This is a genomic window from Klebsiella sp. BIGb0399 (assembly GCF_003752615.1).
Lineage (GTDB): Bacteria > Pseudomonadota > Gammaproteobacteria > Enterobacterales > Enterobacteriaceae > Klebsiella > Klebsiella lignicola.
In genome coordinates this window covers 57,672-171,544 of record NZ_RKHT01000008.1, presented here as the reverse complement: position 1 = coordinate 171,544, position 113,873 = coordinate 57,672, and the positions used below count along the sequence as shown (strand labels likewise).

Sequence of the window (113,873 nt, the reverse complement as noted above, 5' to 3'; positions counted from 1 at the left end):
CCACTTTTTGACAAGCGCGACGGTTCCCGTTTTAATCGTCAGCAGATAAAAAAAGGAAAGACTGACATGAAGATGTGGACGACATTGTGTTTTATAGGGCTGACAGCGTTATCTGTCGGCCAGAAGGCATTGTCCGCACAGCCAGAATCTTCCGCCACAGCCCCCTATCTGCTGGCGGGCGCCCCCACGTTTGATATGTCCATCAGCGAGTTTCGGGAAAAATTCAACACCGACAATCCAAAGCTCCCGCTGAATGAGTTTCGCGCCATCGCCTCTAACCGCGACCGGGAAAACCTGACGCGAGCGGCGACTAAAATTAATGAGAATCTCTATGCCTCGGCGGCACTGGAGCGCGGGACGCTGAAAATAAAATCGATGCAGATCACCTGGCTGCCTATTCAGGGGCCGGAGCAGAAAGCAGCCAAAGCCAAAGCGCAGCTCTATATGAGCGCCGTATTATGCGCCTTTGTCCCCACCATAAGCCTGGCGCAGAGCCAGCAAAAATTGCAGAAAATTCTCGCCGCTGGCAAAGGCAAACGCTACTTCTCCGAAACGGAAGGCGCGATACGCTATGTGGTGGCAGACCACGGCGAAAAGGGGCTGACCTTCGCTGTTGAACCGATTAAGCTGGCGCTATCTGAATCGCTTGAGAGCAATAATAAATGACAAAAAGCAAAGCCTTTCCAGCGATGAATCTCTATACTGTTTGACAGACCATGCTGCCCTTCCGGGCGGCTATATTCCTTAATTCGCTTAAGTAGCGTGGAGAATTAAAATGCGACATCCTTTAGTGATGGGTAACTGGAAACTGAACGGCAGCCGCCACATGGTAAACGAACTGATCGCGAACCTGCGTACCGAACTGGCTGGCGTTTCTGGCTGTGCCGTTGCGATTGCTCCGCCAGAAATGTACATCGACCTGGCTAAGCACGCGGCAGAAGGTAGCCACATTCACCTGGGCGCGCAGAACGTAGACCTGAACCAGTCCGGCGCATTCACCGGTGAAACCTCCGCTCAAATGCTGAAAGATGTCGGTGCTGAATACATCATCATTGGTCACTCTGAGCGTCGTACTTACCACAAAGAATCTGACGAGTTCATCGCCAGGAAATTCGCCGTGCTGAAAGAGCAGGGTCTGATCCCGGTACTGTGCATTGGTGAAACCGAAGCGGAAAACGAAGCGGGCAAAACTGAAGAAGTGTGCGCACGCCAGATCGACGCCGTTCTGACCACTCAGGGCGCAGCTGCCTTCGAAGGCGTGGTTATCGCTTACGAACCAGTATGGGCTATCGGTACCGGCAAATCCGCGACCCCGGCTCAGGCTCAGGCCGTGCACAAATTCATCCGTGATCACATTGCTAAAGCTGACGCAAAAGTGGCTGAGCAGGTCATCATCCAGTACGGCGGCTCTGTTAACGCATCCAACGCCGCAGAGCTGTTCACTCAGCCGGATATCGACGGCGCGCTGGTTGGCGGTGCATCCCTGAAAGCAGACGCTTTCGCGGTGATCGTTAAAGCAGCAGAAGCAGCGAAAAACGCGTAATTCGTTTTAGCCGATCTTTCCCCGGTCGCGCTTCGCAACCGGGGTTATCTCCTGCTAGCCCGGACAGGTGCGCTGCACCGCCTCCGGGGAAATCCCCAAGCGGAACAGGCTACAGTTTCCCCAACGCCTGATACCACAGATAATCCAACGGCAGCAGAATCAAATAGCTCACCGCCGCCAGCGCAATACACAGCAGCATGCCGGAACGCGCCGGAACTTTCCCCAACGCCATCGCCACCACAATCGGCGAAGCCTGATACGGCAGCAACGGCGTCGAATAGCCCAGCACCTGAATCATAATCACGCTTAACAGCGGGAAGCCGGTGGCATCGGAAAAACTCTGCGCAAAGGTGGTGTACAGCGCGGGAACGCCGTTGGCGGTCATAATGAAGTTCAGGGCGCTGGTGATGCCGGTTAAGGCCAGGAAGCTGGTAAACGGACTCTCTTTATCGAGCGGCATCACGTGCAGCAGCGCATTGCCCACCACCTCGCCGATGCCGGTTTGGGTGACGGTAATCGCCAGCCCGAGGATCCCGGCAACGTAAATGCAGGTGCGAATATTCACGCCGCTGGAGAATTCTTCCCCGCTGATAAACCCGACGCGCGGCAGCAGCGTCACCACCGCAGCCGCCAGCCCGGTCCAGGCCGGACCGATGCCGTGCCAGCTCTCACTGACCCACAGCACCAGCACCGCCGCCAGCAGCCACGCCAGGCGTTTCTCATCGCGGCTCATCGGCGGCAAAGGCGCCAGATCGCGCGGTGGATGCGGTTTTCCGGGAAACAGCCAGCAAATCAGGGCAATCAATGCGCCGCCTTTCAGCCAGCCCAGCACCGGGGTGTGCAGCAGCAAATAGGGCAGATAGTTAAGGTGGATCCCGTAGGAGCCTTCCGCCGCCCCGCTCATCACCAGGTTCGGAACGTTGGCGGGCAGAATAGTGGCCGACAGCTGGAACGTCCCAAAGCCCACCGCCAGCGCCAGCCCGAACCAGGGACGAGTCCCCTCTCCGATGCCCGCCCGCTTCGCCATCGCCGCGACAATCGGCATCAACAACGCAATACGCCCCATGTTAGAAGGCATCACGAAGGCCAGCGCATAGCTCAACAGCACCACGCTGGCGACCATCAGCGGCCAGGAGTCGGTTAAGCGCGCCGACAGCGCCCGAGCCGCTCTGTCTGCCAGACCGGTTTTACGAATCGCAATTCCAAGAACAAAACCGCTGAACACCAGCCAGAACGCCGACGAGGCAAAGCCGCCAAAAATCACTTCCGGCGGGGCAATTTTGGCCATCATAGCGGCGGCGAAAAACAGCAGCGCGGTCATAAATTCCGGCAGCAGCGAGGTCGCCCACAGCAGGATGGTGATGCCAACAATGATAGAAGGAAGGAACAGAGGGTGGGACAACCAGAGCGACATACCTGTCTCCTGTCGTTTTTTTCAGCAAGAATACGACGGACAGTAAGACAGGTAAATGCCAGATATAGTGGGGTTATCGCAGGATTGCGCAGCTATGATCCTGAATCTCTTCCGCCGAGGCTCGATTGAGCGTCAGCAAATTACGCTCGGTCGCCAGCAGCACCAGCGAGCCGTCGCTCTGCTTCGCCATCGCCAGCGCAAAGCGCCCCATATGCTCACGCGCTTGCGGCACTTCTTCCGCCAGCATCAGAAAAGGGCTGCGCTGCGCCAGTTCCGTCTCGGTGACCCGGCGGGCCAGATATTCATGGCCCATTAAGCCACCGGGCAGCGGCAGCCAGCGGCTACTAATCACGGAGACTTCTTTATCGAGCTGGGTTCGAACGTCGGGGCGTAAGCAGGAGATATGAATATGGAAATGATTTTGCGTGCGTCCGCTACGCGAATTAATCGTCAATGAGACCGCCTCATCCGCTACGGCAGAGCCACGACGTTCGCTCATAATTTCGCGCCCCTGCCACGCCTGCCAGAAGAAGTTCGGCGTCAGTGGGTCAAGCAGAAGTGGGCTTTCGGTGCCGTTAATGCGGTAAGTCGGCATCAACAGATACTGCAGCGGGCCATTACGGTCTTTAAACAGGACATAGCCGCCCTTCAGGTTTACTTCCGCACAGGGCGCGGGATTCTGCTGCTGCTGTTGATTGGGAACACACTGTTGCAGAACAATTTTGCGCAACGCATCCGGATTGCCAGAATGAAGCCAGTAATAGCCGCCCGCAATCGCCGCCAGCACCACCACCAGCAGCGCTAATAAAAGGTATCGCACTCTTCGCATTATGTTTTCCTGTCTCAGCCAGAAACGGAAGAGTAGCGCAATTTGATGACTAAAAGATAACGCCCGGTGAGGGAACCGGGCGCTGAGGGAGATTAACGCTGACTGATTTGGTCGAAAGTACCGCCGTTAGAGAAGTGTGTTTTCTGGGCTTTGGTCCAGCCGCCGAACTCTTCATCGATGGTAAACAGCTTCAGTTTCGGGAACTCGCTCGCATATTTCTTCGCCACTTCCGGGTCACGTGGACGATAGAAGTTCTTCGCTGCGATCTCCTGGCCCTGCGGTGAGTACAGATACTTCAGGTAGGCGTCAGCCACCTGACGGGTGCCTTTTTTGTCCACGACTTTGTCCACGACGGAGACGGTCGGCTCGGCGAGAATCGATTCGCTCGGGGTGACGATTTCAAACTTATCTTTGCCCAGTTCGTTCGCCGCCAGCAGCGCTTCGTTTTCCCACGCAATCAGCACGTCGCCAATACCGCGTTCAACGAAGGTGTTTGTCGAGCCACGAGCGCCTGAATCCAGTACTTCAACATTCTTATACAGGGCTTTCACAAAGTCCTGAGCCTTAGCCTGGTCGCCGTTATTCTGGTGCAGAGCATAGCCCCATGCCGCCAGGTAGTTCCAGCGCGCGCCACCGGAGCTTTTCGGGTTTGGCGTAATGACCGACACGCCCGGTTTGATCAGATCGTTCCAGTCATGAATCTGTTTCGGGTTGCCTTTACGAACCAGGAACACGATGGTTGAGGTATACGGTGCGGAGTTATCCGGCAGGCGTTTCAGCCAGTTTTTATCGATACGACCACGTTCGGCGATCGCGTCAACGTCATAGGCCAGTGCCAGGGTGACCACATCGGCTTCAATACCGTTGATGACCGACGTCGCCTGCTTGCCTGAACCGCCGTGCGACTGACGAATAATCACGTTGTCGCCCGTTTCCTGTTTCCAGTGTGCGCTGAACGCTTTGTTGTACTGTTCGTACAGTTCGCGCGTTGGATCATAAGATACGTTTAATAACTGAATGTCTTTTGCCAGAACGCTGGCGGATGCCAGCAACAGAGTTAACCCAACGCCCCACTTATTCATCGCACCGCTCTCTTTATGTCGTGTTGTGATGGGATAAGCGTGCCAGAAAGCGAACCAATGATTAAAGAATAAAAAAAGATTGGCTATAACTTGAGAGTATATATACAGCGGGGAAATGCTTACCCTCTCCCGGACAGGAGAGGGCGAGGACGAGAGGGTTACACTTCTTCCATGCGACCCAGCAGTGCCTGCAGACGATCCTGCCAGCCCTGCTGCTGTTCTCTCAGCTGACCGTTTTCACGTTCCAGCTCTTCACGGCTGTGCTGTGCGCCCTGAACTTCCTGCGCCAGCGTGTTGTTTTTTTCTTTCAGCTCTTCGATTTCCATCTGTAACAGAGTGATGGTATCAATCGCCTGCTGTACTTTTGATTCTAATTTCTCAAACACTTCTAATGACATCGTCATACCTCTCCTGAACTTGCAAGGCGTTGATAGAGTACTATCCCGTACACGCCGTCCTTCAAGCTGCTTCTGCGTTAGCGGGTTCGCCCCGGTCGCTTACTACAGTAAGCGGCTGAGGATTCATTCGCTGGCCGTTTTGACGCATCCCGAATGATGTTGTGTACCTACGCGGTGACGCCTTAACGAAAATAAGCGCGCTACAGTGATCATGCTGTCGATTGTATGAATCCCCGCCGTCCCTGTCCAGCGACAACCCGCGTAGATCGCGGTTTGCAACACTTTTCAGTCTTTACCTGGCGCATTCGGCGCTTTTCCCCGGAACTTCACCCGCAATTGTTAATCAATGGGTTAACAAAAACCGCCATCAACGCGTCTTTGATGTGTCACAACACGCGTTTATAGCGCGAAATCGCTCATTTTCTTGACGCAGTACACACATTTATATTTCGATATTTCTCGTTTTTGTTCGTTAACGATAAATTAACACTATGCCTACATGGCAGCGTGGTCGCTTGCGACCTTCATACATACCATAATCACCACTTCGCTTCAGGATTCGATATGAGCCAAACATCAACATTAAAAGGCCAATGCATCGCAGAGTTCCTAGGTACCGGGTTGTTGATCTTTTTCGGGGTTGGATGCGTCGCCGCATTAAAAGTGGCGGGCGCCAGCTTCGGTCAGTGGGAAATCAGCATCATCTGGGGTCTGGGGGTGGCCATGGCTATCTATCTGACCGCGGGTGTCTCCGGCGCGCACCTCAACCCTGCAGTCACGATCGCACTGTGGCTTTTTGCCTGCTTCGACGGGCGTAAAGTTGTACCCTTTATCTTTTCTCAATTTGCCGGCGCCTTTTGCGCTGCAGCGTTAGTTTACGGGCTTTACTACAATCTTTTCTTCGATTTCGAACACAGCCACAATATGGTGCGTGGCAGCGTCGAAAGTCTTGAGCTGGCCGGTATCTTCTCCACTTACCCGAACCCACATATCAATTTTGTGCAGGCATTCGCGGTAGAAATGGTGATTACCGCTATCCTGATGGGCGTGATTCTGGCGCTGACCGACGATGGCAACGGCATACCGCGTGGCCCGCTGGCACCGCTGCTGATCGGTCTGTTAATCGCCGTCATCGGCGCATCGATGGGGCCGCTGACCGGTTTTGCCATGAACCCGGCACGTGACCTGGGACCGAAAACGTTCGCCTGGCTCGCCGGCTGGGGTGACGTCGCCTTTACCGGCGGCAAAGATATCCCTTATTTCCTGGTGCCGCTGTGTGCGCCGGTGGTAGGCGCCGCGCTGGGCGCGTTCAGCTACCGCAAGCTGATTGGCCGCCATCTGCCATGCGACACCTGCGTTGAGGAAGAGAAAGAGACCTCCTCGACAACGCAACACAACGCTTCGCTGTAATCTGACTACGGGACTCATACTATGACCGACAAAAAATATATCGTTGCGCTCGACCAGGGCACCACCAGCTCCCGGGCCGTTGTGATGGATCACGATGCCAATATCGTCAGCGTTTCACAGCGCGAATTTGAACAAATTTATCCGCGTCCAGGCTGGGTTGAGCACGACCCGATGGAGATCTGGGCTTCCCAAAGCTCAACCCTGGTTGAAGTGCTGGCGAAAGCCGATATTAGCTCCGATGAGATTGCCGCTATCGGCATCACCAACCAGCGTGAAACCGCCATTGTGTGGGAACGCGAAACGGGCAAACCGATTTATAACGCGATCGTCTGGCAGTGCCGTCGTACCGCCGAAATCTGTGAGCAACTGAAGCGTGACGGGATGGAAGAGTACATCCGTAAGGCCACCGGTCTGGTGGTTGACCCGTACTTCTCCGGGACCAAAGTAAAATGGATTCTGGACCACGTTGAAGGTTCTCGTGAGCGCGCAAAACGCGGCGAGCTGCTGTTTGGCACCGTAGATACCTGGCTGGTATGGAAAATGACCCAGGGCCGCGTCCACGTAACCGACTACACCAACGCCTCGCGTACCATGCTGTTCAACATTAACGAGCTGGACTGGGACGATAAGATGCTCGACGCGCTGGATATTCCGCGCGCCATGCTGCCGGAAGTGCGCAAGTCTTCCGAAGTGTACGGCCAGACCAACATCGGTGGTAAAGGCGGCACCCGTATTCCTATCGCCGGTATCGCGGGCGACCAGCAGGCGGCGCTGTTCGGCCAACTGTGTGTTAAAGAGGGTATGGCGAAGAACACCTACGGTACCGGCTGCTTTATGCTAATGAATACCGGTGAAAAAGCGGTGGCGTCGACTCACGGCCTGCTGACCACCATCGCCTGCGGTCCGCGTGGTGAAGTGAACTATGCGCTGGAAGGTGCGGTGTTTATGGCCGGTGCTTCTATTCAGTGGCTGCGCGACGAAATGAAGCTGATTAACGACGCGTTCGATTCCGAATATTTCGCCACCAAGGTGAAGGATACCAACGGGGTGTATGTCGTCCCGGCGTTTACCGGCCTCGGCGCACCGTACTGGGACCCGTATGCTCGCGGCGCGATCTTCGGCCTGACCCGCGGGGTAAATGCCAACCACATTATCCGTGCCACCCTGGAATCAATTGCCTATCAGACACGTGACGTGCTGGAAGCGATGCAGGCTGACTCAGGTATTCGTCTGCACGCGCTGCGCGTCGACGGCGGTGCGGTAGCCAACAATTTCCTGATGCAGTTCCAGTCCGACATCCTGGGCACCCGCGTAGAGCGCCCGGAAGTCCGTGAAGTTACCGCGCTGGGTGCCGCTTACCTGGCCGGCCTGGCCGTCGGCTTCTGGCAAAATCTGGATGAGCTGCAGGAGAAAGCGGTAATCGAGCGCGAGTTCCGCCCGGGGATCGAAACCACCGAACGTAACTTCCGCTACAGCGGCTGGAAAAAAGCGGTGAAACGCGCCCTGGCGTGGGAAGAGCACGAAGAGTAAGTACCCTCCGGTCCCCGGTGGCGCTGCGCTGACCGGGCTACAAGCCAGCACAGACCGTTGGAGTAGCCCGGACAGGTGCGTAGCACCGCCTCCGGAAATCCTGCCAGTCAATGCAGTCCCGGTGGCGCTGCGCTGACCGGGCTACTGGCCAGCACAAACCGTTGGAGTAGCCCGGACAGGTGCGTAGCACCGCCTCCGGGAAATCCTGCCGTTCAATGCAGTCCCGGTGGCGCTGCGCTGACCGGGCTACAAACCAGTACAAACCGTTGGAGTAGCCCGGACAGGTGCGCAGCACCGCCTCCGGGAAATCCTGCCAGTGAATGCAGTCCCGGTGGCGCTGCGCTGACCGGGCTACAAACCAGTACAAACCGTTGGAGTAGCCCGGACAGGTGCGTAGCACCGCCTCCGGGGAGGCCTAAAAGATGACAGGGATTTAGCCAAAGATCGGCAACAGCAGATACAGCTTAATCACCAGCGCGTTCACAATATCGATAAAGAACGCCCCCACCATCGGCACCACCAGAAACGCCATATGCGACGGGCCAAAGCGGTCGGTAATCGCCTGCATATTGGCAATCGCCGTCGGTGTTGCGCCGAGACCAAAGCCACAGTGACCGGCAGCCAGCACCGCGGCATCATAGTTTTTGCCCATCATGCGGTAGGTGACGAAAATCGAATACAGCGCCATCGCCACCGCCTGCACCGCCAGGATGGCAAGCATCGGCAGCGCCAGCGAAGCCAGCTCCCACAGCTTCAGGCTCATCAGCGCCATGGCGAGGAACAGCGACAGGCTGACGTTACCCAGGATCGATACCGCCCGGTCAAACACGCGATAGAAGCCCGCCAGCGCCAGACCGTTGCTGAGGATCACGCCGATAAACAGCACGCAGACAAAGGTCGGCAATTCCAGCACGGTTCCCATCAACAGTTGCGCAACCACCTTCCCGAGCGTCAGACAGATTGCGATTAAGGCAATACTCTCGATCAGCACCAGCGAGGTGATCATTCGGCCCATCTCAGGCTTTTCAAACGCGGTAGGCGCCAGTTGATCGTCTGGAGTTCCGTCCGGAGAAGAGGAGTGTTTAACCAGATAACGCGCCACCGGGCCGCCAATCAGGCCGCCCAGCACCAGACCGAAGGTGGCGCAGGCCATTGCCACTTCGGTGGCGTTGGCAAAACCGTAACGTTCAACAAACAGTTTACTCCACGCCGCGCCGGTACCGTGGCCGCCGGAGAGGGTGATCGAACCGGCCAGCAGGCCCATCAGCGGGTCCAGACCCAGCAGCTTCGCCATGCCAATGCCGAGGGCGTTTTGCAGCAGCAGCAGACCCACCACCACTATCAGAAACGTCCCCAGAACTTTACCGCCTGCCCGCAGGCTGGCCAGGTTAGCGTTAAGCCCGATCGTCGCAAAGAACGCCAGCATCAGCGGGTCTTTCAGGCTCATATCAAAGTCGATTTCCCAACCCATGCTTTTTTTCAGCACCAGCAGCGCCAGCGCCACCAGCAGGCCGCCAGCAACAGGTTCAGGGATAGTGTATTTCTTCAGGAAGGGGACTTTCTGGACAAGTTGTCTGCCCAGAAGCAGCACCAAGGTTGCGGCAACGAGCGTCGATAAGGTATCGAGGTGAAACATAAAAAAGAGCTCCTTATTTGCGCATGATTCATTCACACGCGACGGTATTCCCGGTGTCGATAGATTCTCGTCTTGAGAAATCGGAGCCAGATTTTAAGCAGAAGCACGTAGCAAATAACAGGAAAAGATAGTTTGTTTTGATATTGATGCGATCAAGCATACAAAATGTTAATAAAATTTCCGGGCTGGTTTTTTGTATAAAAATTTCCCGCCAAAGAGTGGCAAACGTTTGCTTTTGTACTACAGTCCGATAAAATTCCCGCTTTGATACTTTGGGAATGCTTGTGATGTCCGTTAATACCGCCGAGTCAGAAGTTGCGCAACCGGTTGCGTCAAAAACAACCAGCGAATTAATCTACCGTCTCGAAGACCGCCCGCCTTTACCACAAACCCTGTTTGCCGCCTTTCAGCACCTGCTGGCAATGTTTGTCGCGGTCATCACACCGGCGTTACTCATCTGCCAGGCGCTGGGCCTTCCGGCTCAGGATACCCAGCACATCATCAGCATGTCGCTGTTCGCTTCCGGCGTGGCATCTATCATCCAGATTAAAGCCTGGGGCCCGGTCGGCTCCGGACTGCTCTCTATCCAGGGCACCAGTTTTAACTTCGTCGCCCCGCTGATTATGGGCGGCACCGCGCTAAAAACCGGCGGCGCCGACGTGCCAACGATGATGGCGGCGCTGTTCGGCACCCTGATGCTAGCAAGCTGCACAGAAATGGTCATTTCCCGCGTGCTGCACCTGGCCCGTCGGGTGATCACCCCGCTGGTCTCCGGCGTGGTGGTGATGATTATCGGCCTGTCGCTGATTCAGGTCGGCCTGACCTCGATTGGCGGCGGCTACGCGGCCATGGCGGACCATACTTTTGGCGCGCCGAAAAACCTGCTGCTGGCGGGCATCGTGCTGGCGCTGATTATTATTCTTAACCGTCAACGCAACCCGTACCTACGCATTGCGTCGCTGGTGATCGCCATGGCGGCGGGCTATCTGGCGGCCTGGCTGCTCGATATGCTGCCGGCCAATGCCGCTCCGGCCAACGACAGCCTGATCATGGTTCCAACGCCGCTCTACTACGGCCTCGGCATTGACTGGAGCCTGCTGCTGCCGCTGATGCTGGTGTTTATGATTACCTCGCTGGAAACCATCGGCGATATCACCGCGACCTCCGACGTTTCCGAGCAGCCGGTATCCGGCCCTCTGTATATGAAACGCCTGAAAGGCGGCGTGCTGGCGAACGGCCTGAACTCCTTTGTTTCTGCCGTATTCAACACCTTTCCGAACTCCTGTTTTGGCCAGAACAACGGCGTGATCCAGCTGACTGGCGTAGCCAGCCGCTACGTCGGTTTTGTGGTGGCGCTGATGCTGATCGTGCTCGGCCTGTTCCCGGCAGTCAGCGGCTTTGTGCAGCACATTCCTGAGCCGGTACTGGGCGGCGCCACGCTGGTGATGTTCGGTACTATCGCCGCGTCCGGCGTGCGTATCGTCTCCCGCGAGCCGCTGAACCGTCGCGCGATCCTGATTATCGCCCTGTCGCTGGCCGTCGGTCTCGGCGTGTCCCAGCAGCCGCTGATTTTGCAGTTCGCCCCTGACTGGCTGAAGAACCTGCTCTCCTCCGGGATTGCTGCCGGTGGTATTACGGCGATTGTGCTGAACCTGGTCTTCCCGCCAGAGAAAAACTGATCCTGCCTTAACTTCCCCGGTCGCGTTCGGCGGCCGGGGCCACCTGCGAATGACCTCTGCGGTAACCTCACATCATCTGATTACACAATTCCTGTCTTGAGGATTGCGCATAATTCGGGCATAACAGCCTTATGTGCCTCGCTCAGGATGTAAGACCATGAAATTGCCTGGAAAGTTACTGCTCTGGCTGCTGACCGCCCTGCTGGTCGCGATCGTCGCCGCCTGGTTCCTGCTGCAAACCCATTGGGGCGCGCGTCAGGCCAGCGCCTGGCTGAGTGACGGCACCGGCTGGCAGGTCTCCTTCGACGAGATGGACCATGATTTCTCTTCGCCGCTGCATCTGCAGCTGCAAAATGTGACGTTCGGGCGCGACGGCAAGCCGCCGACGCTGGTCGCCAAAACGGTCGATATTGGCTTCAGTACCCGCCAGTTCAGCGACCCGCTGCACGCCGACGAGATCGTGCTGAGCGACGGGACACTAAACCTTTCCCCCTCTTCCGCCTCCTTACCGTTTGCCGCCGACCGCCTGCAGTTGCGCAATATGGCGTTTAACAGCCCGGAAACCGGCTGGGAGCTGAGCGCCCAGCGCGTCACCGGCGGCGTCAGCCCCTGGGCACCGGAAGCGGGTAACGTACTGGGCAAAAAGGCGCAGATTCAGATGAGCGCCGGTTCATTGACCCTCAACGGCGTTGATGCCAGCAACGTGCTGATTCAGGGCAGCCTCGATAACGGCGAGGTGACGCTCTCCACCCTCGGCGCCGATGTCGCGCGCGGGACGCTGACCGGCAACGCCAGACGCAACGCCGACGGCAGCTGGTTGGTGGATAACCTGCAGCTCAACGAAATTCGCCTGCAGAGCGATAAATCGCTGGCGGACTTCTTCACCCCGCTGACCAGCATTCCTTCGCTGCAAATTGGCCGCCTCGATATGACCGATGCGCGCCTGCAGGGGCCGGACTGGGCGGTGACGGACCTCGACCTTAACTTGCGGAACCTGACCCTGAGCCACGGCGACTGGCAGAGCGAAGAGGGAACCTTGTCGATGAATGCCAGCGAGTTCATTAACGGCTCGCTGCATCTGCTCGACCCGATCGCCAATGCCGAATTTTCACCGCAGGGGATTGCCCTGCGCCAGTTTACGTCACGCTGGGAAGGGGGAATGGTGCGCACCTCCGGTAACTGGTTGCGCGCCGGTAACGCACTGGTGCTGGATGACGCCGCCTTTGCCGGGCTGGAGTACACCCTTCCAGAAAACTGGAAACAGCTGTGGATGGAGCCGCTGCCAGCATGGCTGCAAAGCCTGACGCTGAAGAAATTCAGCGCCAGCCGTAACCTGGTGATCGACATCGATCCTACCTTCCCGTGGCAGATCACCGCCCTGGACGGTTACGGTGGCGAATTGCAGCTGGTGAAAGATCGTCGCTGGGGGGTCTGGAACGGCAACGCCACGCTGAATGCCGCTGCCGCCACCTTTAACCGCGTGGATGTCCGTCGTCCTTCGTTAAAACTGAGCGCCAACGCCTCCACGGTCAATATCAGTGAGCTGAGCGCCTTTACCGAGCGCGGTATTCTGCAGGCCACCGCGGCGGTGTCGCAGCTTCCTCAGCGCCAGGTCACTCTGAGCCTGAACGGCCGCGGTGTGCCGCTGAATATTCTGCAGCAGTGGGGCTGGCCGGCCTTGCCGATTACCGGCGATGGTAACTTCCAGCTGACCGCCGGCGGCAGCGTGCTGGCAGAGGCGCCGCTGAAACCTACGGTGAGCGGCCAGCTCAGCGCGGTGAATATGGACAAACAGCCGGTTGCGCAGACCATGCACAACGGCGAGGTCACCACCGCCCAGGCCGCGCCAGCCCCTGTCGCCCCTTAAGCCCGTCTTCCTTCAGCCTTCTCCCCAGCGGGAGAAGGCCTCTCACCCGCCCCGTCACCGAAACCTGTTGCCATATTGCGGCTGTTTGTACCTATTTCCCGCAACCTGTTCCTTTCAAATAGCGGAATTGCTATAACAAAAATACTGGAAGTAAAAAAAATAATTAAAGTCCCTGTACCTACAAAAATAAAAGGAACAACTATGTCTGTAATACGTCAACATGCTCTGGAGAATATGCAAAAATTCTCCAGAGCAATGATCGGTGCAGTATTGTTCTTGCCGGTTATCGGTTTAATTCTGGCACTCAGCTCTGTCTTAACCAACCCCACATTAATTTCTGAAACCAGTTTCTTACATCAGCTGGGGCAGTTACTCGGCGATACCTTCTGGCCATTATTCGGCAATCTCGGCTTACTGTTTTGCGTCGGTATTAGCTATGGCCTGGCAAAAGATAAAAAAACCGAAGTGGCGCTGGTTTCCGTGATGTGTTTTATCATGTTTCTGGGCGCCAACCATTCATGGCTGGAGCATACTCACGGTATTGCCGAAAAAATTAACGGTGAATATTACGGTACCGGCCAGACGCAGCTTCTGGGGTTTGTGGTAGTCGATATGGGGGTTTTCCTCGGCATTATTCTCGGCTGCACTATCGCCTGGGTTCATAATAAAGTCTCAACCATTGAACTGCCCGGCGCGCTGTCGATGTACGGCGGTGCCAAGCTGACGCTGGTAGCCATGACGCCGGTGATCATCTTCTATGCTATCGCCTTCACCTGGATCTGGCCGTTTATGACTCACGGCATTGCGGCACTCACCGGGTTTATGAAAAATGCCGGCGTCGCGGGCGTCTTCGTCTACGGCTTCTTTGAGAAATTCCTCATCCCGACCGGCCTGCACCATTTCGTGTGGTCCCCGTTCCAGTTAACGCAAATCGGCGGCACCCTGAACGTTGACGGCCAGGTGGTATCCGGCACCCAGGCCATTTTCCTCGCCTACATGCGCCACCCTGATCTGACCCCGGTGATGAACGACGCCCTGCGCTTCTCCCAGCAGGGGATGACCACGATCTTCGGCCTTGCCGGGGCCTCCCTGGCGTTCTACCACACCGCAAAACCCGAGAAGAAAATGCTGGCCAAAGCAATTCTGCTGCCCGCCATTATCACCTCAATGCTGACCGGTATTACCGAGCCCATCGAGTTCACCTTCCTGTTTGTTTCACCGCTGCTGTGGGTTATTCACGCCACGTTAACCGCTGCATCCCAGGCAATTTGCGACATCTTTACCGTTCGTCCGTGGGGCGCGTCGGGGTTGATCGAGTTCCTGATTTATAACCTGCCACTCCCCGTTTCATTAACACGCTGGCCTGGCTATGTGCTGATCGGTATCGGCCAGTTTGCCGTCTACTATGTTATTTTCCGCACCCTGGTGGTTAAGCTGAACCTGAAAACGCCGGGCCGCGAAGATGATGAAAACGTGAAGCTATATAGCAAAGCTGATTATCGCCAGAAGATGAATGATAAGTCGGCGGTGACAGATGAGATTATTAATGGCTTAGGTGGTAAAGATAATATTATTTCCGTGGACAATTGTTTTACCCGCCTGCGGGTTGCAATACGCAATATGGATCTGGTTGACGATGTCATATTAAAAAGCACCGGGGCTAACGGCGTCGTGCGCAACAGAAATGAAGTACAGGTTATTTATGGCGTCAAAGTGGGACAGGTTCGTTCCCGGGTTGATAGCTGGCTAGCAGAAAATTAATCAGGAGTTATTTATGAAATTAACCGTATTAGGCGGGGGCGGCGTTCGCTCTGCGTTCCTGGCAAAGTCACTGGCTTATAACGCGTACCGCATTGGTTTAACGGAAGTGGTATTTCTCGACAGCTCCGCTGATAACCTGGCCATCTTTGGTGAGATCGCCCGCTATGTGTTTCAGGCTATCCGCCCGGATATTCATTTTAGTATTACCCGCGATCCGGTCGCGGCGCTGACCGAGACTAACTACGTCATTACCACCCTGCGGGTGGGCGGCGATGAGAGCCGTATTCGCGATGAGCGTATTGCGCTGGAGCATAATACGCTGGGCCAGGAGACCACCGGAGCCGGCGGTTTTGCCATGGCGATGCGTTCGATACCGGCGATTCTGGACTACTGCCGCCTGATCGAAGAGCACGCCGCCGACGATGCGATTCTGTTTAACTTCACCAATCCGTCAGGGCTGGTGACCGAAGCGATTATCAAGTCGGGCTTTAAGCGCCGCGTGTACGGTATCTGCGATGCGCCCTCGGAGCTGATCCGCGAGCTGCCGGAGATTCTGGGCTGCGACGAGCGTGACCTTGGCGTCGAGTGCTATGGCCTGAACCATTTCTCCTGGTTTACCCACTTCACGGTGCGCGGGGAAGACGTGACCGAACGGCTGATTACCAGCCCGGACCTGTACCGTAAAACGGCGATGCAGTATTTCTCGCCGGAGCTGGTTAAGCTGTGTGATAACCAGCTGCTGAACGAATACCTCTATTACTACTACTACCGCGAAGTGGCGTTAAAGGCGATTCAGGACGCGCCGGAAACCCGCGGCGAGCAGATCGCCCGCATCAACCGCGATATGCGCGATGAGCTGCACACCGTGGATGTCCATACCAACCCGGAAGCGGCGTTTAATATCTGGATGAAGCACTACCTGCGCCGGGAAAATAGCTATATGCAAAATGAGTCCCAGCAGGAGAAATTCCATACCCGCGAACCGCTCACCCTGCAGCAGTTTATCGAAGAGCCGGATACCGGCGGCTACGCGGGGGTGGCGCTGGATATACTGGAGGCGGTCAACAGCACCACCACCAAGCGTATTGTCGTATCGATATCCAACAACAACACCCTCGATTTTTTACGCCCTGATGACGTCATTGAGATTAGCTGCGATCTGAGCAGAGAGGGTCTGAAGCCGGTCACCCCGGCACAGGTGCCAACGGCGCAGAAGAACATGATCGCCAGCGTCAAAGAGTATGAACGTCTGGCGGTGGCGGCAATTCTGCAGCGGAATAAATCGCTGGCGATCCGGGCGCTGATGGCCCATCCGCTGGTCGGTTCCTGGTCGCTGGCGCAGAAGCTGGCTAACGCCTACCTCGACGATAAGCTGTTTGCCGACTGGCAATAACGCCCCCTCCCGGTGGCGCTGCGCTGACCGGGCTACCGGCTCAGCGCGAGCCTTGTAGCCCGGACAGGCGCGTTAAGCGCCGCCTCCGGGTATGCCCATCTGCATAAACCACATCTTCAGAAAGCGCTCAAAACCTAATATGCAGTAGCCGAAAAACGGGTTGCTCCAGTAAATATCATCATCAAACTTCTGCGGGTCGTGAATAATGAACGCGGTATCCGCCGCCTGGGCCAGCGGGCTTTGATAATCGCCGGTAAAGCAGACCAGGTTAATCTCCTTGCCCTCCAGCGCCTTCACCCAATTTAGCGCCGAACTGCTGCGTCCTGATTTAGAAATTATCCAGATCGAGTCAAATTTGGCGGCGTTCTTTTGCTCGAGAATTTCATAATCCGGCCACAGCGCGAGGCTGGCATTTACGCCGGTCACCAGAAACTTATTATAAATATATTGGGCAATCAGCTGCGAAAAGCCGCTGCCATGGATCAGGATACGATGCTGCTGCAGGCTTTCCAGCAGCGGAGCGACCCGCTCAGCCGGGAGAATACTCATATAGTCGATATCATTGGTGACATCGAGCTTAGGCATCGTGATATTGAATTTGATGAAATAGACCAGCTCCAGCCAGCCGCTGAACTTGAGCTTCTTTGCCAGGCGCACCAGCGACGAAGGATTGCTGTAGCAGCGCTCGGCAACGGCGCGGATCCCCTCCCGCACGCACCGTTCAGGATCGTTCTGAATAAAGCGCAGGACGGTCATTTCGGTTTTGTTCAGCTTCACGTCACGAAAGATATTTTCTAAATCCATTCCTGGCTCCTCTCAGCGGCAGCGTACGCTATCACCGAACAGCGGCACTGTCTGTGGGATCAATCACCGGAATGAAACAAACGTTACTTTCTTAGAAAAAATGGAATAAAAAAACCCTCTCCGGCAACGAAGAGGGTCTCAGGCGGTTACGAATTAACTCACAACATAATGGTCAACGCGTTGCCCTGCGCGGTCACCACCACGCCCAGCTCACTGCCCGTCTGCGTACCGCCCTGCACTCCGGCAACCTGCACAATGTTACGCAGGCACAGCGTCCAGTCGCTGGCCGTACCGTCACTGCTGACAGCAATCGTATTACCCTGACGTTTCGCCCGTAGGGTGAAGACCACCGTGCCGTCCGCCGCCTGGAGCTGGCAAACCGCCTCATGGCCGTCCGCCAGATGGAACAGCTGGAAGGCGGTGCCTTCGTTCCAGGCGTAATCCGGTTTCTGGTCGTTATCGCCCAGCGCCAGCAGGGTATTCTCGCGCACGTACACCGGCAGGCTCAGCACATCATGAGTCTGTTTAAGCCAGCGCCTGCCCTGCGCTTCATCGTTGTGCCACAGGTGCGTCCAGCGGCCTTCCGGCAGGTAGAACTGCACCTCGCCCGCTTCGCTAAACACCGGTGCCACCAGCACCGAATCCCCCAGCATGTACTGACGATCCAGATAGTCGCAGGCTGGGTCGTCCGGGAACTCAAGCATCATCGAACGCAGCATCGGCGTCCCGCACTCGCTGGCCAGTGCCGCCTGGCGATAGAGATACGGCATCATGCGGCATTTCAGCTGCGTGAAGTGGCGCACCACATCGCAGGATTCATCATCATAAGCCCATGGCACCCGATAGGATTTGCTGCCATGCAGCCGGCTGTGGCTGGAGAGCAGACCGAACGCGCACCAGCGCTTGTAGACATGGGCCGGCGCGGTGTTTTCGAAGCCCCCAATATCGTGGCTCCAGAAGCCAAAGCCGGACATGCCGATCGACAATCCACCGCGCAGGCTCTCTGCCATCGATTCGTAGTTGGCGTAGCAGTCGCCGCCCCAGTGCACCGGGAACTGTTGCGCGCCCACCGAGGCGGAGCGAGCGAACAGTACCGCCTCTTGCTCGCCAAGGTTGTCTTTCAGCACGTTCCACACCAGTTCGTTGTAGATAAAGGCGTAGTGGTTATGCATTTTCTGCGGATCGGAACCGTCGAACCACTGCACGTCGGTCGGGATACGCTCGCCAAAGTCGGTTTTGAAGCAGTCAACGCCGATATCTATCAGGCCTTTCAGCTTATCGGCATACCACTGGCAGGCTTCCGGGTTAGTGAAATCATAGATCGCCAGACCCGGCTGCCACTTATCCCACTGCCAGAGCGAGCCGTCCGGGCGCTTGAGCAGATAGCCCTTCTCTTTCAGCTCTTTAAACACCGGCGAGCGCTGGCCAATGTAGGGGTTAATCCACACGCAGACCTTCAGCCCTTTCTCTTTCAGCCGTTTGATCATCCCTTCCGGGTCCGGGAAAGTCAGCGGATCCCATTCGAAATCGCACCACTGGAAGGCTTTCATCCAGAAGCAGTCGAAGTGGAACACGTGCAGCGGCAGGTTACGCTCCGCCATTCCGTCGATAAAGCTGTTCACCGTCGCTTCGTCATAGTTGGTGGTGAACGAGGTGGTCAGCCACAGGCCAAAGGACCAGGCCGGCGGCAGCGCCGGGCGCCCGGTAAAGCGGGTGTAGCGGTCAAGCACCGCTTTCGGCGTCGGGCCATCGATAACGAAATACTCGAGATACTCGCCTTCCACGCTGAACTGCACCTTAGAGACCTTCTCCGACCCGACCTCAAAGGAGACGCGCTGCGGATGGTTGACCAGCACGCCGTAGCCACGGTTGGTCAGATAAAACGGGATATTTTTGTAGGACTGCTCGGTACTGGTGCCGCCATCTTCGTTCCAGGTTTCTACGGTTTGTCCGTTGCGGACCAGGGCGGTAAAACGCTCTCCGAGTCCGTAAACGGTTTCACCAACGCCAAGATCGAGGCGTTCAAACAGGTAATTACGGTTGGTGTTCGTATCCTGCACGTAGCCGTTGTTTTTCAGCTGGCTGCCGGTAATGCGTACGCCGTTGCGCAAGAAATCCAGCGCCCAGAACTCCCCTTTGGTCACCCGCACGCTCAGGTTACCGCTTTTCAACTCGGCGAACGCTTCAGTGTTTTGTATCTCAACGTCGACATCGGGAAGGATATTCAGCGGATAGTGCGGGCCGTTATCCAGCGCCCCCTGGAAATGCTCCATCCGCACGCCGATGATGCCCTCCTGCGGAGAGAAAAAGCGCAGGGTAAACAGCGGAGTATCCAGCTGCCAGGTGCGCTCGCGGACGTCACGCGGAGCGGCATAGACCACCATCTCATTGCCCTGCTGTTCCACCTCGTAGACCTGTACGGGTTGGATCAGATTGAGTCCCGGTTGAATAAGCCAGTTTCCATCACTGATTTTCATTAAAACGTCCTCTTAGGGCCTATCTCAGTAGGCGTACATTGTTGCAGCCAGTTTGGCCACGGACAGCGCGGAACCACCGGAACGTACACGCAGTACGTGAGGATGGTGAGCACTGCCCTGGGCCAAAATGGCAAATAAAATAGCCTAATGGGCCAGGCTCTTAGTTTTGCAATTCTTTGCCGATCGGGGCTGAAGCGAAATCTTGTTCGTTACGACGTGCGCCCTGGGCCAGTTCGGCCATGATTTTTACCAGGAACGGCGTTTTCAGCGTGTAGTAACGTTTGGCGATAACCGCGCTCAGCGCATAGCAGACTGCCGGTACGAGGGTAAAGAGCGCGATAATAATGGTGATGGTCGCGCCATTTTGGGTTTTGGCCGCCGCATCATAGCCACCACCGGCCAGCATCCAGCCAATCATCGCGCCGCCCAATGCCAGACCAAGCTTGAGTACAAACAGGGTGCCCGCGAAGCTGATGCCCGTCAGCCGTTTGCCATTGCACCATTCGCCGTAGTCAACGGTGTCGGACATCATCACCCACTGAATAGGCGTGACCAGCTGGTGCAGAACGCCAATCGCGAAGATAAAGACGAACATGGTGATTTCCGCATCGATCGGCACGAAGAACATCGCCACGCTCAGCACCGCCAGAATCGCGTTGGTCCACCAGAACACGCTGACTTTGCATTTCCAGTCCGTGAGCGGTTTTGCCAGCGCCGAGCCAATCAGGTTGCCGACGCAGTAGGTGGTCAGGAAGACGGTAAACAACGCCGCTGAGCCCATGATCCAGGTGGTGTAGTACATCATGGCGCCACCGCGGACGCAGACCGCGAGGATATTCAGGATGGTCAGCACGCCGACCACACGCCACTGGTCGTTGCGCCAGATGTCGCGCAGGTCTTCACGCATGGAGGTGGTGCTCGGCGGTGCCTGCACGCGCTCTTTGGTGGTGAAGAAACAGAAGGTCAGCATCAGGAAGGCGATGACGGAGAGCACCGCAATGCCGCCCTGGAAGCCAAACGCTTTGTCGTCGCCGCCGATAAAGTTGACCAGCGGCATCATCAGCACGGTGGAGAGCATGCCGCCCGCCGTCGCCAGCACAAAGCGCCAGGACTGCAGTGAGATACGCTGGGTCGGGTTATCGGTGATGACGCCGCCCAGCGCGCAGTAGGGAATATTCACCACGGTATAGAGCAGGGTCAGCAGGGTATAGGTGACGGCGGCATAAATCAGTTTGCCGTTGTGGCTGAGGTCCGGTGAGCTGTAGGCCAGTACGCAGACCAGGCCAAACGGGATCGCGCCGAAGAGGATCCACGGGCGGAATTTCCCCCAGCGGCTGCGGGTACGGTCGGCGAGCAGCCCCATGCAGGGGTCAGAAATCGCGTCCAACGCACGCGCCAGCAGGAACATGGTGCCAACAAAACCAGCGGGAATACCAAAAATATCGGTGTAGAAAAACATCATGTACAACATGACGTTATCAAAAATGATATGGCTGGCGGCGTCACCCATGCCGTAGCCAATCTTCTCTTTGACGGACAATATATGTTCTTTCATGTGCGCACTCTTCCCCAAACGGTATCACGGGTTGGTACCGGTTACAGAATTTGTAAACGATCCGCTGAGTAAGATGAATTGCGATATCTCGTTATCAAATTATGTTTCTTGTTTTCTGTGATCGCGGTAGGACGAATGCAGACGAAAAAGTGTAACCCTCGGATTTCGAAAGGGTTTATGTAAGACTGTTCTGTAATGTCCAGTTTTAACAGTAAAAAAGTGCGTTTAGGTATGTGGTAAATGGCGGAAAGTAGCTATAATGCGCCCCGCCTCCATGTAGCAATCGAGGCGCGGAAGATCGTCATCTCCGGTGAGGTGGCTGGACTTCAAATCCAGTTGGGGCCGCCAGCGGTCCCGGGCAGGTTCAACTCCTGTGATCTTCCGCCAAAATCCTTCCATAGCAGTCCATACCCGTCCATTGATAACGACAAAAACAATAAAAAATCGACTGTTAGAGAAGGGTGGAAAAATCCTCGGATCAAGCAACCATCAAGCAAATTGCAAAACAGAAAAAATTCTATCCATTTGTTTTTCAAGATTAAAATTTAAATTCCTGTTGCCATCTGAACTCAGAATCAAGCAACCATCAAGCAAACCTTCTCACTAAGCCCAGAATGGGATGTAGCGCATTGCCTTGGTTCCTACCGATGAATCGTATTGTTTAATACGACCCTCTTTCATTGCTTCCTTGATGATACGGCTAATCATTGCGCTGTTTTTTTCATCAACCCCAAATCTTTCCCGCAGCGTGGTGTTGTTCATCGGAACCTTTTCAAGGTATTTCAAAACACAATGAAGGTAAGTCGCTCTGACTTTTTCCTCGTTATCCATATCCTTAAAATCGCGATGAGCAAACAAAGTGACTTTCGTATGCTCCTGATAGACTTCAAACTGTGGGGCTGGTAGCTGATAAATCTCAGTTTCAATAACAACTTTATCGATACCGCTTCCCCGCTCTTCACAGATCCCCATCCTGCGCATGAGAGAGGCGATTCTTTCATTACGGCTACGTGGGGGAGAATCAAGAAGGCGATCAATCGCCACTAATGGTATACCCGGATTTGAGATTTCCATGCGGTCGGCAAACAACTCAAGCATTGGCCCCGTCCCGCTAATATTGAAATCCTGGTGAATAAGAGAGTTGGCAACAACTTCTCTTATAGACAGCTCAGGATACATTCTTACTTCGCTGCGAAAAGCCTTTCCAATCACTTCATTTGATGGAAGAAGGTTATTAATATAATCAATCAAACCTTCAAAACCGACAGCATAACCTTTGTGGCCTTGTAATTCCTTTACTGTTTTAAAACGATTATTTGCATCGTACTGGATTAAACGAATGGCCTTGCGGGATAATCCATTATAGCATCTTTGTTTTCAGGTAACGGCTGAGATAAAAGCGAGAAGAATGATGGGTAGTCGATTAACTGCAATACCTCATCAATAGAACACCTGTCCCGTGCTATGCAGTATTCCCAGGGTTTCCTGTCAAAGACACGCCAGAGAGCACGTTCTTTTTCTGGATGTTTACCCAGTGGTTTTTTATAAGAGCCAATACGAATAAATTCTGTTCCAGAAAAACGCACAGGGGTATGGCAATTTGCATTTATCTCCAGAATAACAACAGCATCGTTCTCGAATGACGAGAACTCATGGAATGTAAAATCAATCTTTGGTTCCAGGCCCTGCAATAACCAGCTTTCCAGCTCTTGCTGTTTATGTTTAGCCAGAGAGGGTTTAAAATCAGTACCGATTACAGAATGAGTCTCATCATCAACACCCCATACCATATAGGCTGTTGGCTTTCCAAGCAAAGCAGCCGAATTTGCCAGAGCGGAGATATATTCACCGAGTTCTTCTGGTTTTATTGCATTGCGCTTAAACTCTGCCCACTCAGTCTCTTTCGGCAATGAAACCAGCTCTTTCAGTAAAGAACGCAAACCGACTTCCTTTTTAGAAACAGATATTTAAACACCAAACAATAGTTATACCAGGCTACAAGAATATGGCTTTAGGCTGCCCATGGCAATGTTCCATATCACATCGCCTGATTCTGAGAGCAGTCGGTGAAAAGTAATCTCGATGAACGCCCTGGATACCACTGTAGGTATAGCCTGACATTCAAGGATGCTGTTGATATTGCAGCTAAAGGTGACATGTATAGGAAGATGTATATAAATTCAAAACCATTAAAATATCCTAAATCCTGCGCCTGATCGGCCAGCGACTGCCTCGCTTCCAGCAGCTTCACCATATACGGGAGACATTCAGTATATTTGCCGCCTCCTGCGTGGTCAGGTCAGCATACACGGGAACAACCGGTGGCGAGTTCACCCTCACCCCCTGATTTTCACTTTTTGCATATAACAGTTATCGCCGCCGGGGCGTTTTTCCCCTTCTCCTACCGGTCTATCCTCGACGCATGCCATTGATAAACCCAATTCCTTCTGCGGAGAAAATATGAAAGCGATCGCCATTACCCGTGCCGCCACAGACGGCAGCAACCTCTTTTTTTTACGTGATATTGAGCTACCGGAGCCGGTTGCCGCAGGGCATGACCTGCTGATCGAAATCAAGGCCATTTCCGTCAACCCGGTGGATACCAAAGTCCGCGCCGGGTTTACGGGCGACACCCCGCGCGTGCTGGGTTGGGATGCGGTCGGGGTCGTCAAATCGGTCGGCGAAGCGGTCACGCTGTTCACGCCGGGGGATGAAGTCTGGTACGCCGGGGCGCTGGGCCGCGCGGGAAGCAACAGCGAATTTCAGCTCGTCGATGAACGTCTGGTCGCGCTGAAGCCGCGCTCGCTGGATAACGCCTCTGCCGCCGCCCTGCCGCTGACCGCCATTACCGCATGGGAACTGCTGTTTGACCGGCTCGGCGTGCAGGAAGGCGGCAACAGCGGAGACACGCTGCTGATTGTTGGCGCGGCGGGCGGCGTCGGTTCGATTCTCACCCAGCTGGCCAGCAAACTGACCGGAATGACGGTGATCGGCACCGCCTCGCGGCCGGAAAGCCAGAAATGGGTACGTGATGCGGGCGCACACCATGTTATCGATCACAGCAAGCCGCTCAGCGAAGAGCTGGCGCGGATTGGGATCCCCGCGGTTACCCACGTCGCCAGCCTCAACAATACCGAACAGCATTACGCCCAGCTGATCGCCGCCCTCGCGCCGCAGGGTAAACTGGCGCTGATTGACGATCCGGAAACCCTCGATGCCCGGCCGCTGAAGGCCAAAAGCATCTCGCTGCATTGGGAATTTATGTTCACCCGCTCAATGTTCACCACGCCGGACATGATCGCCCAACACCAGCTGCTGACCCGGGTTGCCAGCCTGATTGACGACCAGACCATCAAAACCACCCTGGGCGAGCATTACGGGCCGATTAACGCCAGCAACCTGCAAAAAGCCCATGCGCAGCTGGAAACCGGCCGCGCTGTCGGCAAAATCGTGCTGGAAGGATTTTAAGATGAGCCACGACGCGATCTCGATCCTGGCAGTATTGAAAGCCAAACCGGGCCAGGTTGAAGCGCTCGGCAAGGCGCTGCAGGCACTCCTGCAGCCAACCCGCCAGGAGCCGGGCAACCTCGATTACGCCCTGTTCCAGCTGCGCGACACCCCGGACACGTTCTATATGCGCGAGTCCTGGCGCGACGCCTCCGCGCTGGAAACCCATATCTCGCTGCCGCATTTTCAGGCCTTTATCGCGCAGATGAACAGCCTGCTGGCCGAACCGTTGCGCCTGGACTACCTGACGCCGATCGAATAAGCCTTGCGCCATAACGGATCCCCTGCCACGCGGGGGATTTGCCGTTGGCTCACCTTTTTCTTTTTAACACTCTGAGCTAATCGCGCCACGCCCGGCGCTGACCAGGCTACGCTTACCGTTGCCAACAACGATTCGTTCCCCCCTCCGGTTTCTTCAGCTCGAACATTCAGAAAGAGGTTTCGCTATGCAGATCAACGCTATTGGTACGTACTCCGCCACCCAACCGCTGAAAGCAATGGCCATCTCACGCCGCGACCCAGGCCCTCATGATGTGCAGATCGCTATCGATTTCTGCGGCGTCTGCCACTCGGACCTGCATCAGGCCCGTTCCGAATGGGCCGGCACGCTCTACCCTTGCGTGCCGGGGCACGAAATCGTCGGCCAGGTCACCGCCATCGGTAATCAGGTCTCGGGATTCAGCGTCGGCGACCTGGTGGGCGTCGGCTGCATGGTCGACAGCTGCAAAGCGTGTGAAGAGTGCGAAGCGGGGCTGGAAAACTACTGCGACCACATGGTGCTGACCTACAACGGCCCGACGGCCGATGAGCCCGGACACACCCTCGGCGGCTATTCACAGCAGGTGGTGGTACACCAGCGCTATGTGCTGCACGTCCGCCATCCGAAAGCCCAACTTGCCGCCGTGGCGCCGCTGCTCTGCGCCGGGATCACCACCTATTCTCCGCTGCGCCACTGGAACGTCGGGCCGGGGAAAAAAGTCGGTATCGTTGGTATTGGCGGGTTAGGACATATGGGGATCAAGTTGGCCCACGCCATGGGGGCCCACGTGGTGGCCTTTACCACCTCGGAATCCAAGCGTGAAGCGGCGAAAGAGCTGGGCGCCGATGAGGTGGTAGTCTCGCGCAACGACGACGAAATGGCCGCGCACCTGAAAAGCTTCGATTTTATTCTCAACACCGTGGCGGCACCGCACAACCTCGATGCCTTCACCACGCTGCTCAAGCGCGACGGCACGCTGACCCTGGTTGGCGCCCCGGCCACCCCGCATCCGTCACCGGAAATCTTCAATTTAATCTACCGCCGCCGCGCGATTGCCGGCTCGATGATTGGCGGGATCCCGGAAACCCAGGAGATGCTCGACTTCTGCGCCGAACACGGCATCGTCGCCGATATCGAACTGATTCGCGGCGATCAGATCAACGAAGCCTGGGAGAGAATGGTCAAAGGGGACGTGAAGTACCGCTTCGTGATCGACAGCGCTACCCTCGCCGGTTAAGGGCCGCGCCGAAAGGTACGTCGCCACTCCCTCGGGCTCACGCCGAAGCGGGATTTAAACTGCTGGCGCCAGGTAACGGCGGAACGGAAGCCCACCATTTCCGCCACCTGCTCCACCGGCATATCTCCCGCTTCAAGCAGGACCTGGCTGCGCCGCAGACGCTCGGCGGTCAGCCAGTCGGCGATGCTCATGCCGGTGGCGTGGGCAAAATGGCGGGTGAGCGTCCGGCGGCTCATCGCCACCACCTGCGCAAGCGTGTCGAGGTTGTGCGGTTCGTGAATATGCTGCTGGAGATATTCCAGCAGGCCATTAATCCGCGCATCGCGGGTGTTTTTCGGCACCGGCTGGGCAATAAACTGCGCCTGGCCTCCCTCACGATGGGGCGGGACGATCAGCCGTCGGGCAATCTGGTTCGCCGCCAGGCTGCCAAAGCGCTGGCGGATAATGTACAGGCAGCAGTCCAGCGCCGCCGCGGTGCCCGCGGAGGTAATCATCCGCTGGTCATCGACGTACAGCGCGTTGATATCCAGCTGCACCTGAGGAAACAGCTGCTGAAACGCCTGCTCAAACTCCCAGTGGGTGGCGGCTCGTTTGCCATCCAGCAGCCCGGCATAGCCCAGCACAAAGGCGCCAAGGCACAGGCCGACAATCTCCGCCCCCTGCTCTCTGGCCCGTACCAGGTTGTCCAGCAGCGACTGCGGCGGGCGCTGATGCACCGCGCCCCAGAACGGCACCACCACGATATCGGCCTGCTCAAGAGCCTTAAAATCGGCGCTGGCGTTCAGCGCAAAACCGTCGCGGGCGGTCAACAATCCCGGCTGCTCGGCGCAGATCTGCAGGTTGAAACGCCGGGTGTCCGATACGCTGTCGCCAAACACCATGCAGGGAACCGAGTAGTGGAAAGGGCTAAAGCCATCCACGGCGACAATCGCGACATCGGTGAGTTTCATGGCGCCCTCCGTTCCCTACCACCGGTTAAAAGAAAAGACTTTCCCCATCCTGCGGGATACTGACCGCATCGGCAATCTGATTGTCAGCCACATACTCGCGCAGCTCCTCGCGGCTCAGCAGGCAGTGGTTAACCGCTTCGAGATGGATAGCCACAATGTGTGCTTCCGGCAGCGTGAAATGCGCTTTCAGTACATCCTCTTTGCCCATGATAATCGGGCCAAAACCGATCACATGCGCGTATCCGGCATTCAGCACCACCACGTCAGGGTGCAGCCGCCGCATGTCGGCTTCAATCTCCGGGCGCCAGATGGTATCGCCCACCAGCCACAGCGTTTTCTCCTGCGGATGGCGGAACACCACCCCGCAGGCCTCACCCAGGCGCTCCGCCATGGCCGGTACCGCATAGGTACGGTCACTACCGTGCTGCCCGGAGGTGGTTTTCTGCAGCGTCACGCCGTCAAACTCGCTGTGCTCAGACAGCAGACGAATATCGCTGAACCCCTGCCCACGCAGCAGCCCGGCATCGGCTTCATGCTGCACGAAAACCGGCAGCGCTTTCGGGATCGCAGCGATCGCCGCCTCGTCCCAGTGATCTTCGTGGGTGTGGGTGACGATCGCAGCATCGACATCCACCAGCGTATTGACGGAAACAGGCAGCCCCACCAACGGGTTACGACGTTCGGCCCGGGCGGTGCCGGCAAATCCCGGCCAGGCGCCCTGATCCGCCAGCATCGGGTCAATCAGGAATTTTTTACCTGCATACTCAATCAGTTGCGTTGCATTACGAATGTGGGTCATTTTCATGATGTTCACTCCTCTTCACGGTCATCTGGCGAACATCGTACGTCCCACCAGCCTGGTACAATATGGGCATTTGGGCAATGATCGATGAGATTGGGCCAACTTTGCGCGGTTGCCATCTGCCCCCGGCTATGGTGTTCTGAATACTCATGTTCTGAGGAAAAGTGACGATGAAAAAGAGACTGACCGCCGCCGATATGCACGACGCGGAAGTAATGGCGCAAACCCCGTGGTTCAGCATGCGTAAGGTGGCGATAGATATCACCGACAGCGAGCGCCGCGACTTTTACTCAATCCATTACCCGCGCCCGGCGGTGGGCATTGTGGCTATCCAGCAGGACAAAGTGCTGTTGATCCGCCACTACCGTTATCTGATCGATCAGGTCGTGTGGGCCATTCCCTCCGGCGGCATTGATGAAGGGGAAGAGCCTCAAGCAGCTGCCTTGCGCGAGCTGCGGGAAGAGACCGGCTGGCAGGCGAAAAAAGCCGAAGAAATTATCCGCTATAACCCCTCTTATGGCAGCAGCGACCAGCTGTTCATCACTTGGCTTGCTCGCGATCTGGAGTATGTCGGAATGGATGCGGATCAGGATGAGGTCATGGAGACGGGGTGGTTTACCTTTGACGAGATTAGCCAGCTCATCGCCCGTGGCGAAATGCCGGACGGGCTCTCTCTGGTACCGCTGCTGCATCTGATGGCGCAGCAGCGGGGCCGTTTAGCGTAGCGGAGTCACATCACGGGCAGAGGATCACCAGCCGGGAACCGCGCCGCCGTTAAAGATAGTCTCCGCCGCTTTCGCCACTTCCGGCGACTGATAGGACTGGATGAATTCCTTCACGTTTTCGGCGTTTTTGTTCTCTTCGCGGGTCACGATGATATTCACGTACGGCGAGTTTTTATCTTCGATGAAAATCCCGTCACGCACCGGCGACAGCCCGGTTTGCTGCAGATAGGTGGTGCTGATGATCGCCACGTCGACTTTCGGGTCGTCGATCACCCGCGGCAGCTGCGCGCCTTCCAGCTCCATAATCTTCAGGTGATGCGGGTTATCCGTGATATCGACCGCCGTCGGCAGCAGCCCGGTACCGGCCTTGAGGGTAATCAGCTTCTCCTGCTGTAACAGCAGCAGCGCGCGGCCAAGGTTGGTCGGATCGTTGGGAATGGCAATGGTCGCCCCGTCTTTCAGGTCAGCCACCGATTTTATTTTGCGAGAGTAGCCGGCCATCGGGAACACGAAGGTGTTACCGACGGCAACCAGATGATAGTTATGCGCTTTATTATCCTGCTCGAGGAACGGTCGGTGCTGGAAGACGTTAGCATCCAGATCCCCGGCGTTGGTCGATTCGTTCGGCAGCAGCGATCCGCTGAAGCCCACCAGTTCGACGTCCAGCCCGAACTTCTCTTTGGCGACCTTCTTCGCCACTTCCGCCACATCCTGTTCGGCGCCGTTAATCACGCCAACTTTAATATGTTTCGCATCACCGCTTTTTTGGTCGCAACCTGCCAGCAGCAGGCCCGCCAGCATCACTGCGGCGGCTGTCCGTAAACGCAATTTCATCATTGTTATCCTGTCAGTCCATGAGAAAGTCATTATTATTTTCGAAGAAAACTATAACGGCTTTAAGACCAGTTTTTAAACACTCAAAACAGCAACAGGAAATAAAATCATCTAGCGATATTTCGCTTCATGCGCCAGCAGCCACGCCTTGCGCGCCAGCCCACCGCCGTAGCCGGTCAGCGAGCCATCTTTGCCGATAATACGATGACAGGGAATGACGATCGCCACCCGATTGGCGCCGTTGGCGTTGGCGACCGCCCGTACCGCGCCGGCGTTGCCCATCTGCTGCGCCAGCCCCTGATAATGTTCGGTGCTGCCGTACGCCACCGCCTGGAGCTGCTGCCACACCGTCTGCTGGAAATCGCTGCCCGGCGTCTCCAGGGTCAGGGAAAAATGGCGCCGCTGGCCGGCAAAATATTCGCCGATCTCCGCCACCGCCTGGCGCGTATGGTGATTCTCGCCGGCGATAATCCTCGCCGAGAGCAAGCGCTGAAGGTCGCGAAACTCCGTCTCCAGCATCCGCCGGTCGACAAACTCCAGCAGGCAAACCCCGCGCTCACTGGCGCAGACAAACATTGGGCCAATGGGCGTGGTAAAGCGGTGCAGCAGGATCACCTGCGCCGCCTCGCTGGGCGCGTGGCCGGTGAGTTTTTTACAGGTGTAGCCAAACCCGCTCAGCGAGTCGTATCCGCTGTCGAAGGCCACGTCGGTGGCGCGTCGTCCGCCCTTCAGCTCCTGCAGGGCGGTATTCACCCGCAACATCCGCTGAAAGGCCTGAAACGTCATGCCGTAGTGATGGGTAAACCAGCGCCGGATCCGCTCGGGGCTGATGTGCTGCTGACGCAGCTGGTCGTCACTGATCCGCACTTTCGGGTTGGCCCGCAGCTGCTGCATCACCTGCTCCACCATCGGCGGCGCGGAGCTGGCGTTTTCGGTGGGTCGGCAGATCTTACACGGGCGAAACCCGGCGCTGAGCGCGGCTTTAAAGTCGCGATAGAATTCGACGTTTTCCCGCTTCGGCTTGCGGGCGCGGCAGGTCGCCAGGCAAAACACGCCGGTGGTTTTCACCCCCACGAAAAAAACGCCCGCGTAGCCGGAGTCGCGGGCCAGCAGCGCGTCGTACCAGGTATCGCATAACCCGCTATCAGTCACCTGCATGGTCAAATACCTCTTTAAACGATCGTTGCTGCCGGACGGTTTTCAGCAGCCGGTACAGATGCCCTTGTTGCGCATCGTGCAGCGCATTGCCCATCGAAATACGCTTCACGCCCAGTTGCGCAAGCTGGTCATGATCGGGCAGCGCGGGCATCGCCATGACGTTCAGCGGCAGCGCCACCGCCGCAACCATTGCCGCTATATCCGCAGCCTCGGTCACGCAGGGCACAAACAGCCCGTCGGCACCGTGTCCGGCGTACAGCTGGCCCCGGGAAATGGTCTCCGCCAGCGCCTGGGGGTGGTTCAGTACAAAGGGATCGGTGCGGACATTGATAAACAGCGACACCCCCGCCTGCGCCAGCCCGGTGGCTATCTCCTGCAGACGCCGGGCAAAAGCCTGCGCTGCCGCCAGAGTCCGTACGCCCTCGTTCACCACGCTGTCTTCGAGATTGACGCCGACCACCCCGCTGTGCGCCAGGGCGAGCAGATTTTCTACCACCTCTTCTGCGCTGGCGCCATAGCCCGCTTCCATATCCACGCTGAGCGGTAACGCCACCCGGGCGCGAATGCGGGTGACCCGATACAGCAGTTCCGCGAACGGCAACGCTTCGCCATCGTCCAACCCCAGGCTGTGGGCGATCGCGGCGCTGGAGGTTCCTATCGCCGTATACCCGGCCTCGGCGGCGGCGCTGGCGCTGGTGACGTCCCAGACGTTGGCCAGCAGCAGTGGCGTGGCCTGGTGATGCTGTTGTGTGAAATCCATAGATCCTCCGGTGTTGTGGTGATATTGCGGATTCTGGCCTGTACGCCGCAGATGCAACAACCGAAAACCGGACGACTATTTTTTGCTGTTAGCGACGCCGCCACTCGCCGGGGGTCACGCCATACAGCTTCTTAAAGGTCTTCGAGAACGACGCCTGTGACTGAAATCCGCAGCGTCCGGCAATCACTTCGAGGTTGGTCTGCCGCTCAATGCGCAACAGGCGCGCGGCCATCGCCATCCGCAATTGCGAGAGCCACGCCTGCGGCGTCAGATGATAGACGCGGGCAAAGTGACGCGCGAAGGTGGCGCGCGACAGAAACGCACGGGCGGCCATGCTCTCCAGCGTCCACGGCTGCTCCGGCGCCGCCAGCACCGCCAGCACCGCGGGCATCAGCCGTTCATCACTCATCAGGCGCAGCAGGCCCTCCGGCGGGGTGTCGCTGCCCAGCAGCGTGCGCAACAGGAATACCAGCAGCGTATCGCCGAGGCTGCGCACAATCGCCGCGCCGCCGGGGTGCTCCAGCAGGCTTTCGCGCACCAGTACGTCAAGCAGCAGCGCCAGCTCCGGGCACTCCGCCCGCTCGTCGGTATGCAGGTGAATCAGATCGGTCTCTTGCGCAAACAGCCAGCTAACGTGTGGCCCGAAGTAAAATTCCCCGCACAGCATCTCCAGCGCATCATGGTCGCTGCCGGTACGCACCTCGGTCACCGTGCCGTTAAAGCGGTGGGCGACGGGCAGGATCTGGCCCCACTCCACCAGGCTCTCCATCAGATGCGGCGAACCATGCGGCAGGAGGATCACATCCCCCGCCCGCATATGCCGGCTTTGTTTGCCGACCGTCAGCCGCCCCTCGCCGTGCAGGACAAAGTGCCACGGCACCACCCCACGGCGCATTTGCTCATGCCCGGCCTGCCAGCGGCCGCCAAACCGACAGTGCAGATTCACTTCACAACGCGGCGCCAGCAGCGCCAACAGATGACTGAGACTGTCCATGCCACTCCCTGAGACGATAAGACATAAATATGAGACGCAGAGCCTCAGTCTAGCACGCGGAACTTCCCTAAGATGACCTCATTGCCACGACATACCCTAACCCAGACAGGAGCACACTATGAGCCGTTTAACTGAGATTCATGAACAAGACGTCACCGGGAAAGCCGCCGAGATTTTTACCGGGATGAAGAAAGCGATGGGCAAGGTCCCGAACGCCTATCTGACCATTGGCGGCCATTCGCCGGCGGCGTTACAGCAGGCGCTGGCGCACAACGCGATGCTGAGCAAAGGCAGTCTGAACGCAAAAGAGCTGGAGGCCATTAACGTGGCGGTGAGCGAAGCCACCGGCTGTGATTATTGCCTGGCGGCACACACCCTGATGGCGAAAAAAGCGGGCTACAGCCGCGAGCAGATCCAGGCGCTGCGCCACGGTGATTATGCTGACGATGCCCGCATCAACACGCTGGTGACCTTCGTCCAGACGCTGGTGACGACCCGCGGCACCCTGCCAGAAGCGGAGGTCAGCGCGGTGCGCCACGCCGGCTTCAGCGACCAGCAGGTGATTGAGATCATCAGCGCGGTGAGCGCTATTCTGTTCACCAACATGGTGAACCGGGTGAATGACACCGTCGTCGACTTCCCGAAAGCGGATTAACCCGAAGCGCGCCTGTCTACAGCCCCAGTTCGCTCAGTCCCGGATGCGTATCCGGGCGGCGCCCCTGAGGCCAGTGGAACAGGCGCTCGCTCTGCGCAATCGGCAGGTCGTTAATGCAGGCGTAGCGGGTATGCATCAGCCCATGCTCATCGAAGGCCCAGTTTTCGTTGCCGTAGGAGCGAAACCACTGGCCGCTATCATCACACCACTCGTAGGCAAACCGCACCGCGATACGCTCATCGCTCCATGCCCACAGCTCCTTGATTAAGCGATATTCCTGCTCTTTGTTCCATTTTCGCGTCAGGAAGTCGATGATTTCGGCCCGGCCATGCACAAACTCACTGCGGTTGCGCCACTCACTGTCGATGGTATAGGCCTGCGCCACTTTTTGCGCATCGCGGCTGTTCCAGCCATCTTCGGCGGCGCGCACCTTTTGCATCGCGCTTTCACGGGTAAACGGCGGTAATGGCGGACGGTGATCGGTCATCATGGCTCTCCTTTGAGGGTTAACTGTTGTTGCAGTCGTTGGTTTTCCTGCTCCAGTTCATGAATGCGCTGTTGCAGCGTCTGGCTGTATTCCGCGATCTGCTGCGGGCTGTAGCGCGGCGTAATATGCTGCGGGCAGTTCCAGTCGAATGCCTGAAGATGAAAGCGATAAATCCGTTCGACTCTGGCCCGATAGTTTTCCGGTGTGACCCGCGCCAGCAGTTCAGGCGCATCCTCCTTCGCCAGCACCTCAATGGTGGCATAAATTTTGAGCCTCGCACGCCGCGGGTAATCCATCAAAAACAGGCAGGCCCGGTCGCTACCGCGCAGGTTGCCGGTGGTGATGTACTGCCGGTTACCACCAAAATCGGCCATCGCCAGGGTGGTGTCATCGAGCAGGTGAAGAAATCCCGCAGGCCCACCGCGATGCTGGATGTAGGGCCAGCCGGTCTGGGAGATCGTCGCCAGGTAAAAACTGTCGCGGGTGGTAATCATCTCTTCTTCGCTGGCAGAGAAGCGCTCGCCCCGACGCGGACGGTGCGGGGACTGCCACATGCCGTCACTGCCCATTTCATGCTGCACATCCATCACATCAGGTGTGATGGCGATATCAAGAAAGTCGCCTGACATAACGCCTCCGGGTCCGGTATCACTGCGCTCATCATGGACTCTGCCGTCATAAATGATAATACTGGGATATTGAGAATCATCTTTCCGATAAACGGGATAATCATGGACCGCTTAAGCGCGATGGCACTGCTGGTGAAGGTCACGGAACTGGGCAGCATGTCGGCCGCGGCGCGCACGCTGCATATGCCGCTGACCACCGTCAGCCGCCACATCGCCGAACTGGAAAGCGCGCTCGGAGTGCGCCTGCTGATCCGCACCACCCGCAAACTGACGCTGACCGATGCCGGGGTCGATTATGTCGCTGCCGCGCGGCGCATTCTGGAAGAGGTGGAGCAGGCTGAGCGCCAGGCGGCGGGAGAATATCAGCAGCCGAAGGGGGAGCTGGTGATTGCGGCGCCGACGATGTTTGGCCGGCAGCACGTTTTACCGATAGTTACCGCTTTTCTCGCCAGTTACCCGCAAATTCGCATCCGTTTACTGCTCAGCGACCGCAATGCCGATCTGATTGACGACCATATTGACCTCGCGGTACGCATCGGCGTGTTGCCGGACAGCGGCATGGTCGCCATTCGCCTCGGCGAGATGCGCATCGTTACCTGCGCGCACCCGACGCTGCTGGAAAAGCACGGGACGCCGCAGCGCCCCAGTGAACTGAGCGCGCTCCCGACGATCCATATTGAATCGCCGATGCCCTATAACGGCTGGCGCTTTAACGCGCCGGCGGCGGAAGACCGGCTGGTCGTGCTGCAGCCGGTGCTCGGGGTCACCACCCCGGAGAGCGCGGCGGACGCCGCACGGCTGGGGGCCGGCGTTGCGCGCCTGCTGCACTATCAGGCCATCGATGGCCTGGCCTGCGGAGAGCTCCGGCTGGTACTGGAAACCGTCGAGCCGCCAGCGGCGCCGGTCCATCTGCTGTATCCCGCTCGTGAACTGGCGCCGCTGAAGCTGCGGAAATTTCTCGATTTCGCCACCCCCGCGCTGCGTCAGGCGCTGCGACGGATCGCGGCAACCGGTTAGTCCATCGCCTTTTTCAACGGCACCTCTTTCAGCAACCACGACAGCAGGAACGCCACCGCCATGATGCAGGCCGCCATCAGGAAGGCAGCATGGATCGCCGAGCCAAACGCATCGAGATAATCGAGACGGATCTCAGACGGCAGGTTCTGTACCGCCGCCGGGTTCAGCGCCCGCGGCAGTTCGGCCCCTTCCGGCAACAGACGCTGGAGGTTGTTTTGCAGCACGTGGGTAAACACCGCACCAAACAGCGCCACCCCAATGGAGCCGCCAATCGAGCGGAACAGCGTCACCCCGGAGGTCGCCACGCCGTACATCTGCGCCGGCATCGCGTTCTGCACGGCCAGCACCAGCACCTGCATTACCAGTCCCAGCCCCATACCCAGCACGCCGGTAAACAGATACAGCTGCCACATCGGCGAATGGATCGTAATCCGCGTCAGCAGCAACATCCCGACCATACCTAACAGCGTCCCGAGAATCGGAAACAGGCGGTATTTCCCGGTACGGCTGATGATGCGTCCGCTGATGATCGACGTCAGTAGCAGGCCGCCCATCAGCGGGATCAGCTGCAGCCCGGCTTCGGTCGGGGTTGCCGCCTTCACCACCTGCAGATAGAGCGGCAGGAAGGTGACCGAGCCAAACAGCGCCATCCCGATAACAAAACCAATCATGCTGCACAGCAGGAAGCTGCGGTTACGGAACAGGGAGAGCGGAATGATCGGTTCTGCGGCAATCCGCTCTTCATAAATAAAGCCGATGACCCCCACCACGCCAAAGGCCAGAATGCACCACAGCTGCGGGTCGTTCCACGCGCGCACGCTGCCGCCTTCGGAGGTAAACAGGATGATGCACAGCAGCGCCATACTCAGGTAAATCGCGCCCAGCCAGTCCACCTGATGCTGGCTACGTTTATTGCTGCTGTGGAATACCGCGCCGATCACCAGCAGCGCAAACAGCCCCAGCGGCAGGTTGATGTAGAAAATCCAGCGCCACGAGGCGTGCTGCACCAGGAACCCGCCGATGAGCGGCCCGATCACCGTGGCCAGGCCGAATACGCCACCGAACAACCCCTGATAGCGGCCACGGTTAGCCGGCGGGATCACGTCGGCAACCGCCGCCATGCTAATCACCATCAGACCGCCGCCGCCCAGCCCCTGCAAGGCACGCATCAGCACCAGCTGCGTCATATTCTGCGCCACGCCGCACAGCGCGGACCCGACCAGGAACAGGACGATCGCCACCTGCAGCACGATTTTGCGGCCATACAGATCGCCAAATTTGCCGTACAGCGGCACCACAATCATCGAGCTAAGAATATAGGCGGTCACCACCCAGGAGAGCTTATCCAGCCCGCCCAGCTCGCCGACAATCGTCGGCAGTGCGGTTGACACAATGGTCTGATCCAGCGCCGACAGCAGCATCACCAGCAGCAGCGCGCTGAACAGTAAACGGATCGACGGCGCAGGTTGTTGGGTCGTGATTTGAGACGTCATCTCATCACTCACTTGAAATTAATTAAATGTATAATTAATATTTAGGGAAATGATGAATCACGTCAAGAGAACATTCCGAAATGCGCGCACAAAAAGACAATGATGTCCCTCGCCGCCCTGGCCGTCCGCGGGGTAAAAAACCCGGTACGGCCAACCGCGAACAGCTAATGGATATTGCCCTTGCGCTGTTTGCCCGTCAGGGCATCGGCCATACCTCGCTCAATGCGATCGCCAAAGAAGCGGGGGTCACCCCGGCGATGCTGCATTACTACTTCAGTTCGCGGGAAGCGTTGGTGGACCAGCTGCTGGAAGAACGTTTCATGCCGCTGCGTCACCAGATCAGCAAGATTTTCGTCGCCCATGCGGACGACCCGGTCACCGCCCTCACGCTGCTGATTGACGAGCTGGGCACCCTGGCGGAGCAACACGCCTGGTTTGCGCCCCTGTGGATGCAGGAGATGATCGGCGAGATGCCGGTGCTGCGCCAGCATATACATGCCCGCTTCGGCGAAGAGCGCTATCACCTGATGCTGAATACGGTCACACGCTGGCAGGAGGAGGGCAAAATCAACCCGGCCCTGTCGCCAGCGCTGCTGTTTACCTCGCTGATTAGCCTGGTGCTGGTGCCGTTCTCGCGCCTGCGCACCGATGAACGTTTAGCGGCGATCACCCGCCAGAACATCGTTGACCATGCGCTGGCGCTGCTCCGACAGGGCATTGCGGGATAGGCCACGAAGCGGCACTCCCCGGCAGGGCTATAGCGCCTTCGAGAGATAGTGGCGCTCCATGCCGACGTGGGGGAAATCCGGGAGCGACATCTGCAGCTGATAGCCCTGTTTTTGGTAGAACGGCAGGGCCTGAAAGCTAAAGGTATCGACCAGCACATGGCGACACCCCGCCTCCCGCGCCTGGTTTTCCGCCTCACGCATCAGCTGGCTGCCCAGGCCGCCGCCGCGCTGCGCCTCGCTGACCCATAAATAGTCAATACACAACCAGTTAGCCTTTCTTTTGGCAATCAGTCCGCCCAACATGACCCCCGCTTCGTCACGGATATAGACGCCGGTTTCACCAAATTGTGTCGCATCGAGATACCGCAGATTATATTCTCGTAGTCCTGCGAACAACTCTTCCTGATCCGCCGGATTAATGCTTTTTGTTATTATTAATGCCATCTTAATTCTCCATAATTGAATATTTATAAGAAATACCTATACCTTAAATTCACAAAAAATACTTAATTTCTCCATTATTTGCTGCGTAAATTCCCTGAGCATTTTTTTAATCAAAAAAACCTTTCCATCATTCGCTGAAACCGTATAATGACGAAAAATGAGAACGATCATTCTCACTCTTCATTCCGAGGATAACACCATGAGCAGCGCACTGGCCGACCGACAAAAACGCCGACAGGATGAGATCATCGCTGCCGCACGCCACTGCTTCCGCCATCATGGTTTCCACGGGGCCAGCATGGCGAACATCGCCAGCCAGGCCAGCCTGAGCGTCGGGCAAATCTATCGTTACTTTGCCAATAAAGACGCCATCATTGAAGAAATGATCCGCCGTATCATTGATTACCGCATCACTAAAATGGACGGGAATACCCAGACGGATGAGATCCCCCGCGTGCTTGCCCACCGGGAAACGCTGGATGAAGATGATGACGCATTGATGTTAGAAATGGCGGCAGAAGCGACGCGTAACCCGCAAATCGCCGCCATGATGGTCGAGGCCGACAAACGTATGTTTGCTAACGCCTGCGCGCACATACAAAAGACCTATCCGCACCTCAGCGAGGAACGTGTTCGTTGTTGCGTAGAAGTCACCGCAGTGATGATGGAAGGGACGATTTATCGGCGCCTGGTTCCGCAAACCGTAGAGCCAGAGATACTCGAGAAACTGTATCGGGAAATAACCACTATGTTATTAACGGATAAATAATTAACCACCATCAATAGAACGGGAATATTGCATTCCCTTTTCGTCGTTTCCGTTTCGCGGAAATGCGTCATCAGCTGGCCACAACCTCGTTATTGAAATAACGAGGAGGACGTCGTTCATCCTGAGAATATATAATGAAATATACAATACTCCCCATCGCAGCGGCACTATTACTCCTCAGCGGATGTGATAATGCGCAAACATCCGCTCCCCCGCAGATGACGCCGGAAGTTGGTGTTGTCACCCTGAAAAATCAATCGGTTTCAGTGATCAGCGAGCTGACCGGACGCACCACGGCATCGCTAAGCGCTGAAGTGCGCCCGCAGGTTGGCGGCATTATTCAAAAACGCCTGTTTACCGAAGGGGATATGGTGAAAGCCGGACAGGCGCTGTATCAAATCGACCCTTCCAGCTATCGTGCGACCTACAACCAATCCGCCGCCGCCCTGAAACAGGCGCAGGCGCTGGTGATCTCCGACTGTCAGAAAGCCCAGCGCTATGCGGTGCTGGTGAAGGAAAATGGCGTGTCTCGCCAGGATGCCGACGATGCGATGTCTACCTGTAACCAGGACAAAGCCAGCGTAGAGTCGCAAAAAGCGGCCCTCGAAAGCGCGCGCATCAACCTCGACTGGACGACCGTCACCTCGCCGATCGCCGGGCGTATTGGTATCTCCTCCGTCACCCCGGGCGCGCTGGTGTCTGCCGATCAGGATACCGCGCTGGCCACCGTTCGCGGCCTCGACACCATGTATGTCGACCTCACCCGCTCCAGCGTCGATCTGCTGCGCTTGCGCAAACAGACCCTGGCCACCAACAGCGACACCCTCAGCGTCTCTCTGACCCTGGAAGATGGCAGCACCTATAGCGAGAAAGGCCGCCTGGCGTTGACGGAAGTGGCGGTGGATGAGTCCACCGGCTCGGTCACGCTGCGCGCGGTCTTCCCTAACCCGCAGCACGTCCTGTTGCCGGGGATGTTCGTACGCGCCCACGTCGATGAAGGGGTCATGGACGATGCGATTCTGGCGCCGCAGCAGGGGATTACCCGCGATGCCAAAGGCACCGCCACCGCACTGATTGTCGACAGCAGCAACAAAGTGGAACAGCGTGAAGTGGAAACCGGCGAAACCTATGGCGACAAATGGCTGGTGGTTACCGGTCTGAAGGCCGGCGATAAGCTGATTGTCGAAGGCACCTCGAAGGTCAGCATTGGCCAGCAGGTCAAAGCGGTCGAAGCCACCACTAACGGGGGCAATGCCTGATGTTCTCTCGCTTCTTCGTGCGACGCCCGGTCTTTGCCTGGGTTATCGCGATTCTGATTATGCTCGCCGGGGTCCTGGCCATCCGCACCTTGCCGGTTGCCCAGTATCCTGACGTGGCGCCGCCGGCGGTGAAAATCTCCGCCACCTATACCGGGGCCTCTGCGGAAACCCTGGAAAACAGCGTGACCCAGGTTATCGAACAGCAGCTCACCGGGCTGGATAACCTGCTTTACTTTACCTCCACCAGCAGCTCCGACGGCTCGGTCAGCATTACCGTGACCTTCGAGCAGGGTACCGACCCGGACACCGCCCAGGTGCAGGTACAGAACAAAGTTCAGCAGGCGGAATCTCGTCTGCCGAGCGAAGTGCAGCAGGCCGGCGTGACGGTGGAAAAATCGCAGAGCAGCTTCCTGCTGATCCTCGCGGTGTATGACAAAACCAACCGCGCCACCAGCTCCGATATTTCCGACTGGCTGGTCAGTAATATGCAGGACCCGCTGGCGCGTATCGAAGGGGTCGGGAGTCTGCAGGTGTTCGGTGCCGAATACGCCATGCGCATCTGGATGGACCCGACCAAACTGGCCTCCTTCGCGCTAATGCCGTCGGACGTGCAGTCGGCCATTGAAGCGCAGAACGTGCAGGTCTCTGCGGGCAAGATCGGCGCCCTGCCGTCTTCGAACGCGCAGCAGCTCACCGCCACCGTGCGCGCCCAGTCCCGTCTGCAAACGGTCGATCAGTTCAAGAATATTATCGTCAAAAGTAAATCCGACGGCTCCGTCGTGCGCGTCAGCGATGTCGCTCGCGTGGAGATGGGGAGTGAAGATTACACCGCGCTGGCTAACCTCAACGGCCACCCGGCGGCGGGTATCGCGGTGATGATGGCGCCAGGGGCCAACGCCCTTGATACCTCCACGCTGGTGAAGGACAAAATCAACGAGTACCGCCACCAGATGCCGGCGGGCTACGATATTGCCTACCCGAAAGACAGCACCGAATTTATTAAAATCTCCATCGAGGACGTGATTCAAACGCTGATTGAAGCCATCGTGCTGGTGATCTGCGTGATGTACCTGTTCCTGCAAAACTTCCGCGCCACGCTGATCCCGGCGGTGGCGGTGCCGGTGGTGCTGCTCGGTACCTTTGGCGTGCTGGCGCTGTTCGGCTACTCCATCAACACCCTGACCCTGTTTGCAATGGTGCTGGCCATCGGCCTGCTGGTCGATGACGCCATCGTGGTGGTGGAAAACGTCGAACGTATCATGCGTGACGAAGGGCTTTCCGCCCTTGAAGCCACCGAGAAATCGATGGGGGAAATCACCGGGGCGCTGATCGCCATCGCCCTCGTGCTGTCGGCGGTATTCCTGCCGATGGCCTTCTTCGGCGGCTCGACCGGGGTTATCTATCGCCAGTTCTCGGTGACCATTATCTCCGCGATGATGCTGTCGGTGGTGGTGGCGTTAACCTTAACCCCGGCGCTGTGCGGCGCGCTGCTCAGCCACTCCAAACCGCATACCACCGGCTTCTTTGGCGCCTTTAACCGCCTGTGGGGCCGTACCGAACAGGGCTATCAGCATCGTGTTATTGGCGGCCTGCGCCGCTCGGTGATCATGATGGGGGCCTTCGCGGTGATCTGCGCTGGTATGGCGCTGGCGATGTGGAAACTGCCGGGCAGCTTCCTGCCGGTCGAGGATCAGGGCGAAATCATGGTCCAGTACACCCTGCCGGCAGGCGCCACCGCGGTGCGAACCGCAGAAGTGCGCCGCCAGGTCACCGACTGGTTCCTGACCAAAGAGAAAGACAACACCGACGTTATCTTTACCGTCGATGGCTTCAGCTTCAGCGGCAGCGGACAAAACGCCGGGATGGCCTTCGTCTCGCTGAAAAACTGGTCCGAACGTAAAGGGGCAGAAAACACCGCCCAGGCGATTGCCCTGCGCGCCACCAAAGAGCTAGGCAGCATTCGCGATGCCTCCCTGTTTGCGATGATCCCGCCATCGGTGGACGGCCTGGGTCAAAGCAACGGCTTTACCTTCGAGCTGATGTCCAGCGGCGGCACCGACCGCGATAGCCTGATGAAGATGCGTACCCAGCTGCTGGCGGCGGCGAATCAAAGTACGGAACTCCAGTCGGTCCGTGCCAACGACCTGCCGCAGATGCCGCAACTACAGGTGGACATCGACAACAACAAGGCCGTCTCGCTGGGCCTGTCGCTGAGCGATGTAACCGACACGCTCTCCAGCGCCTGGGGCGGGACCTACGTCAACGACTTTATCGACCGTGGCCGAGTGAAAAAGGTCTATATCCAGGGCGATAGCGAGGCGCGCGCCGTCCCGTCTGATCTCAACAAATGGTTTGTCCGCGGCAGCGACGATAGCATGACGCCGTTCTCCGCCTTCGCCAGCACCCACTGGGAGTATGGCCCGGAAAGCCTGGTGCGCTACAACGGCTCTGCCGCCTTTGAAATCCAGGGTGAGAACGCCAGCGGCTTCAGCTCTGGCGCGGCGATGGACAAGATGGAAGCGTTAGCCAACAACCTGCCAGCTGGAACCACCTGGGCATGGAGCGGCTTGTCGCTGCAGGAAAAACTGGCCAGCGGCCAGGCGATGAGCCTCTACGCCATCTCGATTCTGGTGGTGTTCCTGTGCCTGGCGGCGCTGTATGAAAGCTGGTCGGTGCCGTTCTCGGTGATCATGGTTATCCCGCTGGGTCTGCTCGGTGCCGCGCTGGCGGCCTGGATGCGCGATCTCAGCAACGATGTCTACTTCCAGGTGGCGCTGTTGACCACCATCGGCCTGTCGTCGAAGAACGCCATCCTGATCGTCGAGTTTGCCGAAGCGGCGGTTGATGAGGGCTATTCGCTGTCACGTGCTGCACTGCGTGCGGCGCAAACCCGTCTGCGCCCTATCGTGATGACCTCGCTGGCGTTTGTCGCCGGGGTGCTGCCGCTGGCGGTCGCTACCGGGGCCGGGGCCAACAGCCGTGTGGCGATCGGTACCGGCATTATCGGTGGGACCCTGACCGCCACGCTGCTGGCGATCTTCTTCGTTCCCCTGTTCTTTGTGCTGGTGAAACGTCTGTTCACCCGCCGACGCCCCACTCAGGAGTAAGTTATGTTTCGTTTTACGTTAGTGTTTGTCGCGCTCCTGACCGCCGGCTGTGTCTCGCTCGATCCGGACTACAGCCGCCCGGCGGCGCCGATCCCCGCCACGCTCCCCGGCACCCACGGTGAAGCAAGCGCGGTGGTCGGCAACTGGCAGCAGGTTGTCAACGATGCGCGTCTCAACAAAGTGGTCAGCATGGCGCTGACCAGTAACCGCGACGTGCAGAAAGCGATCGCCGACATCGAAGCCGCCCGGGCGCAACTTGGCGAAACCCGCGCCACGCTGTTCCCGACCCTGAATGCGGAGCTCAGCCATACCCGCAGTCAAACGGTAGACAGCGGCCTGACCTCCTCATCGCAGGCCGATGGGGCGGTCTCCAGCTTCGAGCTGGATCTGTTCGGTAAAAATCAGAGTCTGACACGGGCGGCGCGGGAAACCTGGCTTGCCAGCGAATACACCGCGCAGAACACCCGCCTGACGATGATTTCCGACCTGACCACCGCCTGGGTTACCCTCGCGGCGGACAATAGCAACCTGGCGCTGGCCCAGGAGACGCTGGCCAGCGCCGATAATTCGCGCAAAATCGTCGCCCGTCAGATGGCGGTCGGCACCGCCTCCGCCGGCGATCTCAGCGATGCGGAAAGCGTTTATCAGCAGGCACGCGCCAGCGTTGCCAGCTATCGGACTCAGGTCGCCCAGGATAAAAACGCCCTCAACCTGCTGGCCGGTACCACCGTGCCGGACAGCCTGCTCCCGGGCACCCTGGAAAGCCTCGCCGACAACAGCATCGTGCTGGTGCCGGCAGGAGTTTCGTCATCGGTGCTGCTGCGCCGTCCGGACATTCAGGAAGCAGAGCACAACCTGAAGAGCGCTAACGCCGATATTGGTTCGGCGCGGGCCAACTTCTTCCCGACTATCTCCCTGACCGCCAGCGCCGGCGTCGGCAGCGATGCGCTGTCGTCGCTGTTCAGCCACGGGATGTCGGTGTGGTCATTCGCCCCGTCAATCAGCCTGCCGCTGTTCACCGGCGGCAGTAATCTGGCGCAGCTGCGCTATGCCGAAGCGGAGAAAAAAGGGCTGATCGCCACCTACGAGAAGACCATTCAGAGCGCCTTTAAGGACGTCGCCGATGCGCTGGCCCGCCGGGAAACATTGAGCGAGCAGCTGAGTGCCCAACGTGAGTACGTCGCGGCGGAACAGACGTCGTTGGATATTGCGATGCGTCGTTACCAGACCGGCATCGGTGATTATCTGTCGGTCCTGACCGCCCAGCGCACGCTGTGGTCGGCGAAGGCCACGCTGATTTCGCTGCAACAGACCGATCTGGAAAACCGCATCACCCTCTGGCAATCGCTGGGAGGCGGCGCCAGCTAAGTCATCCCTGCCGGGCTCTCGCCCGGCAGACATAAGGAGTTTTTATGCCACGCATCTCTCTTTCATGGGTGCTGATTCTCGGTCTGCTCACCGCCATCGGCCCGCTGTGCACCGACTTTTATCTGCCCGCCCTACCGGACATAACCCAGCAACTGAGCGCCACCGGCACCCAGACCCAGCTCTCCCTGACCGCCGCGCTGATTGGCCTCGGCGTGGGCCAGCTGTTTTTTGGCCCGCTGAGCGACCGTATCGGGCGCAAAAAGCCGCTGGCGCTGTCGCTGCTGCTGTTTATCTTCTCATCGGCGATGTGCGCCATGACCTATGACGTACATATGCTGATCGGCTGGCGTTTCCTGCAGGGCTTCGCCGGGGCGGGCGGCTCGGTACTGTCCCGCTCGATTGCCCGCGATAAATATCAGGGCACCCAGCTGACCCAGTTCTTTGCCCTGCTGATGGCCGTCAACGGCATCGCCCCGGTGGTGTCGCCGGTGATCGGCGGGTACATCACCACCTCCTTCGACTGGCGCTTTCTGTTCTGGGCGATGGCCGGTATCGGTGCCGTGCTGCTGATCGTCAGCCTGGCGGTGCTTCAGGAAACGCGTCCTGCCCAGGGCACCGCGACGGCAGCGCAGCAACACGATACCCCGGTGCTGAAAAACCGCCGCTTTATGCGCTACTGCCTGATTCAGGCCTTTATGATGGCGGGGCTGTTCTCGTACATCGGGTCATCGTCGTTCGTGATCCAGAGCGAATACGGCATGAGCGCCCTGCAGTTCAGCCTGCTGTTCGGTCTGAACGGCATCGGGTTGATTATCGCCGCGCAGATTTTTTCCCGCCTTTCGCACCACTACGATGCGGATATGCTGCTGCGTCGCGGCCTGACGCTGGCCGTCCTGTCGGCGACGCTGACGCTGCTCCTCGCCTGGCTGCAGCTGCCGTGGCTGGCGCTGGCTGGCCTGTTCTTCACAGTGTCCTTCATGAGCGGCATCAGCACGATTTCCGGCTCCAGAGCAATGAGCGAAGTCAGCAGCGCCCAGTCGGGCACCGCATCCGCCCTGATGGGGACCCTGATGTTCGTCTGCGGCGGTATCGCCGCGCCGCTGGCCGGGATCGGCGGTGAAACGATGCTGAAAATGAGCATCGCCATGACAATCAGCTATCTGATCGCCCTGTTTTTCGGCCTGCAAAAAGGCAACACCAGCTGCTAAATCATCGTGCAGTAATAAAATATTCCAATATTATTACTGCGCGACACCCCGCCATACCTATAAATATCCGCTTATCCCTTCTGTCTTAATCGTGACACCCTTCACATGAAAGGAATAATTAATTCCTTAGAATCTATCTCAACTGTGACTGATGAGGTTTAATGATGAGTATCGACCTGAGCGCATTGCTGACCGAGCGCCGTAATGCCAATAGCGCCAATATAGACACCCTGTCCACCGTCGACATGCTGACGGTAATCAACCAGGAGGACCAGCAGGTAGCCCAGGCGATCGCCCCCTATTTGCCGCAGATTGCCCAGGTGGTGGATAAAGTGGCTGCCGCCATCCAGGACGGCGGACGGCTGATCTACATCGGGGCCGGCACCTCCGGCCGCCTCGGGATCCTCGATGCCAGCGAATGCCCGCCGACGTTCGGCACCCGCCCGGAGCAGGTGGTGGGGATCATCGCCGGCGGTCATAAAGCGATTCTCAGCGCCGTCGAAAACGTCGAAGACAACAAAGCGCAGGGCGCGCAGGATCTGCAAAACCTGAACTTCAGCAACCGCGACGTACTGGTTGGCCTGGCCGCCAGCGGGCGTACCCCTTATGTCATTGGCGCGATGGAATATGCCCACAGCCAGAACGCTTTTGTCGCCATCGTCAGTTGCAACCCGCATGGCGAAATGGCGCGTCTGGCCGATGTTGCCATCACCCCGGTCGTTGGCCCGGAAGTGGTCACCGGCTCTACCCGCCTGAAAGCCGGCACCGCCCAGAAGCTGGTGCTGAACATGATCTCCACCGGCGCGATGATCCGCGTGGGCAAGGTCTACAGCAACCTGATGGTTGACGTCGAAGCGACCAATGCCAAGCTTATCGAGCGCCAGGTATCCATCGTGATGGAGGCGACCGACTGCGATCGCGCCACCGCGCTTGCCGCGCTGGACGCTTGCGAGCGCCACTGTAAAACGGCCATTGTGATGGTGCTGGCGGATCTTAGCGCCGCAGAGGCGCAATCGCTGCTGAGCAAAAATAACGGCTATATCCGCCAGGCGCTGAGCAATACCTAAGCGCCGACAACCAGGTAACGTGCAATGGCAAAAATAAATAAAGAGATGATAGCGCGGATCCTTACCCATGTTGGCGGAGCCGGAAACGTCGCCCAGGCGGGGAACTGCATGACCCGCCTGCGCTTAACTTTACGTGATGAGCAGCTGGCCGATAGCGCCGCCATCCGCCAGATTGAAGGCGTGATGGGCGTTATCGTCAGCGATGAACAGTTCCAGGTAGTGCTCGGCCCCGGCAAAGCGCAAACCGCCGCAGAGATGATGAACGGAATGCTGGAGGACGCCCCCGCGGACGCGCCTTCTCTGGCGGATGTCGCGGCGGAGAAAAAACAGGCGCTGAAGAGCAAGCAAACCAGCGGCGTGCAGAAGTTTCTCGCCAAATTCGCCACCATTTTTACCCCACTGATCCCCGGCTTTATCGCGGTTGGCCTGCTGCTTGGCTTCGCGACGCTGGCGGAGCAGATGTTCGTGCTGGAAAACGCCCATCCCAGCGCCTCGCTGGTGGCGCTGATCGGCTACATGAAAGTGTTCAGCAAGGGGATGTTCACCTTCCTGAGCATCCTGATTGGCTATAACGCCCAGAAGGCGTTCGGCGGTTCCGGGGTCAACGGCGCGATCATCGCCTCGCTGTTCGTCCTCGGCTACAACCCCGAAGCCACCAGCGGATTTTATGCCGGGATCACCACCTTCTTTGGCCACGGCATTGACCCGCGCGGCAATATTATCGGCGTGCTGATTGCCTCGATTCTCGGCGCGTGGGTGGAAAAACAGGTGCGTCGGATCATGCCGGCCAACCTCGATATGATCCTCACCTCGGCGGTGACGCTGCTGATTATGGGCGCGGTGACCTTTACCGTGATCATGCCGATTGGCGGCTGGCTGTTTACCGGGATGTCGTGGTTGTTCCTGCATCTCAACGGCAACCCGTTCGGCTCCGCCGTGCTGGCCGGTCTGTTCCTGCTGGCGGTGATGTTCGGCGTGCACCAGGGCTTCGTGCCGGTCTACTTTGCGCTGGTCGATGCCCAGGGCTTTAACTCGCTGTTCCCAATCCTGGCGATGGCGGGAGCCGGGCAGGTCGGCGCGGCGCTGGCGCTGTACTGGCGGGCAAAGCACGGTTCGCTGCTGCGTACGCAGATTAAAGGGGCGATTATTCCCGGCTTCCTCGGCATTGGCGAACCGCTGATTTACGGCGTAACCCTGCCGCGCATGAAGCCGTTTATTACCGCCTGTATCGGCGGCGCCTGCGGCGGCTTCTTCCTCGGTCTGGTGGCCTGGCTGGGCCTGCCGGTAGGTCTGAACACGGTGTTCGGGCCGTCTGGCCTGGTGGCGCTACCGCTGATGACCTCCGCCAGCGGGATCTACGCCGGCATGGCGGTTTATGCCGCGGGGCTCGCGGTGGCCTATCTGTGCGGCTTTGTCTGCACCTGGCTGTTCGGCAGCAAAAACGTTGATTTGAGCTAGGACGCGGCTCGGATACATCACGGTGTACATTATTTAACCCGCCACATGGCGTAATATGGCGTAATGCTGGTCACTTAAGGTGGCCAGCATTTTTTATGGTTTACCGCATACCTGGCTTTTCACCAACACACCTGTGACCCGACTACCATTTCCTGCCCGTTGCTCCTCGCTGGCTCATGCTATGATGCCCGCTTTGCGCTATTTCACTCGAGGAAAAGATGGGCTCCAGCAAAAAAGGGATGCTGAACGTACTGATAGCCGCCGTGCTATGGGGTAGCTCCGGCGTGTGTGCACAGTACATTATGCAGCAAAGCCAGATGTCATCGCCGTTTCTGACCATGACGCGCCTGCTGTTTGCTGGCCTGATCCTGCTGATGCTCGCCTTCGTTCACGGCGATAAAATTTTCCGCGTCCTGCAAAACCGTAAAGATGCGCTGAGCCTGCTGATCTTCTCGCTGTTCGGCGCGCTGACCGTGCAGTACACCTTCCTGATGACCATCGAGAAATCGAATGCCGCGACCGCGACGGTGCTGCAGTTCCTGTCGCCAACCATTATCGTCGCCTGGTTCGCGCTGGCGCGCAAAACCCGCCCTCGCCCGTTGGTACTGGCGGCGATCGGCACGTCGCTGGCCGGGACGTTCCTGCTGGTGACCCACGGCAATCCGACCACGCTGTCTATTTCACCCTCGGCGCTGCTCTGGGGTGTCGCTTCGGCCTTTGCCGCCGCGTTTTACACCACCTATCCCTCGACGCTTATCGCCCGGTACGGCACGCTGCCGATCGTCGGCTGGAGTATGCTGCTGGGCGGCGCCATGCTGCTGCCGTTCTACGGCGGTCAGGGCAACAACTTTGTGGTCAACGGCCGCCTGCTGCTGGCCTTTTTCTATCTGGTGGTGATCGGCACCTCGCTGACCTTCAGCCTCTATTTAAACGGCGCGCAGATGATTGGCGGCGCGAAGGCGGGGATCCTCAGCTGTGCGGAACCGCTGAGCAGCGCCCTGCTATCCCTGCTGCTGCTGGGTATTACCTTCACGCTGCCGGACTGGCTCGGCACGCTGCTGATTCTCTCGTCGGTGGTGCTGATCGCCGTGGATTCCCGGCGTAAAGTGCGGGTAACATAGAAAAGCAATCAACTGATTTTAAACAACTTAATCTCAGCGCCATTTGCGTGTTTCGCCGCCTGAGCATATAGTTGACTGAAGCGACTAGTTAAGGAGAATCGCCATGAAAGCGTGTTGGATACTGTGTCTGGTTACCACCCTCAGCGCGACAGCGGCCTGGGCCGAATCACCGCTGAAAAGCCTGCAGTTCGAGCAACAAAAACAGCTGGTGTTAAAGGCGGTGAAGGAAAAATGCGCCCCGCAGACCACCATCAGCGATACCGATTTTGCCAATAAAATCCTCGCCACTCCGGCCAATCAGGAATATGTGCGCGAAGCGACGCTGGCAAAAGAGCGCAACAACCAGAAGGGCTACCAGGCAGCCATCGATAAAATCAGCTGCCCGGCGAAGTAATCACTTCAACTGAGCCGCCAGCGCTTTCCAGTCGAACGGCGTCAGTTGCCCGTAGGTCAGGCCGCACGCGGCCATACTCTGCGGCAGCTGGCGCTGAGTATGCGCCGTGGCCTGGCTCATCAGCCCCGCGCCGCCCGCATCGCGCAGCGTTTTCACCACCTCTTCCATCTCTTCGCTACGGCGAATACCGTGTTCGGCCACCCGGCTGATGAGATACCCCGCAAAAGCGCCATCCCAGCCCAGCGACGGGAAGCTGGCATGCAAAGAGGCCAGCACCTCCTCTTCGACGCCGTATTCCCGGGCGGCAAACAGGCATTCGGTAGTCAGCGCTTCCAGCCCCTTAATCATCACGCTGCGGCACATTTTTATCGCCGATACGTCGCCGATCTCATCGCCGCCGGCGCGGGCGTTCAGCCCTAAAGCATTTAGCGTTTGCGTGATGGAATGCGCCTGCGGGCCACCGATCAACAGTGGAGTTTTCAGCCGTGCCGGCGGCACCGGCGCCATCACCGCCACATCGACATAACCTCCCGCCCGGAACACCTTCGCCGCCTGGCGTTTGGTGTCCGGCGCCACCGAATTGAGGTCGAGAAAATAGCGCCCCTCGCCAATCATGGCCGCCGCCGAGCGCGCCACGTCCAGCGCGGAACCCGCTGTGACGGTGGAGAAGATCAGCGTTGCCCCTTCCAGCGCCTGCGCCAGCGAACCCGCCGCTAGCACGCCAGCCTGGCGCGCGCGCTCCCGCATCGCGTCGCCTTCCGGGCCGTTGAGTTTGCAATCCCAGATAGTGACGTCGTTACTGCACGCTAAATCACGCGCCAGAATGCCGCCCGCCTCGCCAAAACCAATAAACGTGATTGCCGTCATCCTTACTCCTCCAGTGGCCAGACGCGGGCCGGAATAGACACTTCGCCGGAAAACAACAGTCGGGCCGTACGCAGCAGTCCGCAGCCCACCAGTTCGCCCTGCTGGTTGCACTGCAGTGCCACGCTGAACTCGCCGCTCGGGTGCTCCACGCTGACCACCGGCTGCTCACCGGCAACGCCCCGGGCCAGCCCTTCGGCGACGGTGCCGGGGATCAGGCAGGCGCTGGCGACGCTCACCGCGCCAAAGACGCCAATAGAAGCGTGGCAGCGATGCGGGATAAACGTCCGGCTGGACACGGCGCCGCCGTCGCGCGGGGCGGCGATCAGGGTCATTTTCGGCACCGTTCGCCGGGTCACATCCCCCAGATTCATTCGCGGACCGAGCTGCAAACGTATCGACTCCAGCCGTTGCTTCAGTTCCTCGTCGCTATCGAGCTGTTCGCGGGTTTCGTAGCCGCTGCGCCCAAGGTCGCTGGCGCGGACGATCACCACCGGCATCCCGTTATCGATACAGGTCACGTCGATCCCGTCCACACGGTCGGTCGCCTGGCCCGTGGGCAACAATGCCCCGCAGCTGGACCCTGCTACATCAAGAAAATTCAGGACGATTTTGCTGGCGTGGCCCGGCACGCCGTCAATGCGCGTCTCGCCTTCATAGTTCACGCCATCGTCGTCACAGGGGATCCCGGCGATCGCCAGCTGGCTGGTGTTCTCCATGAAGATCCGCACCTGGGTCAGCGGCGCCGTGTGCGCTACCAGCCCGCGCTCGATGGCAAACGGGCCAACGGCGGCGAGAATGTTGCCGCAGTTCTGTCCGTAATCCACCACCGCGCGATCGACATTCACCTGAGCAAACAGATAATCAACATCCGCATCGGCGCGGGTGGAGCGGCGGATTATCGCCACTTTGCTGGTTAACGGATCGGCCCCGCCAATACCGTCAATCTGCCGGGCATCCGGCGAACCCATCACCGCCAGCAGCACCGCATCTCGCAGTACCGCGTCCGCAGGCAGGTCCTCGGCCAGAAAGCAGGCCGCTTTCGAGGTGCCGCCGCGCATCAACAGACAGGGTATTTTGCGTTGTGCCATCTTAGCCCTCTACATCATCCGCGTTGTCGTAGTAGCGCAGCCCTTTCTCCGCCAGGCGCAGGCGCATGGCGTAAATATCCAGCCCCAGTTCGCCGTTTCGCATCCGATCGCGCTTCGCCACTTCATTAGCCATCCGGGTTTCCGCTTTTCCCAGCACCGTGCGGGCCTGCCCATGCGGCACCACCACCACGCCATCGTCGTCGGCCACCACCACATCGCCCGGCTGAACCAGCTGGCCGGCGCAGATCAGCGGGATATTGACCGAGCCCAGCGTCTCCTTCACCGTCCCCTGGGCATAAACGTGGCGCGACCACACGGCAAAGCCCATTTCACGTAAGGTGTGCGAATCGCGAATACCGATATCGCCCACCAGGCCCACCACGCCACGCGACTGTAGCGAGGTGGCCAGCAGGTCGCCAAAGAACCCGTCGCCGCAGGGCGAGGTTGGCGCCACCACCAGGATATCGCCGGGTCGGCACTGCTCGACCGCCACGTGGAACATCCAGTTATCCCCCGGCGTGACCAGCACCGTCACCGCGTTGCCGGCGCGGCTGATACCCTGCTGGATCGGCCGGATGTCCGGGGCCATCAGCCCCTGTCGGTCATACGCTTCGTGGATCGTCGCCACACCGGCGGCGGCGAACTGGCTCAGCGTTGCCGCGTCATGGCGCGGCAGGTGGCGGATGACAATGCCTTTTTTATTCAACAGGTTCATGACAGATTCTCCGTCACCCGCGGGAAGATGCTGTGGAACGCTTCGCCGTGGACGATATCGCGGGCGGCAGCGATGCCGATATTGCGTTTCGCCTGTACCCCGCGCTGCAACGCCACCCGGGTGTAGTACTCCCAGAGGTGTTCCTGGCCCTGCATGCACTGAATCGCCTGGTATTTTTGTTCCCACACGCTGGTGATATCCAGCAGCACGTCCGGCTTCCAGTTGCACTGCTCCGGCTGGTGCGGCTCAAAGCAGTACACCGGCGGCGCGGCAACAATCGTTTCCCCCGGACGATACCCTTCCGCCTGGGCGATGATGCGCGCTTCCTGAGCCAGGTTGGAGGCCATCGGGTGGTCGTAGTTGTAGGGATCCTGCAGGGAGTGGGTCAGCACAAAGTGCGGCTGTACGCGACGGTACACGTCCGCCAGGCGGAACAGCGTCTCTTTGTCGGCGCGCAGCGGATAATCACCAATATCAAAAAATTCGACGCTGGCGCCGAGAATATCGGCAGCGGCCTGCGCTTCTTCGCGGCGGACCTGCTTCACCGTCGCTTCGGTCATATTGCCTTTACGCCACAGTTTTGCCGATTCGCCGCGCTCGCCGAACGACAGGCAAACAATATGTACCTGATAGCCCTGACGGGCGTGCAGCGCAATCGCACCGCCCGCACGCCAGACAAAATCGGCAGAGTGAGCGCTGACAACCAGGGCACTTTTGGGATGATGCGAATGAGACATGATGGCTTCCTCTGTTGTTTTTTTCAGCTTGTCATGTCGTGGCGAGGGTGGGTAATTCGTTAACTTGCGAAGGCTATGATTTTTATTTATGTTGTCGTTACGCTCACATTCCGGGACCCGGTGGGAAATGCTGAAGAGAAAGTACGATAAGACAATAAATATCATGCAGCTACGCTTCTTCTGCCAGGTGGCACAGCGCGGCAGCGTCTCGCGCGCGGCTGATGACTTATTTCGCACGCAGTCGGCAATCACCCGGGCGATTCGCGATCTGGAAGCGGCGCTGAACGTCACCCTGTTCGAACGCCACTACAGCGGAATGGTGGCGACGGAATATGGCCGCTGTATTCTGCCGCGAGCGCTACGCGCCATCGAAGATCTTCAGGCCATTCCCGCGCTGATGCAAAAGCTCCACCCGCGAAGCACCGCCTCCGGCGCGCTGCCGGATTCCGGCTGGCTGTTTAACACCCGACGGCTGGAGATTTTCCTGCAGCTGTACCACGTCAACCATACTCAAACGGTCGCCAGCCAGCTGGGGATCACCCAGCCCGCGGTCAGCGCCGCGCTGAAAATCCTTGAAAAAGGCGCCGGCTCGGCGCTGTTTCGTCGCACGCCGGAAGGGGTGCGCCCCACCCCGGCGGCAGACCTGCTCTACCCGCCCATCAGCCGGGCGTTGAACGAACTGGAAAATATCTGGAGCGATCTCGCCGCCCGTCGCGGGGTGCTGGAGGGCAGCGTGCGCATTGGCGCCCTGCCACTCAGCCGGACCCAGCTGTTGCCCGCGGCGATTAGCGCCTTTCTGGCGCGTTATCCCGGCATTATGGTGATGACCAACGAAAGCCCGTATGAGTCGCTGGTATCCGACATGCGGGCAGGACATATCGATTTTATTATCGGCGCGCTGCGCCAGGACGAGGATCTGCCGGACCTGCGCTGCGAAGCGCTGTTTGAAGAAGATATGCTTATTTTGCTGCGCAACGGTCACCCGCTGCTGCGCCACCCGGACCCGCAAAGCCAACTGGCGACCGCCCAGTGGGTGCTGCCCCGTTCCAATGCCCCGGCGCGACACCTGCTGGAGAAAGCGTTTTTGACCCTGGGATTGCCCCTGCCGCAGCCGACGGTGGAGACCGGCGATGCCGCCATGGTGCGCGGCCTGCTGAGGGACTCGGACATGCTGGCGGCGGTCTCCGCCAGCCAGATGCGGTTTGAAATCGACAACGGCCTGCTCACCGTTCTGCCAGTGTCGCTGCCCGATACCACTCGCCGCATCGGGCTGACCTTCCGCGCCGGGAGCCTGCCTTCACCGGCCACCCAGGCCCTGCTGCAGTTTATCCAGCAGCACGTGGCGCAGGGTTAACGGGTGCCCGCTACCGAATAGGTAACCTGCTGGTTACGCGTTTTCTGGAAATCTTCCAGCGTCTGCCCGCGCATGGCGGCGTAGATATGCAGGTTAGAGACCCCGACCACCGCGCCCATTTTTTCCAGCAGGAAGAAGCTGGCGCCATACTGAATCAGCCCGCGCCAGTCGCGATCGTCGAGCAGCTTCTGTTCTTGTTCGCTCAGCCCCGCTTCGGCATACAGCGCCTGCGGCTGGGTGAGAAAACGGTCGCGCCACGCGGGTTCAATCAGCTGATGCAGGAAACGGTTCAGCCGCAGGCCGTTGAGGCTACGCTCCTGAGTGAACGGGTAGGTGCCCGGCAGCGCCTCAACGCCGGCCAGCTGCTGCGCCATATGCTGACGGTGGCGGCTCAGGGTATCTACCGGCGGGGTGCGGGCATTATTTTCCAGGATCAGCGTGGCGATGCCGGTCATCGACGGCAGGTAGTAATCGCGCCAGGTTTCGCTGACGTTCGCCGAGAGCGCGCCGCGCATCACCAGCCACATAATGACTTCTGCCCCCTCCATGCCGCCGAGGGTGGCAAATTCGCCGAGGGTCATTTCCGTCAGTTTTTCCGGATCATTGACCAGCATATCCACGAACTCTGCGTCCCATTGTGGGTTGTTGAAACCGCAGCGCTCGCCGTGCACCTGATGCGACAGGCCGCCGGTGGCGACGATCGCCACGTCGATATCTTCCGGGTAGCTCTCAATCGCCCGACGCAGCGCCTGGCCGAGCTTGTAGCAGCGCCGGGCGCTGGGGATCGGGAATTGCAGGACGCCAATTTGCAACGGGATAACCCGCGTCGGCCAGCCGGTTTCCTGCTGCCACGGCAGCAGCGCCGACAGCGGCGAGAACAGCCCGTGATCGAGTTTTTTATTCATAAAGAACGACATATCAAACTCGTCGGCCATCAGGCTGGCACCGATATGTCTGGAGAGCGCCGCATCACCTTTTACCGACGGCAGATCGCGCGGGCCACCGCCCTCGTCGGCCACGCCGTATTCGTTATCAATCCCGAGCGTAAACGTCGAGTAGTGATCGAAGAAAAAGGCGGTCACATGGTCATTGAAGATATAGACCAGCGCATCCGGTTTTTTCTCATCAAGCCAGCGTTGCAGCGGCTCAAAGCTCTGGAAAATCGGCGCCCATGCGGCGTCCTGTTGTTTATGATGATCGACAGCAAAGCCGATGGTCGGGGTATGAGAAACGGCGATCCCGCCGAGTATTCTGGCCATGAAGAGACTCCACTTATCGGTTATGTACTGTGCCTGACAGCGCGCTAAGATCGGCCTCTGTTTGCCGAGGCTTCGGGTGGTTCATACGGTGCAGCAAAATCGCGGCCCCCGCCAGACAGGCAGGTAGCGCCAGCACCAAAAAGATTGAAGAGTGGCCCGGGACCGCCAGCATAATCACGCCGCCCAGCGTCGAGCTGAGTATCGCCCCGGTACGCCCGATGCCGTGCATCCAGCTCACGCCGGTGGCGCGGATTTCAGTCTGGTAATAGGCTGGCGAGTAGGCCTGCAGGCCATTCTGCGCGCCGTTAATGCACATGCCGCTGATAAAGATCAGCACCGACAGCGCCGCGGAGCCAAAATCCATCAGCCCCTGCGTCAGCAGGCATACGCAGCCCAGGAAATAGGTGACTGCAATCACCGCTTTAGCTGATGTGCGGTCCATCAGATACCCCACCAGAATGCCGCCCAGCGGGCCGCCAAGCTGGAACAGGCCGGTAATGATCGCCGCCTGCTGCAGCGATAATCCGCCGGAGCGCAGGATGGTCGGCAGCCAGCCATTGAGCAAATAAATCACGAACAGGCCCATAAAGTAGGTCAGCCACAGGGCGACGGTACCGCGGGCGTAGCCGTTGCGAAAGAGCTGCACCACTTTATTGTGCCGCGAGATTTGCGGGGCGTTCAGCTGGAAACGCGTTTCGCTGCTGAAGCTGCCGCCAAGACGGTTCAGCACCCCGGCAATCTGCCCGGACGGCAGCCGACGGGCCACCATATTCATCGCCGACTCCGGCAGCATCACTATCATAAACGGCAGAACCACCAGCGGCAGCACGCCGCCGAAAATAAGCGCCGAATGCCAGCTGTAGTGCGACAGCAGCCCGGCGGCAATAAAGCCCCCCAGCCCGGAGCCGACGTTAAAGCCGCTGTACATCAAGGTGATCATCAGCCCCTTGCGGCGCTCAGGCATATATTCCGCCACCAGGGTGACGCAGTTCGGCATGACCGCCCCCAGCCCCAGTCCGGTCAGAAAGCGCATCAGCGCCAGCTGCGACGGGCTTTGCGCCAACGCCCCGGCAAGGCTGAAGAGGGCGAAAAGCGCCACCGACCACAGCAGGATGCGTTTGCGACCATAGCGGTCGGAGAGCGGGCCGGCTACCAGCGCGCCGATGGCCACACCAAACATGGCCGCGCCGAGCACCGGGCCCATTTGCGCCCGGCTGATGCCCCAGTCTTCAATCAGAGCCGGGGCGATAAAACCCATCACCGCCGCGTCATAGCCATCAAGCATGATGATGACAAAACACAGCAGCAGGACGTTCCATTGAAAGCGCGAGATCGGTCGGGCATCGATCCACGCCTTCACATCGACAACACGAGAGTGGTTCATAGGGTCACTTCCTTAAGCAGGCGGTACGAATGTTCTGGTGACTGTTTTTTTTGGATTGAACTTTCGTATTCAACTTAAGGCAGTCCCCGGGCGCTGTCTGGTTCAAAAAACCGGCGTCAGCTATGAGTTCTGTTTATATTGTGAAGTGAACGACAAAAAGAGAGACATAAAAAAACCCACAGCGTAACGGCTGTGGGTGGTGGTGAGAGATAGCGATTGCGGCGGGTGAAATCAGCGGTTCGGAATGATTAAATCGCCGCGCAGCATACTGCCGCCGAGCATTTGCGTTTTTTCCGTCAGCCAGCTGACAATGCGCGTTGCCATCGCATCCATCGAATACTCAATGGCCGGAATAGTCGGGATGCCGGGGAGCTGTAACGATCCGGCCAGACTAAAGACCATCACTTTTTCCGGCACCGCCCGGTTGAACGCCATCAGCTGCGGCACGACATGCTGCGCCTGCTGCTCATCAGCCACCAGTAAGGCATTGAAATTTAAGGTGGTCGCATTGTTGACCAGCTCCTGAACCGCCACCGACGGCGAGGTGCTGTCGAGGAACACCAGGTTGCGATTAAACGGCAGGAAGTTTTTCTCCAGCGCGTGTTTGTAGCCCAGCAGCACCTGTTCGGCAAACCCACCCCCTTCCGGATGGATCAGCGCAATCTGCCGACGTCCCTGGCTAATCAGATAGTTACAGGCCGTTTCCGCCGCAAACGCGTGGTCAAACTGAATGCTGTTAGCCCCTTCGCTCTCCAGGCAGTCAATCAGCGCCACGTCCGGACGGTCGATATTCAGTGGAAAGCGCGCACCAATAATCAGTACATCGTCACACAGCCCGCAGCTCAGCTCTTCCAGCGAGTTCATCACCCCGGCACGGGTATTGGCAAAGCGCAGCAGCAGATGTTTTTGATGCTGGCTCAGCTGCTTTTCCAGGGCATACAGGTAGCTGGTCGTTTGATTAATATTGTCCTGCGCGCAGATCACGCCAATGCAGCCGGTGGTCTGGCTCAGCAGCGACTGGGCGATCATATTGGGCCGGTAGTTGAGCTCTTCCGCCGCCTGCAGCACCGCCTGACGACTGGCTTCTTTTACGCCGCGCGTACCGCTCAACACGCGAGAAACGGTCGCTTTGGATACTCCAGCTAAACGTGACACATCATTGATTGTAGACATCATTCTCCCCTGACAGGGTCCGTCCGATCCCCGTAAATTCCTGGTCCTGAATCGCTTCAATAATAACCATCTCAGTATATCCGTTTCCATTTTCATTTGGAAACCGATTCTCCATTTCACGGAAAAACATCGCAAAACTGGCCGATTTCTGTGAGCGAAATCCAATTAATTAGCGGCATAAGGAGAAGATCTTGACAGTCATCACAGTTCTGTTTTTTATGAATGGAAACCGGTTTCCGTCTGATATCAAATCATTCACGCAATAACTTTTTACATTTTGAGGATGAGTGTCGATGTACAAGATTATGCTGTGCTGCTCTGCAGGAATGTCCACCAGCTTACTGGTCAGAAAGATGGTGGATGTGGCCAAGGAACGTAACCTGCCGGTGCAGATTGACGCCTATGGCGTTTCCGAATTTGACATGCAGTTTCCGCAGTACCAGGTGGTGCTTCTTGGCCCTCAGGTGAAATACATGCTGAAAACCTTGTCTGACAAAGCCGCTTCGCTGAATATTCCGGTCCAGCCGATTAACACCATGGACTACGGCATGCAGCGAGGAGATAACGTTCTGGATTATGCCCTGTCGCTGATTAACCCGGCGCAATAAGAGGTGTTCAAATGAGTTCTCTGTATCAGTCCATGATTGCCGTGATCGAGCAATCTATTACTCCGCTGGCAGGACGCCTTGGGCAGCAGAAATATGTTATCGCGATTCGCGATGGCTTCACTGCCGCATTGCCGTTCATGATCATCGGCTCTTTCATGCTGGTATTTATCTTTCCACCTTTTTCACCGGACACCACTAACGGTTTTGCCCGCGGCTGGCTCGATTTCTCTCAGCAGTATCGCGAACAGCTGATGCTGCCGTTCAACCTCAGCATGGGGGTGATGACGTTCTTTATCTCCGTCGGAATTGGCGCCAGCCTCGGTCGTCAGTTTCAGCTGGACCCGGTGATGTCCGGCCTGCTGGCGTTTATGGCCTTTTTACTGGTGGCCGCGCCGTATGCTGATGGCAAAATCTCGACCCAATACCTGTCAGGCCAGGGGATCTTCACGGCGTTAATTACCGCGATTTACTCCACCCGCATTTATGCGTGGCTGAAACAGAACAACATTACCATTCGCCTGCCGAAAGAGGTGCCGACCGGCGTCGCCCGCTCTTTTGAAATTCTGATCCCGGTACTGGTGGTGATTGGTACCCTGCATCCGCTGAACCTGTTTATCGAAGCCCAGACCGGCATGATTCTGCCGCAGGCGATTATGCACCTGCTGGAACCGCTGGTTTCTGCTTCCGACTCCCTGCCGGCGATTCTGCTCTCCGTGCTGATGTGCCAGATTTTCTGGTTTGCCGGGATCCACGGCTCGCTGATTGTCACCGGCATCATGAACCCGTTCTGGATGGCGAACCTGTCGGCTAACCAGGCCGCGCTGGCCGCCGGTGCTGCTCTGCCGCACGTCTATCTGCAAGGTTTCTGGGACCACTATCTGCTGATTGGCGGCGTAGGTTCAACTTTACCGCTGGCCTTCCTGCTGCTGCGTAGCCGTGTGGCGCACCTGCGGAGCATCGGCAAAATGGGCATCGTGCCAAGCTTCTTCAATATTAATGAACCGATTCTGTTCGGCGCTCCGATTATCATGAACCCGATGATGTTTATCCCGTTCGTGTTCGTCCCGATGATCAACGCCATCCTCGCCTATGGCGCCACCCGCCTCGGCTGGCTGTCACAGGTGGTTTCCCTGACGCCGTGGACCACGCCGGCACCTATCGGCGCCTCCTGGGCCGCTAACTGGACGCTCAGCCCGGTGGTCATGTGCGTGATTTGCATGGTGATGTCTGCGGTTATCTACCTGCCGTTCCTGCGTGCCTATGAGCGCTCATTGCTGAAAACTGAAGTCGAAAAAGCCAAAAACGTCGTTCCGGTTGCTGAGACCGTTGGTCAGTAATCATTGGGAAATACATCCTTCATTGTATTTCCCGGCTCCACTAAATAATAAATCGACAGCACTGTCTGGAATAATGCGAAAAAGGAATTTTCGCTACATCCTTTAATATAAAGAACAACCTCAGGAATGATTATGATCGAACTAGAAGAAGCGGTAATGGAAATTATCGTGAATGCGGGACAGTCACGCTCATTATGTTTTGAAGCGTTACACGCAGCCCGCAACGGTAATATCGACGAAGCCAAATTACTCCTTAATGAAGCCGATGGTTATGCCCGTCGCGCGCACCAGATGCAGACCCAGCTCATCGAGCAGGATGCCGGTGAGGCGCGCCAGCCGATGACCTTAATCATGGTGCATGCGCAGGATCATTTAATGAATTCACTGCTTGCCCGTGAATTTTCAGAAGAGATGATTCATCTGTATCAGCGTTAATTTATTAATAAAACCACACTGAATAATAAGTCCCTTTATTCTTCAGCGTAGCTGTACCCTAAATAAACCGGATCAGCTTGCCCCGATCATGATATTTCATTCGGAGCGGGATGGTTATTGTCTGAACATCAATAAAATATTAAATGTGAGATAACCATGAAAACAATAAAAAGACTGCCATTAGCCATGGCGGTAGTCGCCGCGCTGTGCCCAGTTTCCGTACTCGCACAAGATTTTACTCAGGACCAAATCGACGCCATTGTGGCAAAAGCTGTCGATAAAGCGCTGGCCGACCGTCAGGCCAAAATCGATGCCGCCGCCGATAAGAAAGTGGATGTGGTGACCAACCCGCAAACCACCGCCGCCTCCCCGGATATGGCGATTCCGTTCGGCCTCAAATTCAGCGGCTACGCCCGTTACGGCGCGCAGTTCCAGACCGGCGACCAGAAATTTGTCGGCGTTGACGGCTCCTATAACGGCGCCTCGGCGATCGGTCGTCTGGGTAACGAAGGCAACGGCGGCGAATTCCAGATCACCAAAGCCTTTAAGAGCAGCCAGGGCGCGATCTGGGATATCAACGTGATGTTCGACCACTGGAGCGACGAAGTTAACCTGAAAAAGGCCTACGTCGGCGTGACCAACGTGCTGGAATCCAACCCGAACGCCTATATCTGGGCCGGTCGTGACTTCCACCAGCGTCCACAACAGGGCATCAACGACTACTTCTGGATGAACCACGACGGCCAGGGTGCCGGGGTGAAAAACTTCGATATCGGCGGCGTGCAGTTTGACGTGGCGACGGTCTCGCAGGTGGAATCCTGTAGCCCGGAAGTGATGGCCGATGAGTCGAACCCATCGCGCATCACCTGTACCGGCGGTTCCGGCACCGGCGACGACGGCCACTACGCGCTGACTTCGAAAATTCACAACATGAAAGCCGGCCCGATCGATGTTGAGGTGTACGCCAACTACGGCTTCGACTCGAAAGCGGTGGATGGTGATGAACGCCTCGATGCCTGGCAGGGCGGCCTGGTGCTGAGCCATACCAACGACAGCGGCATCAATAAGGTTATCCTGCGCTACTCCGATAATTCGGATAACAGCGTGTATAACAAAACCGACGACCTGACGACGGTGTACGCCAGCTTTGAAGGCAGCCATAAGTTCACCCAGCAGGCGCAGGTCGATTACCTGTTGGCATTCCACGATTATGACGACGGCAAAGACAATACCGACAACCGTAAGAACTACGGCGTGATCGTGCGCCCGATGTACTTCTGGAACGAAGTACACTCAACCTGGCTGGAAGCGGGCTACCAGCGTGTTGATTACGATCAGGGCGGGGATAACAAAGGCTGGAAGCTGACGCTGTCGCAGAACATCTCTATCGGTATGGGTCCGGAGTTCCGTCCGATGCTGCGCTTCTACGTTACCGGCGGCCAGGTCGATAACAAACATACCGCGAAAGTGAACAACACCAACGACAACCAGCTGGACTCGTTGAACGTCGGCGGGATGTTCGAAGCCTGGTTCTAAGATCCGTTCCCGGGCCGCGGCATAACGCCGCGCCCGGACACCTTCGGCATAACACCGGTGTGACGTTATTTCTGACTCAGGCGACGCGCGATACGCTCAAGCTTGATCATCAGTAATAGCGTCACCCCCGCCAGAACGATGGTGAGCGCCGAACCATCCGCAATATTGCCGCGGTCGGTCAGGCTGAAAATCGTTACCGGCAGCGTCGTCCAGCCCGGCGGATAGATCATCACCGTAGCCCCCAACTCCCCCATCGACAACGACAGGCTCAGCGCCAGCGCGGAGATCATCCACGGCATCATCAGCGGCAAAGTCACATGGCGCAGGCGGTATCCCGGCGATGCGCCCAGGCTTGAGGCAACGTTTTCAATATCCAGTGAAATACGCGCCAGCCCGGTGGAAACGTTGCTGAACGTAAAGGCGGAAATCAGTACGAAGTGCGCCGCCAGCACAATCCCGAAGGTCCCGTTCATCTGCAACGGCCCCTGGCTGAAGGCCACCAGAATCCCCAACCCTACCGATACCGACGGGATCGCGCTGGGCAGATAAAACGCCAGCCCCAGATAACGCTGCAGGCGGGCGCTGAACTGGCGCAGAGAGAGCGCCGCCCACATGCCGCACAGCAGGGCAAACAGGCTGGCGCAAAAGCCCACCACCAGGCTGGAGAACAGAGAATCCCAGGCGGCGCCCCGAAACGCATTCACAAAATGACCGAAGGTAAACCCCGACGGCAGCAGGCCGTTCCACTGCTGGCTCAGGCTGGACATCAGGATCACCGCCAGCGGCAGGAAGAAAAAGCCGGCAAACAGCACGACTGCCAGCCCCCCCGCCGCCGCACGGCCTTTACGCGACCAGATTAACATCGTTAGCTCCTCACGCCGGTACGCGCGGCGGCTAGTCGGTAGAGCATAAACAGCCCCAGCGACAGCAGAATATTGATCAGCGCAATCATGCAGGCCACGCCGTAATCGGACTCAAGAATCGCCTTGCTGTAGACCATCATCGGCAGGGTATTCACCCCTTTGGCACCGATAAACAACACGATACCGAACTCGTTGGTGGTCAACAGCAGACACAGGCTGCCCCCCGCCATCAGCGCCGGGAGCGCCGCCGGAAAAATCACCTGGGCGATCACCCGCAGCGGATGGGCCCCGAGAATGCTGGCCGCCTCCAGCTGGCTTTTATCGATCTGCCGCAGCCCGGCCATCAGCGGGCGCATCACCAGCGGCGTGAACACGGTGATTTCCGCCAGAATCACTCCCTGAATCGAGTAGAGAAAATCGATCGGCGGCAAGGCGAAATCGAACAGCGACATCAGCGTGCCGTTCAGCAGTCCCGCTGACCCGTAAATAAAGGTGAAGGCCAGGGTGATCAGAAACGTCGGCAGGGCAATAAAGGTGTCGATCACCCGGCCAATCAGCGCGCTGCCGGGGAACGGAATAAACACCAGAATCAGCGCCAGCAGGCTGCCGAGCAGCAGACAGCCGAGGGTGGCGCATACCGCGATTTGCAGGGTGTTCAGCAGGGCGCCGATAAAACGCCGCGAGTCGATGACCTGCCAGAAGGTCCCGAGGCTCAGATGACCGCTGTCATCGCGCAGCGCCTGTTCGGCAATCAGCAGCAGCGGGTAGAAAAACAGCGTCGCCAGTACCAGCAGCGGCAGCAGTAGCCACAGGAAGGGCCGCAGGTTCAAGGCCGGGCGCGAAAGCGTGAGCATATGCGACATCGTTACACCTCAATCAGTACCGCATCGTTCGGTTCAAAGTAAAGCGTCAGCTGGTCGCCCGCCCGGGGCAGCGGATTGACGTGCGTCATCACGATGCGCACCGCTTCACCGGCAACGTCGCACAGCAGATGGGTCAAATCGCCCTGCCAGTGCACCGAGGTCAGCGTGGCGTGGAGCCGGTTACTGACCGCCGAACGGGGAACCAGGCTCATATGCTGCGGGCGAATACACAGCAGCTTGTTATGCCCGTGCTGCCCGCCCTGGCTGAAGGCCTGAATCAGCCCGCCGCCGCAGCTGACGCTGACCAGCCCAGGGCCGGCCATATCGCTCAGTGCCGTGGCCTGCAGGATATTGGCGCGCCCGAGGAACTCGGCGCTGAAGCGGTTCGGTGGGTTGTGATATAGCTGATGGGTCTCCCCGTGGGCGATCATCGAGCCGTCTTTCATGATGCCAATCTTGTCCGCGAGGGTCAGGGCTTCGGTCTGATCGTGGGTGACATAGAGAATGGTCAGCTCCGGCAGTTCGCGATGCAGGCGCGCAATCTCCTCCACCATGTTGTGGCGAATTTGCGCATCCAGCGCCGACAGCGGTTCGTCGAGCAGCAGCACCCGCGGGCGCACGGCAATGGCCCGAGCAATGGCGACGCGTTGCTGCTGGCCGCCGGAAAGCTGGTGCGGATAGCGGGTGGCGTAGTCCGCCATCCCGACAATCTTCAGCGCTTCCTTGACCCGGTCGACGATCAGCGCTTTTGGCTGCTTTTGCGCCCGCAGGCCGAAGGCGACGTTGTCTTCCACCTTCATGTGCGGGAACAGAGCGTAGTTTTGCACCACCATCGCCAGGCCGCGCTTGTAGGGCGGCAGCCCGGTGACGTCGGTATCGCCGATCAGAATGCGCCCGCCCGCCGGTTGCACAAACCCGGCAATCGCCCGCAGCACCGTGGTTTTTCCGGAGCCAGACGGGCCGATCAGCGCCAGCACTTCCCCCGGTTCAATGGTCAATGACAGCGGTTTCAGCACCACGTTGCCGTGATAGGACACGCGCAGTGCGTCGAGGGTTATCCCGGAGGTCCCTGCCTGCGCCGGAGAGTGGGAAGCAGTCGTTTTCATCAGCATCAGGCTTACTCGCTGTCGGTCACTTGGTGCCAGCGGGCAATATCTGCCGATAGCGATCCGGCCACATCGTCCCAGTTCGGTTCCCAGCTTTTCACGCCGTTGAGCGCCGCTTTTGCCGCCTGGTAGTTTCCGTCGGTTGGCGTGACATCGCTGCGCACCGGCAGGCCCCAGGAGAGCGCGCTGACGTGGCTCTGCGCCGGTTTATCCAGCAGGAAGTTGATCAGCTTTTTGCCGTTTTCGCTCTGCGGACCATTTTTGACCAGGCCGACGGTGTACGGCAGGGCCAGGGCGCTGCGTTCGCCGTTCTCGTCCGCCGGCCAGAAGATTTTCACGTTGGGGTTGCGGGCAATCTGCGACAGGTTCATCTGCAGGTCGCCGTTAGCCACAAACAGTTCACCTTTATTCACCAGCGCGGTCAGCTTGCCGGTGGAGGCGGACGGGCCGACGTTATTGGCCTGCAGTTTGCCGAGATAGGCAAAGCCCGCCTCTTTGCTGCCGAGGCTGTGGAAGGCCTGCAGCATCACCGCGGTCCCATCGCCGGCCTGGCCTGGGGTGGAGTACTGGAGTTTGTTTTTGAAGCTGCTGTCCAGCAGCGCCTGCCAGCTGGCCGGGGCGCTTTTTAACAGCTGGCTGTTATAGATGAAGGTCAGGTAGTTGTTCACCAGCGGCGAGTAGTGGGCGTTGGCGCCGGGGATTGCGTCGCTGCCCTGCGGGGTAAATTCGGCGAGCAGGTTTTCTTTGGCGGCGCGCTGGATAAACGGCGGCACGGTGACCAGCACATCGGCCTGCGGGTTGGTCCGCTCTTTCGCCAGGCGCTCGACGATCGCCCCGGAGCCGCCTTCCACATACTGCACTTTGATGCCCGTCGCTTTGGTGAAGGCGTCGAACTGGTTCTGATACCAGCTGTTGTCGCCATCATGCAGGCCGTCAGCAGAATAAACCGTGACCACGCCATCGGCCCACACCGGGGTGCTGGCGAGTGCGAAAGCGGAGAGCAGAGCAAGTCGGGAGAGTTTCATCGTATCAGCCTCATTGGGTGGTGATGTCAAATGGTCTATACCAGATTGAGTGTCACGCTACCGGGGATTTATGACAGAACGATGAACAAAGTGTGTCCGGCGGATGAAAAACGGAGGCAACAGAGAGGGAGAGCAGCGCGTGGAATTTCCCCGGAGGCGGCGCCTGCCGCGCCTTGTCCGGGCTACCTGACTACCCAGCGGCAAGAATCGTAGCCCGGTCAGCGCAGCGCCACCGGGGAAAAGGCCGCGCCCAGAGCCACGTGGATGCGATGAATCGTAGCCCGGTCAGCGCAGCGCCACCGGGGAAAAGACCGCGCCCAGGGCCACGTGGATGGGATGAATCGTAGCCCGGTCAGCGCAGCGCCACCGGGGAGAGGCCGCACCCAGAGCCACGCGGATGCGGTGAACCGTAGCCCGGTCAGCGCAGCGCCACCGGGGAAAAGACCGTGCCCAGAGTCACGCGGATGGGATGAACCGTAGCCCGGTCAGCGCAGCGCCACCGGGGAAAAGACCGCGCCCAGAGCCACGTGGATGGGATGAATCGTAGCCCGGTCAGCGCAGCGCCACCGGGGAGAGGCCGCGCCCAGAGCCACGCGGATGCGATGAACCGTAGCCCGGTCAGCGCAGCGCCACCGGGGAGAGGCCGCCCCCAGGGCCGAAAAAATCAGTGGGTATCGACTTCGATGCGCAAGCTGTCGTGACGCCAGTACTCGATATCGTAATCAAGAATGCGCCCGTGCTGATCGTAGTTGAGGCGGCGCAGCAACAGCGCCGGACGCCCTTCCATCACCCCCAGCACCTGCGCGGCCTGCGGCGGCATTGAGGTGGGATAGAACGACAGATGCATGCTGGTATATATCAGGTCGTAATGAGTCTGATAAATCTCGGTCAGGCTGCCGTTCAGGTCGTGACGCAGCAGCTCCGGCACGCGCGCCGGCAGACAGTGGTTTTCGCTGTAGCAGATCGCCCGCCCGTCGGCGTAGCGCAGGCGCGTCAGCAGGTACACCTGATCGAACGGCTGTAGCGCCAGCGGTGCCATCACATCCAGCGGCACCGCCGCGAGCCGGCCATTCAGCAGCACCGTTTTCGGCTCCCGCCCCTGCTCCAGACACAGCTTGTGGAAGTTGGTATTTTGCGTCGGGTCCAACCACAGGCGCTCCGGCGTCACAAACCAGCCGCGGCGATCGGCACGATAAATCACGCCGCTGGCCTCCAGCTGCGCCAGGCTCTCACGCACCGTAATCCGCGTGGTGTTGAACAGGCTGCACAGTTCGCGTTCTGACGGCAGTTTGTCACCGCTTTTCAACGCGCCGTTTTCGATACGAGCCTGCAATTGCGCCTTAATCAACAGGTATTGCGGCGTCTCGCCAGAGGGTGATTTCATGATGTCTCGCACACAGATTGGATAGCGCCATTATACCCATGGAGATGAATTTTTTGTTGCAGCGCGATCTTTTCTTTGACCTTTTGCCGCCATTATCACCATTATAAAACCAATCTGGTATAGACCAAAATGGTGAGACAAATGACGTCACGTAATTACCTGCTGCTGACCCCTGGCCCGTTAACCACCTCCCGCACGGTGAAAGAGGCGATGCTCTTCGATAGCTGCACCTGGGATGATGACTACAACCTCGGGGTGGTACAGACCATTCGCCAGCAGCTGGTTCAGCTGGCAACGCCTGCGGAAGGCTACACCTCGGTGCTGCTGCAGGGCAGCGGCAGCTACGCGGTGGAGGCGGTGCTCGGCAGCGCGATCGGCGCGCAGGGCAAAGTGCTGATCGTCAGCAACGGCGCCTACGGTGCGCGGATGATTGAAATGGCACAGCGGATGGGCGTCGCCTGTCAGCCGTACGATTGCGGCGAAGTGACCCGCCCGGACGTGGCGGAGATCGAAAAGATCCTGCAGGCGGACCCGGCGATCGGCCATATTGCGATGGTCCATTGCGAAACCACCACCGGGATGCTCAACCCGATTGCAGAGGTGGCAGAGCTGGCGCAGCGCTACGGTAAACGCTATATCGTCGATGCGATGAGCAGCTTCGGCGGCATTCCTCTGGACGTCGCCGCGCTGAATATCGACTACCTGATAAGCTCCGCCAACAAGTGCATTCAGGGGGTGCCGGGGTTCGCATTCGTGATTGCACGGGAAAGCGAACTGGCAGCTTGCGAGGGTCGCTCGCGCTCGCTGTCGCTGGATCTGTATGCCCAGTGGCGCTGCATGGAAGACCATCATGGCAAGTGGCGCTTCACCTCCCCGACCCATACCGTGCTGGCCTTTGCCCAGGCGCTGAAAGAGCTGGCCGCAGAGGGAGGCGTGAGCGCCCGCCATCAGCGCTACAGCACCAACCAACGTCGGCTGGTGGCCGGCATGCGCGCCTTAGGTTTCCAGCCGCTGTTGGAAGACAGCCTGCATTCGCCGATCATCACCGCCTTTTACTCGCCGAAGGCGCCGCAGTACCGCTTTGAACACTTCTATCAGCAGCTTAAGGCTCAGGGCTTCGTGATCTATCCGGGGAAAGTCTCGCAAAGCGACTGCTTCCGCATCGGCAATATCGGCGAAGTCTACGACGCTGACATCATCGCCCTGCTGACCGCCATCGATAACGCCATGTACTGGAAACACTGAGGAACCGCCATGAACCGTATTACCGCACTGATTCTTGACTGGGCCGGCACCACCGTGGATTTCGGCTCCTTCGCGCCAACCCAGATTTTTGTCGAAGCCTTCCGCAAGGCGTTTGACGTCGAGATAACGCTGGCGGAAGCCCGCGTTCCGATGGGGCTCGGCAAGTGGCAACACATTGAAGCGCTGGGGCAGCTACCCTCGGTGGATGCCCGCTGGCAGGCGAAATTTGGCCGCGCGATGAGCGCCGACGATATTGACGCGATCTACGCCGCGTTCATGCCGCTGCAGATTGCCAAAGTCGTCGATTTTTCTGCACCCATCGCCGGCGTTGTCGACACCATTGCCGCCTGTCGCGCCGACGGCCTGAAAATTGGCTCCTGCTCCGGCTACCCGCGCGCGGTCATGGAGAAGCTGATCCCCGCCGCCGCTGCCCAGGGCTACGCCCCGGACCATTGGGTGGCTACCGATGACCTGGCCGCTGGCGGGCGTCCCGGCCCGTGGATGGCGCTGCAAAACGTCATTGCCCTCGGCATTGATGCCGTCGCGCACTGCGTGAAGGTCGATGATGCCGTTCCGGGTATTACCGAAGGGCTGAACGCCGGGATGTGGAGCGTCGGGCTGGCGGTGTCCGGCAACGAATTTGGCGCGACCTGGGAGGAATATCAGCAGATGACGACAGAAGCGATCGCCACCCGTCGTGAACAGGCGGCTGAAAAACTGTATGCCGCCGGGGCGCATTATGTGGTCGATACCCTGGCCGATTTGCCGGGCGTCATTGCCGACATCAACGCCCGTCTGGCAAGAGGTGAGCGCCCGTAGTCCTGGCTCGCGTGCCCCCGGCAGCGGCCGCAACGCCGTGCCCGGGCGGCACGTTACACCCGGACTTTGGTGGCGACCAGCAGCCCGGTCAGCAGCATCAAGGCCCCGGAGATGACCAGCGGCGACAGCAGACCGAGATGGTCCAGCGCCACGCCGCCCACCGCCGCGCCACAGGTGTTTGCCAGCTGGATCACCGCCACCTGAATCGACCCGGCTTTTTCCGCCTGATCGGCAAGAGAGCGGGTGATCCACGTTGACCAGCCCACCGGAATCAACGCGAAGGCGAGACCCCAGATAATCGCCACCGTCGAGGCCACGATTTTGCTTTCCCCCCACAGCACCAGCACCGCCGCGCTGACCGCCAGCACCACCGGCGCAATCGCCAGCGCCGCTTTGACCGAACGCTTGAGCAGCACGGAGGAGAGCGAGGTCCCGACGAAGCTGGCGATGCCGAAGCTCAGCAGTACCAGCGTCAGGCCAGAGACATCAAAGCCGGCGAGGTTCATAAACACCGGGCGGATATAGGTAAAGAAGGAAAACTGCCCGGCAAAGGCCATAAAGATGGCGCACATGCCGGCCATCACGCCGGGGCGCTTCAACAAGCCAAACATGTTTTGCTGTTGTGACGGGGATTCGCCCGGCAGTGAAGGCAGCGCCTTGATCACCCAAATCGTACACACCACGCCCATCACCGCCGCAGCGTTAAAGACGTTACGCCAGCCGATAATCCCGCCGAGGAAGCTGCCCAGCGGCGCGGCGATCACCAGCGCAATCGACACCGCGCCAAAGATAATCGACAGCGCTTTCGGCACCACCCGCATTGGCACAAGGCGCATCGTCAGCGAAGCCGACATCGCCCAGAAGCCGCCCAGCGCCAGCCCCAGACAGGCGCGGCCCAGCAGCAGCAAGGTGAAGCTGTTGGCGAAGGAGACCAGCAGGCACGAGAGGGTCAGCAGTACGGAAAACAGAATCACCACGTAACGACGGTCGGTGCTGCGGATAATCGAGGTAATAAACAGGCTGGAAAACATCGCCACAAAGGCGGTCGTGGTGACCGACTGCCCGGCGACGCCTTCAGAGATACCTAAATCCTGAGCCATCGGCGTGAGCAGGCTAACCGGTAGAAACTCCACGGTAATCAGGCAGGCCACGCAGAAGGCCACCGCGAATACCGCCGACCAGTTCGGTCGCGCAGTCTGGTGAGCATGTGGCGTGGAGGCATTTGAAGACGTCATGGGTTACCTGCATGGTTGGAGAGCGGAAAAGCTGCGCAGTGTAACATTTTGTGTGTGACTAATTTAACAATTCAATCACGAGAAGCTTGATTATTGCCGGTAAAACGGCTGGCAAGCCGGTCAGACAAGGCTTGCCAGCGCACAGAATGCTAAATTAGCCGCGCTGTGCGTTTTTGGCCGCCGTAGCCAGGCCGCAAATCCACTCCTGATGGCCGTTGATCATCGGGTTCGGCAGCGTCTGCGCCAGCGCCTGTGCCGGAGCCCCTTTCTGTGACTCCTGGGTCAGGATGCGCACGCGGCCGCCGGGCAAATCTTCGAACAGCCAGGCGTGGATCACGTCCAGCCGCGTGGTTGCATCCCCTTCAGCCCAACCGTGCCACGCGACGCGCGCCGCCTGTCCGGCCACCGGTGGAACATATTCGGTTACCTGCGCTTCGATCGGGAAGCCGAAGGTTGAGAAACGGAAGCGGGCGTTGGCGCTCAGCGTCGGGCCGCTGCCGTCATGAAAACGGATATCGGCCACGTTGCTGTAGTAGGTGGGCCATAAGGTAGTGTCATCGAGCTGCGCCCAGATTTCCGCCGCGGTCAGGCCGCTGACGATGATTTCATTGGAGGCAAAGTTATCGGTTGTCCCCGGCAGGTAATCTTCCGGCCAGACGATGGCGCTTTGGTGCATTGACTGTTTCATAAGAGACCTCGTAACGGTGAGATTTAACGAGGTCAATCATCTGCCGGGAGGTGATATAAATCTAATCATCATCATTGATGATGATTATCACAGGTGGTGATATCAGTGCAGCCAGTGGACACCATCTTGCGGTAAAAACAAGGCGTTATAGCGCTGTTGCAGCAGGACTATATCGCTCAGTTCCGGGTCCAGCTCGCGTAAAAACCCTTGGGCCAGACGGATCTGGGTGTCGGTGATCGGCGCCGCCAGGCGGGCCTTTTGCATCAGCCGATACCAGTAGTGCAGATTGCGCTCGCTGCCGTCGACGATCCCCACCTGCCAGATCAGCAGGACCTGGGCGGCGTTTTGCAGATGCGCCTCATTGGGGCGTTCAAGATAACGCAGATACTCGTGACCGGCGGCTTTCCCCAGCGCATCGATCATCGATTCCAGTGGCTCCGGGGTAATGCCCAGGCGCTCGCTCAGGCGGCGAATCGCACGGCGTGAATCAGAGGTAAGTACCCGAAAACCGACAACAAATACGACCACCAGCGTGGCCAATCCTATCCAGACCATTCATCCTCTCATTCTCTATCCGTCATACTTCACGCTGCAGATGCGTTGGCTACGCGCGTTCACCCCGGCCAGACGTTATCTCTGCCTCAGGGGAGCCGCTCCCTTGCCGCTTTCCTGTAACCTGAATGAGTGAGGGTATCCCGCATCCTCACTATCATAATGGGAATTTGCGCGCTGTCGACTCCCCGGCGTACCATAATGTGACTTATCGTCGCTGCGGATAGACATCATGAAATCTGATATCAGAAACCTCGATCTGAATCTGCTGAAAACGCTGGATGCGCTGCTCGATGAACGCAGCGTGACCCGGGCGGCGGCGCGGCTTTCGCTGACCCAGCCGGCGGTCAGCGGCATGCTGACGCGCCTGCGGAACGCCTTTAACGACCCGCTGTTTGTCCGCGCCCCGCACGGCATGGTGCCGACCCTGCGCGCGCAGGCGCTGGCGTTGCCGGTGAAGCAACTGCTGGCGGATGCCGACGCGCTGCTGCAGCCGGCCACTTTCGATCCGCAACGGGCCGAATTAACCTGGACGATAGCCGCCACCGATTACGCGCTGAAAGCGGTGATCGTGCCGTTTATCGCCGCGCTAAAGCCCCTGGCGCCGGGTATCCGGGTGCGCATTATCCCGGAATCGCCGCAAACCCTGTTCAGCCAAACCGAACGCGGGGATGTTGATATTGCCCTGCTGACGCCCCGCTCCACGCCGCCCGAACTTCACAGCCGGGCGCTGTATCAGGAAGAGTACGTGTGTCTGATGCGCGCGGACCATCCCCAGGCGGCGGAGCCGTTAACTCTGGATCTGTTCTGTACGCTGGAGCACGTGCTGGTCTCCTGGCAGGGCGATAGCTTTCGCGGTGTGACCGATGAGGCGCTGGCGGCGCTGGGACGGTCGCGGCGGGTAGGGCTGTCGGTCAGCAGTTTTCTGGTGCTGCCGGAGGTGCTGGCGGTCAGCAATATGATTGCGGTAGTGCCGCGTCGGCTGGCGAAAATGGCGAACGGAATGCGCATCGCCCCGCCGCCGCTGGCGATCCCCGGCTTTACCAAAAGCATGGCGTGGCACGAGCGTAGCCACCGCGACCCGGCGCAGCAGTGGCTGCGGGAACTGCTGCACCAGACTGCCCAGTTGGAGAGATAAAAAAAAGCCCGGCGCTAAGGCCGGGCAAGGTTACCAATACGCCATCACTCGGCGGTCTGCAAAATCTGTTTCTTTTTCTCGCGGCGAATTTTACGTTCTTCGAAGACCGCCACGATGGCCATCAGGCAGATACAGCCGATAGCTGCCGCATCCAGCGCCGCAAAGGTGCCGGCCCAGCCGGTCAGGCCGAATACCGGCGTGCCGTCGGCAATCATCCCCAGCCCCAGCTTGGCGAAGCTGTCGCCGATCAGATAGGCAAAGGTGCCTTTGATGCCATCGGCTGCCCCGATCGCTTTTTTCGGCACGAAGCCCACCGCGGCAACCCCGATCAGCAACTGCGGACCGAAGACCAGGAAACCTAAAGCAAACAGCGACATCAGGTAGACGTACTGGTTGCTGGCATGCTGATAGACGCCGAGGGTAGCGATGATTAACGCCAGCGCGACGCAGGCCACCAGCGCTCGACGACCGTTCGCCAGATCCGACAGCCAGCCCCACAGCAGCGTGCCTACCAACGCGCCCACTTCAAACAGGGTAAAGCCCTGAATCGCCACCTCTTTAGACAGCTTCAGCTCCTGGAAGGCATAGACCGTCGACCACTGGTCGATACCGATACGCACCACGTAGAGGAAGATGTTGGAGAAGCACAGCAGCCAGATGACTTTGTTTTTCAGCACGTACTCGACGAAAATCTGCCATTTGGTCATGGCGTTCTCTTCGGTCTCTTTATCTTCTTCGCTGATCTCTTCGCCGAACAGCTCTTCGGCGTTGCCGAGGCCGTAGGATTCCGGGGAGTCGCTACCAAAACGCAGGCCGATAAAGCCGACAACCAGCGCGATAATCGACGGGAAGATGAACATGCCGATGACGTGGCCGTCGAACAGATAGTTCGCCCCGAACAGCGCCACGCCCGCCGCCCCCGCACCGCCGAGGTTGTGCGAGATATTCCAGAAGCCGAGGAACGTCCCGCGCTTGCGGCGTGGGGTCCATTTGGTGATGGTCGAATAGCTACAGGAGCCGCCGGTACTCTGGAAGAAACCGCTCAGCGCGTAGAAGGCGATCATCAGGAACAAGCTGGTGGAGCCAGCCCCCATGCTGGCGCTAAAGCCGAGCATACAGATGGCGGAGAGGATCAGCATAAACGGCAGGAACTGCTTGGTGTTTTTGCCGTCCGCGTAGTAGGAAACCAGCGTTTTCCCCACGCCATAGGTGATCGAGAAACCAAGACCGATCATCCCCAGCTGGGTCATGCTCAACCCGTAGGTGGAGATCATGTCATTCTGAGCAATGTTAAAGTTTTTGCGGATCAGATACATGGTCAGGTAGCCAATAAAGACCACCAGATAGGACTGCATGAACGGTTTGAACCACATCTTGCGCCGCACGTCGAGCGGTAGGTCTAGCGTGGGTTTGCGCACCTGGTTGAGAAAGGCCAGCATGGGTGACTCCTGATTTGAATACCTGCTTGATGGCAGGCATTGTAAAAATCAGCGACGTAACTGGCCTGAGACAGCGTCCAGGCGAAACCGGGAAAATGTCTTAGTTTTGCCCCGAATGGGGCAAAACAGTGAGGTGCATCACGCTTCGTGCGGCGTTCGCGGCGCCTGGGCGTTTAAAAACGGCAGCAGCAGCAGCGCGGAAATCCCGGCGGCAATGGCAATCACCACGAAAAATCCGGTCCAGTGCCAGCGCTCCAGCACCTGCGCCAGCGGCCAGCCAGAGAGCGAGGCGCCGAGGTAGGCAAACAGCCCAACAAACCCGGTGGCCGCCCCGGCCGCCGCTTTGTGGGAACACTCCGCCGCCGCCATGCCAATCAGCATCTGTGGGCCAAACACGAAGAAGCCGGTGGTGAAGAAGCAGGCCGCCTGCATCACGTAGCTGGCGAAGGGCATCAGCCATAAACCGCCGACCGACAGCAAAATCCCGGCGGCAAAAATCAGGTTCATCGGCCCGCGGTTGCCGTTAAACAGCTTATCCGACCCCCAACCGGCGACCAGCGCGCCGATAAATCCGCCCAGTTCGAACATCGTCACCGCCGAGTTGGCGGTCACCAGATCGACGCCGAGCGTCTCCGACATGTAGAGATTGCCCCAGTCGTTAATCGCCGCCCGCACCACATAAACCAGCACGTAGCACAGCGACAGCAGCCAGATGTAGGGGTTCGCCAGCACGTACTTGTAGAGGATCTCTTTGCGCGTCAGCCCCGCCCCTTCCTGCTGCTGGGCAATCTCCAGCTCGTCGTGGCGCCAGTCGCCCACCGCCGGCAGCCCGACAACCTGGGGCCGGTCGCGCAGCCGCCAGCAGAGAAACAGCCCGGCAAGGATTGCCAGCGTACCGGCAATCATCATCCCGGCGCGCCAGCCGTAGTGCAGCGCCGCCGCGCCCACCACCATCGGGATCACTGCCCCGCCGACGTTGTGCGCGGTATTCCACAGCGCCCACCAGCCGCCGCGCTCGGTACGCGAATACCAGGCCGTCAGCAGACGGGCGCACACCGGCGAACCCCAGCCCTGGAAGAAGGCGTTCAGCGCCCACAGCACGGCAAAGGCCCACAGCGAGGTGGAGAAGCCAAACAGGATATTGACCACCCCGGTGGCGACCAGCCCCAGTCCCATAAAATACCGGGCGTTGGAGCGGTCGCTGACGATGCCGGAGAAAAACTTCGACAGCCCGTAGGTGATGTAAAACAACGTCGCCAGCAGGCCGATATCGCTGCGGGTCAGGACGTTGCTGGCGAGAATTTCCGGTACCGCGGCGTTAAAGCTTTTCCGGGTAAAGTAAAACAGGGCATACCCTAACCAGATGGTCAGCAGGATATGACGCCGCCAGTAGCGATAGCGCTCATCCAGCGCCTGTTTATCGGTAATCGGCGCGGCATCGGGTGGGGATTTCAGCAAGTTCAGCATCATCGCGCCTCAGACATAACGTTGCGGTAGGTTGACGCAAACGCGGGTACCGTGGGTGCAGGAAATCGTCAGGGTCCCGCCCAGGGCGGTGACGCGCTCGCGCATACCGGTCAGGCCAAAGCCCGGCTGTCCGCTGCCCGGCGGCAGTCCGCAGCCATCGTCTTCCAGCACCAGCATCAGCCGCCCGTCCTGCTGCCAGCCCTGCAGCGTCACCGCGCTGGCGCTGGCATGTTTGACGATATTATTCAGCCCCTCCTGGCAGACGCGGAACAGGGTGACGCGCTGGTTTTCACTCAGGGCGGACTCATCGATACGCCAGTCGAGATGGCTGACCATACCGCGGTCCTCCAGCTCCATTTCGCGCATCAGCGAGCGCACCGCCTGTTCAAGGGTCAGGTCGTCGAGCTGGCGCGGACGCAGCCGACCCAGCAGGCGGCGCACCGAATCGTAAACCCCTAGCGACAGCTGTTCAATCAGCTGGCCGCTCTGCTGCACGCCGCCGTTGTGCGGCGCCAGGCGTTGCACAATCCCCGCCTGGGTACGGATGGCGGTGATGGTCTGGCCGATATCGTCGTGCAGCTCCCGCGCCACTTCCCGGCGCACGCTCTCTTCGGTCTCCATCAATCGCTCCGCCAGTCGCCGGTTACGCGCCAGCTCGCTTTGCAGCGACTGGTTGAGTTCGCGCAGGCGCTGGATCCCGGCCCCCAGCAGCAGCCCGGTCAGGCTTTGCGCCAGCAGCGAGAGCAGTAAATCCACCGGGTGATCGTGCCAGGTCTGGCTGGCTATCAGGGCGATGGCGTTCATCAGGGCGGCAATCAGCGCCCCCTGCCAGCCGTAATGCCACGCCAGGGCGATAATCGGCAGCGCAAGGCAGAACGGCGTAAAGCGCGACAGTTCAGCGGGCAGGCCCAGCTGGAGCCACAGGCTGATGACAAACAACAGCAGGTAGCCAATCAGGTGGCGGCCGCGCCAGTTGATCGGCTGCGACACCAGCGACGGGCCTAGCGGCTGCCAGACGGTGCTGGTGAGATAGTGCCAGATAACCAGGCAGGTCGGGGCCAGGGTCAGGCCGCCGGTGAGAGTCAGCAGCAGCGCGTTCAACCCGTCGCTTCCTTCGGCGGCCCACGGCAGCGATTGCAGCAACGCGGCGGTAATCAGCGCGGCCCCCTGACGTAACAACGTGAGCCAGTCGCGCTGGTGGCGATAGCGCGAAATCAGCGCCACCGGCAGCAGGGTCAGCACCCCACCGATCATCAAAATTAACGGATGCGCCAGCGCCACTTCCTGCGCCAGCCAGAAGATCAGCAGCCACTCGGCACCCAGCAATACCGGCCAGTAGCCGCGCGGGCACTGCAGCATCAGGCCCAAACGCAGGCCGAAGGGGAACAGCAGCACGGCGAGATCCGCGCGGGCAACCAGGTGCAGGCTGATGCTCCACAGGCAGAACCACGCGGCGGAGAAAATACAGAAGCAGCCGGCCACCGAGAGCAGCCGGGAGAGGAGTGGTTTCATGGCCTGCTACTGCCAGCTGTCGAACATGCGCCGCGCCAGCTCGACATCGTTGCTGACCCCCAGCTTTTCCAGCAGGTTCGCCCGGTGGACGTGCACGGTTTTCGGCGACAGCCCTAGCTCGACGGCGATGGCTTTCACCGCCATCCCCTGGGCCAGCTTTTCCGCCACCTGACGTTCGCGTTTGGTCAGCGGATCCTGGCGGCCCGCGGTCAGCTTCAGCGCAATATCCGGCGTCAGGTAACAGCCGCCGGTCGCCACGGTTCTGACCGCAGCAATCAGCTCATCCGGGCTGCAGCGCTTGGAGAGAAAGCCGCGGGCGCCGGCGTTGAGCGCCTGCTCCACCAGCGCCGGGCTGTCGTGCACCGAGAGCATGATGATCCCCATGCCTTTCGGTAGCTGGCTTAACAGCTCGAGGCCGGAAATATCCGGCATCGAAATATCGCAAATACAGACCTGCACACCCCGTCCGGGCAGCCCCGCCAGCGCCTCACGGCCGGAGCCAAACTCAGCGACAACCTGGAAATCCGCTTCCAGCCCCAGCAGCTGGGCAAAACCGGAGCGGACGATAAGATGATCGTCAATAAGGGCAATGGTGGTCATGATGTATCCTGGCGGGTTAAAAAACGCGCTTACCTTAACGATATACACGGCATCCTTCAAGCGGCGTCTGCTTCCCCCAGGCACTGACTTAAGTCAGCGCCTGGGGATTCTCAGACTTGCCGCCTTGCGCAGTGTTATCCGCCTCAGGCGATCCCGGTGGTGACCGAGAAGCTTCGGGTCTCCTGCGGCGCCAGCGATATCAGGCTGCCATTGCGCTGGGCCGCCAGAAAGCCCTCCGGTCGGCAGGTGGCTGGCAGGGCGAAGGCAGCAACCTGCTGATCGCCGTTATAGAGGATCCAGCGGGTGATGTAATTCAGCTCGGCGCTGGAGAAACGCGTGATGAACGTGGTGCCATCGGGTGCGATCATGCGAAATTCCGGGCTGTCGGTGTAGCGATCCAGCTTATCGGCAAAAAAGACAATCTCCGGGTCATAGTACTGCGGCTCATTCAATGTCGCCACCGAGGCTTCCCCCTGCAGCAGACGCTGATTAAACGCCAGCCATGACGCCGTCGGCTGAACATGAGCCGGGACCGATTCGCGCAGCGCGAGCGCCTCGTCGGGGATATTCTGGCTGAAGGTGGCCCCCGCGACGTAGGCATAGTTCATATGGCACATGTACTGGAGCGGCATGGCGACGGACGCCAGGTTGGTCACCGCCATCTGGATATCAAACAGCGCGCTCGCTTTGTGTAATACCACCGCCGGTCGCGCCTCATAGTGATGACCAAAGCCCATCACATATTCGTAGCGCCCCGCCACGCGCAGGCTGTCCGCCTCCAGCTCCAGCCAGGCCTCATCCATTCCGGCGCAGGCCATTTCGCCATGCAGCGGATGGTTGTCCTCCGGCGACGGGCAGCCGTTTGCCAGCAGCCCCGAATGGAAAGCAAAGCAGCCATAGGTCGCCACCACCTCGGTGGCTGGCTTCGGTTGGTGGAACATATTGCGCATGGTCAGGTCATGACCATCAAATTCGGCGTCCCAGATCATCTGCCCCAGCCAGGGCAAAATCACCAGCGCGCCGCGGGCGTTGGCCACCCGCAACCCTTCCACGCCGCTGGCGTAGCGAAAAGCGGTGACCGTGAAGTCATCATTGGCCACAAGAGTGCGCGGCTGCTCGTGAAAGAGCGCGCGCCATAACGGTATACGTGTCGTCATCAACAGACTCCTCAGGATGCGGTAGCTTCGGTCAGCGTGCGGCGCACTTTGCACTCACGCCAGAAATAGACGCCCACGTAGATGAAGCACAGCATCGGCACCAGGAACGAGAGCTGCAGGGAGTGGAACATGTCGGCGATAAAGCCCTGAATCGCCGGCACCACGGCCGCCCCGATAATCGCCATCACAATCACGGCGCCAGCCATTTCGGTGTGTTCGTTATCGACCGTATCCAGCGTACCGGCATAGATGGTGGCCCAGCACGGCCCGAACAGTACGCTGACCAGCACCGCCACGTACACCGCGCTAAAGCTCGGCGCCAGCGCCACGTAGGCGAGGAACAATGCGCCGATAACCGAGTAGAGGATCAGCACTTTTTCCGGCGTAAACCGTGTCATCAAAATGTTGGCGACAAATTTGCCGATAAAGAAGCAGGCGAAGCTGTAGACCATAAAGGTTGAGGCATCACGCTCGTTGATATCGCCCAGCTCCAGCGCGAGGCGGATGGTGAACGACCAGACGGTGACCTGCATCCCGACGTACAGGAACTGAGCGGCAATTCCGCGACGAAAGCGGGCGTTGCTCGCCAGATAGCGTAGCGTATCGGCCGCCGACGGGCGTTTATGGTTTGCGGTCTGCGCGACTTTACAGGTCGGGAAGCGCGTCAGCAGGAACAGCACCATCACCACCACCAGTACCATGATCATGTACTTGTAGGGCTCCAGGGTGTTTTCCAGCATCAGCACTTTAAACTGATGGATCTGTTCCGCGTTCATGCCCGCCATCTGTTTTTCGAGGCTTTCACCGTCGGAAAAGACCAGATATTTACCCAGCAAAATCCCGGCTGCCGCGCCGATCGGGTAGAAGGTCTGGCTGATGTTCAGGCGCAGCGTGGCGTGGCTTTTCGGGCCGATCATCGAACTGTAGGTGTTCGCGGCGGTCTCGAGGAAGCTCAGGCCAATGGCAATGGCGAAAATCGCGGCCAGGAACATGGTGTAGGTTGCCATGTGCGAGGCCGGGAAAAACAGCGTACAGCCGACGATATAGAGCGTCAGGCCAATCATAATCGCAACTTTATAGCTGGTATTTTTAATCACTAATGACGCCGGAATAGCAATTAAGAAATAGCCGCCATAAAACGCACTTTGCACCAGGGCGGAGGCAAAGTTACTTAATGCAAAGACGCTTTTAAATTGCGTAATTAAAATATCATTTAATGCAGCAGCACATCCCCATAACGGGAATAAGCAGGATAACAAAATAAACTGGAACAGAGGGGTTTTATTCAGATAGCCGTCGGGCATCTGAATGATGTTTTTATCGTTCATAGTGCTACCTTTTACCATGCAGGGTGATTATTCGTTTAACGACAGATACTCATTAAACTGCTCGATACTGGGATAAGATGATTGGGTGCCTTTTCCGGTGACGCTAAATGCGGCAAACAGGGAGGCTTTTTTCATGGCGAATTCAACATCTCCGCTCTGAACATAGTAGTGGGCAAAACAGCCGATAAAGGCGTCACCCGCGCCGCTAGTATCCACCGCGCTGACCTTAAATGCCGGGACGTGGACCTCCTGGTCGCGGGTCATCCAGAGTGCGCCTTTCTCGCCCATGGTCACAATAATATTGTTGAGGCCTCTTTCAATAAGGCTGCGGGCGGCGAGGCAAATATTATCGTAAGAGTCCACCGGCAAGCCGGTTAATATTTCAAGCTCGGTTTCATTCGGGACAAAGAAATCGCATTTGCAGGCATAGGACATATCTAATTCACGCAATGCCGGCGCCGGGTTTAATAACACTTCAATGCCGTGCTTTTTACCAAATTCGATCGCGTGATATACCGTTTCCAGCTGGACCTCAAGCTGTAAAACAATCAACTGACATTTTTTTAAATCATCGGCAGCGCGGTCGATATCTTCCGGTGAGAGAAATTTATTGGCACCTTTAATAATAAGGATGCTGTTACTGGAGTTGGCATTGACGAAGATCGGCGCCACACCGCTGCTGGTGCAGGGGACCTTTTCAACATAGGTGGTATTGATGCCCCAGGATTCGAGATTGCGAATGGTGTTATCCGCAAAGATGTCATCGCCCACCTTGGTCAGCATCATGACTTTCGAGTTGAGCTTGGCGGCCGCGACCGCCTGGTTTGCCCCTTTGCCACCGCAGCCAATTTTGAACGCCGGTGCCTCAAGGGTTTCGCCCTCTTTTGGCATCTGGTTGGTGTAGGTGATGAGATCCACCATATTGGAGCCGATAACCGCGATATCCATTTTTACTACCTCTCAGAAACAATCACACAACAATGATATTATCGTAACATTATCATGTTACTTTCGTACCATTTGTGACCATGATCGCGATTGCGTTATCATTATCTGTTTATTTATCGCACACAAAAAATGAGTGATACGGCGAAAAATTAAAAAAAAGATAACCAAAACAATCATAACAAACTGAAAATAAAGTATTTATCATGATAAAAACGCGATCTGTCAGGCTTTTAATTCCCGCTGGCTCACAGTATAGTGATGTGAATGCAGGATGTTTCTTCAGGCGCAAAAATGTTACCAGAGGAACATTTGCGAGATAAATTGCGGAGAGAGTGAATGGAGACCAAGCAAAAAGAACGTATACGCCGCTTGATGGAACTGCTGAAGAAAACCGACCGCATCCATCTCAAAGAGGCCGCGCGTATGCTGGAGGTCTCTGTGATGACCATCCGCCGGGATCTCAGCCAGGAGCATGACTCGCCGCTGCCGCTTACGCTGCTCGGCGGCTACGTGGTGATGGTAAACAGGCCGTCAGCCCCGTCGCTCACCGCCGCCGTTGCGCCAAAACAGGCTCATCATCGTGACGATTTGCCGATTGCTATTCTCGCCGCGGGCCTGGTGAGTGAAAACGATCTGGTGTTTTTTGATAACGGCAGCGAAATGCCGCTGGTTATCAGTATGATCCCCGATGACATTGCCTTTACCGGCATTTGTTACTCGCATCGGGTGTTTATGGCCCTGAATGAAAAGCCCAACGCCACCGCCATTTTGTGTGGCGGTACCTATCGGGCCAAAAGCGATGCCTTCTACGATACCAGCAACCCTTCGGCGCTGGATTCGCTGAACCCGCGGAAAGTGTTTATCTCCGCCAGCGGGGTACACGAACATTTTGGCGTCAGCTGGTTTAACCCCGAAGACCTCGCCACCAAACGTAAAGCGATGGATCGCGGTCTGCGGAAAATCCTGCTCGCGCGCTATGCGCTGTTCGACGATGTGGCGCCTGCCAGTATCGCCCCGCTGTCGACATTTGACGTGCTGATCAGCGATCGTCCATTACCGGCAGACTATGCCGCCCACTGCCGGAATGGTTCGGTCAACGTTATCACGCCGGATACTGAGAGCGAGTAACTCATTCAAAGAAGACGGCTATTTTATTGAACATCGAAGGGTCAGACTGGTTACGCGCGACCTTCACCACATCTTCCAGCTTTTCAATCTGGCTGATCATCTGCCCTAGCCGCTGGTCATCGTTGACCAGTAGCCAGATTCGGCTGTGGTTACTGTTCTGAATAGGCAAACAGAGAATGCCTTCCACGTTAAACGCGCGGCGGGCAAACAGCCCGCAAACGTGGGTCATTACCCCTGGGTGGTTGCGGACGGTGAGTTCCAGAATAACGTTGTCATGAGTCTGCTGTTGCATGGTTTATTCCCCCACCATTTCTGTATTTGCCGCTCCCGGCGGAACCATCGGATAGACTTTCTCTTCGGCATCAATGCGCACGTGAATCAGGGCCGGGCCAGGACGGTCAATGATCGCCTGCAGCGCCGCCTGCGGGTCGGCTTCGTTATTTAAATCACAGGTTTGCAGACCAAAACCGGCGGCAATCTGCATGAAGTTGATCATCCCCGGGTAGGTTGCGGCAAAAACGCCCTGCTGATAGAACAGGCTCTGCTGCTGATACACCAGCCCCAGCGCTTCGTTGTTCATCAGGATGATTTTAACATCCAGCTGATTCTCCGCCGCGGTGGCCATCTCCTGAATGTTCATCATCAGGCTGCCGTCGCCGGAGAAGCAGATCACTTTACGCTGCGGATTAGCCAGCGCGGCACCCACCGCTGCCGGCAGGCCAAAGCCCATGGTTCCCAACCCGCCGGAGGTCAGCCACTGGCGCGGACGGTTCAACGGATAGGCCTGGGCAACCCACATCTGATGCTGACCAACGTCGGTGGTAATGATCGCCTCGTCATCGACACAGGCGGCCACGGCGTTGATCAGGCCGTAGTGGGCCAGCGGATCGCGCTGCTGCGGAATGGTGGACGGAAACTCGCGTTGCAGGTCCGCCACCAGCTGGCGCCACTCGTCACGCGGCTGCGAGGCCACCAGCGGGATCAGCTGCGCCAGAACGTCGGCAACGTCCCCCTGAATCGCGACGTGCGGCTGCTTGATTTTGCCCAGCTCGGAACGATCGATATCGACGTGGATAATTTTCGCATTCGGGCAGAACTGCTCGGTTTTACCAATCGCCCGGTCATCAAAACGCGCGCCTAAAACAATCAGTAAATCAGACTCTTGCAAGATGAAGTTGGTGCTGCGTGCGCCGTGCATACCCAGCATGCCTAACGAGAGCGGGTGCGCCTTCGGCAGCATACCCAGCGCCATCAGGGTCAGGGTGGTAGGCAGGTTGGCTTTTTCAGCCAGCGCGCGAACCTGATCCCCGGCGTTAATCACGCCGCCGCCCAGATACAGCACCGGACGCTGCGCCGCATTGATCATCGCCGCCGCATCCTGAACGCTGGTGCTGTCAAACGTCGGGGTCGGCGCGCGGGTACCTGGCTCCGGTAACACCGCCAGCTCGATGGTTGCCGTCTGCACATCCTTAGGAATATCTATCCACACCGGACCCGGGCGGCCGGACTGCGCGATACGAAACGCGTCGCTCATCACCTGCGGCAGCTCAGCGATGTCGCGAACCAGGTAGTTGTGTTTCGTGATGGGGATAGAGATACCGTAGGTGTCGACTTCCTGGAACGCGTCGGTGCCGATCATCGATGCCGGCACCTGGCCGGTAATACAAACCAGCGGAATGGAGTCCAGGCGGGCATCGGCGATGGCGGTGATCAGGTTGGTGGCGCCCGGCCCGCTACAGGCCATACAGACCGCGGGTTTACCTTCGGTACGCGCCATCCCCTGGGCGATAAAGCCCGCGCCCTGCTCGTGACGCGCCAGGACGTGACGAATCTGCGTGCTTTGGCTTAATGCATCATAGATAGGGAGAATTGAGCCGCCCGGGATACCCGCAACGGTGGTGATCCCCTGACGCTCCAGTAAATGAACAACTAACTGCGCGCCGGTGAAGCGCATTTTTTCTGATGTTGTGCCCGAACTTGCCATGCTCCAGTCCTTTTATTCTGGGCCGACTTACCGGGCGAGTGTCGAAAAAAAACCCCGCTCGGTTTGCGCCGGCGGGGTTTGGAATCGTGTTGTTCCGGACCCTACGGCGCATTGCCGACGACGACCACCACACGCACGACGACCACCGCGGCAGGCGCGGTTTTTAGTAGAGTCGACGTCAGAATGGAAGTGTTCATTAGGGACCTGTTGTGCGAAAAATTAACTGAATTTATACAAACACAGCTGCCGCCATTACACAACGGAATTATTTTCATCCACGAGTATTTGCGTAAGGGATCACAATTTTTCGTCTGACGCACAAAAACAAAAAACCCCGCCGCAGCGAGGTTTTTGTCAGCATGTTTACGGCTGGTAACCGCAAGTACACTGTATTACGTCAACGGTGAAAGTATACGCGCGCGCCGGCGTTGACGCAATTTTCACGCGGCTGTCGCCGAAATAGAGTATGGAAGGCGGGTGCCAGATTGTCCAGAAAATACTGTTTAAATATACAGTATTTGTTTATACTGAATGCGTACACGTTGTGTTATTCGGGGCCGCATGTTTTACCGGCGCAATGAAGTCCTGGCTGAAACGGGTGGTGCCGTCAGCGCCTTAACCCCGAGAGAGCACACTGTGTTACGTCAACAAATACGCCACTGTGTTCCGGGCACACCAACGTACCCGGGCGGGCGGCGTATCCCCTCGCTGGCAACAGGCGGCGGAAAGGTACGCCAGCGGGTCGTGCTCCTCTACCAGAGGAGACGCGTATGGGCGCGATGGATATTATTGTTCTTATCCTGAGACTCATGGTTGCCGTGTTGCAACTGCTTGATGCAGTCCTGAGACAGTCTCGCTGATTCAGGTTCAAGTCGCACCTGAGAGGGGCGGGAAACCGCCCCTCTACAGGCGGTACCCCATCACCTGATGCCGACTAACTGGAGAAAATCATGCCACCGTTGTTGATTCGCCCTGTCACCCCGGAGACCCCCGGCTTTCTTGCCCTGCGCAGCGAAAGCCTGGAGCAACAATTTGCCATGCTGCGTCGCCTGACGGAGAACTGGCAAAGCGGTAAAAACCGCTTTAATGCACCGGGCGAGAAACTGCTGGGCGCCTTTGTTGCCGGACAGCTGGTTGGGGTCTGCGGGCTGAATGTTGACCCGTACAGTCAGCAACCGCGGGCCGGGCGTATTCGTCATTTATATATCCGCGAAGCTTCGCGTCGCCAGCGTGTCGGGCAGCAGCTGCTGGTATCGGTGATAACCCATTCCGGCCACTGGTTCGATTTTCTCAACACCCACGCGCCGTCGTCGGCGTGGCCCTTTTATGAAACCCTGGGGTTCCGCCCGGTTTATGATGAGCCGCGGGTCACGCATCGCCTGTTCTGCTCGCTTTAAGGGCCGCTGGCTGGTGGAAAACGCCCGTGTTACAGTGCCATAACATAGCCACTGACCGTCTCCTACGATGACCATTAGCGTTTTCTGCATTCTGCTGTTCGCCGCCCTGCTGCATGCCAGCTGGAATGCCATCGTCAAAGCCAGCGGCGATAAGATGTATGCCGCTATCGGCGTGAGCGGTTCTGCCGCGCTGATCGCCATGGTCGCGCTGCCTTTCGCGCCGCAGCCAGGCCTTGCCAGCGCGCCGTATCTGGTCCTCTCCAGCGCCTTACAAGTGGTCTACACCGTGCTGGTGGCTAAAACCTATCAGGTCTCGGATATGAGCCAGACCTACCCGCTGATGCGCGGCACCGCGCCGCTGCTGGTGGCGATTATCAGCGTCGCCGTGCTCGGCGATTCACTGTCACCGCTGGCCTGGAGCGGTATTGCCGTGATCTGCCTGGCAATCCTTGCGATGGCCTTCAATGGCCGCGCCAGCTCCCGCACCGGTATCATTCTCGCGCTGATCAACGCCTGTTTTATCGCCGGCTATACGCTGGTGGATGGCACCGGGGTTCGCCTGTCGGGCACCGCGCTGGGCTACACGCTGTGGTCATTTTTTATGAACGGCTTCTGTTTGCTGAGCTGGTCAATGGTCGCCCGCCGGCGGGAAGCCAGCCGCTATCTGCGCCAGCACTGGAAAACCGGGCTGATCGGCGGGCTGAGCACCATGGGGTCGTATGGCCTGGCACTGTGGGCCATGACCCAGGCGCCGCTGGCGGTGGTCGCGGCGCTGCGAGAAACCTCTATTTTATTCGGCGCTATCATCGCGTTGGTGCTGCTTAAAGAGAAGCTTATTGCCCTGCGTATCGTGGCCGCCTGCGGGATTGCGGCCGGGGCTATCCTGCTGCGCCTCTCCTGACGCACAATGGCAACATTTGTTGCCGATTATCGTTTATAAAACCTGCCTGGCATTCCTCACCAATCCTCGTCATGTGGTTGTACTGTCATTTTTATGTGGTAGATTCCTCCAGCATTAAAGGGATGTGCCAGTCACATATTCTTAATTTACTTCTATTATCAAAGTATTCATCGACATGAAACGGCATAAGAACTTCACTTTGTTGTTGATGCTGGTAGTGCTGGTGGCCGTAGGCCAGATGGCGCAGACCATTTATATTCCGGCGATCGCCGATATGGCTATTTCGCTGAACGCCCGTGAGGGCGCGGTACAAAGCGTAATGGCCGCCTATCTGCTGACCTATGGCGTATCGCAACTCTTCTACGGCCCGCTGTCTGACCGCGTGGGGCGACGCCCGGTGATCCTCATCGGGATGTCTATCTTTATGCTGGCGACGCTGGTTGCCATCACCACCCACAGTCTGACGGTGCTGATTATCGCCAGCGCGATTCAGGGCATGGGGACCGGTGTTGGGGGCGTCATGGCGCGTACCCTGCCGCGCGACCTGTACGAAGGTAGCCAGCTCAGACACGCCAATAGCCTGTTAAATATGGGGATTCTTGTCAGCCCGCTGCTGGCTCCGCTGATTGGCGGGATCCTCAATACCGTATGGAGCTGGCGTGCCTGCTACGCGTTCCTGTTGATCCTGTGCGCGGTGGTGACCTTCAGCATGGCACGCTGGATGCCGGAAACGCGCCCGGTCGGCGCGCCGCGTACCCGGCTGGCCACCAGCTATAAGACGCTTTTCGGCAATACTGCGTTCAACTGCTATCTGCTGATGTTGATTGGCGGTCTGGCGGGTATCGCCGTGTTTGAGGCCTGCTCCGGGGTGCTGCTGGGCGCCGTACTGGGCTTAAGCAGCATGGCGGTCAGTATTCTGTTTATCCTGCCGATTCCGGCGGCCTTCTTCGGGGCCTGGTTTGCCGGGCGTCCGAATAAGCGCTTCTCGACCCTGATGTGGCAATCGGTCATCTGCTGTCTGCTGGCAGGGGTGATGATGTGGATCCCTGGCCTGATGGGCGTCATGACCGTCTGGACGCTGCTGGTGCCTGCGGCGCTGTTTTTCTTTGGCGCCGGCATGCTGTTCCCGCTGGCGACCAGCGGCGCGATGGAGCCGTTCCCGTTCCTCGCCGGGACGGCAGGTGCGCTGGTTGGCGGGCTGCAAAATATCGGCTCCGGCGTGCTGGCCTGGCTCTCGGCGATGATGCCGCAGACCGGTCAGAGCAGCCTGGGATTGTTGATGATGCTGATGGGCCTGCTGATTCTGCTGTGCTGGCTGCCGCTGGCTTCACGCTTCAGCCGTCACCAGCAGCCGGTTTAACGCCCGGCGTCTCCCCCGGATGACGGCATACCAGCCTTATCCGGGCTACTCTCCGAAGCCCCGGTCAGCGTAGCGCAACCGGGGATTGTCAGCGCACCTGGCTTTGCAGCCAGTGGATAAACGCCTCGATTTTTGGCCACTGACGCCCCGCCAGGGTCGTCACATAGTAGTGCTGATGGCACTTCAGCGTCATATCACCAAAGGGGGCGATCAGTTCGCCGCTATCGATGCGTTTTTGCACCAGCCGTTTACGCCCCATCGCCACGCCGACATGGTTCATCGCCGCAATCACCGCTAAATCTGAACGATCGAAGCCAATTCCCGACGATTGTGGCAAATTCACCGCAAAATGCTGCGCCCAGCTAAACCACTCATCGGTGCCGGAGTCGTTGCTCCAGGCCTGGCGGTCATGCAGCAGCGTGCAATGCTGAAGATGCTCGGGGTGCTGCTGAAGCTGATGCTGACGGGCGTACTCCGCGGTACAAACCGGCACAATCGCCTCATCCATCAGAAAGTGGTGGGTGAGTTGCGATGAAGGTAAATCATCGAAATAGAGCGCCAGATCGATACCCGCGCGCTGCATATTGACGTTTTCGTTGCCGGTTAACACGGTCAGCGAGATAGACGGGTAGCGGCGAGTAAAATCCCCCAGCGCCGGGACCAGCCAGCATTGGGCAATCGACGGTCGCGAGTAAATGGTCAGGGTGCCGGACAGCTCCTGGTTTTTGATATCCAGAATTTCCTGGTTCAGGCTGTCCAGCGATGACTTCAGCGACCAGTAGACCCGCCGCCCTTCATGGGTTAACTCCACTTTGCGATGCGAGCGCACGAACAGCTGGATCCCCAGCTCCTCTTCCAGCTGATTTATCCGGTGACTCACCGCGCTGGGGGTGAGCGACAGCTCTTCCGCCGCCAGCGCGAAAGATTCATGCCGGGCGGCAACCTCAAAGGTATACAGTTTGGACAGCTGCCAGCCGTTCAGCAGCCGGTTGCCGATCTCTTTTCCCACATCCATCGTTCTTTTCCCTGTCATTTTTACCGTCAATGGTAAGCAAAATGGCCGCGTCGCGCTGGTTTAAAGATGAAAAAAAGTGACCCATAGCGCAAATGCATGGCTTTTTTAGACCTTAATCACCACTTTGATTCAATCTGATTCACCTGAAGCGCCATTTATATCGTTTGTCAGCCGGTGACGTTTTTCTGTTCAATAGCCCCATCTAATACACAGGCGAGGTGGGGTATGGAATCTCAGATTTGGGTTGTGAGCACGCTACTCATCAGTATCGTGTTGATTGTACTAACTATCGTTAAGCTGAAATTTCACCCGTTTCTGGCGCTGCTGTTAGCCAGTTTCTTCGTCGGTGCAATGATGGGCATGAGCCCGCTGGATATGGTCAACGCCATTGAAAACGGCATCGGCGGCACCCTCGGCTTCCTGGCGGCGGTGATCGGTCTCGGGACCATCCTCGGGAAAATGATGGAGATTTCAGGCGCCGCCGAGCGGATCGGCCTGACGCTCCAGCGCTGCCGCTGGTTATCGGTCGATGTCATCATGGTGCTGGTTGGCCTGATCTGCGGGATTACGCTGTTTGTCGAAGTGGGCGTGGTGCTGCTGATCCCGCTGGCCTTCTCCATCGCTAAAAAGACCCACACCTCCCTGCTGAAGCTGGCGATCCCGCTGTGTACCGCATTAATGGCGGTGCATTGCGTGGTCCCGCCGCACCCGGCAGCGCTGTTCGTCGCCAACAAGCTCGGCGCCGATATCGGCACCGTGATTGTCTACGGCCTGCTGGTCGGGTTGATGGCCTCGCTGGTCGGCGGCCCGCTGTTCCTGAGACTGCTGGGTAATCGTCTGCCGTTCAAAGCGGTTCCCGCCGAGTTTTCAAATCTGGAAGTCCGTCAGGAAGAGACCCTGCCGTCCCTCGGCGCCACCCTGCTGACCATTCTGCTGCCGATTGCGCTGATGCTGGTGAAAACCGTGGCCGAGCTGAATATGACCCGGAGCGGCACGCTGTATATGCTGCTGGAGTTTATCGGCAACCCGATTACCGCCATGTTTATCGCCGTCTTCGTGGCCTACTACGTCCTCGGCATCCGCCAGAATATGAGCATGGGCACGCTGCTGACCCACACTGAAAATGGCTTCGGCTCGATTGCCAATATCCTGCTGATCATCGGCGCCGGCGGCGCGTTTAACGCCATCCTGAAGAGCAGCGGCCTGGCCGATTCGCTGGCGGTGATTCTGTCGGGCATGCATATGCACCCGATTCTGCTGGCCTGGCTGGTGGCGCTGATTCTGCACGCGGCGGTCGGTTCGGCCACCGTCGCCATGATGGGAGCGACCGCTATCGTGGCGCCAATGCTGCCGCTGTACCCAGGCGTAAGCCCGGAGATCATCGCCATTGCTATTGGTTCCGGCGCAATTGGCTGCACGATCGTCACCGATTCCCTGTTCTGGCTGGTAAAACAGTACTGCGGTGCGAGCCTGAGTGAGACGTTCAAATACTATACAACGGCCACATTTATCGCATCCTTGCTTGCACTTGCCTGCACGTTCCTGCTTTCTTTCATCATCTGAGCGCAAAGAGACGTCATATGAAAAACGCTGACATGACCACATTAATCACCCGGTTCCCGCTGCTGCAGGAGCTGATCGACCTGAAAGAAACCGCCTGGTTTAACCCGGCCACCACGTCACTGGCAGAAGGCTTACCCTACGTCGGCCTGACCAGCGAAGATGTTCAGGATGCCCGTGCGCGGCTGGAGCGCTTTGCGCCTTATCTGGCGCAGGCCTTCCCGGAAACCGCCGCTACCGGCGGGATTATTGAATCCGAGCTGGTGGCGATCCCGGCGATGAAAGCGCGGCTGGAGCAGGCATTTTCCGAGGCCATCGACGGTGAACTGCTGTTGAAAAAAGACAGCCATCTACCGGTTTCCGGCTCCATTAAAGCGCGCGGCGGAATTTATGAGGTCCTGACCCACGCGGAAAAACTGGTGCTGGAAGCGGGCCTGCTGACCACCGCAGATGACTACCGTCAACTGCTGACGCCGGCGTTTAAACAGTTCTTTAGCCAGTACAGCATCGCCGTGGGATCGACCGGTAACCTCGGGATGTCGATCGGCATCATGAGCGCCCGCATCGGCTTTAAGGTCACGGTGCATATGTCGGCCGACGCCCGGGCGTGGAAAAAAGCGAAACTGCGCAGCCACGGCGTGACGGTGGTGGAGTACGAGCAGGATTACGGCGTTGCGGTTGAACAGGGACGTAAGGCGGCGGAGGCCGATCCCAACTGCTTCTTTATTGATGACGAAAACTCACGCACGCTGTTCCTCGGCTATGCCGTCGCCGGTGAGCGCCTGAAAGCGCAGTTCGCGCAACAGGGGCGTGTGGTCGATGCCGATCATCCGCTGTTTGTCTATCTGCCGTGCGGCGTGGGCGGCGGCCCTGGCGGGGTGGCATTTGGCCTGAAGCTGGCCTTCGGTGACCATGTTCACTGCTTCTTCGCCGAACCGACCCACTCCCCTTGCATGCTGCTGGGGGTTCATACCGGGCTGCATGATGGTATTGCCGTCCAGGATCTCGGTATCGATAACCTGACCGCCGCCGATGGCCTGGCCGTTGGGCGCGCTTCCGGGTTTGTCGGCAGGGCGATGGAGCGTCTGCTGGATGGCTTCTATACCCTCAGCGACCAGTCGATGTACGACATGCTGGGTTGGCTGGCGCAAGCCGAAAATATTCGCCTGGAGCCATCCGCCCTGGCGGGGATGGCCGGGCCGCAGCGCGTCTGCGCCAGCAAGAGTTATCAGCAGATGCACGGCTTCAACGCCGGCCAGATGCACAATGCCACGCATCTGGTCTGGGCGACCGGCGGCGGCATGGTGCCGGAAGAGGAGATGGCGCAGTACCTGGCGAAAGGCCGCTAACGGTTTTCATCCAGGCCTTTGAAAAGGCCTGGAGATTCTCCCTGTTTTAATAACGCCATCAGCGTTGCCGGTGAACGTTGTCGCTTAATCAAATCTCGCATCATCCGCATTGATGGCGCCGAGTGGTAAAAAAACGCCCGGTATCCCTCACACAGAACGCTTTTCCCTGCTGTACGATGCTTTGGGCAATCGCCATGACAGAGGTGGCGAACCGGGCATCTCTGGCAGTCGTCGGACAGTGTGGCTTGTTTATACAGCCCGAATTCCCGCACTGCGTCGGTTTGATTGAGGCTGGAGATGGACGTCTGGTGAATATTGCCGAGTCGATATTGAGGATAAACATAGTGATCGCATTGATAGAGATCGCCGTTGGCCTCCAGGGCAAACGCCTGCCCGCATACTTCCGCCAGCGAACACATCTGCGAAGGATATCCGCACCAGACGCCCAGCGTTGAATCAAAAAGCTGAACGTATACGCGGCCAATATCTTCCCGGGCCCAAATATCAAATACCGTCTTCAGAAACGTCCCCCACTGCGCGGCGCTCACTGACTCAGGGTTATCGTGTTCAACCAACGGAATAAACTGCAAAAAAGGGGTGCCCAGCTCGCGCAGATAGCGATACAGCCGTTCCGGCTGCTGGCTGTTTTGCCGGTTGATGACGGTGAGTACATTGAATGAAACCCGATGGGCCCGCAGCTTCTCGATACCCGCCAGTACTTTATGATGTGTGGGGTGGCCACGCCGGTTGACCCGATACCGATCGTGCAGGTCCGCCGGACCATCCAATGAAATACCCACCAGCCACCCCTGCTGATGGAAGAAACGGCACCACTCATCGTTGAGCAGCAGACCATTGGTCTGGAAGGCATTGTCGATGTGTTTACCCTGACTATAGCGCTGTTGTAACACCACCACGCGACGGAAGAAATCCAGCCCGCACAGCGTTGGCTCGCCGCCTTGCCAGGCAAACTGTACCTCGGGTGCCGATTGCGCCGCGATATGCTGAGCCACAAACGCGTCGAGGGTCACGTCATCCATGACCGGCTGTTGAGGTTTGTCGATATAAAAGCAGTAGCGGCAATCAAGATTGCAGCGCGAACTGGCAGGTTTAGCCATCACCTGACATCTCATCAGGAAAACTCCCTGAAAAACAGAATGATTTTACTTACATGGGACGCTGCAAACAGTACGGAGAGAGCAAACACGGCGAGGGCGATTAGCAGTTTGTCACGCACGGAACGCGATTCGGAAAAGTCGCTTAGCGAGACATCCATCAACTGACGATGTCGGGTATAACGCCAAAGCACAATTGTTGCCACGGCCAGCACGCCGAGCGTTATCCAAAAGAGCGTGCCTGCCTGCTGACCCTGATGCTTAATCGCCAGCACCATTAAGGCGGCATAGCCCAAAAGGGTACGAAACCATGCCAGCGAGGTACGTTCCGGCTGTAATCCCGGATCGCTCTCTCTTCTTGCCCTACGCTTATCCGGCATACAGTACCAGACCCATGACAGCAGCGGCGACAAGCAGCAAAATCAGACTGATAATCAACAGCCCGCGCGTATAGGGAAGGTCCTCTTTCAGCCGCATCGCTTTTTCATTACGCAGCCAGCGGATATAGCCATAAATCGCCAGCCCGCCGGAAAACAGGCACAACAGCAGCGCAAGCACCTCACGAATCAGCGGCGTAGCAAAGTCTGGTGCCAGCTGATCCAGCCCAACGCCCGCGGCAAGAAAGCCCAATGCGGTACGAATCCATGCCAGAAAAGTGCGTTCGTTCGCCAGTGAGAAACGATAGTCCGGCGCTTCGCCGAGGCGGGAAATATTCATCATAGCTCCTTGAGCGGCTCCCGTTTGTCTAACATGCCAGTCATCCTGGTGATTGGCATGATGATAGCAAAGAGAGCCGTTATTAGGCCGGGTCGCGCACTTTCACCCGTGCCGCCAGACCACCATTAAAATTTCTGCGTTTTCTTTTCGACTTTCACCCCTTGCGTCGCAAGACCGGTATCGTAATCACGAACAACGGGCGAGTAGCCATCTTCAGGGCGCGGCCGAAAAGCGCCCATCCAGCGCGGCTGCGCATCCGGCCGCCAGGGCCGCAGGCTCCACTGATAGGTGCGGAACGGATCGCGTATTTTATCCATGTATTCCAGCAGGGCATCGTGCATCCGGCGACGAACGTCAGCGAGTTCAGACGCATCAATCAGATTCTCTAACTCATCCGGGTCATTGATCCTGTCGTAAAGCTCATCGCTGGTAAACAGGTTAAGCACCAGTTTCCAGCGATCTGTCACCCAACAACGCACCGGAATAAAGCCGCCAAAGCTATCATGCTCGATTTCATACCGGTTGAACTCCACCATCACCCCGCGGGAGGCATCGACGTTCAGGATATTTTCGCCTGGCAGGATATCCGGCTGGTCGATCCCTGCCAGCGCCATCATGGTGGGCAGCAAATCAATATGACTGACCGGCGTGTCAACCTGCTGCGATGTCCCACGCGGAGGGCGCATAATCAAAGGAATACGCGTGATATCATCGTACATCGCCGCCCCTTTGCTGATTAGCTTGTGGGCACCCATCATCTCGCCATGATCGGAAGTATAAATGACCCAGGTATTGTCACGCTGCTCAGGAGTTAACGCGTCGACGACTCTGCCTATCTGGTCGTCGACGAAATCATTGCAGGCAAAATAGAGTGGATGATGGTAGCTGCCATCTTCACCCACCGGAGAGGGCATGGCCTGCGACCACAGGCGGTGATGCTCCGGTTTGTCGTCCAGTGAGTCATGGGCCTTCGGCCCCAGCTGGTAGTAAAAATCCTGATACTTCTCCAGATAATTCACCGGGCAGGTAAACGGATGGTGCGGCTCATCATAAGAGACCACCATCAGGAAGGGCTCCCCAGAACGACCCGGCTGCTGCAGGAAGTCCACCGCGCGGTTACTGATGCGATGCGCCCAGGTAAAAGCTTCATCGATATTATTGGCCTGCAGGTCTTCGACACTGTTCAGCCCATTGCGCCACAGGCTGATTTCTTGCTCTGTCAGCTCTGCAAGATAATTCGCACCGTCAAACCAGTAGTCACGATCCCATTCCGGCGGACAGTCGCCGGTTCCGAAATAATCATGGCCATCAAGATGCCATTTTCCGATATAGCAGGTGTGATAGCCCGCATCTTTGAAATAGCGCCCCATCGTGGAGATATTTTTCCCCGGTGCGACGTTGTTTGTCCACGGACCGGACTGACTGGCATAAATACCGGTAAACAGCCCCGCACGAGCAGGCGTGCAGACCGGCGAGCAGGTATAGGCGGAATTAAAGCGGATCCCTTCCGCAGCCAGGTTATCAATATTGTTGGTATTGAGTGGCTTACCGCTATAACAGCCCACCATATTGGTCGCCTGTGTATCGGTCATAATGAATAAAAAATTGGGGCGACTCATGATTTTTCCTTAATGTCAGTAGCAGAGGGGGTTGTCTGGATGGTGCCGCGTGTACGACAGTGGCTATAAATCAGATACATCACCACCGCCGCCGTGATGGTGTAGCTACTCACCGCCAGCCAGCGTGTGCTGTACCCGCCAAATTCAGCCAGCCCGGCGTAAACACCAATCATGGCGAACAAAATGCCGACGGAGGCAATCTTCACATGCCGCCACGGCTGCATATCGACGGCGAAAGCGTCATGAAATTTGAATGGCGTGGCGCGCGGCTTAATAATGCCGATCACCAGCATCACTACGACGTTGATACAGAACGTACAGGCCAGAATGTAGAGAAAGTGGAAATCAAACTTCACCAGGTAGTTGATGGTGATGTAGCTGACAATCCCCAGCCCCATCGCCACTTTGGCGGCAATGGCCGGGATGCGTGGGAAAAAGAATCCCATGATAATGATCGTAACCAGCGGAACGTTATAAACCCCGTTAAGCTGTTTCATCCAGCTGTACAATCCCTGCGGCGCATTGGCGATCCACGGGGCGACGATCACGGAAATCACGGCGATGAAAAGACCAAACTTGCGTCCAACGCGCACCAGCTGATCCGGCTGGGCATCCTGGTTGATGATGCGGCGATAAATACCCATGCTGAACAAGGTGCTGGCGCTGTTTAAAAAACCGTTGAAGGTACTGATGACCGCGCCAAATAACACGGCACCGAAAAAGCCCACCAGCGGTAGCGGCAACACCTTGTTGACCAGTGTCGGATAGGCCATATCGGCACTCGGCAGATCCTGATAGAGATGAAAAGCAATTAACCCAGGGAGCACCAGAATGAGCGGGTCGAGCATTTTCAGTACGGCGGTCAGCAGTGCCCCTTTCTGCCCTTCAGCCAGGCTTTTTGACGCCAGGGTACGCTGAACAATCCCCTGATTCGTACACCAGTAGAAGGTATTCACCAGAATCAGGCCCGTGAACGCCGCGCCAAACGGTAGCGGGTCGGTGCTGCTGCCGATTGAGTTGAGTTTTTCGGCGTGCACAGTGGTCAATTGCACGATACCTTCAGAAAAGCTCCCTTTCCCCATAGCGATAAGCCCGAACACCGGCACCATCAAACCGCCAATCACCAGACCAATTCCGTTAATGGAATCGGCAATCGCCATAGCACGCATTCCGCCGATCACGGCATAGATAATCCCGGCCAGCCCCAACAAAATAACCAGCAGCCAGATAGCCGCCCCCTGCGCCAGCCCCAAGGATTCGCCAATATGAAACAGGCTGTTCAGCGCCAGTGCGCCGGAGTAGAGAACAATAGGTAAGAAACACACGCCGGTAGCTATCAGAAAACAGCAATCGATAATAATACGGGTGGTTTTATCGTACCGCTCTTCAAGAAAGTCCGGGATCGTCGCGATGCCTCGCTGCAAATAGCGCGGCAAAAAGATCAGTGCCAGGAAGATCAGCGTGACCGCCGAGGTCACTTCCCAGCCCATTACCGACATACCGCTTTTATAGGCCTGGCCGGATAATCCAACCAGTTGCTCGGTCGACAGGTTGGTTAACATCAGTGATGCGGCAATGACCGGTGCCTTCAGCGAACGTCCGGCAAGAAAATAACCTTGCTGTGAACCGGTATCCGTTTTTCTTACCTTTAACCAGGTAATGATAGCTACCAGCAGTGTAAAACCAACAAAGCTCAAAATTTGTATCGTATTCATCTTGTAGCCCTTGTTTATCATTATATCCCGGGGCTATCAGGTACAGGAGAATAGCTTATCCGGGTAAGGCGTTGAGATTAATAAAGTCAATGCAATGTATCCCTGAAGGGATCTCTTTTGCTAAAGTCACCGTTCAGGTTACCGGCATCATTCGCTGATGGGATTTTAAAATGAATGGAAAAATACATATTTCGCATGTAAAAAACGAAACCACGTATAACATCCCGTTAGTTCTGGAAGAAAATGTGATCTCAAGCGGGATTTCCCTGATCTCACTGTGGCATACCCTGGCGGATGAAAACTACCGTGTAAGCTGGCCACGAGATAAAAAGAAACCGCTAATAGCGAACTCGTGGGTAGCGATATATACCCTTCAGGGGTGCGGAACAATAATTCTGAAAGATAATTCTCAAATTACTCTGAATGGGAACTGCGTCATATTTTTAAAACCAACGGATATAAAATCCTATCACTGCGCCGGCTTAATTTGGGAACAGTACTGGATGGAGTTTATCCCCACCACGCTGATGCCACTACCAATATTTCAAACCGCAACAATTTATAATGGCAATGTATTTAATAGAGAACTCAGCGAAGTGGCAGCGTTGATTACCGAAAGCGATCCGCTAAAGAATAATCTGGCTGTCGCCTACCTCACTAAAATAATTTATCAGTGGATTTGCCTGATTGCGGAAAATGGTAATAAAGATCGCCAGTTGCAAAAGCTGGAAAATCTGATTGCCACGCTACATGCCAACCCGCAAAAGCGCTGGAGCGTAGCCGATATGGCTGATGCCATGCAGTGTAGCGAGCCCTGGTTACGACGCCTGTTCCTGCGCCATACCGGAAAAACACCAAAAGAATATTACCTCAATGCGCAACTGGAGTTGGCGCAGTCGTTATTAAAGCAGGAGGGAAGCTCGGTGAGTAAGGTCGCGGGAATGCTCAACTTCTTTGACTCTTTTCATTTTAGCAAGGCGTTTAAGCGTCGCTTTGGCTACGCGCCGTCGGAAGTACTAAATCGGAGGTGCTGATAATGAATGACCGGCACCCGATGGATGCCGGTCGGCGTGGGAGGGTTAGTGCAGTTCCGGCCAGTAGTCTTTGTTGGCTTCGATCAGGTCGTCGAGAATCGCTTTAGCGACGGAAGCGCTCGGCACGGTTTTCGACAGCGTAATCGCCTGCCACAGTTTGTGGTAGGAGCGATGCTCCCAGGCATCAACCACCAGTTTCTCTACCGCGACCTGCTGGCTCATCATCCCTTTCTGGAAGTTCGGGATATCGCCGACGGTCAGCGGTTCCGGGCCGTTGTGGCCGACCAGGCACGGAATCTCCACCATCGCATCGGCGTCAAAGTTATGGATAGCGCCATTGTTCGGCACAATCAGCAGCATGCGCTCCTGGGTGTTGAAGGCAATGGCGGTCGCCAAATCCACAATGTAGGAGGCGTGCTCATCGATCTCCAGGTCGCCGGCGGAAGACTGACCCGCGGCAATAATCGAGCGGCAGGCGCTGAAGACATTTTTCTCACGGTGATCCATCACCTCGTTAGCACGGGTACGCGCCGGGTTGGAGTGCTCGACGACGTAATCCGGGAACAGGTAGTACTTCAGGTAGGTGTTCGGCATGGTGTCCGGATCCAGCGCCTGTACATCTTTGGCCTTGGCGAAGGTGTCGTTCCAGCTGGCCTCGGTGTGCGGATCGTTAGATGGCGGAACATAGCCAAACTTCGCCACATGTTCCCGCAGTTTCGGCATCAAATCGTTCCCTTGCAGGTCTTCAATTGAGGTCCACCAACCGAAGTGGTTCAGGCCGTAGTAGCGCACGCGCATCTGTTTACGGTCTTTCAGGCCGACGATTTGCGCCATCCGCCCTTCAATGCCGATCGGCATATCGCAGATATTGAGGATTTTCGCATTCGGACGCAGACGACGGGTGGCTTCCGCCACGATAGCTGCCGGGTTGGAATAGTTCAGCATCCACGCGTTCGGCGAATATTTTTGCATATAGTCCACCAGCTCCAGTACGCCGCCGATAGAGCGCATCCCGTAAGCGATACCGCCAGGTCCGCAGGTCTCCTGGCCCAGTACGCCGTGGCGCAGCGGGATCTTCTCATCTTTTTCACGCATCGGATATTTGCCGACGCGGATATGCGCCATCACAAAATCGACATCGGTAAAGGCCGCCTGCGGGTCGGTGGTGTAGCTGAATTCGATATCCGGCGCCTGCTCTTTGAGGATCACCTTACACGCTTCGGCGATGGTCTCCTGACGCGCGCCGTCGTTGTCATAAAATTTCAGTGCCCGCAGCGGAAAACGGTCCTGGTTTGCTAACAACATCAAAACGATACCCGGAGTGAAGGTACTGCCGCCGCCTGCGATAACAACTGAGAATTTTTTCATGATACTGCCTCCGTCATGGTGGTGTGTTCGGTCTGTAGAGATTCTTTCATCAGGGATTCCAGCTGGTCGCGCACCTGGGGAACATGCAGGCCAACGATGACCTGAATCCCGTTGCCGCGCCGCACGACCCCGTGCGCGCCCAGCGCTTTAAAGACGTCGTCGCTTTGTGTTTTCGCCATATCAACCAGCGTGATACGCAGCCGGGTGGCACAGTTGTTGACGCTTTCGATGTTGCTCGCGCCGCCCAGCGCCTGCAGGAAACCTGCGGCCTGGCCTAATTTGGATTCCGTCGCGCCTGCCGCGCTGGTCTTGCCGCGCGCCGCTTGATAATCCGCTTTGCTGTAGAGTTTGATTTCGCTCTCTTCGCGGCCCGGGGTCTTCAGGTTGAAATGCAGGATCAGGCTGCGGAAGATAACGAAGTAGATCGCGGTGAAGCACACCCCGATACCGATCTGGATGAACATCATCGAAGCGTGGTTGTGGAACATCGGGATCCAGTTTTGCGGCAGGAACTGGTCCAGCAGACCGCCGCCAAAGTTGCCGACGACCCCGCACATATACATCACCGTTGCCATGGTCGCGGCCAGCACCGCATGGACGGCAAACAGCAGTGGAGAGATAAACAGGAAGGTGAACTCCAGCGGCTCGGTAATCCCCACCAGCATCGCGGTCAGCGTCGCCGGGATCAGCAGGCCGGCCACCTTGACGCGGTTTTCAGGTGCGGCGGTAAAGTAGAGCGCCAGCGCAATCCCGACGGAACCAAAGACTTTGGAGTTGCCATGCAGGGCGAAGCCGCCTTCCGGGAACAGGGCTTTCAGCGGTTCAGTGCTCTGGCTGAATTCCTGCAGATGTTGCGCCCAGTACACCTGGATGCCGCCTTCCACCACCGCCGGGCCGAAAATAAACGGTCCGTAGACAAAGTGATGCAGGCCGGTTGGGATCAGAATACGCTCAAGGAAAATATAGACCCAGACTCCCAGCGCCCCGGCTGAGCGTAAAAATGCCTGCAGAGACTCAATGCCCATCTGCACTTTTGGCCAACCCAATAACGTTAACCAGGCGCAGGGGATCATCGCCAGGAAGGCCACAATGACGACAAACGAGGAGCCCTGGAAAATACCGAGGAAAACCGGCAGCGGTTTATCAAAATAGCGGTTATGGAGTGCCGTGACGATCCCGGAAATAACGATCGCACCGATAATACTGGTATCCAGTGTTTTAATACCGGCGATCATCGTCAGGCCGCTTCCGGCGGTCGGGTCAGCCGTAAAGTCGACGCCGAAAAAATGCCCCCAGGTCATCCCCATGGCATTAATGAAGTAGTTCCAGGTCAGGAAACTCACCAGTACCGCCAGACAGGCGCGGCCCTGAGCCTGCTTTGCAAGACCAATGGGTAAGCCAACGGCAAAAATCAGCGGCATATTACGAAATACAGTCCAGCCGCCTTCTTCAATAATGTGAACAATTTGCGCAAATAAACTATCAGGAGCGGTCAGCGCTTCACCGACGAACATCGGGTTGCGCAGCATAATGGCAATACCGACCACGATCCCGGCGAAAGGAAAGAGTAAAACCGGGGTAAACATGGCGCCGCCAAAACGTTGTATTTGACTGAGCATTTTAAAATCCTCATAGAGCAACCAGTAGGGTAAGAGGCCTTATTTGTCTTGAGTATCGGCCTAAAGCGAGAATAGGAATTTACTGGACTGGCGACATGCAATGGCGCTGCGATTCGTGATCGCTTTCATGGTTTTAATTACAGCAATGTTGTCTACTTTTGGTGTTAAAAATAGACATGATGAATAACGCTGACCATCGCTTTGGGGACGCCACTTCATAGCTTGCTGTATTAAGTGTATTTTTTGACCACTTCTATCCATTCACACACCGTTAAAAAAGCGGGACAGAGGTCTACTGGTGATCTACAAATCTATTGCAGACAGATTGCGCCTTCGGCTGAATTCCTCCGATTTCAATATCGGCAGTCCGCTTCCGGGTGAGAAAAAGCTGGCGGAAGAGTTCGGCGTGGCGCGGATGACCATCCGTAAGGCAATCGAGCTGCTGATTAGCTGGGGGCTGGTGGTGCGGCGTCATGGCTCAGGGACCTATGTCGCCCGCAAAGACGTGCACCACGAGACCACCAACCTCACCGGGCTTGCCGAAGTGCTGCATAAACAGGGGAAAGAGGTGGTGAGCCAGGTGTTGATCTTCGAAGTGATGCCGGCGCCACCGGCTATCGCCAGCCAGCTGCGCATCCAGATTAACGAGCGGATCTACTTCTCGCGCCGGGTGCGCTACGTGGACGGAAAACCGCTGATGCTGGAGGACAGCTATATGCCGGTCAAACTGTTCCGCAACCTGTCGCTAATCCACCTGGAGGGGTCGAAATTTGATTACATTGAGAAAGAGTGCGGGATCACCATCAGCGGTAACTACGAGAGCCTGACGCCGGTCCTCGCCGACAAGCAGCTGGCCCGGTCGATGAACGTGCAGGAGCAGACGCCGCTGCTGCGTATTACCTCCCTGTCTTATAGCGATAGCGGCGAGTTTCTCAACTATTCGGTGATGTTCCGTAACGCCAGCGAATATCAGGTGGACTACCATCTGCGGCGCGCCCACCTGGATACCCCGCTAACTCATCCCCCAGAACAACACGGCCAGTAGCTGCGGCGTGATAATGCGTAAAAACATCACCAGCGGGTAGACCGTGGCATAAGATAGCGCCGCCGCGCCGCTGGTGGCGTGCAGGTTGTTGGCGAAAGCCAGCGCTGGCGGGTCGGTCATCGAACCGGCCAGCATGCCGCACAGGGTCAGATAGTTCATCTTCATCAGCAATCGCGCCAGGATCCCCACCGTCAGCAGCGGTATGGCGGTAATAAAAATGCCGTAGGCAATCCAGCTGACCCCGTCGCCTTCCGTCAGCGTGGCGACAAAATCGCCGCCGGACTTCAGCCCAACCACCGCGAGGAACAGCACGATCCCCAGTTCACGCAGCGCCAGGTTGGCGCTCGGCGGCATAAACCAGTAGAGCTTGCCGATGCTGCCGATTCGCCCGAGGATCAGCGCCATAATCAGCGGCCCGCCGGCCAGCCCCAGCTTCAACGCCACCGGGAAGCCGGGAATAAACAGCGGCACTGAGCCAAGCAGCACCCCCAGACCGATGCCGATAAAGACCGGCAGCATCTGCACCTGCTGCAGTTTTTGCTGGGCGTTGCCCAGTTCGGCGGCCACCGCGTCAATCGCTTCCGGGCGTCCCACCAGGTTGAGGATATCGCCAAACTGCAGGCTGGCATTGCTGCTGGCCACCAGCTCCACCCCGGCACGATTGAGGCGCGAAATCACCACGTCATAGCGCTGTTTAAAATGCAGGTCGCGGATTCGCTTGCCTAGCACTTTCTCGTTGGTCACCACCACCCGTTCAACTTTCAGGTCGGTACCACGGGTTGAAAGGGAGGTTGCCACTTCCATTCCGATGACCAGCTGCGCGTTATGTAAATCCGCCGGGTGCCCCACCAGGTGCAGGAGGTCGCCGGTCTGAATGAGGGTGGTCGGCGCGGGCACCATCAGCAGCTCATCGCGCTTGAGGCGAGAGCAAATCAGCTTGTCGCTATTGAGCATCGGCACGTCCTGAATCGCCATATTATTCAGGTTGGGGTTCTCAACGCGGACGTTGATGGTTTGCAGCGCCGAGTGGCCGTTTCCGCTGCTTTCATCAAACTGTTGGGCCTCTTTTTCAACGTTAATGCGAAAGAACAGGCGCACCAGCCACATGGTCAGCAAAATCCCGCAGATGCCGAACGGATAGGCCATGGCGTAGCTCATCCCCATCTGATCGACCACGTCGAACGGTACGCCAAGGTCGCGCAGAATCTGCTGCCCGGCCCCGAGCGCAGGGGTGTTGGTCACCGCGCCGGAGAAAATCCCCAGCACCACCGGCAGCGGGATCTGAAAAAGCTTGTGCAGTATGGCGGTGACCAGCCCGCCGAGGATGACAATCAGGATAGCGAAGAGGTTAAGCCGCAGCCCGGAGACGCGAAGCGAGGCGAAGAACCCCGGCCCCACCTGAATACCGATGGTATAGACGAAGAGGATCAGGCCAAATTCCTGGATGAAGTGGAGCATCGGGTTGCTGAGGGCAATCCCCGCCTGATCCACAAAGTGGCCAACGATAATGCCGCCAAATAGCACACCGCCAATCCCAAACCCGACGCCGCGGATTTTGACACTGCCGATCCACAACCCGACAACCGCCACCAGCGCCAGTACGCTGACGGTCAATGCTATATCACTCATCGCCTGCTCCCTGTGAATAACACCATCAACATCAGGGATTATGGCCTAAGCCTCAGGGTCTGTATGCAGCCTGGCGCACAATAATCAGCGGGTCATCGGAACGACGTAGCGCGCTGGCTTAATCGTGAATCTTCGGGATTAGCGTGCAAAAAAAAGCCCCGAGAATCGGGGCTTTATAGGAAATGGTCGTATTAGCTGTTGAGTGCCGGGCGCTCGCTAATCGCGATGCGCTGCGGGATAACCACTTCCGGCTCGTTACGGGTTAACTCAATGTGCAGCAGCCCGTTATTGAACGTGGCGCCGGAGACTTCCATATTTTCTGCCAGGGTGAAGCTCAGGCTAAAGGCCTGGCTGACCAGCCCTTGATGCAGCCATTTTGTCTCTTTGTCAGCCTGCTGCGGCGTCCCTTTGACGCTCAGACGCGTGCCTTCCAGCTGAATATCCAGATCTTCCTGACGGAACCCTGCCAGCGCAAGGGTGATGCGATAGTGGTTATCGTCACTTTTTTCAATGTTGTACGGCGGGAAGCTCTGGCTTTCGCTGGTGGTTTGAAGCGCGTTGGCCAGTTTGTCAAAACCGATCCATTGACGCAGCAGCGGGGATAAATCGTAGTTACGCATAGGTGTTTCTCCTTCTAAGAAGCGAGTGAATATCTGCAAATCCCGTGGATTCGCATGTGCCCCCTGACGGCAGGCATATTTGGGTTGTTATCAGGCCGCAGCGCGTGCGGCCCAAACGACTTAGTTAATTTCGATACGACGCGGTTTGTCCGCTTCTGGGATCACGCGTTCCAGTTCGATGTACAGCAGGCCATTTACCAGGTTTGCGCCGCGGATATGGATGTTTTCCGCGATCTGGAATTTGCGCTCAAAGTTGCGCTCCGCAATGCCCTGATAAAGATAGGTCCGCTCTTTCTGCTCGTCCGCGTGGGCGCCTTTGACAATCAGCAGATTATCCTGCGCGGTGATCTCCAGTTCGCTCTCGGCGAAACCGGCCACGGCGATAGCAATGCGGTAATGGTTTTCATCTACCAGCTCAACGTTGTACGGAGGGTAGCCGCCATTGCTCTGGCTCTGATTGTTTTCTAACAGATTGAAAAGGCGGTCAAAACCAATAGCAGAACGATACAGCGGAGAGAGATCGAAATTACGCATAACAAATAGCTCCTGAAATCAGCGAGAGTGGTTGACCTTCCATCATGGACAGGTCGTTATTACCCGGAATACCCCGCAGGCGTACTCCTCATCGGGTTACATTCTTAAAATGTGGTTTATCCCGACGTTTTCAAGCGCGTTAAACCAATTTTTTTTGCAGTTTCCTGCTGATTGCTTAGACTGGGTGGAAAGCACAAAAGGCAAAATGCGATGGCTGCCACAGTGCAGCGCAATAACGCTAGGCATTCTCGGGATGGCTCGATATAACCGATGTGAAGGTTATCTCAATGCCCGACACTACGATGGAAGAATGATGAAAAGCGGTCTGTTAAAGCTGTTACTGTTCAGCGGAGTTGTGGGTTTAGGCGGTTGCTCCAGCGTGATGTCACATACCGGCGGCAAGGAAGGCACCTATCCGGGAACCCGTGCCAGCGCGCAGATGCTGGGTAACGAAGATGCCAACTGGGGAACCAAATCCCTGGTGGTACTGGATATGCCCTTCACTGCAGTGATGGACACCTTGCTGTTGCCGTGGGACATGTTCCGCACCGATAGCTCGATAAAATCGCGCGTGGAAAAAAGTGAGAAAGCGACGCTGGCGACCAACTCAGTGATCCCGCCAGCGGACATGCCATTACCCTGATCTAAAACGCGACCTCAGTTATCCACAGCTGACGATAGCCGCCCGTATCCTGCATCCAGGCAAGATGCTTCCCGTCCGGTGAAAACACCACAGCATCTGCTGACGGTGGGTTTTCATGATCGGCAGTCAAAAATGAGATTTCCCCACTTTGGGCATGACAAATAGCCACGCGGTTATCCAGCACGAACCCCAGCCATTCCCCTGACGGGTGCCAGTTAAAGGCCGACTGAATGTCATTCACGTTATGGGTGAGCTGACGCAGATTGTCGCCCTGCGGCGAAATCAGCCACAGCTGAACCACTCCCGCCTGATCCCGCATCAAAAAGGCTATCTGCGTCGCCTGCGGATTGGCCCGTACCCAATGTCGCGGCGTCATGGCCAGCCCCGGATAGCGGCGCTGATGAGTAAAGGTTAAACGGCGTTGCATCACCCCGGCTGGCGGGGCCGGCAGAGTGGCGTCAGTGCCCGCCAGCGGCGCGTCTCCCGCCTGCTTCCAGCCCTGCTCGCTCATCGGCAATGACACAATGAACAACTCCGGAATTTTTTCGCCCTTGAGCGACAACGTATCGCCAATAAACGCCAGCGCATGGTTCCCCACCCAGCCTTCTTCATACGCACGGTTAATCTCATCGCTGCCCGGCACCGGCGTTGGCGTGGTCCGACTCACCAGCACGCACCAGTGGCTACCGCCATACTCCCGCGGATGCTGCCCCTGAGGAATGACCGGACCATAGGGCACCGCGACGCCAACGTTGCGTAGATCCAGCGCGGCTGAGCGTTCATGAAGCACATGATCGTTATAGGTAAAGCTCACCGCTTGTCCGTCCGGGCTGTAAACATGGACGTGGCTGCCGCCGCGCAACGCGCCGGGCGTATAGGGGGCGGTGATATCCATCGCGTCAAGATTGTGCGTCTCTCCCTGAGACGTCACCACGCCGCGACGATGGTGGAAATCGTACTGCCAGTGCTCATCCGGGCGCTCGGGGCCATGAATAAAGACATATTTATCGGCCGATGGATGTACGGTGACGACGCCAACATGGGCGCCATGGTCGGCGCGATAAAGCGTTTCGACGACGCCGGTTTGCACATTGACGCGTTCAATAGTCTCACCGGTAAAAGACGCACCTGACGGTCGAACATCAAAGACCAGCCACTGGCTATCCGCCGTCCAGGTGCGGGTATTGGTAAGCTGATGATTACGTGCAGAAAAAGTAACTTGCTTCATGGGATACCCTAAATAATTCGAGTTGCAGGAAGGCGGCAACGCAGGGGATCCCCTGGCGCTTACTCAAGTAAGTGACTGGGTGAGCGAGGACAGCCAATGCACATGCAACTTGGAGTATGACGGGTATATACCCTGATGAACAACCATCGCATCAGGGTATTGCATCGGGAAGACTTAGCCTACACGTTTAACATCGCCCACCAGCAGGATGTAGGAAAGCGCGCCGATCAGGGCAATCACCGCGATGTAGGTCAGCGCCGGGGCAAAACCGTAATCCTGTGCCAGGTAACCGATCACCAGCGGCACGGTGATGCCGCCGAGGCCACCAATAAAGTTAAATACCCCACCGGTCAGGCCAATCAGGCGCATCGGGGCCAGGGACGAAACCAGCGACCAGGTAATCGACGCAAAACCGTTACCGAAGAATGCCAGCGCCATCAGCACCATGATCCACACCGGGTCATTGGTGTAGTTCGCGCCCATAATGCAGGTCGAGATCAGCAGGCCGCAGATAATCGGCGTTTTACGCGCCACGCCCAGCGAGAAGCCTTTTTTCACCAGCCGGTCCGCCAGCCATCCTGAGAGCAGCACGCCAACAAAGGCGGCCAGGAACGGCACCGTGGTCATGAAACCGGCTTTCAGCGCGGTGATGCCTTTTTCCTGCGTCAGGTAGTTCGGGAACCAGGTCAGGAAGAACCACAGCGTGGACGCCACCGCGAACTGCCCGATATAAACTCCTACCAGCTTACGGTGGAAGACCAGCTTCCAGTCCGCTTTGGTTAACGGCTGGCGGGATGCTTTATTCACCGGCGCATCGCCATCCACCAGGCCACCGCCATCACGGATGTAATCCAGCTCAGCTTTGCTGATATTTTTGGTCTGACGCGGCGGCTGATAGACCTTAAACCAGATCAGCGACCAGATAATGCCGATGCCGCCGGTCACGATAAATACCCAGTGCCAGCTCAGCATCTCCTGAATCCAGATCAGCAGCGGAGTGAGGAACGCCAGCCCGACAAACTGCCCGGAGGTGTAAAAGCCAACGGCAGAGGCGCGTTCATGTTCCGGGAACCAGCTGGTGACCATGCGGTTATTGGTCGGGAAGGCCGGCGCTTCAAAAATCCCGGTAATCGCCCGCAGGCCAATCAGCGACATCAGACCGGTGGCAAAGCCCTGGAATAACGTCGCCACCGACCAGCCCATAATGGCGATAAAGTAGGTCAGACGCGAACCCACGCGGTCAAGGAACCAGCCGCCTGGGATCTGGCAGAGCGTATACAGCCAGGCAAAGGCCGAGAATACATAACCCATTTGCGCTTTGGTGATGCCAAATTCTTCCTGAATATGGACGGATGCCACCGCCAGATTGGCGCGGTCGACATAGCAAATAACGACGGTAATAAAGATCATAATCAGCGTCAAATAGCGGCGACGCCCGGGTTTTACAGCGGTAACTGAAATATCCATCGTAATCTGTCTCCAGATTTTGGGCATAGCGAAGCCGCTCACCATGCCCTGTAGTTTACAGAGGGTGTGTTTAAAATTTTTATTAATAACCTGACTGCAATGCGCTAAATAGTTCGTGCCGGGGAAAGGCGGCAAGTTTTTCGCATCCCCTGGAGCATACTAAAGTATGTGACTGGGGTAAGAAAACGCAGCCAACGCATCACCAGTGCGAAATATGACGCGCATTTACCATTCCGCGACAGAACCATCCGCATGCCGCCACAAAGGATTACGCCAGTCCGGCGCATTTTCACTTAGCTCAATCACCCGCGCTTCATCGATCTCCACGCCAAGCCCTGGTTTCATGAGCGGTTTAAAGAAGCCGCCTTCCATGTTGAAGTCCTCTTTATTTTTTACAAAGTCGAGCAGTTCCGCGCCCTTGTTGTAGTGAATGCCCATACTCTGCTCCTGGAGGACCGCATTACGAGAGACGAAATCGATGTGCAGGCAGGCCGCCAGAGCGATCGGTCCCAACGGACAGTGTGGTGCCAGCGCCACATCGTAGGCTTCCGCCATTCCGGCAATTTTATAGCACTCGGTAATACCGCCGGCGTGCGACAGGTCCGGCTGTAAAATCGCCAGGCCGCCGGCTTCCAGCACCCGTTTAAATTCGAATCGCGAGAACATCCGTTCACCGGCCGCAATTGGAATATGGGTTTGTGCTGCCAGCTTCGGATAATATTCTGCCTGCTCCGCCAGTACCGGCTCTTCAATAAATAACGGACGATAGGGTTCCAGCTCTTTAATTAAGACTTTGGCCATTGGCGCACTGACGCGGCCATGAAAATCGAGGCCAAACTCAATATCGCTGCCGAAAGCTTCGCGAATTTGTGCGACGGTATTGACCGCAGCATCGACCGCGCGAGAATTATCGATTACGCCCATCTCTTCGCAGCCGTTTAATTTGAACGTATCAAAGCCGATGCCGCGCAGCTTTTTAATACCGTCAATGACTTCTGCAGGACGATCGCCCCCTACCCAGCTGTAGGCTTTGATTTTATCGCGCACCAGGCCGCCCATCAGCTGCCACACCGGGGCGTTCAACACCTTGCCTTTGATATCCCACAATGCCTGATCGATCCCGGCAATTGCGCTCATCAGAATCGGGCCGCCACGATAAAATCCGCCGCGGTACATCACCTGCCACAGGTCGTTAATTCGCGCCGGGTCCTGACCAATGAGATAGTCGCTCAGCTCGTGGACCGCCGCTTCAACGGTACGCGCGCGCCCTTCAATGACCGGTTCGCCCCAGCCGACCACGCCTTCATCGGTTTCGATTTTCAGGAACATCCAACGCGGAGGTAAACGGTACGTGGTGATTTTGGTTATTTTCATTGCACTGCCTCTCGATACGCTTTAACAAATGCTGTTGCCTGCTGTACGGTCCGTTCGACGGACTGCCCGGCACGATACAGATCGCTGCCCAGCCCGGCGCCGACACAGCCGGCCTTCATCCATTGCGCCAGATTCTCTGGCGTCACGCCGCCCACGGCGAACACCGGAACCTCCGGCGGTAACACGGCTTTCAGCGCCTTGATGTACTCCGGGCCAAAGGCGGATGAAGGGAACACTTTTAACGCCTGCGCGCCGGCATCCAGGGCGGTAAATGCTTCCGTCGCCGTCGCGCAGCCCGGGCAGACGGTCATGCCGTAACCCACCGCGCGGCGAATCACCTCGGCCTGAATGTTCGGCGTCACGATCAGCCGGCAGCCCATTTTTGCCAGTTCATCAACCTGCTCCGGCTGGAGCACGGTGCCTGCGCCAATCAGCGCCCGCGAACCGTAGGCCTCGACAATGGCCGGAATGCTCTGCTGCCAGCGGGGGGAATTCAGCGGGATCTCAACGGCGTCGAACCCGGCGTCGATCACCGCGCCAACGTGCGCCAATGCCTCTTCCGGCGTTACGCCGCGCAGAATTGCGATCAGCGGAAGCTTAGTTTGCCACTGCATATACGATGCTCCTTAGTTACACAAAATCATTCCGCTGAGCGGGTCGCCAGCACCGGGGCGGACTGGATCAGGAAGCGTATGCCCGCCTGAAAGGCCGTATCGCCGTCAATGGTGGCGACATCGCGCCCCATGGCATGAAACGCCTGAGCGTAGCGGGCGGTCAGCGTCGATCCGGCAACCAGCGTTATCGCCTGCTGCCCGGCAAAGCGCTCGCTGAGGGTGGCGACTTCCGCGCCAATCAGCAGCCCGGAGAGAAACTCGCTCACCTGTTCACGCGGGAGCGCCCCCAGGACATGCGCCGCCCGCACTTCAAACAGCCGGGCCAGCAGGTCAGGCGAGGCCAGCCCGCGTTCGAGTCCGGCGTGAAATGCTTCCGGTGCCGCAACTTGCGGCGGCAGCCCGGCGCCAATCAGCGAGTGGCTCAACAGCAGGTGATGCAGTTCACCGGTCATCACGGTGCGGAAATGGTGGATTTGCTGGCGGTCGGCCTGCACCCATTTGCAGTGGGTGCCGGGCATCACATAGACAGAAGAAGGGGCAAGCGCCTGGGCCCCGAGCAGCTGGGTCTCTTCGCCACGCATGACGTTGTGGTTGTTATCTTCAGAGACGCACAGCCCGGGAATAATCCAGATATTGTCGCCAACAGCGGTTAACTGTTGGCCAATTGCCGAGAAATGAACGGGAACCGGCAGGTAGGGCGCAACCTTCCAGCCGACATTACTGCCGACCATTCCCGCCATCACTACCGGAGTGGCGCCTTCGCGCCAGTTTTCGGTTATCTCACTCAACACCGCGGCCGGGGATTTGCCATTCAGGCGGGTGACGCCTGCTTCTGATTGCCTGCTTTCCAGGCATTTTTCGCCCTGATAAAGCCAGGCGCGCAGATTGGTCGAACCCCAGTCTATTGCGATGTAGCGAGATATCATGTGATTTCCTTCAGCCTTCGTGTTGAGCTGGCGATCATGGTGAGCGCCGCCTGCTCTGCCGCTTCGCTATCCTGATGCCGGATGGCATCAAACAGCGCCTTATGTTCCTGGAGCGTTTTCGGCATATTGCCCTCATCGCCCATCCAGGTCCGTTCAAACACCGCTCGCTGTAATGAGCTGATGGCTACCGTCAGTTGCTGGAGCACCGGGTTATGGACCGATTGCAGTACCGCCTCGTGATAACGAATATCGGCTTCGTTAAACGCATCACGGTCCTGGTTATTGGCGATCATGTCGTTAAGCGCTTCTTCTATTTGCGCCAGATCGCTGGAAGTTGCCCGCTCCGCCGCCCAACGAGCGATGGCCGGCTCCACCAGGTTTCGTACTTCGCTCATGGCGCCAATCAGGCGCGGGTCATAATCGTGTTCCAGTACCCACTGCAGGACTTCGGTATCCAGGTAATTCCAGTGGTTACGCGGCGCGACAAACGCCCCGCGATAGCGTTTCATTTCAATCAGCCGTTTCGCCATCAAAGAACGAAACACTTCGCGAATGATGTTGCGCGAGGTTTCAAACTCTTCACACAGCTCGGCCTCTGCCGGCAGCGCGGAACCGGGAACGTATTTGCCCCCAACAATCTGGCGGCCCAGCGTCATGATGATGCGGTCGGTTTTGGTCAGGTTCATGGCATGTCCTTTAAGAGATGACGTCGCCTTACTTTACTCTGACTGGCGGTTTTCGCCTCACCTTTGCAGTACAAACATGACACCTTTATTTATCTGATGCGACAGATAGTAGTACCAATTGATTATGTTGTACTACAATTTAGATCACAAAAAGAACAATTGATAAGATAAAAAAACAGCGCATCGGAGAGCGCTGTCGGAGGGGGACGTCAGAAGATTGGTGGGAAATGGCGGTCAGAAGGCCTCGCCGACCTGGAAGTAAAAGCCGCTGCTGCCTTTGCCAATGCCATAGTCGAGGCGGATATTCACCTTAGGTTTAAATTCAAAACGATAGCCAACGCCCGCCGTCGGTAGCCAGCGGCCATCATTAAGCGTATCGACGGACGGCCCCATCGTTCCGGCGCCCACCCAGGCAACAATGCCGTGGCGCCAGGTTAGCTGACGGCGATACTCCAGCTGCGAGCTGAATACGTTTTTATCGCGATAGCGCCCCTGATAGTAGCCGCGCATACGTTCATCGCTGCCCAGCAGCGGGAGCATGCTCCACGGCACATCGCCCTGGGTAAAGACCCCGTCGGCCTCCCAGGCCAGCACGCTTTTGTCGCTGAGCGCGGTGTAGCGGCTGTAGTGCAGATGGAATTCGTCAAATCGGGTGTCGCTCCCGAGGCCCGGCGCGTAGTGGGTATACCGCAGATCGGCGTACTGGCCCTGACGCGGGTTGGGGACAAAATCGCGGTCGTCCCAGGTTAAATCAATGCTGACGCCAGAACTGAAGACCGACGGCCCCTGAGGGGTACTTTCTATTTTCGGCAGATCTTCCCGGTCCATTTCGTCGGCATTCTGGGCCGCCAGCGACCAGCCAACCCCAAGATATACGTTGTCCACCAGCTGGCGATAGACCGTGGGGCGCAGCGTCAGCACCTGAGCGGTATATTTCTCTTTGTCGCCGTCATTATCGGCGGCGGCGAAGCCCTGACCCCAGTAGTAGGTGGGCGTATTGGCCAGCGAGCCTTCAAGAAAAATACGCCAGCGATCGTCAGCAAAAAAGGCGTAATTCTTGACGCTGACGCCGAAGGCGCCGGTAGAGCTGGCATAGCCGCTGAGCGTTAAGGTCGAGTTTTGACTGAGGGTGTCATTGGGGTCAGGCCGGTACATACCGACCACCGCGGTTCCGATCCCGAGGCCTAATTCCGGCGTATAAAACGGACCAGGCATCACGCCCCAGTCGATACCTTTGGAGGCATCAAATTTGTCGCTGGCGCCCAGCCGTTTTAGCCAGTCGTCAATCTGCTCCCGGTTAAGGGCCTGCGCCTGAACCTGCCCGATAAACGAGCATGTAATGCAACACAGAATGACGCTACGCAGCGTGCTCAACAACGATGCTCTCCAGAGATAAAAAATGGTGACGGCCAGTAAAGCAAGATAGAGTCGAATTTGAGTATAGCTGGCATCCAGCCTGACTCTTTCGGAGCAGAAATGGGGTCGTCGAACGTTAAACAGGAAAGCTTATAGAATTCGTCGTCATCAAGGGAAGGGATAAGTGCGGATTTCCCCCT

General features: G+C 57.8%; 104 protein-coding genes, 1 tRNA gene, 1 pseudogene and 1 other annotated feature. Of the genes and pseudogenes, 43 read left to right on the top strand and 63 right to left on the bottom strand.

Annotated elements, in window-relative coordinates; translation table 11 throughout:
* Positions 1–66: 66 nt before the first annotated feature.
* Both EDF82_RS19110 and tpiA read left to right on the top strand, forming a co-directional pair.
* Positions 67–666 (top strand): DUF1454 family protein, encoded by a 600-nt coding sequence (locus EDF82_RS19110; RefSeq protein WP_123757093.1) that lies wholly within the window; start codon positions 67–69, stop codon positions 664–666.
* Between the two features lie 109 nt (positions 667–775).
* Positions 776–1,543, top strand: coding sequence for a triose-phosphate isomerase (tpiA, locus tag EDF82_RS19105; protein ID WP_123757092.1), 768 nt, complete (start codon positions 776–778; stop codon positions 1,541–1,543).
* A 109-nt stretch (positions 1,544–1,652) separates the two neighbouring features.
* On the opposite strand, the gene EDF82_RS19100 is transcribed toward tpiA, so the two are convergent.
* From EDF82_RS19100 to zapB, 4 genes are all read right to left on the bottom strand, one after another.
* Complete coding sequence (locus EDF82_RS19100) at positions 1,653–2,957, bottom strand: SLC13 family permease (RefSeq protein WP_123757091.1); 1,305 nt, start codon at positions 2,955–2,957, stop codon at positions 1,653–1,655.
* Between the two features lie 73 nt (positions 2,958–3,030).
* Positions 3,031–3,786, bottom strand: a complete 756-nt coding sequence (locus EDF82_RS19095) for a CDP-diacylglycerol diphosphatase (protein WP_123757090.1) — start codon at positions 3,784–3,786, stop codon at positions 3,031–3,033.
* Positions 3,787–3,878: 92 nt separating this feature from the next.
* Complete coding sequence (locus EDF82_RS19090) at positions 3,879–4,868, bottom strand: sulfate ABC transporter substrate-binding protein (RefSeq protein WP_123757089.1); 990 nt, start codon at positions 4,866–4,868, stop codon at positions 3,879–3,881.
* Between the two features lie 158 nt (positions 4,869–5,026).
* Positions 5,027–5,272, bottom strand: coding sequence for a septal ring assembly protein ZapB (gene zapB, locus EDF82_RS19085; RefSeq protein WP_095102595.1), 246 nt, complete (start codon positions 5,270–5,272; stop codon positions 5,027–5,029).
* A gap of 558 nt (positions 5,273–5,830) precedes the next feature.
* Here zapB and EDF82_RS19075 point away from each other — a divergent pair.
* Together EDF82_RS19075 and glpK are read left to right on the top strand one after the other, a co-directional pair.
* Positions 5,831–6,676, top strand: a complete 846-nt coding sequence (locus EDF82_RS19075; RefSeq protein WP_123757087.1) for an MIP/aquaporin family protein — start codon at positions 5,831–5,833, stop codon at positions 6,674–6,676.
* A 21-nt stretch (positions 6,677–6,697) separates the two neighbouring features.
* Positions 6,698–8,206, top strand: coding sequence for a glycerol kinase GlpK (gene glpK / locus EDF82_RS19070; protein ID WP_123757086.1), 1,509 nt, complete (start codon positions 6,698–6,700; stop codon positions 8,204–8,206).
* A gap of 433 nt (positions 8,207–8,639) precedes the next feature.
* Here the strand turns inward: glpK and gltS are convergent, their stop codons facing one another.
* On the bottom strand, positions 8,640–9,842 hold the full coding sequence (gltS, locus tag EDF82_RS19065) for a sodium/glutamate symporter (RefSeq protein ID WP_123757085.1): 1,203 nt from the start codon (positions 9,840–9,842) through the stop codon (positions 8,640–8,642).
* Positions 9,843–10,129: 287 nt separating this feature from the next.
* Between gltS and EDF82_RS19060 the strand changes: the two genes are divergently transcribed.
* The 4 genes from EDF82_RS19060 (at position 10,130) to EDF82_RS19045 (ending at position 16,542) form a co-directional block, all read left to right on the top strand.
* Positions 10,130–11,521 (top strand): NCS2 family protein, encoded by a 1,392-nt coding sequence (locus EDF82_RS19060; RefSeq protein ID WP_123757084.1) that lies wholly within the window; start codon positions 10,130–10,132, stop codon positions 11,519–11,521.
* 157 nt (positions 11,522–11,678) lie between these two features.
* Entirely contained in the window at positions 11,679–13,388 is a 1,710-nt protein-coding gene (locus tag EDF82_RS19055) for an AsmA family protein (RefSeq protein WP_123757083.1), read from the top strand.
* A 201-nt stretch (positions 13,389–13,589) separates the two neighbouring features.
* Positions 13,590–15,149: a PTS transporter subunit EIIC gene (locus tag EDF82_RS19050; RefSeq protein WP_123757082.1), complete on the top strand. Its 1,560-nt coding sequence runs from the start codon at positions 13,590–13,592 to the stop codon at positions 15,147–15,149.
* Positions 15,150–15,162: 13 nt separating this feature from the next.
* Positions 15,163–16,542: a glycoside hydrolase gene (locus EDF82_RS19045; protein ID WP_123757081.1), complete on the top strand. Its 1,380-nt coding sequence runs from the start codon at positions 15,163–15,165 to the stop codon at positions 16,540–16,542.
* A 72-nt stretch (positions 16,543–16,614) separates the two neighbouring features.
* On the opposite strand, the gene EDF82_RS19040 is transcribed toward EDF82_RS19045, so the two are convergent.
* From EDF82_RS19040 to EDF82_RS19030, 3 genes are all read right to left on the bottom strand, one after another.
* Positions 16,615–17,346 carry a MurR/RpiR family transcriptional regulator gene (locus EDF82_RS19040; RefSeq protein ID WP_123757080.1) on the bottom strand — a complete coding sequence of 244 codons (732 nt, stop codon included), beginning with the start codon at positions 17,344–17,346 and terminating at the stop codon, positions 16,615–16,617.
* Between the two features lie 158 nt (positions 17,347–17,504).
* Positions 17,505–19,823, bottom strand: a complete 2,319-nt coding sequence (gene yicI, locus EDF82_RS19035; protein WP_123757079.1) for an alpha-xylosidase — start codon at positions 19,821–19,823, stop codon at positions 17,505–17,507.
* Positions 19,824–19,983: 160 nt separating this feature from the next.
* Positions 19,984–21,378 carry a glycoside-pentoside-hexuronide family transporter gene (locus EDF82_RS19030; protein ID WP_123757078.1) on the bottom strand — a complete coding sequence of 465 codons (1,395 nt, stop codon included), beginning with the start codon at positions 21,376–21,378 and terminating at the stop codon, positions 19,984–19,986.
* A 292-nt stretch (positions 21,379–21,670) separates the two neighbouring features.
* On the opposite strand from EDF82_RS19030, the gene EDF82_RS19025 reads away from it, so the two are divergent.
* Positions 21,671–21,765 (top strand) — tRNA-Sec (locus EDF82_RS19025).
* A 216-nt stretch (positions 21,766–21,981) separates the two neighbouring features.
* On the opposite strand, the gene EDF82_RS25520 is transcribed toward EDF82_RS19025, so the two are convergent.
* Positions 21,982–22,629: an ATP-binding protein gene (locus tag EDF82_RS25520; RefSeq protein ID WP_227540154.1), complete on the bottom strand. Its 648-nt coding sequence runs from the start codon at positions 22,627–22,629 to the stop codon at positions 21,982–21,984.
* A gap of 80 nt (positions 22,630–22,709) precedes the next feature.
* Positions 22,710–23,318: a helix-turn-helix domain-containing protein gene (locus EDF82_RS25515; RefSeq protein ID WP_227540153.1), complete on the bottom strand. Its 609-nt coding sequence runs from the start codon at positions 23,316–23,318 to the stop codon at positions 22,710–22,712.
* Between the two features lie 520 nt (positions 23,319–23,838).
* Here EDF82_RS25515 and EDF82_RS19010 point away from each other — a divergent pair.
* The 3 genes from EDF82_RS19010 to EDF82_RS19000 all read left to right on the top strand — a co-directional run bounded on the left by EDF82_RS19010 (position 23,839) and on the right by EDF82_RS19000 (position 26,381).
* Positions 23,839–24,846, top strand: a complete 1,008-nt coding sequence (locus EDF82_RS19010) for a zinc-binding alcohol dehydrogenase family protein (RefSeq protein WP_123757077.1) — start codon at positions 23,839–23,841, stop codon at positions 24,844–24,846.
* 1 nt (position 24,847) lies between these two features.
* Positions 24,848–25,147 (top strand): putative quinol monooxygenase, encoded by a 300-nt coding sequence (locus EDF82_RS19005; RefSeq protein WP_123757076.1) that lies wholly within the window; start codon positions 24,848–24,850, stop codon positions 25,145–25,147.
* A 184-nt stretch (positions 25,148–25,331) separates the two neighbouring features.
* A complete protein-coding gene (locus EDF82_RS19000) occupies positions 25,332–26,381 on the top strand; it encodes an NAD(P)-dependent alcohol dehydrogenase (RefSeq protein ID WP_123757075.1) in 1,050 nt (349 codons plus the stop codon).
* On the opposite strand, the gene EDF82_RS18995 is transcribed toward EDF82_RS19000, so the two are convergent.
* Together EDF82_RS18995 and EDF82_RS18990 are read right to left on the bottom strand one after the other, a co-directional pair.
* The gene (locus EDF82_RS18995) at positions 26,378–27,331 is read right to left on the bottom strand and encodes a GlxA family transcriptional regulator (RefSeq protein ID WP_123757074.1); all 954 of its coding nucleotides are present in this window, start codon (positions 27,329–27,331) and stop codon (positions 26,378–26,380) included. The genes EDF82_RS19000 and EDF82_RS18995 overlap by 4 nt on opposite strands.
* Positions 27,332–27,356: 25 nt before the next feature.
* On the bottom strand, positions 27,357–28,136 hold the full coding sequence (locus EDF82_RS18990) for an MBL fold metallo-hydrolase (RefSeq protein WP_123757073.1): 780 nt from the start codon (positions 28,134–28,136) through the stop codon (positions 27,357–27,359).
* Positions 28,137–28,303: 167 nt separating this feature from the next.
* Between EDF82_RS18990 and EDF82_RS18985 the strand changes: the two genes are divergently transcribed.
* A complete protein-coding gene (locus EDF82_RS18985) occupies positions 28,304–28,858 on the top strand; it encodes an NUDIX domain-containing protein (protein WP_123757072.1) in 555 nt (184 codons plus the stop codon).
* 24 nt (positions 28,859–28,882) lie between these two features.
* Here the strand turns inward: EDF82_RS18985 and nlpA are convergent, their stop codons facing one another.
* The 4 genes from nlpA to EDF82_RS18965 form a co-directional block, all read right to left on the bottom strand.
* Positions 28,883–29,692: a lipoprotein NlpA gene (gene nlpA, locus EDF82_RS18980; RefSeq protein ID WP_123757071.1), complete on the bottom strand. Its 810-nt coding sequence runs from the start codon at positions 29,690–29,692 to the stop codon at positions 28,883–28,885.
* A 111-nt stretch (positions 29,693–29,803) separates the two neighbouring features.
* Positions 29,804–30,850 carry a bifunctional transcriptional activator/DNA repair enzyme AdaA gene (locus EDF82_RS18975; RefSeq protein ID WP_123757070.1) on the bottom strand — a complete coding sequence of 349 codons (1,047 nt, stop codon included), beginning with the start codon at positions 30,848–30,850 and terminating at the stop codon, positions 29,804–29,806.
* The gene (locus EDF82_RS18970) at positions 30,837–31,610 is read right to left on the bottom strand and encodes an isocitrate lyase/phosphoenolpyruvate mutase family protein (RefSeq protein WP_123757069.1); all 774 of its coding nucleotides are present in this window, start codon (positions 31,608–31,610) and stop codon (positions 30,837–30,839) included. Before EDF82_RS18970 ends, EDF82_RS18975 begins: the two co-directional genes overlap by 14 nt.
* Positions 31,611–31,698: 88 nt before the next feature.
* Positions 31,699–32,604 carry an AraC family transcriptional regulator gene (locus EDF82_RS18965; RefSeq protein ID WP_123757068.1) on the bottom strand — a complete coding sequence of 302 codons (906 nt, stop codon included), beginning with the start codon at positions 32,602–32,604 and terminating at the stop codon, positions 31,699–31,701.
* A 118-nt stretch (positions 32,605–32,722) separates the two neighbouring features.
* Here EDF82_RS18965 and EDF82_RS18960 point away from each other — a divergent pair, with 118 nt between their 5' ends.
* Positions 32,723–33,259 (top strand): carboxymuconolactone decarboxylase family protein, encoded by a 537-nt coding sequence (locus EDF82_RS18960; RefSeq protein WP_123757067.1) that lies wholly within the window; start codon positions 32,723–32,725, stop codon positions 33,257–33,259.
* A gap of 16 nt (positions 33,260–33,275) precedes the next feature.
* Here EDF82_RS18960 and EDF82_RS18955 read toward each other — a convergent pair whose 3' ends face one another.
* The gene (locus EDF82_RS18955) at positions 33,276–33,746 is read right to left on the bottom strand and encodes a nuclear transport factor 2 family protein (RefSeq protein ID WP_123757066.1); all 471 of its coding nucleotides are present in this window, start codon (positions 33,744–33,746) and stop codon (positions 33,276–33,278) included.
* Positions 33,746–34,375 carry a pyridoxamine 5'-phosphate oxidase family protein gene (locus EDF82_RS18950; RefSeq protein WP_123757065.1) on the bottom strand — a complete coding sequence of 210 codons (630 nt, stop codon included), beginning with the start codon at positions 34,373–34,375 and terminating at the stop codon, positions 33,746–33,748. Before EDF82_RS18950 ends, EDF82_RS18955 begins: the two co-directional genes overlap by 1 nt.
* Before the next feature lie 102 nt (positions 34,376–34,477).
* On the opposite strand from EDF82_RS18950, the gene EDF82_RS18945 reads away from it, so the two are divergent.
* Positions 34,478–35,392, top strand: coding sequence for a LysR family transcriptional regulator (locus EDF82_RS18945; protein WP_123757064.1), 915 nt, complete (start codon positions 34,478–34,480; stop codon positions 35,390–35,392).
* Here EDF82_RS18945 and EDF82_RS18940 read toward each other — a convergent pair.
* Complete coding sequence (locus tag EDF82_RS18940) at positions 35,389–36,885, bottom strand: MDR family MFS transporter (protein ID WP_123757063.1); 1,497 nt, start codon at positions 36,883–36,885, stop codon at positions 35,389–35,391. The two genes, EDF82_RS18945 and EDF82_RS18940, sit on opposite strands and share 4 nt — an antisense overlap.
* An 80-nt stretch (positions 36,886–36,965) precedes the next feature.
* Between EDF82_RS18940 and EDF82_RS18935 the strand changes: the two genes are divergently transcribed.
* Positions 36,966–37,613 carry a TetR/AcrR family transcriptional regulator gene (locus EDF82_RS18935; protein WP_123757062.1) on the top strand — a complete coding sequence of 216 codons (648 nt, stop codon included), beginning with the start codon at positions 36,966–36,968 and terminating at the stop codon, positions 37,611–37,613.
* Between the two features lie 27 nt (positions 37,614–37,640).
* Here the strand turns inward: EDF82_RS18935 and EDF82_RS18930 are convergent, their stop codons facing one another.
* Positions 37,641–38,057, bottom strand: coding sequence for a GNAT family N-acetyltransferase (locus EDF82_RS18930; RefSeq protein ID WP_123757061.1), 417 nt, complete (start codon positions 38,055–38,057; stop codon positions 37,641–37,643).
* A 199-nt stretch (positions 38,058–38,256) separates the two neighbouring features.
* On the opposite strand from EDF82_RS18930, the gene EDF82_RS18925 reads away from it, so the two are divergent.
* The 9 genes from EDF82_RS18925 to EDF82_RS18885 all read left to right on the top strand — a co-directional run bounded on the left by EDF82_RS18925 (position 38,257) and on the right by EDF82_RS18885 (position 49,808).
* A complete protein-coding gene (locus EDF82_RS18925) occupies positions 38,257–38,826 on the top strand; it encodes a TetR/AcrR family transcriptional regulator (RefSeq protein ID WP_123757060.1) in 570 nt (189 codons plus the stop codon).
* 134 nt (positions 38,827–38,960) lie between these two features.
* Positions 38,961–40,085 (top strand): efflux RND transporter periplasmic adaptor subunit, encoded by a 1,125-nt coding sequence (locus tag EDF82_RS18920; protein ID WP_123757059.1) that lies wholly within the window; start codon positions 38,961–38,963, stop codon positions 40,083–40,085.
* The gene (locus EDF82_RS18915; RefSeq protein WP_123757058.1) at positions 40,085–43,192 is read left to right on the top strand and encodes an efflux RND transporter permease subunit; all 3,108 of its coding nucleotides are present in this window, start codon (positions 40,085–40,087) and stop codon (positions 43,190–43,192) included. The genes EDF82_RS18920 and EDF82_RS18915 overlap by 1 nt, the downstream gene beginning before the upstream one ends.
* Positions 43,193–43,195: 3 nt before the next feature.
* The gene (locus tag EDF82_RS18910; protein WP_123757057.1) at positions 43,196–44,560 is read left to right on the top strand and encodes an efflux transporter outer membrane subunit; all 1,365 of its coding nucleotides are present in this window, start codon (positions 43,196–43,198) and stop codon (positions 44,558–44,560) included.
* Between the two features lie 44 nt (positions 44,561–44,604).
* The gene (locus EDF82_RS18905) at positions 44,605–45,768 is read left to right on the top strand and encodes a multidrug effflux MFS transporter (protein ID WP_123757056.1); all 1,164 of its coding nucleotides are present in this window, start codon (positions 44,605–44,607) and stop codon (positions 45,766–45,768) included.
* A 164-nt stretch (positions 45,769–45,932) separates the two neighbouring features.
* Positions 45,933–46,835: an N-acetylmuramic acid 6-phosphate etherase gene (gene murQ / locus EDF82_RS18900; protein WP_123757377.1), complete on the top strand. Its 903-nt coding sequence runs from the start codon at positions 45,933–45,935 to the stop codon at positions 46,833–46,835.
* Between the two features lie 24 nt (positions 46,836–46,859).
* Positions 46,860–48,293 (top strand): PTS N-acetylmuramic acid transporter subunit IIBC, encoded by a 1,434-nt coding sequence (gene murP / locus EDF82_RS18895; RefSeq protein ID WP_123757055.1) that lies wholly within the window; start codon positions 46,860–46,862, stop codon positions 48,291–48,293.
* Between the two features lie 218 nt (positions 48,294–48,511).
* Positions 48,512–49,414, top strand: coding sequence for an EamA family transporter (locus EDF82_RS18890; RefSeq protein ID WP_174509609.1), 903 nt, complete (start codon positions 48,512–48,514; stop codon positions 49,412–49,414).
* 103 nt (positions 49,415–49,517) lie between these two features.
* Positions 49,518–49,808: a YicS family protein gene (locus EDF82_RS18885; protein WP_123757054.1), complete on the top strand. Its 291-nt coding sequence runs from the start codon at positions 49,518–49,520 to the stop codon at positions 49,806–49,808.
* Here EDF82_RS18885 and EDF82_RS18880 read toward each other — a convergent pair whose 3' ends face one another.
* The 4 genes from EDF82_RS18880 to galB are packed head-to-tail and all read right to left on the bottom strand — an operon-like array spanning position 49,809 to position 53,215.
* Positions 49,809–50,675 carry an NAD(P)-dependent oxidoreductase gene (locus EDF82_RS18880; RefSeq protein WP_123757053.1) on the bottom strand — a complete coding sequence of 289 codons (867 nt, stop codon included), beginning with the start codon at positions 50,673–50,675 and terminating at the stop codon, positions 49,809–49,811. It lies immediately after the preceding gene.
* 2 nt (positions 50,676–50,677) lie between these two features.
* On the bottom strand, positions 50,678–51,763 hold the full coding sequence (locus EDF82_RS18875; protein ID WP_123757052.1) for a 4-oxalomesaconate tautomerase: 1,086 nt from the start codon (positions 51,761–51,763) through the stop codon (positions 50,678–50,680).
* A gap of 1 nt (position 51,764) precedes the next feature.
* Positions 51,765–52,478, bottom strand: a complete 714-nt coding sequence (locus EDF82_RS18870; RefSeq protein ID WP_123757051.1) for a 4-carboxy-4-hydroxy-2-oxoadipate aldolase/oxaloacetate decarboxylase — start codon at positions 52,476–52,478, stop codon at positions 51,765–51,767.
* Positions 52,475–53,215: a 4-oxalmesaconate hydratase gene (gene galB / locus EDF82_RS18865; protein ID WP_123757050.1), complete on the bottom strand. Its 741-nt coding sequence runs from the start codon at positions 53,213–53,215 to the stop codon at positions 52,475–52,477. Before galB ends, EDF82_RS18870 begins: the two co-directional genes overlap by 4 nt.
* A 127-nt stretch (positions 53,216–53,342) precedes the next feature.
* On the opposite strand from galB, the gene EDF82_RS18860 reads away from it, so the two are divergent.
* Entirely contained in the window at positions 53,343–54,569 is a 1,227-nt protein-coding gene (locus EDF82_RS18860) for a LysR family transcriptional regulator (protein WP_123757049.1), read from the top strand.
* Here the strand turns inward: EDF82_RS18860 and EDF82_RS18855 are convergent.
* The 3 genes from EDF82_RS18855 to EDF82_RS18845 all read right to left on the bottom strand — a co-directional run bounded on the left by EDF82_RS18855 (position 54,566) and on the right by EDF82_RS18845 (position 58,385).
* A complete protein-coding gene (locus EDF82_RS18855) occupies positions 54,566–55,828 on the bottom strand; it encodes a gallate dioxygenase (protein WP_123757048.1) in 1,263 nt (420 codons plus the stop codon). The genes EDF82_RS18860 and EDF82_RS18855 overlap by 4 nt on opposite strands.
* 13 nt (positions 55,829–55,841) lie before the next feature.
* Positions 55,842–57,212, bottom strand: coding sequence for an aromatic acid/H+ symport family MFS transporter (locus EDF82_RS18850; RefSeq protein WP_123757047.1), 1,371 nt, complete (start codon positions 57,210–57,212; stop codon positions 55,842–55,844).
* Between the two features lie 231 nt (positions 57,213–57,443).
* Complete coding sequence (locus tag EDF82_RS18845) at positions 57,444–58,385, bottom strand: LacI family DNA-binding transcriptional regulator (protein WP_123757046.1); 942 nt, start codon at positions 58,383–58,385, stop codon at positions 57,444–57,446.
* Positions 58,386–58,678: 293 nt separating this feature from the next.
* On the opposite strand from EDF82_RS18845, the gene EDF82_RS18840 reads away from it, so the two are divergent.
* The 4 genes from EDF82_RS18840 (at position 58,679) to EDF82_RS18825 (ending at position 62,301) form a co-directional block, all read left to right on the top strand.
* The gene (locus EDF82_RS18840) at positions 58,679–58,993 is read left to right on the top strand and encodes a PTS sugar transporter subunit IIB (RefSeq protein ID WP_123757045.1); all 315 of its coding nucleotides are present in this window, start codon (positions 58,679–58,681) and stop codon (positions 58,991–58,993) included.
* 11 nt (positions 58,994–59,004) lie between these two features.
* Positions 59,005–60,330, top strand: a complete 1,326-nt coding sequence (locus EDF82_RS18835) for a PTS sugar transporter subunit IIC (RefSeq protein WP_123757044.1) — start codon at positions 59,005–59,007, stop codon at positions 60,328–60,330.
* A gap of 132 nt (positions 60,331–60,462) precedes the next feature.
* Positions 60,463–60,765 carry a PTS lactose/cellobiose transporter subunit IIA gene (locus tag EDF82_RS18830; RefSeq protein ID WP_123757043.1) on the top strand — a complete coding sequence of 101 codons (303 nt, stop codon included), beginning with the start codon at positions 60,463–60,465 and terminating at the stop codon, positions 60,763–60,765.
* A 156-nt stretch (positions 60,766–60,921) separates the two neighbouring features.
* A complete protein-coding gene (locus tag EDF82_RS18825) occupies positions 60,922–62,301 on the top strand; it encodes a carbohydrate porin (protein ID WP_123757042.1) in 1,380 nt (459 codons plus the stop codon).
* A gap of 65 nt (positions 62,302–62,366) precedes the next feature.
* Here the strand turns inward: EDF82_RS18825 and phnV are convergent, their stop codons facing one another.
* The 5 genes from phnV to phnR form a co-directional block, all read right to left on the bottom strand.
* A complete protein-coding gene (phnV, locus tag EDF82_RS18820) occupies positions 62,367–63,164 on the bottom strand; it encodes a 2-aminoethylphosphonate ABC transport system, membrane component PhnV (protein ID WP_123757041.1) in 798 nt (265 codons plus the stop codon).
* Positions 63,165–63,166: 2 nt separating this feature from the next.
* Positions 63,167–64,027 carry a 2-aminoethylphosphonate ABC transporter permease subunit gene (gene phnU / locus EDF82_RS18815; RefSeq protein WP_123757040.1) on the bottom strand — a complete coding sequence of 287 codons (861 nt, stop codon included), beginning with the start codon at positions 64,025–64,027 and terminating at the stop codon, positions 63,167–63,169.
* A gap of 2 nt (positions 64,028–64,029) precedes the next feature.
* Positions 64,030–65,139 carry a 2-aminoethylphosphonate ABC transport system ATP-binding subunit PhnT gene (gene phnT, locus EDF82_RS18810; RefSeq protein WP_123757039.1) on the bottom strand — a complete coding sequence of 370 codons (1,110 nt, stop codon included), beginning with the start codon at positions 65,137–65,139 and terminating at the stop codon, positions 64,030–64,032.
* A 5-nt stretch (positions 65,140–65,144) separates the two neighbouring features.
* Positions 65,145–66,158 (bottom strand): 2-aminoethylphosphonate ABC transporter substrate-binding protein, encoded by a 1,014-nt coding sequence (gene phnS, locus EDF82_RS18805; RefSeq protein WP_123757038.1) that lies wholly within the window; start codon positions 66,156–66,158, stop codon positions 65,145–65,147.
* 664 nt (positions 66,159–66,822) lie between these two features.
* Positions 66,823–67,542, bottom strand: coding sequence for a phosphonate utilization transcriptional regulator PhnR (gene phnR / locus EDF82_RS18800; RefSeq protein ID WP_123757037.1), 720 nt, complete (start codon positions 67,540–67,542; stop codon positions 66,823–66,825).
* A gap of 141 nt (positions 67,543–67,683) precedes the next feature.
* Here phnR and phnW point away from each other — a divergent pair, with 141 nt between their 5' ends.
* On the top strand, positions 67,684–68,787 hold the full coding sequence (gene phnW / locus EDF82_RS18795; protein ID WP_123757036.1) for a 2-aminoethylphosphonate--pyruvate transaminase: 1,104 nt from the start codon (positions 67,684–67,686) through the stop codon (positions 68,785–68,787).
* 9 nt (positions 68,788–68,796) lie between these two features.
* Positions 68,797–69,606: a phosphonoacetaldehyde hydrolase gene (gene phnX / locus EDF82_RS18790; protein ID WP_123757035.1), complete on the top strand. Its 810-nt coding sequence runs from the start codon at positions 68,797–68,799 to the stop codon at positions 69,604–69,606.
* 53 nt (positions 69,607–69,659) lie between these two features.
* On the opposite strand, the gene nepI is transcribed toward phnX, so the two are convergent.
* From nepI to EDF82_RS18775, 3 genes are all read right to left on the bottom strand, one after another.
* Positions 69,660–70,841, bottom strand: coding sequence for a purine ribonucleoside efflux pump NepI (nepI, locus tag EDF82_RS18785; RefSeq protein ID WP_123757034.1), 1,182 nt, complete (start codon positions 70,839–70,841; stop codon positions 69,660–69,662).
* Positions 70,842–70,995: 154 nt separating this feature from the next.
* Positions 70,996–71,517 (bottom strand): SRPBCC domain-containing protein, encoded by a 522-nt coding sequence (locus EDF82_RS18780; protein WP_187043070.1) that lies wholly within the window; start codon positions 71,515–71,517, stop codon positions 70,996–70,998.
* 114 nt (positions 71,518–71,631) lie between these two features.
* Positions 71,632–72,084 (bottom strand): DUF1198 family protein, encoded by a 453-nt coding sequence (locus EDF82_RS18775; RefSeq protein WP_123757032.1) that lies wholly within the window; start codon positions 72,082–72,084, stop codon positions 71,632–71,634.
* Between the two features lie 229 nt (positions 72,085–72,313).
* On the opposite strand from EDF82_RS18775, the gene EDF82_RS18770 reads away from it, so the two are divergent.
* Positions 72,314–73,219 carry a LysR family transcriptional regulator gene (locus EDF82_RS18770; protein ID WP_123757031.1) on the top strand — a complete coding sequence of 302 codons (906 nt, stop codon included), beginning with the start codon at positions 72,314–72,316 and terminating at the stop codon, positions 73,217–73,219.
* A gap of 44 nt (positions 73,220–73,263) precedes the next feature.
* Here the strand turns inward: EDF82_RS18770 and uhpT are convergent, their stop codons facing one another.
* From uhpT to rbsK, 7 genes are all read right to left on the bottom strand, one after another.
* Entirely contained in the window at positions 73,264–74,658 is a 1,395-nt protein-coding gene (uhpT, locus tag EDF82_RS18765) for a hexose-6-phosphate:phosphate antiporter (RefSeq protein WP_123757030.1), read from the bottom strand.
* Between the two features lie 138 nt (positions 74,659–74,796).
* Complete coding sequence (locus tag EDF82_RS18760; RefSeq protein ID WP_123757029.1) at positions 74,797–76,125, bottom strand: MFS transporter; 1,329 nt, start codon at positions 76,123–76,125, stop codon at positions 74,797–74,799.
* A gap of 9 nt (positions 76,126–76,134) precedes the next feature.
* Positions 76,135–77,616 (bottom strand): signal transduction histidine-protein kinase/phosphatase UhpB, encoded by a 1,482-nt coding sequence (gene uhpB, locus EDF82_RS18755; RefSeq protein ID WP_174509664.1) that lies wholly within the window; start codon positions 77,614–77,616, stop codon positions 76,135–76,137.
* 27 nt (positions 77,617–77,643) lie between these two features.
* Positions 77,644–78,237, bottom strand: a complete 594-nt coding sequence (gene uhpA / locus EDF82_RS18750; protein ID WP_123757027.1) for a transcriptional regulator UhpA — start codon at positions 78,235–78,237, stop codon at positions 77,644–77,646.
* Between the two features lie 143 nt (positions 78,238–78,380).
* Positions 78,381–79,394: an aldose 1-epimerase family protein gene (locus EDF82_RS18745; protein ID WP_123757026.1), complete on the bottom strand. Its 1,014-nt coding sequence runs from the start codon at positions 79,392–79,394 to the stop codon at positions 78,381–78,383.
* 11 nt (positions 79,395–79,405) lie between these two features.
* Positions 79,406–80,722 carry an L-fucose:H+ symporter permease gene (fucP, locus tag EDF82_RS18740; RefSeq protein ID WP_123757025.1) on the bottom strand — a complete coding sequence of 439 codons (1,317 nt, stop codon included), beginning with the start codon at positions 80,720–80,722 and terminating at the stop codon, positions 79,406–79,408.
* Between the two features lie 27 nt (positions 80,723–80,749).
* Positions 80,750–81,670: a ribokinase gene (gene rbsK / locus EDF82_RS18735; RefSeq protein WP_123757024.1), complete on the bottom strand. Its 921-nt coding sequence runs from the start codon at positions 81,668–81,670 to the stop codon at positions 80,750–80,752.
* A 336-nt stretch (positions 81,671–82,006) separates the two neighbouring features.
* On the opposite strand from rbsK, the gene EDF82_RS18730 reads away from it, so the two are divergent.
* The gene (locus EDF82_RS18730) at positions 82,007–82,798 is read left to right on the top strand and encodes a DeoR family transcriptional regulator (protein WP_123757023.1); all 792 of its coding nucleotides are present in this window, start codon (positions 82,007–82,009) and stop codon (positions 82,796–82,798) included.
* Position 82,799: 1 nt separating this feature from the next.
* Here the strand turns inward: EDF82_RS18730 and ilvN are convergent, their stop codons facing one another.
* From ilvN to ivbL, 3 genes are all read right to left on the bottom strand, one after another.
* The gene (gene ilvN, locus EDF82_RS18725) at positions 82,800–83,090 is read right to left on the bottom strand and encodes an acetolactate synthase small subunit (protein ID WP_123757022.1); all 291 of its coding nucleotides are present in this window, start codon (positions 83,088–83,090) and stop codon (positions 82,800–82,802) included.
* 3 nt (positions 83,091–83,093) lie between these two features.
* Positions 83,094–84,782, bottom strand: coding sequence for an acetolactate synthase large subunit (ilvB, locus tag EDF82_RS18720; RefSeq protein ID WP_123757021.1), 1,689 nt, complete (start codon positions 84,780–84,782; stop codon positions 83,094–83,096).
* Positions 84,783–84,883: 101 nt separating this feature from the next.
* A complete protein-coding gene (gene ivbL / locus EDF82_RS18715) occupies positions 84,884–84,979 on the bottom strand; it encodes an ilvB operon leader peptide IvbL (RefSeq protein WP_123757020.1) in 96 nt (31 codons plus the stop codon).
* A 548-nt stretch (positions 84,980–85,527) separates the two neighbouring features.
* Here ivbL and tisB point away from each other — a divergent pair.
* The 4 genes and pseudogenes from tisB to emrD all read left to right on the top strand — a co-directional run.
* Positions 85,528–85,642, top strand: a pseudogene (gene tisB / locus EDF82_RS18705) (type I toxin-antitoxin system toxin TisB); the annotation flags it as partial.
* Between the two features lie 90 nt (positions 85,643–85,732).
* Positions 85,733–86,179 carry a GNAT family N-acetyltransferase gene (locus EDF82_RS18700; protein WP_123757018.1) on the top strand — a complete coding sequence of 149 codons (447 nt, stop codon included), beginning with the start codon at positions 85,733–85,735 and terminating at the stop codon, positions 86,177–86,179.
* Positions 86,180–86,246: 67 nt separating this feature from the next.
* Entirely contained in the window at positions 86,247–87,080 is an 834-nt protein-coding gene (locus EDF82_RS18695; RefSeq protein WP_123757017.1) for a DMT family transporter, read from the top strand.
* Positions 87,081–87,255: 175 nt separating this feature from the next.
* Positions 87,256–88,440 carry a multidrug efflux MFS transporter EmrD gene (gene emrD / locus EDF82_RS18690; RefSeq protein WP_123757016.1) on the top strand — a complete coding sequence of 395 codons (1,185 nt, stop codon included), beginning with the start codon at positions 87,256–87,258 and terminating at the stop codon, positions 88,438–88,440.
* A gap of 88 nt (positions 88,441–88,528) precedes the next feature.
* On the opposite strand, the gene dsdC is transcribed toward emrD, so the two are convergent.
* Positions 88,529–89,455, bottom strand: coding sequence for a DNA-binding transcriptional regulator DsdC (gene dsdC / locus EDF82_RS18685; protein WP_123757015.1), 927 nt, complete (start codon positions 89,453–89,455; stop codon positions 88,529–88,531).
* A 225-nt stretch (positions 89,456–89,680) separates the two neighbouring features.
* On the opposite strand from dsdC, the gene dsdX reads away from it, so the two are divergent.
* On the top strand, positions 89,681–91,018 hold the full coding sequence (gene dsdX / locus EDF82_RS18680; RefSeq protein WP_123757014.1) for a D-serine transporter DsdX: 1,338 nt from the start codon (positions 89,681–89,683) through the stop codon (positions 91,016–91,018).
* 17 nt (positions 91,019–91,035) lie between these two features.
* Positions 91,036–92,364 carry a D-serine ammonia-lyase gene (dsdA, locus tag EDF82_RS18675; RefSeq protein ID WP_123757013.1) on the top strand — a complete coding sequence of 443 codons (1,329 nt, stop codon included), beginning with the start codon at positions 91,036–91,038 and terminating at the stop codon, positions 92,362–92,364.
* Here the strand turns inward: dsdA and EDF82_RS18670 are convergent.
* The 5 genes from EDF82_RS18670 to EDF82_RS18650 form a co-directional block, all read right to left on the bottom strand.
* Entirely contained in the window at positions 92,361–93,497 is a 1,137-nt protein-coding gene (locus tag EDF82_RS18670; RefSeq protein ID WP_227540152.1) for an anaerobic sulfatase maturase, read from the bottom strand. The genes dsdA and EDF82_RS18670 overlap by 4 nt on opposite strands.
* The gene (locus tag EDF82_RS18665) at positions 93,497–93,859 is read right to left on the bottom strand and encodes a DUF202 domain-containing protein (protein WP_123757012.1); all 363 of its coding nucleotides are present in this window, start codon (positions 93,857–93,859) and stop codon (positions 93,497–93,499) included. The genes EDF82_RS18670 and EDF82_RS18665 overlap by 1 nt, the downstream gene beginning before the upstream one ends.
* Positions 93,849–94,196, bottom strand: coding sequence for a YidH family protein (locus EDF82_RS18660; RefSeq protein ID WP_123757011.1), 348 nt, complete (start codon positions 94,194–94,196; stop codon positions 93,849–93,851). Before EDF82_RS18660 ends, EDF82_RS18665 begins: the two co-directional genes overlap by 11 nt.
* A 125-nt stretch (positions 94,197–94,321) precedes the next feature.
* Positions 94,322–95,815 carry a sulfatase-like hydrolase/transferase gene (locus tag EDF82_RS18655; RefSeq protein ID WP_123757010.1) on the bottom strand — a complete coding sequence of 498 codons (1,494 nt, stop codon included), beginning with the start codon at positions 95,813–95,815 and terminating at the stop codon, positions 94,322–94,324.
* Positions 95,812–97,530, bottom strand: a complete 1,719-nt coding sequence (locus tag EDF82_RS18650; RefSeq protein ID WP_123757009.1) for a solute:sodium symporter family transporter — start codon at positions 97,528–97,530, stop codon at positions 95,812–95,814. The genes EDF82_RS18655 and EDF82_RS18650 overlap by 4 nt, the downstream gene beginning before the upstream one ends.
* Positions 97,531–97,700: 170 nt before the next feature.
* Here EDF82_RS18650 and EDF82_RS18645 point away from each other — a divergent pair, with 170 nt between their 5' ends.
* Positions 97,701–98,564, top strand: coding sequence for a helix-turn-helix transcriptional regulator (locus EDF82_RS18645; RefSeq protein WP_123757008.1), 864 nt, complete (start codon positions 97,701–97,703; stop codon positions 98,562–98,564).
* 45 nt (positions 98,565–98,609) lie between these two features.
* Here EDF82_RS18645 and EDF82_RS18640 read toward each other — a convergent pair whose 3' ends face one another.
* Together EDF82_RS18640 and EDF82_RS18635 are read right to left on the bottom strand one after the other, a co-directional pair.
* Entirely contained in the window at positions 98,610–99,932 is a 1,323-nt protein-coding gene (locus tag EDF82_RS18640; protein ID WP_123757007.1) for a 6-phospho-alpha-glucosidase, read from the bottom strand.
* Positions 99,929–101,551, bottom strand: coding sequence for an alpha-glucoside-specific PTS transporter subunit IIBC (locus EDF82_RS18635; protein WP_123757006.1), 1,623 nt, complete (start codon positions 101,549–101,551; stop codon positions 99,929–99,931). The genes EDF82_RS18640 and EDF82_RS18635 overlap by 4 nt, the downstream gene beginning before the upstream one ends.
* Positions 101,552–101,849: 298 nt before the next feature.
* On the opposite strand from EDF82_RS18635, the gene EDF82_RS18630 reads away from it, so the two are divergent.
* Positions 101,850–102,596, top strand: a complete 747-nt coding sequence (locus EDF82_RS18630) for a GntR family transcriptional regulator (RefSeq protein ID WP_123757005.1) — start codon at positions 101,850–101,852, stop codon at positions 102,594–102,596.
* Here the strand turns inward: EDF82_RS18630 and EDF82_RS18625 are convergent.
* The 3 genes from EDF82_RS18625 to ibpA all read right to left on the bottom strand — a co-directional run bounded on the left by EDF82_RS18625 (position 102,564) and on the right by ibpA (position 105,379).
* Positions 102,564–104,225 (bottom strand): putative transporter, encoded by a 1,662-nt coding sequence (locus EDF82_RS18625; protein WP_123757004.1) that lies wholly within the window; start codon positions 104,223–104,225, stop codon positions 102,564–102,566. The two genes, EDF82_RS18630 and EDF82_RS18625, sit on opposite strands and share 33 nt — an antisense overlap.
* Positions 104,226–104,416: 191 nt before the next feature.
* Entirely contained in the window at positions 104,417–104,845 is a 429-nt protein-coding gene (gene ibpB, locus EDF82_RS18620; protein ID WP_123757003.1) for a small heat shock chaperone IbpB, read from the bottom strand.
* A gap of 120 nt (positions 104,846–104,965) precedes the next feature.
* Positions 104,966–105,379: a small heat shock chaperone IbpA gene (gene ibpA, locus EDF82_RS18615; RefSeq protein ID WP_123757002.1), complete on the bottom strand. Its 414-nt coding sequence runs from the start codon at positions 105,377–105,379 to the stop codon at positions 104,966–104,968.
* Positions 105,373–105,446: a sequence feature (ROSE (Repression Of Heat Shock gene Expression) occurs in the 5'-region of heat shock genes and acts as an RNA thermometer to modulate expression.), on the bottom strand. It overlaps the preceding gene by 7 nt.
* 243 nt (positions 105,447–105,689) lie before the next feature.
* Here ibpA and EDF82_RS18610 point away from each other — a divergent pair.
* Positions 105,690–106,022, top strand: coding sequence for a YceK/YidQ family lipoprotein (locus tag EDF82_RS18610; RefSeq protein ID WP_123757001.1), 333 nt, complete (start codon positions 105,690–105,692; stop codon positions 106,020–106,022).
* A 1-nt stretch (position 106,023) separates the two neighbouring features.
* Here EDF82_RS18610 and EDF82_RS18605 read toward each other — a convergent pair whose 3' ends face one another.
* The 7 genes from EDF82_RS18605 to EDF82_RS18575 all read right to left on the bottom strand — a co-directional run bounded on the left by EDF82_RS18605 (position 106,024) and on the right by EDF82_RS18575 (position 113,682).
* On the bottom strand, positions 106,024–107,250 hold the full coding sequence (locus tag EDF82_RS18605; protein ID WP_123757000.1) for a DUF3748 domain-containing protein: 1,227 nt from the start codon (positions 107,248–107,250) through the stop codon (positions 106,024–106,026).
* A gap of 174 nt (positions 107,251–107,424) precedes the next feature.
* On the bottom strand, positions 107,425–108,762 hold the full coding sequence (locus EDF82_RS18600; RefSeq protein WP_123757374.1) for an MFS transporter: 1,338 nt from the start codon (positions 108,760–108,762) through the stop codon (positions 107,425–107,427).
* Between the two features lie 180 nt (positions 108,763–108,942).
* Entirely contained in the window at positions 108,943–110,091 is a 1,149-nt protein-coding gene (dgoD, locus tag EDF82_RS18595) for a galactonate dehydratase (RefSeq protein WP_123756999.1), read from the bottom strand.
* Positions 110,088–110,705 (bottom strand): 2-dehydro-3-deoxy-6-phosphogalactonate aldolase, encoded by a 618-nt coding sequence (locus tag EDF82_RS18590; RefSeq protein WP_123756998.1) that lies wholly within the window; start codon positions 110,703–110,705, stop codon positions 110,088–110,090. Before EDF82_RS18590 ends, dgoD begins: the two co-directional genes overlap by 4 nt.
* 26 nt (positions 110,706–110,731) lie before the next feature.
* The gene (locus EDF82_RS18585) at positions 110,732–111,631 is read right to left on the bottom strand and encodes a 2-dehydro-3-deoxygalactonokinase (protein ID WP_123756997.1); all 900 of its coding nucleotides are present in this window, start codon (positions 111,629–111,631) and stop codon (positions 110,732–110,734) included.
* The gene (dgoR, locus tag EDF82_RS18580; RefSeq protein WP_123756996.1) at positions 111,628–112,317 is read right to left on the bottom strand and encodes a D-galactonate utilization transcriptional regulator DgoR; all 690 of its coding nucleotides are present in this window, start codon (positions 112,315–112,317) and stop codon (positions 111,628–111,630) included. The genes EDF82_RS18585 and dgoR overlap by 4 nt, the downstream gene beginning before the upstream one ends.
* Before the next feature lie 234 nt (positions 112,318–112,551).
* Positions 112,552–113,682: a BamA/TamA family outer membrane protein gene (locus EDF82_RS18575; RefSeq protein ID WP_187043067.1), complete on the bottom strand. Its 1,131-nt coding sequence runs from the start codon at positions 113,680–113,682 to the stop codon at positions 112,552–112,554.
* Between the last annotated feature and the right edge of the window lie 191 nt (positions 113,683–113,873).

Excerpts from the sequence above, each read along its gene's own strand:
- EDF82_RS19110 (WP_123757093.1), top strand. The coding sequence starts at position 67 with ATGAAGATGTGGACGACATTGTGTTTTATAGGGCTGACAGCGTTATCT.
- tpiA (WP_123757092.1), top strand. The coding sequence starts at position 776 with ATGCGACATCCTTTAGTGATGGGTAACTGGAAACTGAACGGCAGCCGC.
- EDF82_RS19100 (WP_123757091.1), bottom strand. The coding sequence starts at position 2,957 with ATGTCGCTCTGGTTGTCCCACCCTCTGTTCCTTCCTTCTATCATTGTT.
- EDF82_RS19095 (WP_123757090.1), bottom strand. The coding sequence starts at position 3,786 with ATGCGAAGAGTGCGATACCTTTTATTAGCGCTGCTGGTGGTGGTGCTG.
- EDF82_RS19090 (WP_123757089.1), bottom strand. The coding sequence starts at position 4,868 with ATGAATAAGTGGGGCGTTGGGTTAACTCTGTTGCTGGCATCCGCCAGC.
- zapB (WP_095102595.1), bottom strand. The coding sequence starts at position 5,272 with ATGACGATGTCATTAGAAGTGTTTGAGAAATTAGAATCAAAAGTACAG.
- EDF82_RS19075 (WP_123757087.1), top strand. The coding sequence starts at position 5,831 with ATGAGCCAAACATCAACATTAAAAGGCCAATGCATCGCAGAGTTCCTA.
- glpK (WP_123757086.1), top strand. The coding sequence starts at position 6,698 with ATGACCGACAAAAAATATATCGTTGCGCTCGACCAGGGCACCACCAGC.
- gltS (WP_123757085.1), bottom strand. The coding sequence starts at position 9,842 with ATGTTTCACCTCGATACCTTATCGACGCTCGTTGCCGCAACCTTGGTG.
- EDF82_RS19060 (WP_123757084.1), top strand. The coding sequence starts at position 10,130 with ATGTCCGTTAATACCGCCGAGTCAGAAGTTGCGCAACCGGTTGCGTCA.
- EDF82_RS19055 (WP_123757083.1), top strand. The coding sequence starts at position 11,679 with ATGAAATTGCCTGGAAAGTTACTGCTCTGGCTGCTGACCGCCCTGCTG.
- EDF82_RS19050 (WP_123757082.1), top strand. The coding sequence starts at position 13,590 with ATGTCTGTAATACGTCAACATGCTCTGGAGAATATGCAAAAATTCTCC.
- EDF82_RS19045 (WP_123757081.1), top strand. The coding sequence starts at position 15,163 with ATGAAATTAACCGTATTAGGCGGGGGCGGCGTTCGCTCTGCGTTCCTG.
- EDF82_RS19040 (WP_123757080.1), bottom strand. The coding sequence starts at position 17,346 with ATGGATTTAGAAAATATCTTTCGTGACGTGAAGCTGAACAAAACCGAA.
- yicI (WP_123757079.1), bottom strand. The coding sequence starts at position 19,823 with ATGAAAATCAGTGATGGAAACTGGCTTATTCAACCGGGACTCAATCTG.
- EDF82_RS19030 (WP_123757078.1), bottom strand. The coding sequence starts at position 21,378 with ATGAAAGAACATATATTGTCCGTCAAAGAGAAGATTGGCTACGGCATG.
- EDF82_RS19010 (WP_123757077.1), top strand. The coding sequence starts at position 23,839 with ATGAAAGCGATCGCCATTACCCGTGCCGCCACAGACGGCAGCAACCTC.
- EDF82_RS19005 (WP_123757076.1), top strand. The coding sequence starts at position 24,848 with ATGAGCCACGACGCGATCTCGATCCTGGCAGTATTGAAAGCCAAACCG.
- EDF82_RS19000 (WP_123757075.1), top strand. The coding sequence starts at position 25,332 with ATGCAGATCAACGCTATTGGTACGTACTCCGCCACCCAACCGCTGAAA.
- EDF82_RS18995 (WP_123757074.1), bottom strand. The coding sequence starts at position 27,331 with ATGAAACTCACCGATGTCGCGATTGTCGCCGTGGATGGCTTTAGCCCT.
- EDF82_RS18990 (WP_123757073.1), bottom strand. The coding sequence starts at position 28,136 with ATGAAAATGACCCACATTCGTAATGCAACGCAACTGATTGAGTATGCA.
- EDF82_RS18985 (WP_123757072.1), top strand. The coding sequence starts at position 28,304 with ATGAAAAAGAGACTGACCGCCGCCGATATGCACGACGCGGAAGTAATG.
- nlpA (WP_123757071.1), bottom strand. The coding sequence starts at position 29,692 with ATGAAATTGCGTTTACGGACAGCCGCCGCAGTGATGCTGGCGGGCCTG.
- EDF82_RS18975 (WP_123757070.1), bottom strand. The coding sequence starts at position 30,850 with ATGCAGGTGACTGATAGCGGGTTATGCGATACCTGGTACGACGCGCTG.
- EDF82_RS18970 (WP_123757069.1), bottom strand. The coding sequence starts at position 31,610 with ATGGATTTCACACAACAGCATCACCAGGCCACGCCACTGCTGCTGGCC.
- EDF82_RS18965 (WP_123757068.1), bottom strand. The coding sequence starts at position 32,604 with ATGGACAGTCTCAGTCATCTGTTGGCGCTGCTGGCGCCGCGTTGTGAA.
- EDF82_RS18960 (WP_123757067.1), top strand. The coding sequence starts at position 32,723 with ATGAGCCGTTTAACTGAGATTCATGAACAAGACGTCACCGGGAAAGCC.
- EDF82_RS18955 (WP_123757066.1), bottom strand. The coding sequence starts at position 33,746 with ATGACCGATCACCGTCCGCCATTACCGCCGTTTACCCGTGAAAGCGCG.
- EDF82_RS18950 (WP_123757065.1), bottom strand. The coding sequence starts at position 34,375 with ATGTCAGGCGACTTTCTTGATATCGCCATCACACCTGATGTGATGGAT.
- EDF82_RS18945 (WP_123757064.1), top strand. The coding sequence starts at position 34,478 with ATGGACCGCTTAAGCGCGATGGCACTGCTGGTGAAGGTCACGGAACTG.
- EDF82_RS18940 (WP_123757063.1), bottom strand. The coding sequence starts at position 36,885 with ATGACGTCTCAAATCACGACCCAACAACCTGCGCCGTCGATCCGTTTA.
- EDF82_RS18935 (WP_123757062.1), top strand. The coding sequence starts at position 36,966 with ATGCGCGCACAAAAAGACAATGATGTCCCTCGCCGCCCTGGCCGTCCG.
- EDF82_RS18930 (WP_123757061.1), bottom strand. The coding sequence starts at position 38,057 with ATGGCATTAATAATAACAAAAAGCATTAATCCGGCGGATCAGGAAGAG.
- EDF82_RS18925 (WP_123757060.1), top strand. The coding sequence starts at position 38,257 with ATGAGCAGCGCACTGGCCGACCGACAAAAACGCCGACAGGATGAGATC.
- EDF82_RS18920 (WP_123757059.1), top strand. The coding sequence starts at position 38,961 with ATGAAATATACAATACTCCCCATCGCAGCGGCACTATTACTCCTCAGC.
- EDF82_RS18915 (WP_123757058.1), top strand. The coding sequence starts at position 40,085 with ATGTTCTCTCGCTTCTTCGTGCGACGCCCGGTCTTTGCCTGGGTTATC.
- EDF82_RS18910 (WP_123757057.1), top strand. The coding sequence starts at position 43,196 with ATGTTTCGTTTTACGTTAGTGTTTGTCGCGCTCCTGACCGCCGGCTGT.
- EDF82_RS18905 (WP_123757056.1), top strand. The coding sequence starts at position 44,605 with ATGCCACGCATCTCTCTTTCATGGGTGCTGATTCTCGGTCTGCTCACC.
- murQ (WP_123757377.1), top strand. The coding sequence starts at position 45,933 with ATGAGTATCGACCTGAGCGCATTGCTGACCGAGCGCCGTAATGCCAAT.
- murP (WP_123757055.1), top strand. The coding sequence starts at position 46,860 with ATGGCAAAAATAAATAAAGAGATGATAGCGCGGATCCTTACCCATGTT.
- EDF82_RS18890 (WP_174509609.1), top strand. The coding sequence starts at position 48,512 with ATGGGCTCCAGCAAAAAAGGGATGCTGAACGTACTGATAGCCGCCGTG.
- EDF82_RS18885 (WP_123757054.1), top strand. The coding sequence starts at position 49,518 with ATGAAAGCGTGTTGGATACTGTGTCTGGTTACCACCCTCAGCGCGACA.
- EDF82_RS18880 (WP_123757053.1), bottom strand. The coding sequence starts at position 50,675 with ATGACGGCAATCACGTTTATTGGTTTTGGCGAGGCGGGCGGCATTCTG.
- EDF82_RS18875 (WP_123757052.1), bottom strand. The coding sequence starts at position 51,763 with ATGGCACAACGCAAAATACCCTGTCTGTTGATGCGCGGCGGCACCTCG.
- EDF82_RS18870 (WP_123757051.1), bottom strand. The coding sequence starts at position 52,478 with ATGAACCTGTTGAATAAAAAAGGCATTGTCATCCGCCACCTGCCGCGC.
- galB (WP_123757050.1), bottom strand. The coding sequence starts at position 53,215 with ATGTCTCATTCGCATCATCCCAAAAGTGCCCTGGTTGTCAGCGCTCAC.
- EDF82_RS18860 (WP_123757049.1), top strand. The coding sequence starts at position 53,343 with ATGCTGAAGAGAAAGTACGATAAGACAATAAATATCATGCAGCTACGC.
- EDF82_RS18855 (WP_123757048.1), bottom strand. The coding sequence starts at position 55,828 with ATGGCCAGAATACTCGGCGGGATCGCCGTTTCTCATACCCCGACCATC.
- EDF82_RS18850 (WP_123757047.1), bottom strand. The coding sequence starts at position 57,212 with ATGAACCACTCTCGTGTTGTCGATGTGAAGGCGTGGATCGATGCCCGA.
- EDF82_RS18845 (WP_123757046.1), bottom strand. The coding sequence starts at position 58,385 with ATGTCTACAATCAATGATGTGTCACGTTTAGCTGGAGTATCCAAAGCG.
- EDF82_RS18840 (WP_123757045.1), top strand. The coding sequence starts at position 58,679 with ATGTACAAGATTATGCTGTGCTGCTCTGCAGGAATGTCCACCAGCTTA.
- EDF82_RS18835 (WP_123757044.1), top strand. The coding sequence starts at position 59,005 with ATGAGTTCTCTGTATCAGTCCATGATTGCCGTGATCGAGCAATCTATT.
- EDF82_RS18830 (WP_123757043.1), top strand. The coding sequence starts at position 60,463 with ATGATCGAACTAGAAGAAGCGGTAATGGAAATTATCGTGAATGCGGGA.
- EDF82_RS18825 (WP_123757042.1), top strand. The coding sequence starts at position 60,922 with ATGAAAACAATAAAAAGACTGCCATTAGCCATGGCGGTAGTCGCCGCG.
- phnV (WP_123757041.1), bottom strand. The coding sequence starts at position 63,164 with ATGTTAATCTGGTCGCGTAAAGGCCGTGCGGCGGCGGGGGGGCTGGCA.
- phnU (WP_123757040.1), bottom strand. The coding sequence starts at position 64,027 with ATGTCGCATATGCTCACGCTTTCGCGCCCGGCCTTGAACCTGCGGCCC.
- phnT (WP_123757039.1), bottom strand. The coding sequence starts at position 65,139 with ATGCTGATGAAAACGACTGCTTCCCACTCTCCGGCGCAGGCAGGGACC.
- phnS (WP_123757038.1), bottom strand. The coding sequence starts at position 66,158 with ATGAAACTCTCCCGACTTGCTCTGCTCTCCGCTTTCGCACTCGCCAGC.
- phnR (WP_123757037.1), bottom strand. The coding sequence starts at position 67,542 with ATGAAATCACCCTCTGGCGAGACGCCGCAATACCTGTTGATTAAGGCG.
- phnW (WP_123757036.1), top strand. The coding sequence starts at position 67,684 with ATGACGTCACGTAATTACCTGCTGCTGACCCCTGGCCCGTTAACCACC.
- phnX (WP_123757035.1), top strand. The coding sequence starts at position 68,797 with ATGAACCGTATTACCGCACTGATTCTTGACTGGGCCGGCACCACCGTG.
- nepI (WP_123757034.1), bottom strand. The coding sequence starts at position 70,841 with ATGACGTCTTCAAATGCCTCCACGCCACATGCTCACCAGACTGCGCGA.
- EDF82_RS18780 (WP_187043070.1), bottom strand. The coding sequence starts at position 71,517 with ATGCACCAAAGCGCCATCGTCTGGCCGGAAGATTACCTGCCGGGGACA.
- EDF82_RS18775 (WP_123757032.1), bottom strand. The coding sequence starts at position 72,084 with ATGGTCTGGATAGGATTGGCCACGCTGGTGGTCGTATTTGTTGTCGGT.
- EDF82_RS18770 (WP_123757031.1), top strand. The coding sequence starts at position 72,314 with ATGAAATCTGATATCAGAAACCTCGATCTGAATCTGCTGAAAACGCTG.
- uhpT (WP_123757030.1), bottom strand. The coding sequence starts at position 74,658 with ATGCTGGCCTTTCTCAACCAGGTGCGCAAACCCACGCTAGACCTACCG.
- EDF82_RS18760 (WP_123757029.1), bottom strand. The coding sequence starts at position 76,125 with ATGCTGAACTTGCTGAAATCCCCACCCGATGCCGCGCCGATTACCGAT.
- uhpA (WP_123757027.1), bottom strand. The coding sequence starts at position 78,237 with ATGACCACCATTGCCCTTATTGACGATCATCTTATCGTCCGCTCCGGT.
- EDF82_RS18745 (WP_123757026.1), bottom strand. The coding sequence starts at position 79,394 with ATGACGACACGTATACCGTTATGGCGCGCGCTCTTTCACGAGCAGCCG.
- fucP (WP_123757025.1), bottom strand. The coding sequence starts at position 80,722 with ATGAACGATAAAAACATCATTCAGATGCCCGACGGCTATCTGAATAAA.
- rbsK (WP_123757024.1), bottom strand. The coding sequence starts at position 81,670 with ATGGATATCGCGGTTATCGGCTCCAATATGGTGGATCTCATCACCTAC.
- EDF82_RS18730 (WP_123757023.1), top strand. The coding sequence starts at position 82,007 with ATGGAGACCAAGCAAAAAGAACGTATACGCCGCTTGATGGAACTGCTG.
- ilvN (WP_123757022.1), bottom strand. The coding sequence starts at position 83,090 with ATGCAACAGCAGACTCATGACAACGTTATTCTGGAACTCACCGTCCGC.
- ilvB (WP_123757021.1), bottom strand. The coding sequence starts at position 84,782 with ATGGCAAGTTCGGGCACAACATCAGAAAAAATGCGCTTCACCGGCGCG.
- ivbL (WP_123757020.1), bottom strand. The coding sequence starts at position 84,979 with ATGAACACTTCCATTCTGACGTCGACTCTACTAAAAACCGCGCCTGCC.
- EDF82_RS18700 (WP_123757018.1), top strand. The coding sequence starts at position 85,733 with ATGCCACCGTTGTTGATTCGCCCTGTCACCCCGGAGACCCCCGGCTTT.
- EDF82_RS18695 (WP_123757017.1), top strand. The coding sequence starts at position 86,247 with ATGACCATTAGCGTTTTCTGCATTCTGCTGTTCGCCGCCCTGCTGCAT.
- emrD (WP_123757016.1), top strand. The coding sequence starts at position 87,256 with ATGAAACGGCATAAGAACTTCACTTTGTTGTTGATGCTGGTAGTGCTG.
- dsdC (WP_123757015.1), bottom strand. The coding sequence starts at position 89,455 with ATGGATGTGGGAAAAGAGATCGGCAACCGGCTGCTGAACGGCTGGCAG.
- dsdX (WP_123757014.1), top strand. The coding sequence starts at position 89,681 with ATGGAATCTCAGATTTGGGTTGTGAGCACGCTACTCATCAGTATCGTG.
- dsdA (WP_123757013.1), top strand. The coding sequence starts at position 91,036 with ATGAAAAACGCTGACATGACCACATTAATCACCCGGTTCCCGCTGCTG.
- EDF82_RS18670 (WP_227540152.1), bottom strand. The coding sequence starts at position 93,497 with ATGAGATGTCAGGTGATGGCTAAACCTGCCAGTTCGCGCTGCAATCTT.
- EDF82_RS18665 (WP_123757012.1), bottom strand. The coding sequence starts at position 93,859 with ATGCCGGATAAGCGTAGGGCAAGAAGAGAGAGCGATCCGGGATTACAG.
- EDF82_RS18660 (WP_123757011.1), bottom strand. The coding sequence starts at position 94,196 with ATGAATATTTCCCGCCTCGGCGAAGCGCCGGACTATCGTTTCTCACTG.
- EDF82_RS18655 (WP_123757010.1), bottom strand. The coding sequence starts at position 95,815 with ATGAGTCGCCCCAATTTTTTATTCATTATGACCGATACACAGGCGACC.
- EDF82_RS18650 (WP_123757009.1), bottom strand. The coding sequence starts at position 97,530 with ATGAATACGATACAAATTTTGAGCTTTGTTGGTTTTACACTGCTGGTA.
- EDF82_RS18645 (WP_123757008.1), top strand. The coding sequence starts at position 97,701 with ATGAATGGAAAAATACATATTTCGCATGTAAAAAACGAAACCACGTAT.
- EDF82_RS18640 (WP_123757007.1), bottom strand. The coding sequence starts at position 99,932 with ATGAAAAAATTCTCAGTTGTTATCGCAGGCGGCGGCAGTACCTTCACT.
- EDF82_RS18635 (WP_123757006.1), bottom strand. The coding sequence starts at position 101,551 with ATGCTCAGTCAAATACAACGTTTTGGCGGCGCCATGTTTACCCCGGTT.
- EDF82_RS18625 (WP_123757004.1), bottom strand. The coding sequence starts at position 104,225 with ATGAGTGATATAGCATTGACCGTCAGCGTACTGGCGCTGGTGGCGGTT.
- ibpB (WP_123757003.1), bottom strand. The coding sequence starts at position 104,845 with ATGCGTAACTACGATTTATCCCCGCTGCTGCGTCAATGGATCGGTTTT.
- ibpA (WP_123757002.1), bottom strand. The coding sequence starts at position 105,379 with ATGCGTAATTTCGATCTCTCTCCGCTGTATCGTTCTGCTATTGGTTTT.
- EDF82_RS18610 (WP_123757001.1), top strand. The coding sequence starts at position 105,690 with ATGATGAAAAGCGGTCTGTTAAAGCTGTTACTGTTCAGCGGAGTTGTG.
- EDF82_RS18605 (WP_123757000.1), bottom strand. The coding sequence starts at position 107,250 with ATGAAGCAAGTTACTTTTTCTGCACGTAATCATCAGCTTACCAATACC.
- EDF82_RS18600 (WP_123757374.1), bottom strand. The coding sequence starts at position 108,762 with ATGGTGAGCGGCTTCGCTATGCCCAAAATCTGGAGACAGATTACGATG.
- dgoD (WP_123756999.1), bottom strand. The coding sequence starts at position 110,091 with ATGAAAATAACCAAAATCACCACGTACCGTTTACCTCCGCGTTGGATG.
- EDF82_RS18590 (WP_123756998.1), bottom strand. The coding sequence starts at position 110,705 with ATGCAGTGGCAAACTAAGCTTCCGCTGATCGCAATTCTGCGCGGCGTA.
- EDF82_RS18585 (WP_123756997.1), bottom strand. The coding sequence starts at position 111,631 with ATGATATCTCGCTACATCGCAATAGACTGGGGTTCGACCAATCTGCGC.
- dgoR (WP_123756996.1), bottom strand. The coding sequence starts at position 112,317 with ATGAACCTGACCAAAACCGACCGCATCATCATGACGCTGGGCCGCCAG.